Annotated in this window: 99 protein-coding genes and 4 pseudogenes (1 of these 103 running past the window's edge); 40 read left to right on the top strand and 63 right to left on the bottom strand. The window is 69.1% G+C overall.

Going from position 1 to position 112648, the window contains the following annotated elements:
- Positions 1–37 precede the first annotated feature (37 nt).
- Positions 38–1051: a GlxA family transcriptional regulator gene (locus ACGFSB_RS32200; RefSeq protein WP_393406562.1), complete on the top strand. Its 1014-nt coding sequence runs from the start codon at positions 38–40 to the stop codon at positions 1049–1051.
- 8 nt (positions 1052–1059) lie between these two features.
- On the opposite strand, the gene ACGFSB_RS32195 is transcribed toward ACGFSB_RS32200, so the two are convergent.
- From ACGFSB_RS32195 to ACGFSB_RS32175, 5 genes and pseudogenes are all read right to left on the bottom strand, one after another.
- The gene (locus ACGFSB_RS32195) at positions 1060–2238 is read right to left on the bottom strand and encodes an acyltransferase family protein (RefSeq protein WP_393406610.1); all 1179 of its coding nucleotides are present in this window, start codon (positions 2236–2238) and stop codon (positions 1060–1062) included.
- 152 nt (positions 2239–2390) lie between these two features.
- Positions 2391–3415: pseudogene (locus ACGFSB_RS32190) on the bottom strand (hemolysin family protein).
- A gap of 28 nt (positions 3416–3443) precedes the next feature.
- A pseudogene (locus ACGFSB_RS32185) lies at positions 3444–4745 on the bottom strand (hemolysin family protein); the annotation flags it as partial.
- A gap of 199 nt (positions 4746–4944) precedes the next feature.
- The gene (locus ACGFSB_RS32180; RefSeq protein WP_393406560.1) at positions 4945–5877 is read right to left on the bottom strand and encodes a M56 family metallopeptidase; all 933 of its coding nucleotides are present in this window, start codon (positions 5875–5877) and stop codon (positions 4945–4947) included.
- A 6-nt stretch (positions 5878–5883) separates the two neighbouring features.
- Complete coding sequence (locus tag ACGFSB_RS32175) at positions 5884–6381, bottom strand: BlaI/MecI/CopY family transcriptional regulator (protein WP_393406557.1); 498 nt, start codon at positions 6379–6381, stop codon at positions 5884–5886.
- A 306-nt stretch (positions 6382–6687) separates the two neighbouring features.
- Here ACGFSB_RS32175 and ACGFSB_RS32170 point away from each other — a divergent pair, with 306 nt between their 5' ends.
- Together ACGFSB_RS32170 and ACGFSB_RS32165 are read left to right on the top strand one after the other, a co-directional pair.
- On the top strand, positions 6688–7113 hold the full coding sequence (locus tag ACGFSB_RS32170) for a VOC family protein (RefSeq protein WP_393406554.1): 426 nt from the start codon (positions 6688–6690) through the stop codon (positions 7111–7113).
- A gap of 71 nt (positions 7114–7184) precedes the next feature.
- On the top strand, positions 7185–7445 hold the full coding sequence (locus ACGFSB_RS32165) for a hypothetical protein (protein ID WP_393406552.1): 261 nt from the start codon (positions 7185–7187) through the stop codon (positions 7443–7445).
- A 19-nt stretch (positions 7446–7464) separates the two neighbouring features.
- On the opposite strand, the gene ACGFSB_RS32160 is transcribed toward ACGFSB_RS32165, so the two are convergent.
- Positions 7465–7830: a hypothetical protein gene (locus ACGFSB_RS32160; protein ID WP_393406550.1), complete on the bottom strand. Its 366-nt coding sequence runs from the start codon at positions 7828–7830 to the stop codon at positions 7465–7467.
- A 208-nt stretch (positions 7831–8038) separates the two neighbouring features.
- Between ACGFSB_RS32160 and ACGFSB_RS32155 the strand changes: the two genes are divergently transcribed.
- The 3 genes from ACGFSB_RS32155 to ACGFSB_RS32145 all read left to right on the top strand — a co-directional run bounded on the left by ACGFSB_RS32155 (position 8039) and on the right by ACGFSB_RS32145 (position 10616).
- Positions 8039–8635: a TetR/AcrR family transcriptional regulator gene (locus ACGFSB_RS32155; RefSeq protein WP_393406548.1), complete on the top strand. Its 597-nt coding sequence runs from the start codon at positions 8039–8041 to the stop codon at positions 8633–8635.
- Positions 8636–8790: 155 nt separating this feature from the next.
- Positions 8791–9648, top strand: coding sequence for an SGNH/GDSL hydrolase family protein (locus ACGFSB_RS32150; RefSeq protein ID WP_393406545.1), 858 nt, complete (start codon positions 8791–8793; stop codon positions 9646–9648).
- Between the two features lie 14 nt (positions 9649–9662).
- On the top strand, positions 9663–10616 hold the full coding sequence (locus ACGFSB_RS32145) for an esterase/lipase family protein (RefSeq protein WP_393406542.1): 954 nt from the start codon (positions 9663–9665) through the stop codon (positions 10614–10616).
- A 32-nt stretch (positions 10617–10648) separates the two neighbouring features.
- Here the strand turns inward: ACGFSB_RS32145 and ACGFSB_RS32140 are convergent, their stop codons facing one another.
- Positions 10649–11893: a PucR family transcriptional regulator gene (locus ACGFSB_RS32140; protein WP_393406539.1), complete on the bottom strand. Its 1245-nt coding sequence runs from the start codon at positions 11891–11893 to the stop codon at positions 10649–10651.
- Positions 11894–12058: 165 nt separating this feature from the next.
- Here ACGFSB_RS32140 and ACGFSB_RS32135 point away from each other — a divergent pair, with 165 nt between their 5' ends.
- Both ACGFSB_RS32135 and ACGFSB_RS32130 read left to right on the top strand, forming a co-directional pair.
- Positions 12059–13072, top strand: coding sequence for a winged helix-turn-helix transcriptional regulator (locus ACGFSB_RS32135; RefSeq protein WP_393406536.1), 1014 nt, complete (start codon positions 12059–12061; stop codon positions 13070–13072).
- The gene (locus tag ACGFSB_RS32130; protein WP_393406533.1) at positions 13056–13661 is read left to right on the top strand and encodes an HD domain-containing protein; all 606 of its coding nucleotides are present in this window, start codon (positions 13056–13058) and stop codon (positions 13659–13661) included. The genes ACGFSB_RS32135 and ACGFSB_RS32130 overlap by 17 nt, the downstream gene beginning before the upstream one ends.
- 469 nt (positions 13662–14130) lie before the next feature.
- On the opposite strand, the gene ACGFSB_RS32125 is transcribed toward ACGFSB_RS32130, so the two are convergent.
- From ACGFSB_RS32125 to ACGFSB_RS32070, 12 genes are all read right to left on the bottom strand, one after another.
- Positions 14131–17292 carry an amino acid adenylation domain-containing protein gene (locus ACGFSB_RS32125; RefSeq protein ID WP_393406531.1) on the bottom strand — a complete coding sequence of 1054 codons (3162 nt, stop codon included), beginning with the start codon at positions 17290–17292 and terminating at the stop codon, positions 14131–14133.
- A 77-nt stretch (positions 17293–17369) separates the two neighbouring features.
- On the bottom strand, positions 17370–18170 hold the full coding sequence (locus ACGFSB_RS32120; RefSeq protein ID WP_393406529.1) for an NAD(P)-dependent oxidoreductase: 801 nt from the start codon (positions 18168–18170) through the stop codon (positions 17370–17372).
- A gap of 113 nt (positions 18171–18283) precedes the next feature.
- On the bottom strand, positions 18284–20113 hold the full coding sequence (locus tag ACGFSB_RS32115) for an amino acid adenylation domain-containing protein (protein ID WP_393406527.1): 1830 nt from the start codon (positions 20111–20113) through the stop codon (positions 18284–18286).
- Positions 20110–21315: a pyridoxal-phosphate-dependent aminotransferase family protein gene (locus ACGFSB_RS32110; protein ID WP_393406525.1), complete on the bottom strand. Its 1206-nt coding sequence runs from the start codon at positions 21313–21315 to the stop codon at positions 20110–20112. Before ACGFSB_RS32110 ends, ACGFSB_RS32115 begins: the two co-directional genes overlap by 4 nt.
- 66 nt (positions 21316–21381) lie before the next feature.
- A complete protein-coding gene (locus tag ACGFSB_RS32105; protein ID WP_393406523.1) occupies positions 21382–22686 on the bottom strand; it encodes an MFS transporter in 1305 nt (434 codons plus the stop codon).
- The gene (locus tag ACGFSB_RS32100; protein ID WP_393406520.1) at positions 22683–22892 is read right to left on the bottom strand and encodes an MbtH family protein; all 210 of its coding nucleotides are present in this window, start codon (positions 22890–22892) and stop codon (positions 22683–22685) included. Before ACGFSB_RS32100 ends, ACGFSB_RS32105 begins: the two co-directional genes overlap by 4 nt.
- A 103-nt stretch (positions 22893–22995) precedes the next feature.
- Positions 22996–24336, bottom strand: a complete 1341-nt coding sequence (locus tag ACGFSB_RS32095) for a condensation domain-containing protein (RefSeq protein WP_393406518.1) — start codon at positions 24334–24336, stop codon at positions 22996–22998.
- A gap of 317 nt (positions 24337–24653) precedes the next feature.
- Positions 24654–27830 carry an amino acid adenylation domain-containing protein gene (locus ACGFSB_RS32090; RefSeq protein ID WP_393406515.1) on the bottom strand — a complete coding sequence of 1059 codons (3177 nt, stop codon included), beginning with the start codon at positions 27828–27830 and terminating at the stop codon, positions 24654–24656.
- A gap of 89 nt (positions 27831–27919) precedes the next feature.
- Positions 27920–28951: a guanitoxin biosynthesis L-enduracididine beta-hydroxylase GntD gene (gene gntD / locus ACGFSB_RS32085; RefSeq protein ID WP_393406513.1), complete on the bottom strand. Its 1032-nt coding sequence runs from the start codon at positions 28949–28951 to the stop codon at positions 27920–27922.
- Between the two features lie 23 nt (positions 28952–28974).
- A complete protein-coding gene (gene vioD / locus ACGFSB_RS32080) occupies positions 28975–30093 on the bottom strand; it encodes a capreomycidine synthase (RefSeq protein WP_393406511.1) in 1119 nt (372 codons plus the stop codon).
- Complete coding sequence (locus ACGFSB_RS32075; protein ID WP_393406509.1) at positions 30083–30751, bottom strand: transposase; 669 nt, start codon at positions 30749–30751, stop codon at positions 30083–30085. Before ACGFSB_RS32075 ends, vioD begins: the two co-directional genes overlap by 11 nt.
- 132 nt (positions 30752–30883) lie before the next feature.
- Positions 30884–32095 (bottom strand): cytochrome P450, encoded by a 1212-nt coding sequence (locus ACGFSB_RS32070; RefSeq protein WP_393406507.1) that lies wholly within the window; start codon positions 32093–32095, stop codon positions 30884–30886.
- Positions 32096–32886: 791 nt separating this feature from the next.
- On the opposite strand from ACGFSB_RS32070, the gene ACGFSB_RS32065 reads away from it, so the two are divergent.
- The 4 genes from ACGFSB_RS32065 to ACGFSB_RS32050 all read left to right on the top strand — a co-directional run bounded on the left by ACGFSB_RS32065 (position 32887) and on the right by ACGFSB_RS32050 (position 39394).
- A complete protein-coding gene (locus tag ACGFSB_RS32065) occupies positions 32887–34779 on the top strand; it encodes an amino acid adenylation domain-containing protein (protein ID WP_393406505.1) in 1893 nt (630 codons plus the stop codon).
- 492 nt (positions 34780–35271) lie between these two features.
- Positions 35272–35508, top strand: a complete 237-nt coding sequence (locus ACGFSB_RS32060; RefSeq protein ID WP_393406503.1) for a hypothetical protein — start codon at positions 35272–35274, stop codon at positions 35506–35508.
- Complete coding sequence (locus tag ACGFSB_RS32055) at positions 35505–38894, top strand: thioester reductase domain-containing protein (RefSeq protein ID WP_393406500.1); 3390 nt, start codon at positions 35505–35507, stop codon at positions 38892–38894. The genes ACGFSB_RS32060 and ACGFSB_RS32055 overlap by 4 nt, the downstream gene beginning before the upstream one ends.
- Positions 38895–39034: 140 nt before the next feature.
- Positions 39035–39394 (top strand): hypothetical protein, encoded by a 360-nt coding sequence (locus tag ACGFSB_RS32050; protein ID WP_393406498.1) that lies wholly within the window; start codon positions 39035–39037, stop codon positions 39392–39394.
- 55 nt (positions 39395–39449) lie between these two features.
- Here ACGFSB_RS32050 and ACGFSB_RS32045 read toward each other — a convergent pair whose 3' ends face one another.
- Positions 39450–39575, bottom strand: a complete 126-nt coding sequence (locus ACGFSB_RS32045; RefSeq protein ID WP_393406496.1) for a hypothetical protein — start codon at positions 39573–39575, stop codon at positions 39450–39452.
- 13 nt (positions 39576–39588) lie between these two features.
- Between ACGFSB_RS32045 and ACGFSB_RS32040 the strand changes: the two genes are divergently transcribed.
- Positions 39589–39732: a hypothetical protein gene (locus ACGFSB_RS32040; RefSeq protein WP_393406494.1), complete on the top strand. Its 144-nt coding sequence runs from the start codon at positions 39589–39591 to the stop codon at positions 39730–39732.
- A gap of 72 nt (positions 39733–39804) precedes the next feature.
- Here ACGFSB_RS32040 and ACGFSB_RS32035 read toward each other — a convergent pair whose 3' ends face one another.
- A complete protein-coding gene (locus ACGFSB_RS32035) occupies positions 39805–41037 on the bottom strand; it encodes a cytochrome P450 (protein ID WP_393406492.1) in 1233 nt (410 codons plus the stop codon).
- Between the two features lie 177 nt (positions 41038–41214).
- Here ACGFSB_RS32035 and ACGFSB_RS32030 point away from each other — a divergent pair, with 177 nt between their 5' ends.
- Positions 41215–41364: a hypothetical protein gene (locus ACGFSB_RS32030; protein WP_393406490.1), complete on the top strand. Its 150-nt coding sequence runs from the start codon at positions 41215–41217 to the stop codon at positions 41362–41364.
- 120 nt (positions 41365–41484) lie between these two features.
- Here the strand turns inward: ACGFSB_RS32030 and ACGFSB_RS32025 are convergent, their stop codons facing one another.
- From ACGFSB_RS32025 to ACGFSB_RS32015, 3 genes are all read right to left on the bottom strand, one after another.
- The gene (locus tag ACGFSB_RS32025; RefSeq protein ID WP_393406488.1) at positions 41485–42294 is read right to left on the bottom strand and encodes a helix-turn-helix domain-containing protein; all 810 of its coding nucleotides are present in this window, start codon (positions 42292–42294) and stop codon (positions 41485–41487) included.
- Positions 42295–42966: 672 nt separating this feature from the next.
- Positions 42967–43488: a DUF4232 domain-containing protein gene (locus ACGFSB_RS32020; protein WP_393406486.1), complete on the bottom strand. Its 522-nt coding sequence runs from the start codon at positions 43486–43488 to the stop codon at positions 42967–42969.
- A 1478-nt stretch (positions 43489–44966) separates the two neighbouring features.
- A complete protein-coding gene (locus ACGFSB_RS32015) occupies positions 44967–45932 on the bottom strand; it encodes a pirin family protein (protein WP_393406483.1) in 966 nt (321 codons plus the stop codon).
- Between the two features lie 121 nt (positions 45933–46053).
- Here ACGFSB_RS32015 and ACGFSB_RS32010 point away from each other — a divergent pair, with 121 nt between their 5' ends.
- Complete coding sequence (locus tag ACGFSB_RS32010; RefSeq protein ID WP_393406480.1) at positions 46054–46401, top strand: tetratricopeptide repeat protein; 348 nt, start codon at positions 46054–46056, stop codon at positions 46399–46401.
- A 6-nt stretch (positions 46402–46407) separates the two neighbouring features.
- On the opposite strand, the gene crcB (ACGFSB_RS32005) is transcribed toward ACGFSB_RS32010, so the two are convergent.
- The 4 genes from crcB (ACGFSB_RS32005) to ACGFSB_RS31990 form a co-directional block, all read right to left on the bottom strand.
- Positions 46408–46782, bottom strand: coding sequence for a fluoride efflux transporter CrcB (gene crcB / locus ACGFSB_RS32005; RefSeq protein ID WP_393406477.1), 375 nt, complete (start codon positions 46780–46782; stop codon positions 46408–46410).
- On the bottom strand, positions 46779–47129 hold the full coding sequence (locus tag ACGFSB_RS32000) for a DUF190 domain-containing protein (RefSeq protein ID WP_393406475.1): 351 nt from the start codon (positions 47127–47129) through the stop codon (positions 46779–46781). The genes crcB (ACGFSB_RS32005) and ACGFSB_RS32000 overlap by 4 nt, the downstream gene beginning before the upstream one ends.
- Positions 47126–47518, bottom strand: a complete 393-nt coding sequence (gene crcB, locus ACGFSB_RS31995) for a fluoride efflux transporter CrcB (protein ID WP_393406472.1) — start codon at positions 47516–47518, stop codon at positions 47126–47128. Before crcB (ACGFSB_RS31995) ends, ACGFSB_RS32000 begins: the two co-directional genes overlap by 4 nt.
- Before the next feature lie 96 nt (positions 47519–47614).
- The gene (locus tag ACGFSB_RS31990; RefSeq protein WP_393406469.1) at positions 47615–49039 is read right to left on the bottom strand and encodes a dihydrolipoyl dehydrogenase family protein; all 1425 of its coding nucleotides are present in this window, start codon (positions 49037–49039) and stop codon (positions 47615–47617) included.
- A 143-nt stretch (positions 49040–49182) separates the two neighbouring features.
- Here ACGFSB_RS31990 and trxA point away from each other — a divergent pair, with 143 nt between their 5' ends.
- A complete protein-coding gene (gene trxA / locus ACGFSB_RS31985) occupies positions 49183–49569 on the top strand; it encodes a thioredoxin (RefSeq protein WP_393406467.1) in 387 nt (128 codons plus the stop codon).
- 23 nt (positions 49570–49592) lie between these two features.
- Here the strand turns inward: trxA and ACGFSB_RS31980 are convergent, their stop codons facing one another.
- A complete protein-coding gene (locus ACGFSB_RS31980) occupies positions 49593–50687 on the bottom strand; it encodes a LacI family DNA-binding transcriptional regulator (RefSeq protein ID WP_393406464.1) in 1095 nt (364 codons plus the stop codon).
- 182 nt (positions 50688–50869) lie between these two features.
- Between ACGFSB_RS31980 and ACGFSB_RS31975 the strand changes: the two genes are divergently transcribed.
- On the top strand, positions 50870–52276 hold the full coding sequence (locus tag ACGFSB_RS31975; RefSeq protein WP_393406462.1) for an amidase: 1407 nt from the start codon (positions 50870–50872) through the stop codon (positions 52274–52276).
- Here ACGFSB_RS31975 and ACGFSB_RS31970 read toward each other — a convergent pair.
- Entirely contained in the window at positions 52271–53344 is a 1074-nt protein-coding gene (locus ACGFSB_RS31970; protein ID WP_393406459.1) for a glycosyl hydrolase family 18 protein, read from the bottom strand. The genes ACGFSB_RS31975 and ACGFSB_RS31970 overlap by 6 nt on opposite strands.
- Before the next feature lie 71 nt (positions 53345–53415).
- Between ACGFSB_RS31970 and ACGFSB_RS31965 the strand changes: the two genes are divergently transcribed.
- The gene (locus tag ACGFSB_RS31965; RefSeq protein ID WP_393406457.1) at positions 53416–53874 is read left to right on the top strand and encodes a type II toxin-antitoxin system PemK/MazF family toxin; all 459 of its coding nucleotides are present in this window, start codon (positions 53416–53418) and stop codon (positions 53872–53874) included.
- Here ACGFSB_RS31965 and ACGFSB_RS31960 read toward each other — a convergent pair.
- Entirely contained in the window at positions 53859–54722 is an 864-nt protein-coding gene (locus ACGFSB_RS31960; protein WP_393406454.1) for a TIGR02452 family protein, read from the bottom strand. The two genes, ACGFSB_RS31965 and ACGFSB_RS31960, sit on opposite strands and share 16 nt — an antisense overlap.
- A 250-nt stretch (positions 54723–54972) precedes the next feature.
- On the opposite strand from ACGFSB_RS31960, the gene egtA reads away from it, so the two are divergent.
- The 4 genes from egtA to egtD are packed head-to-tail and all read left to right on the top strand — an operon-like array spanning position 54973 to position 59361.
- A complete protein-coding gene (gene egtA, locus ACGFSB_RS31955; protein ID WP_393406452.1) occupies positions 54973–56322 on the top strand; it encodes an ergothioneine biosynthesis glutamate--cysteine ligase EgtA in 1350 nt (449 codons plus the stop codon).
- Positions 56319–57647, top strand: coding sequence for an ergothioneine biosynthesis protein EgtB (gene egtB / locus ACGFSB_RS31950; protein ID WP_393406450.1), 1329 nt, complete (start codon positions 56319–56321; stop codon positions 57645–57647). The genes egtA and egtB overlap by 4 nt, the downstream gene beginning before the upstream one ends.
- The gene (egtC, locus tag ACGFSB_RS31945; RefSeq protein WP_393406448.1) at positions 57647–58402 is read left to right on the top strand and encodes an ergothioneine biosynthesis protein EgtC; all 756 of its coding nucleotides are present in this window, start codon (positions 57647–57649) and stop codon (positions 58400–58402) included. Before egtB ends, egtC begins: the two co-directional genes overlap by 1 nt.
- Positions 58399–59361, top strand: a complete 963-nt coding sequence (gene egtD / locus ACGFSB_RS31940; RefSeq protein ID WP_393406446.1) for an L-histidine N(alpha)-methyltransferase — start codon at positions 58399–58401, stop codon at positions 59359–59361. The genes egtC and egtD overlap by 4 nt, the downstream gene beginning before the upstream one ends.
- On the opposite strand, the gene ACGFSB_RS31935 is transcribed toward egtD, so the two are convergent.
- Positions 59358–60599 (bottom strand): extracellular solute-binding protein, encoded by a 1242-nt coding sequence (locus tag ACGFSB_RS31935; RefSeq protein WP_393406608.1) that lies wholly within the window; start codon positions 60597–60599, stop codon positions 59358–59360. The two genes, egtD and ACGFSB_RS31935, sit on opposite strands and share 4 nt — an antisense overlap.
- A 203-nt stretch (positions 60600–60802) precedes the next feature.
- Positions 60803–60934: a hypothetical protein gene (locus ACGFSB_RS31930; protein WP_393406613.1), complete on the bottom strand. Its 132-nt coding sequence runs from the start codon at positions 60932–60934 to the stop codon at positions 60803–60805.
- Here ACGFSB_RS31930 and ACGFSB_RS31925 point away from each other — a divergent pair.
- Together ACGFSB_RS31925 and ACGFSB_RS31920 are read left to right on the top strand one after the other, a co-directional pair.
- Positions 60872–61519 carry a GntR family transcriptional regulator gene (locus tag ACGFSB_RS31925; RefSeq protein WP_393406605.1) on the top strand — a complete coding sequence of 216 codons (648 nt, stop codon included), beginning with the start codon at positions 60872–60874 and terminating at the stop codon, positions 61517–61519. The two genes, ACGFSB_RS31930 and ACGFSB_RS31925, sit on opposite strands and share 63 nt — an antisense overlap.
- Before the next feature lie 68 nt (positions 61520–61587).
- Complete coding sequence (locus tag ACGFSB_RS31920; RefSeq protein ID WP_393406443.1) at positions 61588–61809, top strand: dodecin; 222 nt, start codon at positions 61588–61590, stop codon at positions 61807–61809.
- A 16-nt stretch (positions 61810–61825) separates the two neighbouring features.
- Here the strand turns inward: ACGFSB_RS31920 and ACGFSB_RS31915 are convergent, their stop codons facing one another.
- On the bottom strand, positions 61826–62314 hold the full coding sequence (locus tag ACGFSB_RS31915) for a hypothetical protein (protein ID WP_393406440.1): 489 nt from the start codon (positions 62312–62314) through the stop codon (positions 61826–61828).
- Between the two features lie 106 nt (positions 62315–62420).
- Between ACGFSB_RS31915 and ACGFSB_RS31910 the strand changes: the two genes are divergently transcribed.
- From ACGFSB_RS31910 to ACGFSB_RS31900, 3 genes are all read left to right on the top strand, one after another.
- Positions 62421–63434, top strand: a complete 1014-nt coding sequence (locus ACGFSB_RS31910; RefSeq protein WP_393406437.1) for an MsnO8 family LLM class oxidoreductase — start codon at positions 62421–62423, stop codon at positions 63432–63434.
- Between the two features lie 59 nt (positions 63435–63493).
- Positions 63494–65839 (top strand): ATP-binding cassette domain-containing protein, encoded by a 2346-nt coding sequence (locus ACGFSB_RS31905; RefSeq protein ID WP_393406435.1) that lies wholly within the window; start codon positions 63494–63496, stop codon positions 65837–65839.
- A gap of 184 nt (positions 65840–66023) precedes the next feature.
- Entirely contained in the window at positions 66024–66890 is an 867-nt protein-coding gene (locus tag ACGFSB_RS31900; protein WP_393406432.1) for a family 16 glycosylhydrolase, read from the top strand.
- A gap of 45 nt (positions 66891–66935) precedes the next feature.
- Here ACGFSB_RS31900 and ACGFSB_RS31895 read toward each other — a convergent pair whose 3' ends face one another.
- From ACGFSB_RS31895 to ACGFSB_RS31885, 3 genes and pseudogenes are all read right to left on the bottom strand, one after another.
- Entirely contained in the window at positions 66936–67730 is a 795-nt protein-coding gene (locus tag ACGFSB_RS31895) for an SDR family NAD(P)-dependent oxidoreductase (RefSeq protein WP_393406429.1), read from the bottom strand.
- A 58-nt stretch (positions 67731–67788) separates the two neighbouring features.
- Positions 67789–68205 (bottom strand): SRPBCC family protein, encoded by a 417-nt coding sequence (locus ACGFSB_RS31890; protein ID WP_393406426.1) that lies wholly within the window; start codon positions 68203–68205, stop codon positions 67789–67791.
- 86 nt (positions 68206–68291) lie between these two features.
- Positions 68292–68540, bottom strand: a pseudogene (locus ACGFSB_RS31885) (aldo/keto reductase); the annotation flags it as partial.
- Here ACGFSB_RS31885 and ACGFSB_RS31880 point away from each other — a divergent pair.
- A pseudogene (locus ACGFSB_RS31880) lies at positions 68526–68768 on the top strand (LysR substrate-binding domain-containing protein); the annotation flags it as partial. The pseudogenes ACGFSB_RS31885 and ACGFSB_RS31880 sit on opposite strands and share 15 nt — an antisense overlap.
- 20 nt (positions 68769–68788) lie before the next feature.
- On the opposite strand, the gene ACGFSB_RS31875 reads toward ACGFSB_RS31880, so the two are convergent.
- The 4 genes from ACGFSB_RS31875 to ACGFSB_RS31860 all read right to left on the bottom strand — a co-directional run bounded on the left by ACGFSB_RS31875 (position 68789) and on the right by ACGFSB_RS31860 (position 73784).
- Positions 68789–70300 (bottom strand): acyl-CoA synthetase, encoded by a 1512-nt coding sequence (locus ACGFSB_RS31875; RefSeq protein ID WP_393406423.1) that lies wholly within the window; start codon positions 70298–70300, stop codon positions 68789–68791.
- A 92-nt stretch (positions 70301–70392) separates the two neighbouring features.
- Positions 70393–71139 carry a succinate dehydrogenase/fumarate reductase iron-sulfur subunit gene (locus ACGFSB_RS31870; RefSeq protein WP_393406420.1) on the bottom strand — a complete coding sequence of 249 codons (747 nt, stop codon included), beginning with the start codon at positions 71137–71139 and terminating at the stop codon, positions 70393–70395.
- Positions 71136–73109 (bottom strand): fumarate reductase/succinate dehydrogenase flavoprotein subunit, encoded by a 1974-nt coding sequence (locus tag ACGFSB_RS31865; RefSeq protein WP_393406418.1) that lies wholly within the window; start codon positions 73107–73109, stop codon positions 71136–71138. The genes ACGFSB_RS31870 and ACGFSB_RS31865 overlap by 4 nt, the downstream gene beginning before the upstream one ends.
- Positions 73110–73112: 3 nt before the next feature.
- Positions 73113–73784 carry a succinate dehydrogenase gene (locus tag ACGFSB_RS31860; RefSeq protein WP_393406602.1) on the bottom strand — a complete coding sequence of 224 codons (672 nt, stop codon included), beginning with the start codon at positions 73782–73784 and terminating at the stop codon, positions 73113–73115.
- Between the two features lie 132 nt (positions 73785–73916).
- On the opposite strand from ACGFSB_RS31860, the gene ACGFSB_RS31855 reads away from it, so the two are divergent.
- Entirely contained in the window at positions 73917–74795 is an 879-nt protein-coding gene (locus tag ACGFSB_RS31855; protein WP_393406415.1) for a LysR family transcriptional regulator, read from the top strand.
- An 84-nt stretch (positions 74796–74879) separates the two neighbouring features.
- On the opposite strand, the gene ACGFSB_RS31850 is transcribed toward ACGFSB_RS31855, so the two are convergent.
- The 4 genes from ACGFSB_RS31850 to ACGFSB_RS31835 form a co-directional block, all read right to left on the bottom strand.
- Positions 74880–75650, bottom strand: a complete 771-nt coding sequence (locus ACGFSB_RS31850) for a VOC family protein (RefSeq protein WP_393406412.1) — start codon at positions 75648–75650, stop codon at positions 74880–74882.
- A gap of 11 nt (positions 75651–75661) precedes the next feature.
- On the bottom strand, positions 75662–77797 hold the full coding sequence (locus ACGFSB_RS31845; protein ID WP_393406409.1) for a putative bifunctional diguanylate cyclase/phosphodiesterase: 2136 nt from the start codon (positions 77795–77797) through the stop codon (positions 75662–75664).
- On the bottom strand, positions 77794–78606 hold the full coding sequence (locus ACGFSB_RS31840; protein ID WP_393406407.1) for an SAM-dependent methyltransferase: 813 nt from the start codon (positions 78604–78606) through the stop codon (positions 77794–77796). Before ACGFSB_RS31840 ends, ACGFSB_RS31845 begins: the two co-directional genes overlap by 4 nt.
- A 290-nt stretch (positions 78607–78896) precedes the next feature.
- Positions 78897–79871, bottom strand: a complete 975-nt coding sequence (locus tag ACGFSB_RS31835) for an SCO0930 family lipoprotein (RefSeq protein WP_393406405.1) — start codon at positions 79869–79871, stop codon at positions 78897–78899.
- Between the two features lie 649 nt (positions 79872–80520).
- On the opposite strand from ACGFSB_RS31835, the gene ACGFSB_RS31830 reads away from it, so the two are divergent.
- Both ACGFSB_RS31830 and ACGFSB_RS31825 read left to right on the top strand, forming a co-directional pair.
- Positions 80521–80649 (top strand): hypothetical protein, encoded by a 129-nt coding sequence (locus tag ACGFSB_RS31830; RefSeq protein ID WP_393406402.1) that lies wholly within the window; start codon positions 80521–80523, stop codon positions 80647–80649.
- A gap of 16 nt (positions 80650–80665) precedes the next feature.
- Positions 80666–81430 (top strand): hypothetical protein, encoded by a 765-nt coding sequence (locus tag ACGFSB_RS31825; protein WP_393406399.1) that lies wholly within the window; start codon positions 80666–80668, stop codon positions 81428–81430.
- Between the two features lie 53 nt (positions 81431–81483).
- Here ACGFSB_RS31825 and ACGFSB_RS31820 read toward each other — a convergent pair whose 3' ends face one another.
- Positions 81484–82125, bottom strand: coding sequence for an HAD family hydrolase (locus ACGFSB_RS31820; protein ID WP_393406397.1), 642 nt, complete (start codon positions 82123–82125; stop codon positions 81484–81486).
- A 202-nt stretch (positions 82126–82327) separates the two neighbouring features.
- Between ACGFSB_RS31820 and ACGFSB_RS31815 the strand changes: the two genes are divergently transcribed.
- Both ACGFSB_RS31815 and ACGFSB_RS31810 read left to right on the top strand, forming a co-directional pair.
- A complete protein-coding gene (locus ACGFSB_RS31815) occupies positions 82328–82546 on the top strand; it encodes a hypothetical protein (RefSeq protein WP_393406394.1) in 219 nt (72 codons plus the stop codon).
- A gap of 235 nt (positions 82547–82781) precedes the next feature.
- Positions 82782–83318 (top strand): hypothetical protein, encoded by a 537-nt coding sequence (locus ACGFSB_RS31810; RefSeq protein WP_393406392.1) that lies wholly within the window; start codon positions 82782–82784, stop codon positions 83316–83318.
- Between the two features lie 175 nt (positions 83319–83493).
- Here ACGFSB_RS31810 and ACGFSB_RS31805 read toward each other — a convergent pair whose 3' ends face one another.
- The gene (locus ACGFSB_RS31805; RefSeq protein ID WP_393406599.1) at positions 83494–83997 is read right to left on the bottom strand and encodes a hypothetical protein; all 504 of its coding nucleotides are present in this window, start codon (positions 83995–83997) and stop codon (positions 83494–83496) included.
- A gap of 350 nt (positions 83998–84347) precedes the next feature.
- On the opposite strand from ACGFSB_RS31805, the gene ACGFSB_RS31800 reads away from it, so the two are divergent.
- Complete coding sequence (locus tag ACGFSB_RS31800; protein WP_393406389.1) at positions 84348–85004, top strand: class F sortase; 657 nt, start codon at positions 84348–84350, stop codon at positions 85002–85004.
- Between the two features lie 61 nt (positions 85005–85065).
- Here the strand turns inward: ACGFSB_RS31800 and ACGFSB_RS31795 are convergent, their stop codons facing one another.
- A complete protein-coding gene (locus ACGFSB_RS31795) occupies positions 85066–85926 on the bottom strand; it encodes a polysaccharide deacetylase family protein (RefSeq protein ID WP_393406387.1) in 861 nt (286 codons plus the stop codon).
- Between the two features lie 100 nt (positions 85927–86026).
- On the bottom strand, positions 86027–89329 hold the full coding sequence (lysX, locus tag ACGFSB_RS31790; RefSeq protein WP_393406384.1) for a bifunctional lysylphosphatidylglycerol synthetase/lysine--tRNA ligase LysX: 3303 nt from the start codon (positions 89327–89329) through the stop codon (positions 86027–86029).
- Between the two features lie 114 nt (positions 89330–89443).
- Here lysX and ACGFSB_RS31785 point away from each other — a divergent pair, with 114 nt between their 5' ends.
- Both ACGFSB_RS31785 and ACGFSB_RS31780 read left to right on the top strand, forming a co-directional pair.
- Positions 89444–89905, top strand: a complete 462-nt coding sequence (locus ACGFSB_RS31785; RefSeq protein ID WP_393406382.1) for a universal stress protein — start codon at positions 89444–89446, stop codon at positions 89903–89905.
- A 123-nt stretch (positions 89906–90028) separates the two neighbouring features.
- Positions 90029–91462 (top strand): amino acid permease, encoded by a 1434-nt coding sequence (locus tag ACGFSB_RS31780; protein WP_393406380.1) that lies wholly within the window; start codon positions 90029–90031, stop codon positions 91460–91462.
- A 12-nt stretch (positions 91463–91474) separates the two neighbouring features.
- On the opposite strand, the gene ACGFSB_RS31775 is transcribed toward ACGFSB_RS31780, so the two are convergent.
- From ACGFSB_RS31775 to ACGFSB_RS31760, 4 genes are all read right to left on the bottom strand, one after another.
- Positions 91475–93106: an extracellular solute-binding protein gene (locus tag ACGFSB_RS31775; RefSeq protein ID WP_393406378.1), complete on the bottom strand. Its 1632-nt coding sequence runs from the start codon at positions 93104–93106 to the stop codon at positions 91475–91477.
- A 55-nt stretch (positions 93107–93161) separates the two neighbouring features.
- The gene (locus tag ACGFSB_RS31770) at positions 93162–94097 is read right to left on the bottom strand and encodes a carbohydrate ABC transporter permease (protein WP_393406376.1); all 936 of its coding nucleotides are present in this window, start codon (positions 94095–94097) and stop codon (positions 93162–93164) included.
- Positions 94094–95041: an ABC transporter permease gene (locus ACGFSB_RS31765; RefSeq protein WP_393406597.1), complete on the bottom strand. Its 948-nt coding sequence runs from the start codon at positions 95039–95041 to the stop codon at positions 94094–94096. Before ACGFSB_RS31765 ends, ACGFSB_RS31770 begins: the two co-directional genes overlap by 4 nt.
- A gap of 194 nt (positions 95042–95235) precedes the next feature.
- Complete coding sequence (locus ACGFSB_RS31760) at positions 95236–96366, bottom strand: ROK family protein (protein ID WP_393406373.1); 1131 nt, start codon at positions 96364–96366, stop codon at positions 95236–95238.
- 95 nt (positions 96367–96461) lie between these two features.
- On the opposite strand from ACGFSB_RS31760, the gene ACGFSB_RS31755 reads away from it, so the two are divergent.
- Positions 96462–99404 (top strand): glycoside hydrolase domain-containing protein, encoded by a 2943-nt coding sequence (locus tag ACGFSB_RS31755; protein ID WP_393406370.1) that lies wholly within the window; start codon positions 96462–96464, stop codon positions 99402–99404.
- A 71-nt stretch (positions 99405–99475) separates the two neighbouring features.
- On the opposite strand, the gene ACGFSB_RS31750 is transcribed toward ACGFSB_RS31755, so the two are convergent.
- Positions 99476–100720, bottom strand: a complete 1245-nt coding sequence (locus ACGFSB_RS31750) for a CapA family protein (protein WP_393406368.1) — start codon at positions 100718–100720, stop codon at positions 99476–99478.
- Between the two features lie 289 nt (positions 100721–101009).
- Between ACGFSB_RS31750 and ACGFSB_RS31745 the strand changes: the two genes are divergently transcribed.
- Together ACGFSB_RS31745 and ACGFSB_RS31740 are read left to right on the top strand one after the other, a co-directional pair.
- The gene (locus ACGFSB_RS31745; protein WP_393406366.1) at positions 101010–101525 is read left to right on the top strand and encodes a hypothetical protein; all 516 of its coding nucleotides are present in this window, start codon (positions 101010–101012) and stop codon (positions 101523–101525) included.
- 114 nt (positions 101526–101639) lie between these two features.
- Positions 101640–102305: a zf-HC2 domain-containing protein gene (locus tag ACGFSB_RS31740; RefSeq protein WP_393406364.1), complete on the top strand. Its 666-nt coding sequence runs from the start codon at positions 101640–101642 to the stop codon at positions 102303–102305.
- A gap of 18 nt (positions 102306–102323) precedes the next feature.
- Here ACGFSB_RS31740 and ACGFSB_RS31735 read toward each other — a convergent pair whose 3' ends face one another.
- The 3 genes from ACGFSB_RS31735 to ACGFSB_RS31725 are packed head-to-tail and all read right to left on the bottom strand — an operon-like array spanning position 102324 to position 106422.
- A complete protein-coding gene (locus ACGFSB_RS31735; RefSeq protein WP_393406362.1) occupies positions 102324–103184 on the bottom strand; it encodes an Fpg/Nei family DNA glycosylase in 861 nt (286 codons plus the stop codon).
- A gap of 4 nt (positions 103185–103188) precedes the next feature.
- Positions 103189–105264, bottom strand: coding sequence for a SpoIIE family protein phosphatase (locus ACGFSB_RS31730; RefSeq protein WP_393406360.1), 2076 nt, complete (start codon positions 105262–105264; stop codon positions 103189–103191).
- Between the two features lie 42 nt (positions 105265–105306).
- Positions 105307–106422, bottom strand: a complete 1116-nt coding sequence (locus ACGFSB_RS31725; protein WP_393406357.1) for a DUF6777 domain-containing protein — start codon at positions 106420–106422, stop codon at positions 105307–105309.
- 147 nt (positions 106423–106569) lie between these two features.
- On the opposite strand from ACGFSB_RS31725, the gene ACGFSB_RS31720 reads away from it, so the two are divergent.
- Complete coding sequence (locus ACGFSB_RS31720; RefSeq protein ID WP_393406355.1) at positions 106570–107988, top strand: lipase maturation factor family protein; 1419 nt, start codon at positions 106570–106572, stop codon at positions 107986–107988.
- A gap of 1 nt (position 107989) precedes the next feature.
- Here the strand turns inward: ACGFSB_RS31720 and ACGFSB_RS31715 are convergent, their stop codons facing one another.
- From ACGFSB_RS31715 to ACGFSB_RS31690, 6 genes are all read right to left on the bottom strand, one after another.
- Positions 107990–108838 carry an amidohydrolase family protein gene (locus tag ACGFSB_RS31715; RefSeq protein WP_393406353.1) on the bottom strand — a complete coding sequence of 283 codons (849 nt, stop codon included), beginning with the start codon at positions 108836–108838 and terminating at the stop codon, positions 107990–107992.
- Positions 108839–108866: 28 nt separating this feature from the next.
- Positions 108867–109178, bottom strand: coding sequence for an L-rhamnose mutarotase (locus ACGFSB_RS31710; RefSeq protein ID WP_393406350.1), 312 nt, complete (start codon positions 109176–109178; stop codon positions 108867–108869).
- Complete coding sequence (locus ACGFSB_RS31705) at positions 109175–110191, bottom strand: aldo/keto reductase (RefSeq protein ID WP_393406348.1); 1017 nt, start codon at positions 110189–110191, stop codon at positions 109175–109177. The genes ACGFSB_RS31710 and ACGFSB_RS31705 overlap by 4 nt, the downstream gene beginning before the upstream one ends.
- A complete protein-coding gene (locus ACGFSB_RS31700) occupies positions 110188–110961 on the bottom strand; it encodes an SDR family NAD(P)-dependent oxidoreductase (protein WP_393406346.1) in 774 nt (257 codons plus the stop codon). Before ACGFSB_RS31700 ends, ACGFSB_RS31705 begins: the two co-directional genes overlap by 4 nt.
- Positions 110958–112298: an L-fuconate dehydratase gene (locus ACGFSB_RS31695; RefSeq protein WP_393406344.1), complete on the bottom strand. Its 1341-nt coding sequence runs from the start codon at positions 112296–112298 to the stop codon at positions 110958–110960. The genes ACGFSB_RS31700 and ACGFSB_RS31695 overlap by 4 nt, the downstream gene beginning before the upstream one ends.
- 214 nt (positions 112299–112512) lie before the next feature.
- Positions 112513–112648, bottom strand: partial view of an ABC transporter permease gene (locus ACGFSB_RS31690; protein WP_393406342.1) — the 3' portion only. 902 nt of this gene lie beyond the right edge of the window; the window shows 136 of its 1038 coding nt (coding positions 903–1038); its start codon lies beyond the right edge, outside the window; it ends in the stop codon at positions 112513–112515.

Genomic DNA, 112648 nt, shown 5'->3' with positions numbered 1-112648 from the left:
CGTGTCCCCGTACAGCCGTGAGTGGTAGAAATAGCTTATGCCGCAAGAATCCTCGCAGCCGGGTGCCGAGAGGCCCGGGGCACGGCCGCCGGCCGGCCCGCACCGGGTCGTCGTGATCGTCGACGAGAACTCGAACCCCTTCGAACTCGGTTGCGCCACCGAGGTCTTCGGCCTGCGCAGGCCCGAACTCGGCCGCGACCTCTACGACTTCACCCTCTGCTCGCCCGCGCCCCGTACCCTGATGCGGGACGGATTCTTCACGCTCACGGGAGTCGCGGGTCTGGAGGCGGCCGAATCGGCGGACACCTTGATCGTGCCCAACCGGCCGGACGTCGAGGTCCCCCGCCGCCCGGCCGTCCTGGACGCGGTGCGCCGGGCGAGGGCCCGAGGCGCACGTCTGGTCGGCTTCTGCAGCGGCGCCTTCACCCTCGCCGAGGCCGGGATGCTCGACGGACGCCGGGCGACCGCGCACTGGCAGTGGGCGGACGACTTCCGGGCTCGCTTCCCCGGCGTCACGCTCGAACCTGACGTGCTCTTCGTCGACGACGGCGACATCCTCACCGCCGCGGGCAGCGCCGCCGCGCTCGATCTCGGACTGCATCTGGTCCGCCGCGACCACGGCGCCGAGGTGGCCAACTCGGTGAGCCGTCGCCTCGTCTTCGCCGCTCACCGGGACGGCGGCCAGCGGCAGTTCGTGGAGCGGCCCGTCCCCGATGTGCCGGACGAATCCCTGGCCCCGGTCCTCGCCTGGGCCCAGGAGCGCCTCGATTCACCCCTCTCCGTACCCGACATCGCGGCGCGCGCGGCACTGAGCCCGGCGACCCTGCACCGCCGCTTCCAGGCCGAGCTCGGCACCACGCCCCTGGCCTGGCTCACCGGTGAACGCGTCGCTCTGGCCTGCCGGTTGATCGAGAGAGGGGTGTCGGGACTCGACGTCGTCGCCCGGCGCAGCGGCCTCGGCAGCACCGCCAATCTGCGCGCCCTGCTGCGCCGCGAGACGGGGCTCAGCCCTTCGGCGTACCGGCGCCGGTTCGGGCCCGCGCCGGACTGAGGCGACCGTCAGCGACGGTGCGCGCCCCGGCCGCGGGCGACCGCCTTCGCGTCCTTCTTGAACGCCCACTCCATCTCGGGTTCCATCGCGAACCGGAAGAGCCGCTGCACCGGTGGCGTACACAGCACGGTGATGAGGGCCGCCGCGCCGAGGGTGACCGTGATCTCGCCGAGCGGCGTGTGCAGCCAGTCGAGGTCGTACCAGTCCCAGAAGCGGGAGCCCTTGGCGACGAAGCCGTGCAGGAGGTAGCCGTAGAGCGTGCCCGCGCCCAGTGCGGTGAACCAGAGCCTGCGGCCGGGGATCCAGGCGAAGAAACACGCGACGAGGACCATCGAGCAGCCGAACATCCCGAGCGTCATCACGGCCCCGGACCAGCCGGGCGCGGCCAACTCCTGTGCGCTGTCCCGGCGGTAGAACCAGGCCGCGTTCATGCGCGGCGCCGCCCAGTACGCGAACAGCAGAGCCACCGCGAAGACGGGCAGTGCGAGGAGTCTGGCCTCCCGGCGGCGCACGATCTGGAAGTGCTCGGGCTTCAGGCACAGGCCGAGCACGAAGAACGGCAGGAATTGCAGCACCCGTTGCAGGTCCAGGTCGTCGCCGATGTCCGGCGAGACCGAGGCGAGCACGGCGATGGCGAGCGCGAGCGGAATCGGCCAGCGGACCAGCTTCCACAGCGGGGTGGTGAGCCGCCAGACGAAGAGCGCGACCAGGAACCAGGTGAGGTACCAGGGGTCGAGCAGGCTGATCGGCTGCGTCGGATCGTCGTCCGCGTAGCGCTTGAAGAAGGTGTACGCGACTTCGAAGATGACGTACGGCACCGCGACGCCCGTCACCAGGCGCTTGAGGCGCCCCGGGCTCGCGTCGAAACTGCGCGAGAAGTAGCCGGAGATGACGATGAACGCCGGCATGTGGAAGCTGTAGACGGTGATGTAGAGCGCGGCCGCGGCCCGGCTGTCGCCCCGCAGCGGCTCCCACGCGTGGCCCATCGCGACCAACACGATCGCCAGGTACTTGGCGTTGTCGAAGTACGAATCCCGCCGCTTGACCAGCGGCTTCGGCAGCACGGTGGGGGCCGGAGCCGCCGCGGCCGGCGCACTGCGCGCGGCGGGCAGCGGCACCCGCAGCGTCCCGGCCTGATGCGTCCCGGCCTGATGCGCACCGGCTTGATGCGCACCGGCTTGGTTCATCGAACGGACAGGCTCACTCACGGGACCTCCCGGAGGAACCCGGGCCCGCGGCCCCGTTTCTTACACCGTATGCGGGTGCTACACCTGTGTAGAACATCACCGGCACCCTAGCCACCGGAGCCCCCGCGCGTACAGTCGCGCCACCCTGTGAATCAGCTGAGGACCCCCGGAGAAGGGCCGACCAGCTCGGACAGGACGTCCTCCATGGTGACGAACCCGAGCACCGTGCCGCCCGCGCCGATGACGGCGGCCAGGTGGCTGCCCGCCGCCCGCAGCGCGGTGAGGGTGTCGTCGAGCGGGGTGTCGATGTGCACCCGCGTGACCGCGTGCAGGGCGCCGCGCGGGAAGGGCCTGTCGCGATCGCCGACGCCCAGGGTGTCCTTGATGTGCAGGTAGCCGAGGAGGGTGCCGTCCGGTCCTGTCACCGGGAAGCGGGAGAAGCCCGCGGCCGCGGCCACTTGTTCCAGGTGCGCCGGGGTGACCGTGTGTTCAACGGTGCGCATCTTGGCCGCCGGTACGAGGATCTCGCCGACCGGCCGGGTGCCGAGCTCCAGGGCGTCGCGCAGCCGCTCGCCGTCCGCCGCGGAAAGGAGCCCGGCCGCGCTGGAATCGACGACCATGCGGGCGAGCTGGTCGTCCGTGTAGACGGAGTCGACCTCGTCCTTCGGTTCCACCTTGAGCAGCTTCAGGAGGGTGTTGGCGAAGGCGTTGATGCCGAAGACGACCGGCTTGAGGGCCCGGGTGAGGGCCACCAGGGGCGGGCCGAGCAGCAGGCGGTCCTGGCGGGCGCGGCGAGCGCGATGTTCTTGGGGACCATCTCGCCGATCAGCATGTGCAGATACGTCGCCACCGTCAGGGCGATGACGAACGCGATCGGGTGCACCAGCGCGTGCGGGATGTGGACCGCCTCGAAGCCGGGCTCGAGGAGATGCGCGATGGCGGGTTCCGCGACCGCGCCGAGCACCAACGAGGAGACGGTGATGCCCAGTTGGGCGGTGGCCAGCATCGCGGAGATGTGCTGGAGCGCCCACAGCGTGCTGCGGGCGCGCTTGTCGCCCGCCTGCGCGCGAGGTTCGATCTGGCTGCGGCGTACGGAGATCAGGGCGAACTCCGCCCCGACGAAGAAGGCGTTGGTGAGCAGGGTCAGGGCGCCGATGGCGAGTTGCAGGGTGGTCATCGCGCCTCCTCCATGGCCTGGCGGGCAGCAGCGCCGGTTCGGTGATGCGGACGCGGTCGGCGCGGTGGTGCTCGACAGCGAGGACGGAAAGCCGCCAGCCGTCGAGGTCGAGGGCGTCGCCCTCGGCCGGGATGCGGGACAGGCGGGTGGCGATCAGCCCTGCCACCGTTTCGTACGGCCCTTCGGGAGCGGTCAGCCCTATCGCGGCGAGCTGGTCGATGCGGACGCCGCCGTCGGCCTCCCACACGGTGCGGCCGTCCGGTCCCGCCTGTGCGGGCAGCAGGTCGGGAATCTCGACGGGGTCGTGCTCGTCGCGGACCTCGCCGACGACCTCCTCGACGATGTCCTCCACCGTCGCCACACCGGCCGTGCCGCCGTACTCGTCGATGACGACGGCCATCGTGCGGGTCTCCCGCATCCGCTCCAGAAGCCGGTCGGCGGGCAGGCTGTCGGGCACGAGCAGGGGCTCGGTGGCCAGGTCGGTGACGGGGGTGAGCTGCCGCTTGCCGGGGGCCAGGGCGAGCACGTCGCGGATGTGCACGGTGCCGATCACCTCGTCCAGGCTGTCGCGGAAGACGGGGAAGCGGGACAGGCCCGTGGCATGTGTGAGGTTCGCCGCGTCGGCGGCCGTGGCGTGCGCCTCCAGGGCGCGTACGTCCACGCGCGGGGTCATCACGTTCTCCGCCGTCAGGTCGCTCAAGTGCAGGGTGCGGACGAACAGTTCGGCTGAGTCCGCCTCCAGAGCACCCTCGGCGGCCGAGCGCCTGGCGAGGGCGACCAGCTCCTCGGGGGTGCGCGCGGAGGCCAGCTCCTCGGCGGGTTCGAGGCCGAAGCGGCGTACGACGTGGTTCGCGGTGTTGTTCAGATGCCGGATGAAAGGGCCGAAGGCGGCGGTGAATCCGCGCTGCGGTGCCGCCACCACCTTGGCGACGGCCAGCGGCCGGGAGATCGCCCAGTTCTTCGGCACCAGCTCGCCGACGACCATCAGGACCACAGTGGAGACGATCACTCCGAGGATGCTCGCCACCGCGGACGCGGCCCCACCGAGCCCGGCGCTTTCGAGCGGCCCGCGCAGGAGGGCCGCGAGCGAGGGCTCTGCGAGCATACCGATCACCAGCGAGGTGACGGTGATGCCGAGCTGGGCGCCGGACAGCTGGAGAGTGAGCCGCCGGACCGCCTTCAGGGCCCCGTCGGCACCCCGCTCCCCCGCCTCGGCGGCACGCTCCAGGTCACCGCGCTCGACGGTGGTCAGGGAGAACTCGGCCGCGACGAAGAGCGCGCAGGCGAGCGTGAGGAGCAGGGCGAGCAGCAGAAGCAGGATCTCGGTCACCGTGCCACCCCCGTTCCCTCACGCTCGGACAGCGGGCGGGACATGGCACGGTTCGTACTGGGAGGCTCACCCATTGCGGGTCCGTGGCTCCTTCTCGTACTCGTACGTGGTGTCGTACGAGGGCGGTGGCATGGAAGCTGTGTTGCTTCTACAGCCACTGTAAAGGAAGGGCAAAGCGAATCCGCTAGAGCGGGGTCGCCTAGAGCGGGGCCGCCGCGTGCAGGATGAGGACCATCGTCACGGCGGAGTTCGCGGACGACATGGCAGAAGCGGCGGCGCCCGCGGCGGCCGCCCAGGCCGCGAGCCCCACCGCCGTGAACAGGGACGGCCAGCTGCGCGCCGCGGGCGCCGGGCCGAGCAGGGCCGCGACCCGACGCGGCACGGGCCCCGGCGCGGCGAGTCCGGCGAAGGTCGGGACGGGGGCGCCACGGGAGTGGAGGGCCGCCTTGCCAATCGCGCGGGCGACGGTCCTGCGGTCGCCGACAGCGTGGGCGGCGTCCTCGTCGGCCCACCGCTCCGTCGTGTAGGACACGGCCGTACGCAGCGGGCGCAGGAACGGATTGGCGCGGGCGGCCAGCTGCACGGCAAGGAGACAGCGGTGGTGCCGGGTCGCGAGGTGGGCGCGCTCATGGGCGAACAGGGCACGGCGCTCGGCGGCTTCGAGGCAGTCGAGCAGGGCGGTGGTGACCACGACCCGGTCGCGGGCGCCGCCGGGCAGCGCGTACGCGTAGGGCACGTCGTCGGGCAGGACCGCGACCGCCGTGCCGGGCAGACCGGCGAGGGCGCGGTGGGCGCGGCGGCGGACCTGGCGGTGCCGCCACAGCGTCCTGCCGCACGCCGCGGCCACGGCGAGCAGTCCGGGAATGGCGAGGCGCCCGGCGACCTCGTCGAACGGCACGGCAGCCCGCACCTCCGGGTCCGACCATCCGTCCGGCAGCGGGTTGCCCGGCAGCTGAGCCGTGCCGACGACCATCAGGAGGCCCAGACACAGGGTGCTGCACAGCGCCATGACCACAGCGACCGCCGTGAGCAGCCGGGTGGCGGTCCGTGGGTGCAGACGCTGCTCGGCGAGCCGGGCCACCGGCCAGGCCGTCAGCGGAAGCACAAGCGGCAGAAGGACGAACATCCCCATGACGCGTCAGACGTCCCTCTCCGTCTCGGCTCCTGTTTCGGCTCCTGTTTCGGCTCCTGTTTCGGCTCCTGTTTCGGCTCCTGTTTCGGCTCCTGTTTCGGCTTCCGTCGTGGCTCCTGTCCCGGCTCCCGTCTCGGCCTGCCGCAGAAGCTCACGCAGCAGCCGTTCGTCGCCCGGTGGCAGCGCGGTGAGGAAGCTGGCGAGGACCGCCTCCCGGTCGCTCTCGCCGTCGAGCACCTTGCGCATCTTGCGCGCCGCGAGTCCCGCCTCGTCGGACGACGGGGTCCACGCGAAGGAGCGGCCCGTACGTTCTCGGGTCACCGCGCCCTTGTCGAGGAGTCGGGTCAGGATCGTCACGACGGTCGTGTAGGCGAGGTCCGCGCCGAGCCGCTCCTGCACCCAGCCCGCGGTCGCGGGTCCCTCCGCCTCGCGCAGCGCGGAAAACACCTGCGCCTCGAGCTCGCCCTGCCCGCGCCGCCGGGCACGCCGCCGTTGATCCGCCACGCCCGTCTCCCTTCCACTGCCTCTTCGTCCTGGACGAGGCTAACGCCCGCCCGCAAGTGATGGCGGTCCCGCAGGGGCGACGCAGGTCCATGATCATGAGAATCCCGTTGCCCCGCCCGGCGGCCCGACGTTAAGGTCCCTCACATGACTGCCGGGTCGGCCTTGGGCCACATACGAGTAAGGCGCCCGGCCTCGGCGTGAGCGCGAGGCGGGCACGAGCCCCGCCACCTCTCTTCCTGGCTTACCCACAAGCACCCCGCGCGGCGCACCGCCAGTGCATCCCAAGACCCGGAAGAGACGCCACACATGCCGCACACCCAGCACACGTACGACCCCAATGCGCCTGTCACCACTGTCCAGTTGAACCACACCGCCGTCCTCGCCAAGGACCGGCGTCTTTCGGCGGAGTTCCTCGCCGCGATCCTGGGCCTGGAGGTCGGTGCCCCGTTCGGGCCCTTCCTGCCCGTCGACCTCGGCAACGGCGTGACGCTCGACTACTACGAGATGAGCGCCGAACCGGTCCAGTCGCAGCACTACGCGTTCCTGGTGCCCGACACGCAGTTCGACGCCATGATCGCCCGCCTGGAGACGGTGGGAGTCACCTACTACGCCGACCCCAACCACACCGAACCCGGCCGGATCAACCGCCTGTTCGGCGGACGCGGCGCGTACTTCGCCGACCCGGACGGCCACAACCTGGAGATCCTGACCCGGCCCTACGTCCGGCCGTAGCCGCTTCGAGCAGGGCCGCCCGCTCGCCGGTGGACATGCGCGGCGCGTGACTCCTGTCTAGCGTCACCTGCATGAACACAGTCCCGCAGCGTTTCGAGATCCTGCTGGTGCCCGAGTTCTCGGGGAACGGCGAGAGTACGACCGATGCCCGCGGCGCCCTGCGCTCGGCCGTCGTGGTGGCCACCGGTGAGACCGGGTCCTCCGGGTTTCCCCGGTACACGGGGGACGGGATGGAGGCCGACATCGATCCCGCGACCCGCACCGTCGAGGCACTCCTGATCGACGGGGCCGAGCTGGACTACGGCCTCTCGGTACGGGTCGCGGACCTGTAGCGGAGTCGGGCCGGACTCACTACGGCAGAGTCGGATCGGTGGCCAGCCGTGCCAGCGTACGGGCGAGTCCCGTAGCTGAGCCTGCCGGTGCCGGTCCGACCCAGCCGGTAGGGAGCACGGTCCCCACCACGGCCTCGCCCTCGTGGACCAGGATGTGACAGGGCGGGTCGAGCTGGCGCGCCTGGTGGATGACCGCGGTGGCGTCTCCGGCGAAGCGGGCGCTGAGGTCGATGACCAGGACGTCGGGCAGCAGGGCGCGGGCCCGCGCCAGGGCGAGCACACTGTCGTCCGTCTGGGAGATGACGTACACACCGGTGACGGCCTCGATCTGCGGGATCAGGTCACCGGCCCGGTGATCCGCGGCCAGCACCAGCACGGTCAGCACGTCGCACTTGCCCTTCGCGTGGTCCAGGTGTCGCCGGTGATCGCAGCTTCTTCAGCACCTTCACTGATCGTTTCAGCATGTCATCCAACGAGGCGGATCCGGCGCTGCGACACGCAGGCTATGGAGTAAGTTTCTAGATAAGTATTCTAGTTCGGGTGGGATAGGGTAACCGCCATGGCGGACAGTGGCAGCACAAGCTCGGCGGACCATGGCGCATAAGCAGCAGCGCGGCGAAGTCACCGTCGACCGGCTTTTGACCGCCGCACTCGAGGTGTACGCCACCGCGGGCCAGCCCGGGTTCACCGTCAGCGCGGTCACTGCCGCCAGCGGCGTCAGCCTGGGCAGCCTCTACCACCACTTCGGCAGCTTCGACGGACTCGCCGCCGCGCTGTACACCCGCTGCATGGAGCAGTTGTTCGACGAGATGATCGCCGCGCTGAGCCGCGCACGCACCGCGAGGACCGGAGTCCGCGCACTCGTCACCGCCTATCTGCGCTTCACCGAGGAGCACTCGGCCGCCGCGCTCTTCCTGCACGCTTCCGCCTACTCCGGATACCTCGCGGCGCACGCGGAGCAGATCCGGACCGCCAAGGCCGCCAAGCTCGCGGTCATCGCGGAGTGGATGCTCCCGCGGATCACGGCGGGCGAGATCGCCCCCGTTCCAGGACCCGTTCTCGAGGTCCTGGTCATGGGCCCGGTCGCGGAGGCCGCGCATCGCTGGCTCGCCAGCACGTACGACATGGATCTCGCCGAGGCCGCGCGGATCCTGCCCGACCGGATCTGGCGTTCGCTGCAGCCGGACTAGACCGGCAGCCTCGAAGGGGCACCGCCCTTTGTGAAATGTCACGACTGCCCTCCGGCGACTCTGGCTACCGTCCCAGCTCTGTCCCGCCCCGCCTCCCCCACTATGTGGTGACGCGGTACTTCTGAGTAACAACACAGTCGGAGGTTGGGATGAGGATGGGCAAGCGACTCAAGGCCGGGCTCGTGGCGGTTACCGCCGGGGCCGCGGTGACCGGAGTGGTGGCACCGGCGCAGGCGCAGGATCGGCAGGCGCCGGATCCTCTGGAGTACGTGGCCTTGGGCGATTCGGCGGCGGCCGGGCCGCTGATCCCCTCCCAGGACATCAATCTCCTGTGCCTGCGCTCGAACCACAACTACCCGGCGGTCGCGGCGCAGGAGCTCGGCGCCGAGCTGACCGACGTGACGTGTTCCGGCGCCACGACGGACGACTTCTCGGGCCGCCGACTCGGCATCATCGCCCCGCAGTTCGACGCCCTCAAGCCCAGTACGGACTTGGTATCGGTCACAGTCGGGGCGAACGACAGCGGCCTGTTCCAGCAGGCGCTCGGCTGTATCAACCTCCTTCCGGAGCCGATCGGTTCGTCGTGCGCCGACCGGCTCACGGCGGGCGGTAAGGACAAGCTCGGCGAGGCCGTCGAGAAGTGGGCGCCCAAGTTCGGCGCCGCGCTCGACGAGATCCACCGCCGCTCTCCGCACGCGAAGATCGTCGTCACCGGGTACGGCACGTACATCCGCAAGGGCGGCTGCCACCCGACGCAGCCCGTCTGGGCGCGCGACGGCGACTATCTGCAGAGCGTGATGAACAAGATCAGCACGGCGGCCCGCGACCAGGCTGACGCGCACGGTGCGCGGTTCGTCGACGTCGCCCCGCTCACCGTCGGCCATGACATCTGCGCGGCACCCGAGGACCGCTATCTCGAAGGGCTCGTCCCCGCGCACGCGGCGGCCCCTCTGCACCCGAACCGCCAGGGCATGGTCGTCTACGGCAACGCCGTTGCCGCAGCGGCCCGTTGAGAGGGGCGAGAGCCATGAGAGCGCATACCCGCGTCGGCGTCCTGTTCGCGTCCCTCTTCGCACTCCTTGCCGGAACGGCCGCTCCGGGCTCCGCCGCCCCGGCGCCCGCCACCCCGGACGGCGCCGACCTGCCGGTGACCTACAACTCCGTCCCCGCGGTCGCCGCCTCCCTCGTGCGTCCCGGCGCCGCCCCGCCCGGCGCCAACGACTTCTCCTGCCGCAGCGCGGCCCACCCCCGCCCGGTGGTCCTCCTGCACGGCACGCACGTGAACATGGCGATCAACTGGAACACGCTGTCACCACTGCTCAAGAACAACGGCTACTGCGTCTTCGCCCTCAACTACGGCGGCCTCAAAGCCGACCAGGTCGGCGGCACGGGCGACATCCCCACATCGGCCGGTGAACTGGCCGCCTTCGTCGACCGCGTACGCGAGGAGACCGGCGCCGCCGAAGTGGATCTGGTCGGCCACTCGCAGGGCGGCACCCTGGCCCAGTACTACGTGAAGTTCCTGGGCGGTGCCCCGAAGGTGCACGACATGGTGGGCCTCGCCCCCACCAGCCACGGGTCGACCGCGCTGGGGCTCGACAAGGGAATCCGGGCGCTGTTCAAGGTGTTCCCCGGCCTGGAAGGCTTCGCCAACACCCTTGATCCGGGGGCCCGTCAGCAACTGCGCGGCTCGGACTTCGTCAACAAGCTGAACTCCGTTCCTGACACGGTGCCCGGCGTGCGCTACACCACCATCGCGACCAAGTACGACGAGGTGGTGACGCCCTACACCTCGCAGTTCCTCGACGGCCCCGGCGCGCGCAACATCCGCCTCCAAGACCGGTGTGCCAACGACTTCGCCGACCATCTCGCCCTGGCCTTCGACCATGTGGCGCTGCGCGAGGTCCTCAACGCGCTCGACCCCGCTACCGCGCGCAAGCCCGACTGCTCGACCCCGGTCTGGCCCGTATTCGGCGGCTGAAGCACCAGCAGGTGCCGAGGAGTTGAGGTGGCTCAGCGGGATCGCACCGTGCGGCGGGCCGCAAGCGCCGCGCTGATCAGCCCGATGTCGCCGATCCTGTTGGGGTCGACTCCCGTCAGCTCGGCGATTCTGCGGAGGCGGTAGTCCACCGTGTTGGGGTGCACGTGGAGTTCGGCGGCGGCGGGCCGCCGGCTCCCGTGCCGCAGATACGCCTCCAGGGTCCCCAGCAGTTCGTCGTTGCCCTCGATCGGGCGCAGGATCGCCGCGAGGCGGTCGAGGGCCACGCTCGGCCGCGACATCTGATACTCAAGCAGGACGTCGTCAAGTCTGTATGTGCCGGGTGGGCGACGGAAGTTGAGGGCGACGTACAGGACGTCCTGAGCCAGCGCCGCGGCAGCGGTCACTCCGCCAGGATCGGCCGCGCACGCCCCCACCGTGACCTCCGCGCCCGCGGCGCGGCCGACATCGGACACGATCCGCTCCAGTCGCGCCCAGTCGCGCGCCGTCAGCTCCTCGACGGCTTTCGGGCACGGCAGCAGCGCGAGGCCTCCCTCCGGAGTGAGCGAGGAAAGGACCGGGTCGCGCACCTGGCGCTCCAACTCGACGCGCAGCCGCCGTAGTTTGCGCCGCCCCGCGACCGCCGGGTCGACACCCTGGGCCGCCTCGTCGGGATGGGCGTCCACCGAGAGTGCGAGGACCAGATAGCAGGGCGGAAGCCGCAGCCCGGCCCTGCTCGCCGCGGCGTCCACCGGAGTGCCGTCCAGGAGCGCGGTCAGGAGGGTGTACCGGGAGGAGCGCTCGTCGTCGAACATGGTCTGCCGCTCATCGAGGTAACCCGCCCCCACGGCCGGGGTGACCAGCTCCAGATAGCGCAGGGCCAGGGCGTTCACGGCCAGCACGTCGGCGACCTCCGTCGGGCGCACTTCGGGCGTCAGTGACTCCCACACGACCTCGATGCCGATGTGGTACGCGGTGAGCACCACGTCGATCGGGATGCCCTCCTCGGCCCTGCGCGCGGCCGACTCACGCAGATGGTCCAACTCCGCCTGCCGCGGCAGGGACTTGGTGCGCAGTACGGCGGTGAAGGCACGCAGGTTCTGTTCGATCACGTGCGTGATGTCGCCGGCGAGCTGCTCGCCCGGGAGCAGCCCATAGGCCGGAATGCGCGCCGTGACCTCCTTGAGCACAAGGTCCACGAAGGCGGGCAGGTCGGCGGTCAGCCGCTCGTGCAGGGGCCGACCGCCCACCTGGAAAGCCCCGGAATTGTCATCACTCACAAGAAACGCCCCCAAGGTCCCGACATGCACCGCAGGTCTACCGCACCTCATTCGTGACTCATCATGACACCGGGCCGCAGTTGCCCCAGAGTTGACGGGTACCGCTGATCGGTACGATAGAAAGCCTAAGTACCCGCTATCAATGGGCAAGGTGGTCTCACCCGCATGGCACGCAGCTATGACCAGTCCTGTCCGGCGGCACGGGCCCTGGACGTCGTCGGTGGCCGGTGGTCCATCCTGATCGTGCGCGAGCTGCTGCTCGGCCCCCGGCGCTACACCGACCTCGTCGCGGGGTTGCCCGGCATCGGCCCCAACGTCCTGGCCGAGCGGCTGCGAGCGCTGCGCGAAGCGGGCGTCGTCAGCCAGGCCAAGCTGCCGCCCCCGGCAGCGTCCGCGATCTACGAACTTACCGAACTCGGCGCCGCCATGCGCCCGGTGGTCGACGAGCTCACCCGCTGGGGTATGCGCCTTCCGACCTCTACCCGACCGGGCGACACATTCCGGATCAGCTGGGCGCTCGGCTGCCTGCGCGCCAGTTTCCGGCCCGAACAGGCCTCTGGCGTACGAGAGACGTACGAGATCCGGGTGGACGGCGACACATTCCACCTCCGTGTCGACGACGGCGTACTCGACATCCGGCACGGCAGCGCCATGGCCCCGGCCTGCGCCATCACGACCGACCTCGGGACGTTCCTCGCCCTCGGCGCCCGCCTTGTGGACATCCAGGACGCCGTCGCGCGCGGCCTCGCCCAGCTGGAGGGTGAACTCCCTGCCGCCGAAAGGGCGATCGCCATCCTCGGCGCGCATCCCGAGGCCACCGGTGGCCGGCACGGCATCATCGGAGCCGTCGGTGCCACCTTCCGCCCCGACCGCGCTCTCGGCCTGCGCGAGACCTATGAGTTCATGATCGGCGACCTCATCTTCCACGCCCGAGTCGACGACGGCACCGTCGAAACGGACATCGGCCCCGCCGCGGACGCGGCCGTGACACTCGTCACCGATCTGGGCACCCTCCTCCAAATGGGCGCGGGCTACCTGCCGCTCGAGGACGCACTCAGCGCCCAGGTCGTCGCTGTCGACGGTGATCTGGAGGCGGCCATACGGATGGCGGACGCCTTCGGCGTGGTCCGTGCCGGGCGTGGGATGGGCGGGGAAGGACGTGATGAGGGGAAGGGCTGATGAAGGAGTGAAGGTGACCTCTGTCCGTGAGATCGAGGTTCTGGCCGACAGCGCGCACGCCGGGCAGACCGACAAGATCGGAGTGCCGTACATCGAGCATGTCCGGGCAGTGGCCGCCGGGCTCGGCCCGTTCGGCGACGAACTCGTCATGGCCGGCCTGTTGCACGACCTCCTGGAAGACACCGACTGGACCGCCGAGCGCCTGCGGAAGACGGGGGTGCCGGACAGGGTCGTCGAGATCGTCGAGGCGGTGACCAACCAGGTGGGGATGGCCTACGACGAGAAGATCCGCCGTATCACCGCCGACCCCCTGGCGACACTCGTGAAGATCGCGGACAACGCGCACAACTCCCGCCCCGACCGGGCCGCGCAGCTTCCCGCCGACATGCGGGAGCGCCTCGCAGCGAAGTACCGCTCCGCGCGCGCCGAACTGTGGCCGGCCGCGAACCGGGACGACATCGAGGCCATCGTCCGCATCGTCAACCCGTCACTGCTCGCCGAGTTGGACGCCCCGGGTCACCGCACACGACCCCGCGGTTTCAGCGATACCGGGGGCAGTTCCGGTGCGGGGATGCGGCCGCCGTCGTAGCCCTTAACAGGTCAGAGGCATCTCGGCCCTCAGGCGGTCAGCAAACCGTCAGCATCGGACCTGAGGAGTCGGCGACACGATGGCGAGCAAGACCCTGGCTCACGGCATGGGCACCTTCTTCAAGGACTGCGATCACGCCCCGTCGAGATGGCCGAAGTGCCCGCACCTCTACAAGATCCAATTCCGCAACGCCGCGGGGAAGCAGACTGTCGAGTCCGGGTTCGAGACCGATACTGCGGCGATCACGCGCTTGACAGACATCTACAACGCGAAGAGGGCCGCCCCCAGCCGAGGAACCCTCCAGTTGCGCTGGCTGTCCCGCCACTCCGGACTCGCTGCTGGAGCACCACATTTTCCCGGCGCTGGGAAGTCGGCGGATGGATACCTTCGACCACAAGGTGGTGGACGGTTTCATCAAGACGATGGAGCGTAACGGCGAGAACGTCGGTCGTATGCGCCGATGGCGCAGTCAGCCGACTGGTTGGTCGGCCCCCGCCGCCACGATCAGTCGGGCGGCGTTGGTGACTGAGGAGTCCACGAAGAACTCGGCAATCGGGACTTGCACCGTGAACACACTCTTGAGGCGGGAAACGAGCCGCAGCGCGGCCAGAGAGTGGAAACCCAGCGCGAAGATGTCCGTCCGCAGATCGATCGTCGGTACTTTGAGTACCGCACAGTAGACCTCCGCGACCTTGGCTTCGAGTTCGCTGCCCTGCGCTTCCTCGGGGACGACACGCTCGCGGCTCTGCAGCGCGAGCAAGGCTGCTTGGTCAACCTTGCCGTGCGAGGTGAGCGGGAACCGTTCAACTACTGAGATTTGAGCCGGAACCAGGTGTGGGGGAAGCTGGGTACGAACGTACGCCGCGACTGCTGCCTCGTCGGCGTACGCACCGATCAGGAACGCGATCAGCTCAAGCTCGGCCGCTGGATCAGCCTCGGTGCGCCGAGGCACGACCAGGCTGCGCGCCACGTCCGGATGGCCGTCGAGTACCGATTCGATCTCGGCGAGCTCGACCCGATGGCCGCGCAGTTTGAGCTGACGGTCCACGCGGCCGAGAAATTCGAGGTCACCTTCGGTGGTCCAGCGGCCCTGGTCGCCGGTGCGATACATACGTGCGCCCGGCTCGGCCGCGAAGGGGTCCGCCAAGAAGCGCTCGGCGGTCTGCTCGGGCCGGTTGAGCAAGCCGTCCGAGACGCCGGGGCCGGCCAGGTAGATCTCCCCTGGCACGCCGCGTCCAACCGGTGCGAGCAAAGCGTCGAGCACGTAGACGGCGGCGTGCGGCATGGGTCGTCCGATCGGCAGCGCCTCGCGGTCGAAGTCAGCACCAGGCTGGTAGGTCGTGCTGGTCACCGCCGTTTCGGTGAGCCCATAGACATTGGTGAGCGGAATCCCGAAGTCCAACCAGCGCTGATAGACCTCGATCGGCGCGCGTTCGCCGCCGACCAGCACTCGCCGCAAGGTCTGCGGAATGGGGACAACAGCCGGGTCGATCAGGCGCACTACTTCGATCCAGTAGGCGGTGGGGAGCTCACATATGGTGATCTCGCGCTCTCCGAGGAGGTGCAGCAGTTCCTCCGGGCTGGTCCGGCCGAGCGCGCCATCGAAAAAGACGACGCAGCCACCGGCCAGCCAGGTTGGGAAGAGCTCCTCGACATGTACGTCGAAGGTCATCGCGGCGAGCTGCAGCATCCTGTCTTGCGGTCCCAGATCGAACGTGTCCACCGCGGCACGGGTGAACGCAGTCAGGTTGACATGGGTGACGAGGGTGCCTTTGGGCACTCCCGTCGAGCCGGAGGTGAACGGGACATACGCGACCTGACGGCCTGTCACAGCGATGTCCTGGAGATCCTCACCGGTCTGGGCCTCGATCGAGGAAGCAACCGCCGGATCGTCGAGGGCGACCACATGGTGGGCCCCGGCGAAGTCCTCGGCAAGGTCCACGACCGTGAGCACCAAGCGGGGCGCGGTCTCGGCGAGGACGTGGGCCTTGCGGCTGCCGGGCGCGTCCGGAGCCACAGGGACGTAGGCCCCGCCCGCCTTCAGCACGGCGAGCACGGCGGACGGCCAGGAGGAGCCATGGGGCAAGGCGAGCGCCACCCGCTCGCCCGTGCGAAGACCTAGCTGACGCAGATGCCGCGCGAGCCGGTTGGCCTGGCTGTTGAGCTGTGCGTAACTGACTGGAGTACCGTCTTCACGCTCGACCGCCGGCGCATCTGGGCTCTGTCGGACCTGTCGCTCGAACAGCGCGTGCAGGGTGGCCGGCTCGTCCCCCGGCACGGGCCGACCGGCGAGTTCCCGATCGGGCGCGGCGTCGGTCGACGTGCGAAGCGCTCCCAGTGGGAACTCGGGGTGGGACACGGCCTCGCCGAGCAGCGCCAGGTAGCTCTCGGCCATTGCCTCGATGGTGTCCGGGCCGAACAGCTCACTGTCGTATTCGAACTGAAGGCTCAGCTCCCCCAGCGCGTCCACAGCGCCGAGATTGAGACGGAACCGGGCCCCGCCATTGGACAACTCGTACAGCTCCGTCACCGCGCAGCCCGGCAGCGTGGCCTCGAACTCCGTGGACTGCTCGAAGGAGAACATCGTCTGGAAGAGCGGGGTCTCACGCGAGGTGCGTTTGGAGTCGACCCGTTTGACAAGCTCGGTGAAAGGCGCGTCTTGTGAGGAGAGCGCGTCGAAAGTACTCAGCTGGAGTTCGCGGACCAGGGAGGCGAAGGACACGTCCGCGTCCAGCCGCAGTCGCAACGGCACGGTGTTGGCGAACAGCCCAATGAGCGACTGGTACTCGGGCCGGGTCCGGCCGGCCAGAGGCGTTCCGATCAGCAGGTCGTCCTGACGGGTGTAGCGGGCCAGCAGCACGCCCCAGACACCGCCGAGCATCGCGAAGGGCGTGACCCCGAGCCGCTTGGCGCAGACGTAGGTATCGGCCCGAAGCTGCTCTGGCACCACTGTCGTGAATGCATCCCCCCGGTAGTCCCGGGACGCTCCTGAACTGTGATCGACCGGCAGCGCGAGGATCGTCGTCGCACCGGCCAATTCCCGAGCCCACGCGTCGAGCACGTTGCCGTACCCGCCGTCCTCGGTGATGCGCCGCTGTTCGGCAGCGAAGTCGCGGTACTGCATGGTGAGGTCAGGCAGATCGGGCTCACCGCCCGCGTGCCATGCGGCGTAGAGCGCGACGAACTCGGTCCAGAACAGACGCAGCGACCAACCGTCCGCAACGATGTGGTGCATGTTGAGGAAGAACACGTAGGCGTCATCCTCAAGACGTAGCGCAGCAGCCCGCAGCAGCGGACCGTGCACAAGGTCGAAGGGCTCGCGAGCGGCGGTCTCGACGAACACACGCCACTCGTCGGGCCGGGAGCGAAAGTCGAACACAGGCAGCGCGAAGGGCTGCGGCGGATCTGTGATCAGGTACAGATTGCCGTTTTCCTCGCCCACCCGGGAGCGCAGCGCCTCATGCCGACGCACGATCTCGGTCACGCAGCGCTCGGCGAGCTCCGTGTCCAACGCGCCACGCAGTCGGATCACCATAGGTATGCCGTAAACGCTGCGGCCCGGGGCGAGTTGTTCAGCAATCCAGATCTGCTCCTGTAGGAGGGAGATCCTCTCGATCTGTCGGTTTCCCATGGGTGCTCCGGTCGGGTGCGTGGCCTTAGGAGTAGTGATTGACTCGGTCATCATGACCCGCTCTTCCTGACAGTCGGCTAGTAACCGAGTTCCCGGTCGACCAGGCCGATCGGCTCAAGGCCGTTCGCCAGTCGACGAATGTTGCGCCGGACCAGGTCGACGAAGGGTCCGAGTGAGTGATCCAGATCGCCCGCGCAGTGCGCGGTGATCACACAGGTGGGAAGGGACCACAGCGGGTGCTCCGGAGGAAGCGGCTCGGGGTCGGTGACGTCCAGGCCTGCGCCGGCAATCCACCCGGAGGTCAGCGCACGAACGAGGTCATCTGTGATGACAAGCCCGCCGCGCGCCACGTTCACCAGGCACGCGTCCCGACGCATGGACCTGAGTCTGGCTGCGTCGATCAGCCCGGCCGTGTCCGCGGTCAGCGGCGCCGCGAGGAAGACCACACGGGCCTCGGGCAGCCATTCGTCGAGGCGATCGGGCGTGCCGACTTCGGCGCCCGCCATCGGGGCGCCGCCGCGACACACCACCTTGGCGCGGACCCTGAACGGGCGCAGCAGTGCGAGCAGTGCCCGAGCAACCCCGCCGCCGCCCACCACAAGGACCTCGGCGTTCGTCAGCCCGATGGCGGGGCGCGGCAGCCACGCGCCGGCCCTCACGGAGGCAGTGCCCTGACGCAGCACGGTCAGCGCGAGCATGAGCGCGTGTTCAGCTACCAGCTCGGACTGGACGCCCACAGCCCGGCTCCAGCGGATCCTCTGATCAATGAGCGGCAGGTAGCTTTCGACGCCGGTGCTCGCCAGCTGAACCCAGCGCACCGACGGCGCGCACTCCAGTGCAGCTGCCAGCGCCGATGGCCGCTCGCCGGTCCAAATCAAGCCCTGAGCCCGGCCTGGCGGAGCTAGTCGAACGCCTGAAGCATGCAGCGCTGTCATGAGATCGGCGGGCGCCGGTTCCGGAAGCACTGCCACTGGTAGGTCGGGAAGCATGGTCACCAGCCACTGCCCGGCTTACCCACCGCCGTGACGTCCGCCTTCGCGTCGGCCAGCGCTGCCACTCCGCGTACCGAATACACGTCGAAGACCTCGCGGAAACCGAGGCTGACGCCCAAGTGTGTGCGGATCCAGCTGATCAGCCGCAACATGAACAGCGAATCCCCACCCAGGTCAAGCAGATTATCGAGCACACCGATCTCGTCGAGTCCCAGTAGCTCCGCCGCGGCGGCGCCGACGCGCCGCTCGACTTCACCTGTCGGCGGCACGAACTCGGTGGGCAAATCGGGCCGACGCTTCGGCGGCTGTGGAAGCATCGCGTGGTCGATTTTCCGATGCATCGTCAGCGGAAACTCGTCCAGCCGGATCAGCGCTGAAGGGATCAGATAGGCCGGCAGTTCGCCGGCGAGGAAGGAACGCAGCTCACCGCCGCTCACCGTGTCCCGGTCAGCAGTCACGTAGCCGATCAGACGCTGCTCACCCGACGCGTCTCGACCAGTCGTGACCAGGGCTTGACGCACCGCAGGGTGCCGGTCGAGTGCAGCCTCGATCTCGCCTGGTTCGACGCGATATCCACGCACCTTGACTTGCTGGTCGCTGCGTCCGAGGAATTGCAGCCGACCGTCGGGAAGACGACGTACCCGATCGCCGGTGCGGTACAACCTGGCCCCCGGAATCCCCGAGTAGCGGTCGGCGACGAACCTCTCCGCGGTGACGTCGGGCCTGCCCAGATAACCGCGTGCCAGCGAGTCACCACCAATGAGCAGCTCGCCCTCGGCATCTGCGGGAACGAGTTCGAGCCGCTCGTCGACCACGAACATTCGGGTTCCGGCGATGGCATCGCCCATGGACAACACCCCGTCCTTGGGTGCTTGTCCGGGCGGCACGCTCCAGTATGACGCGGTCGCAGTGGTCTCGGTCGGCCCGTAGACGTGCACCAGCGGAAGGCGGAAGCGGTTCCACTGCTGGACGGCTTCGGGCATGGCGCGGTCTCCTCCCATGACGACCAGGCGCAGCGACGGGGGCAGTGCCCCGCCGGTGTCCACGAGGTGCCGAACCAGCAGGTGCCAGTGGGCGGTCTGCATCTCCAGCAGCGTGATGTCGTGCGCGGTGAGGAAGTCGAGCAGGGCCTCCACCGGGGAGAGCGCAACCCGGTCGGCCGGGAACACACTTGTCCCGCCCTGCACGAGTGGGGGGAACAGCTCCTCGAGTGAGGCGGAGAACGCGGAGGCGGCCAGCATCAGGTAGCGATCACGCGGCCCCATGCCGAACTCGGCACTCGCGGCGGCTGCGAGATTCGCCAGGCCGAGATGGGTGATCATGACGCCTTTGGGCGCTCCGGTGGAACCTGAGGTGTAGATTACGCAGGCCAGATCGTCCGGCGCGGCTGCGGGGGCGCCCGGACGGGGAGGCAAGCGCCCCCGGTCCGGCGCAAGCGTCGTGACGGGCAAGCTGGTTGGCCCCTCCTGTGCTCCGTCTACGATGAGAATCTTGATTCCGGAGTCCGCCGCGAGGAAACCCTTGCGCTGGTCGGGGTAGTCCGGGTCGATAGGCACGTAGGCCGCTCTCGCACGCAGCACGCCGAGAATCGCGACAAGCAGGTCAACGGAGTGACACATCATCACACCGACGCGATCGCCGGGAAGCACTCCCGCCTCCGCCAGGCGCGCCGCCATGTGCTCGGCTTCGGCGGCGAGTTCGGCGTAGGTCAGCGCCCGCTGTGCATCCTCGGTGGCGCAAGCGTGCGGCGTCACCCTTGAGTGCTGCTCAAGCAGGCGCAGGATGAGCTTCGGCGCGTCGTTACGCGCTGATTGAACGTCGACGTTCACGCAGCAGACTCCTCAGGGTTGGGCGCCATCGACGTCAAGGGGCCTGCGGCGGCGTCAACCAGCTCTGCCATCAGCTTCACAACGGGTGTGACGCCACTGCCCGGCAGCACCGGGGCGCCGAGGGCCGCCAACCCGGTCTCAAGCGCGGCCAGCGCGGTAACCAGGTCGAGCGGGTCGACGTGGCCGCAGTGACCGATCCGTACCACTTGGTCGGCCAGTTCTCCGTTGCCGGTAGCCAGCTGGACGCCTGTGTGCTCGACTACCGCATCGACGACAGATCCCGCGCCCACTCCGGGCGGTGTGAACGCGGCCGTGACGATGCCATTGCGCGCCACTTCTGGGGTCAGCAGCCGGAGTCCGAGGCCGCGCAAGCCCGCTCTGGCCATCCGACCGAGCTCCGAATGCCGCCGGTGGCGCGGCTCCATGCCTTCAGCGAGTACCTCTTCGAGCGCCGCAGACAACTGGAGCAGCACGCCGACCGCCGGCGTCCAGGGGGTACGCGGGACAGAGTGGTTCAGGCTGTCACGCGTGATCGTCCAGTCGAAGTAGTACCGCAGATGCCTGGCCTTGGCGTGCCGGCGCCAGGCGCGCTCACTGACCGAGACGAAAGAGACCCCTGGCGGCGCCATCAGCGCCTTCTGAGTCCCGCCGACCACGACGTCCAACCCCCACGCGTCGGCCTGCATTTCGCAGCCGCCGACCCCGGAGGCCGAGTCCACTATCGTCAGCACGCTGCGGGTCGCGCGCCCAATGGCCTCGAGGTCGGTGACGACGCCTGTGGAGGTCTCGCAGTGTACGACGATTGCCGCGACGATTTGCGGGTCGGCCGCCAGGCAGGCTTCGACAGCGGCAGGGTCCGGCTCGCAACCCCACGCGACGTCGAGCACGACGGTCTCCAGGCCATAAGCGCGGCATAGCCCCACCCAGCGTCTTCCAAAGGCACCGTTGTCCACCACGAGAACCTTTTCCCCTGGACTGAAGAGGTTTTGCACCGCGCTCTCGAACGCACCGGTGGTGCTTGACGAGAAGATCAGCACGTCGCCCGCGGTACCAAGCACATGCCTGAGCCCGTCGATGATTCGTGTGAATATGCGTGCGAAGTCCTCGGTGCGCTCGTCGACCATTGGATGCGTCGCCGCCGCGATGACCGCGGGCGGCAGCGGGGTCGGACCGGGTATGGCCAATCTGTCCTTATAAATCATCTTCCTGATTCCTTCGTGCCGCGGTGGTCCGGCTTCGTCAAAGGCTCGTCTGCAATCGAGTACCGCTCAGCTGACCGTCGCCTCACTGCCGCTGTCCGGCACGTGCGATTCGTTCTGCACCTGTAGCTCTGGTTGCTCAACCTTGGTCAGGGCAAGGGCGAACAGTGCCGTGCCCACCACCGCGACCACAGCACAGCCCACCAGCACCGGGCGCAGGCCGAACAGGATGCCCAGTGGGCCGGCTACGGCGAAGCCGACCGGCTGGGCGATCTCCGAGGCCATCAGATCGAAGGCGGCCACCCGGCCGAGTACCGCGCTCGGTACGGCTCGCTGCATGAGGGTCTGGAAGAACACTCCTTGCAGGCCGATCGCGCAGCCGGAGAGCACTGCGGCACCCGCCACCACCACCGTCGGCGCGCCAGAACCGAGGGCCAACGCCTCGAAGACGATCAGCGGTGGCAGCCACGCTATGAAGACCACCGGTTGCTTCGGCTTGATCCGCCCGGAGGTGAACTCCGCGCAGAGCACGCCGATGGTCATGCAGGTGCCGATGACACCCCAGGCTGCGGGACCGCCCAGATGGGTGTCGGCCACCAACGGGCCGAGGACCGCGAGGGGAGCCAGCAGGACCAGCGAGAACAACGTCCACTGCAAGGTGAGCAGCCATAGCCAGGGGCGCTTTCGAAACTCCCGCCAGCCTTGCTTCAGCTGCGTGAGCGTCCCGCCTTCGTGATCCGGTTCGACTTCGCCCCGGGCGGGGATCTTGGCGAACATGAGACAGAGAGTGATGAAAGCCATCAGCACGCTCTCCACCAGGAAAGCGGCTCCCGAACCGTACGCCGCCACGATCACTCCTGCCGCCGCAGGGGCCACCGTCCAAGCCAGCGAGGAAAAAGCGCCGACCAGCGCATTGGCCTCGTCCAGGTCTTCTCTCGCAACGACGTCCGGCATGATCGCCATGCTGGCCGGACCGAACAGCGCGTCAGCGCCGCCATACACGACTGCCAGAGCGAAGAACCAGGCGAGGGTCGCAGTATCCGTGAGGAGTCCTATCGCCAAGGTCGCCGCCGCGGTCAGGCGTACGATCGACGAAACGATGAGCAAAGCGGCACGCGGAAAGCGGTCCGCCGCGACGCCGGCAAACAGCGACAAGGCGAGCGAAACCACCGCCTGAACTCCGAGGACAAGGCCGAGGTCACTCGCAGAACCAGTGGTGTGGAGGACACCGAAGCTCTCCGCGACCGGCAGGAAGCCGTTGGCCATGCTGGAGCCCAGCCGGGCGGCCAGTAGGCAGGTAAAGTTTCGGTCAGTCAGCAGCCTTCTGCGTTTGCTTCGGCGTCCTTTTTTGCCGGAGACCTCTACATCGCTCATTGGGTTGTCGCCTCGACCAGGGACTTGGGCCGCATGTCCGTCCAGTTCCGTTTCACGTACTCCAGGCAGTCCTCTCGCCCGGCTTCGCTGTGCACTACGGTCCAGCCCTTGGGCACAGTGATGGCGGCGGGCCACAGCGAGTGTTGTCCCTCAGCATTGACCAGCACCAGGTACACGCCGTCCTGGCCCTCGAATGGATTCGCCACTGCTTTCACCCTCCTAGGTAAGTTGTCATCATTCGTCAGCGGCCGCTCAACTCGATATGCGTGCCGAATTCATGGGCAATAGGGAACTTTGGTAATAGGGAACTTATGCAACCCGCAGCACGTCGACTGTGCTGATCGGCGCATCCGGGTCCGCGGCAAGAGCGGCCAGCGCCCGCCGGTAACCGTCGGCCACGTGCTGTGCGGTCTCCCGTTCGAACATGTCGAGCTGGTACTCCAGGAACGCATCCATACCAGCCGGCTCCTTGTCCGGGCCGAATTTCTCCCGCAGGCTCAACGCCAAGTCGAACATGGAGCTGCCGCCGTCGATGTCCAAAGGCACGTCGGTCAATCCGTCGAACTTGAGCCCGGCGTCGGCGTTGTTCTCCAGGGTGAACATGGCCTGGAAAAGCGGGTGACGGGTCCGCGAGCGGGCAGGATTGAGTGCCGTGACCAAGCGATCGAAGGGGATGTCCTGGTTTTCGTAGGCATCAAGGGCGACGGCCTGGACCCGTTTGACCAGGTCTCGCAGACTCGGGTCGCCGGAGACGTCAACGCGGAACACGAGCATATTGACGAAGTACCCGACGAGATCGGTTAGCGCATCATCCATGCGGCCGGCCACGGGTGAGCCGATCGGAATGTCGGTGCCCGCACCGAGCTTGCTCAGCAGCGCCGCAAACCCGGCCTGCAATGCCATGAACATTGTCGCGTTTTGGGTGCGGGCGACTTCGGCCAGTGCCGTATGCAGCTCGGCGTCGAGGGTGAACTCGATCGTGCCCCCGGCGAAGTCGGACATCGGTCGACGCGGGTGATCCACCGGCAACCGCAGTTCCTGGGGTATGCCGTCGAGCACCGAACGCCAGTGCGCGAGCTGTCTCGACGCCAGGCTGTCCGGGTCCTCCTCGCGGCCCAGCAACCGCCTCTGCCAGAGTGTGTAGTCGGCGTACTGGACAGGCAGCGGCGGCATATTCGGCTCGGCACCACGGCGCCGCGCCGCGTAGGCTCGGGCGAGGTCTCGGGTGAGCGGCCCCAACGACCAGCCATCGCTGACGATGTGGTGGATCGACAGAAGCAGCACGTGCTCCTGCGGCCCTAGTGCGAACAGCCATGCCCGAAGGGGCAGGTCGCGCACAAGGTCGAACGGGCGTTCCGAGGCCTCGTGCATCGCCTCATGCACCTCTTCCTCGGCAAGCTCCTGGTACTCCAGCCTCACCGCGCATTCCGAGATATCCAGGACAACCTGGTGCGGCTCGCCCTGACCGTCCCGGATTACCGTGCGAAGCGATTCATGTCGCTGCACGACGTCTCGCAATGCCTCCTCCAGGGCTGTGCTGTCCAGCTGCCCCGTCAGCCGCGAAGCGAGCTGCATGGTGTACATCGAGCTGCCCGGATTCATCTGATGGATGAACCACAGTCCGAGCTGCCCAAACGACAGAGGGATCATGACTGGTCCCAAATAATGTTGGCGGTACGGGAGGATCGGATGTGGCTGATGGCGCTTTGCCGTTGATGGCTCAGGAGGAAGGATCGCCCGGTCCTCCGGGGCGCTCCGACGGCTGATTGAGTGCCACGGGCATCGGAAGCCTCGGCGGGGTGTTCCTCGGGGCAGGGACCGACGCCCGTGATATCGGGGTCATCGCCGAGCCGTACGAGACTGCGCCGACCACGATGAGGTAAACGGCTTGACACAATCATTAAGATCCCTAGTGCTCTCTGCGGGCCCATCCGGCCACGCGGAAGTCATCCGGCGCCCGCCGTGGGTCAGCGGACCATCGGGAGGAGTGCCGGCCGGGTGATGACGGCGATCTGACCAGAGTCGATCTGCGCCGCGAGCAACGCCGCGGTAGGCGCCTGGAACAGGGCCTTGATACCGATCTCTACACCCATGACACTGCGGATCCGGCTCAGCAGACGCACCGCGTGCAGGGACTGGCCACCGAGTTCGAAGAAGCTCTCGTCCACGCCGACTGCAGCGAGGTCCAGCACCTCGCTGATCAGCTTGCACAGTTGCTGCTCGCGCGCGGTGCCCGGGCTGCGATCGGTGACAGATGAACGATCATCCAGAGCAGGCAGGTTACGCCGGTCCACCTTGCCGTTCGTGGTCAACGGCAGGTTCTGCAAGCGCACCACGGCAGACGGGAGCATGTAACCGGGCAACTGTGACGCGGCGTGGGCGAGGATCTCCTCGTTGGGCGCCTGGGCCACTACGTAGGCGACGACTTGCCGCAGCCCCGGCCTGTCTTCGCGTACCACCACGGCGGTCTGTTCCACACCTGGGTGCGCTGCGATCACGTTCTCGATCTCGCCGAGCTCGATCCGGAAGCCGTTCATCTTGACCTGGTCGTCCCGGCGCCCGACGAACTCAAGATTCCCGTCGCTACGCCAGCGGGCCCGATCTCCGGTGCGATACATCCGCCCCCCGGCCGGACCGAAGGGACAGGCAACGAAGCTGGCCGCGGTGAGGTCGGGTCGGCTGAGATATCCGCGGGCCAGCCCAGCGCCGCCAAGGTACAGCTCGCCCGCCACGCCCACCGGCAGCGGCCGCAAGCCCTCGTCCAGGACGAAGATCTGGGTGCCGGCGATCGGCCGGCCGATGGGTGGCGGTTCGTTCCCCTCGTTCCCCGTCAGCGGGCCGATCAGCGTTGCGCACACCGTGGCCTCGGTAGGCCCGTAAGCGTTGAACATACTGCGACGCCCGGACCAGCGTGCGGCGAGGTCGGCGGTCAGACTTTCCCCGGCAACCACGATGGTCAGGTCCGCGGGCAGCTCCTCGTCGGGGGAAAGCGAGGCGAGTACCGAGGGCGGCAGGGTTACGTGCGTCACGGTCTCTCGGACAAGCACTGCTTCGAACGAACCCCCGACGAAGTCGTGAAGACCCGGGACAAACACCGCCGTAGCGCCGCTGAGCAGGGCCATGCAGAGCTCCGAGACGGAGGCGTCGAAACTTGGACTGGCGAATTGCAGGACCCTGCTGTCGGACCGTACGCCGAATGCCTCGATCTGCGCGCCGGAGAGCCCAGCGAGGCCCTCGTGCGTGACCGTCACGCCCTTCGGTGTCCCGGTCGAACCGGAGGTGTAAATGACGTATGCCGGGTGCGCGAGGGTGAGTTGGTGCGACCGCTGTGCGTCGGAGAGGTTCGATGCGTCCGCGCCCGCGTCGCGCCCGGTCTGCTGTTCGTCGAGGACCAGGATCGGCGTCGTCCAGGGCTGGGCCGTGGCGCCAGCGGCATCGGTCAGCAGCAGGGCGGGACGCGCGTCGCCGACGATGTACTCGATTCGCTTGGTCGGATAGGCCGGGTCGAGCGGTAGGAACGCGGCACCCGCCTTGCTGATCGCGAGGATGGCCAGAACGAGGAGCGGGCCGCTGGGCAACGCAACCCCCACCAGCTTCTCGGGTCCCATTCCGCGGGCAATCAGAGCTCTGGCAAGCCGGTTGGCCCGCTCGTTGAGTTGTCGGTAGCTCCACCGCGATTCGCCGCAGGAGACCGCGCATGCGTCGGGGCGCCGCGCGACCTGGGCCTCGAAGAGCGAGGGGAGGACGACGGGATCGTATGACGCGCCGTCTCCGCTCTGCTGCGTTACCAGCAGAGCGTGCTCCTCCTTTGAGGCCAGTGGAATCTCGCACAGCGGTCGGTTCGGCGAGCGGACCGCGTTGGCGAGGAAGGTGGTGTAGTGCGTTGCGATGCGGCGGATCGTCTCCGGCGCGAACAGGTCGGTCGCGTACTCGATTTCCGCTTCGAGTCGGCCGTCCCGCTCAACGACCTCGATACTCAGGTCAAGTTTGCTGGCAGTGCGCGGTGGCGGTGCGGCGCCCTCGATCGTCAGTCCCGCGACGTGTATGGACTCCTCCGCCTCGTCGTAGATGAACGCCGTCTGGAACAGCGGATTGCGGCTCGGGTCGCGTGGCGGACGAAGTCGCTCGATGACCTTCTCGATCGGCGCTTCCTGATTGGCGAGACCCTCGATGGAATCCCGGCGTGTCTGGTTGACCAGGCCGTGGAAGGTCTGATCTCGCTCTGGGCGTACCCGGAGGGCCAGGACATTGACGAACATGCCGATCATTTCCTCGGTGCCCGGCTCGGTCCGACCGGCCATGGGGGTGCCCACCAGCAGGTCCTCCTGGCCTGCGTAGCGGCCGAGAACGGCAGCCCAGCCAGCGAGCATCACCACGTAGGGGGTGACGCTCCAGCGGCGGGCCGCCTCCGCGAGTTCGACGCCCAGCGAAGCCGGCAATGTGAAGGAGTGGCTGGCGCCATGGAAGCTCATGCGTGAGGGACGCTGGTAATCGGTGGGCAGTTCAAGTGCGAACGACGCGTCCCTGAGCTGGGTACACCAGTGCTCGACCTGACTGACCAACAGGCCCTCGTCGAGCGAGCGACGTTGAGCGACGGCGTACTGCCCGTAGGCGAAAGGCAGCACGGGGAGCTCGGGTGTGCGGCCCTCGGCCCCCGCGGCAAGAAGTTCGGCAAGCTCCTGGACCAACACGCCGGCCGAGACTCCGTCGAAGATCAGGTGATGTATGTCCACCAGCAGGCGGTGATCCGCGGGACCAAGGCGGTACAAGCCGAACCGCACGAGCGGCCCATGCAAGAGGTCGAACGGAGCTGCCGTCGCGGCGCTCACCCGCTCAGTCATCTCCTGATCCGAGGCCACATCCTGTGGATCGAGTCTTACGGGGCGTGCGGGGACGACGACGAACCGGGGCGAGCCAGACGCGATGGACACCACAGAGTGCAGCACTTCGTGCCGTTCAACGATATGGGTCAGAACCACCTCAAGCAGCCCGGGGTCCAGCTCACCGCGCAGGGCGAACACAACCGGGGTCCCGTAGTGCGAGCCCGCATCGGCGAGCTGCTCGGAGACCCAGATCCGCTCCTGTGCCAGGGAAAGGGGGAAATCCCTGTCAACGCGGCGGTCCTGGCTGTCTTTCGGTTGCATCGCAGAGTCTTGGGTAGTCGACACCGACGTCTCCCAGTCGTTTCCGGGTAGGGTCCGTCCGGCCGCGAGGGCCGAGGCGCTGTAGGTCGTCAATGGATCACTCGCGCGTCGTGGCTGATTCTGCGATCGCGCGACTTCCGCAGGTCGCGCGCCACGTTCAGCCTCTTGAGCCAGCGGTCCGTGCCGTCGAAGCGGGCAGTGAATGGCACCCTGCCGTGCACGATCTTGTAGTTGTCCAGGAAGAGCAGTTCACCCGGTTCGAGCACGTAATCTCGTATGTTGCGATCGACCTCCGCGACGATGGCATTCATTGCGCGGGCGCTGTCCGGGACGGCGTATGCGTCCTCCATGAAGAATGGATCGATGCGTAGATAGGGTGCTTCGCGGTCGCCGGAGAGGATTGCGACTCGGTCGGGCTCGCTGTCCTTGGCCATGATCCATTCAAAGCTGCGCGAGAGCAGCTCGCGTTCGCGCGTCGACATCTCCCGGTTGTCTTCCTCGTGGTGCGGCAGATGCGAGCGGTCGGGCTTGATCGGGTACCGCTCCTGACAGAGCAGGTCCCTGATCTCACCGGTGAGCTCGAGGTCGTCGACCGAGGCGAAGGTCGTTGCCACCCGGTCGTGGTTGCGTAGACAGGCCAGGCCGAGGTAGTCGGCCCGCAGCGGGTGGAAGGCCTCCTCGGTGTGCCAGGTCAGCAGTTCTTCGCTGCCCGAGCCAAGCTGCTCATTTTCGTGACCCTTGATCGGAAAGATGTCGTGCATGATCCGGCCGTCCTGCTGCGTCGCCCAGGCGATGGGGTCGCCCAGCAGGGATGCGCAGAGCATGAAGTACACCTCTGCGGGGAGCGTGGACGCCCGGCCAACGTGGGTACGCCAGTGCTCGGGAGTGGGCCCGACAGCAACGTCGTCAATCCGGAAGCCGCGGATGGACAGCACGCCACCGGAAGCCTCCAGGCGGAACGCGTTCAACTCGGCCCGCAGCCGCTGCGGCAGCTCGTGTGCGTACACCGCGCACTGCCGGACGAACTCCGGGTCACTGACCGAGTGGAACTTCGCCGTGAGCGAAGCGAGTACTTCGTTGACTGTCTTCAACTCAATGTCCGAGAGTTCAATGCTCTGCATGTTCGTCAGGGTTCCTTTCCGCCTCACGATTGGAGACTCGCGGCGAACTCAGCGCCCAAAATGTCCAGGCCTTTGCTTAGTTGGCTGCGATCGCCGCCGAAACCGAGCCGGACGCGGCACGGGTGGTCGAATGCCCGGCCGGGGACGAGCAGTATGTTGCTGGTCTCTCCCAGCCGACGGCAAAGCTCGGTCGTGTCCCGCCACGGGCGCAGTTGCGGGAACGCTGTCACTCCGCCGAGGGGCAGCGGGAGGTCGACACGATCCTCATGCCGCGCGGCCCAGTCGGCCAACAGGCGTCGGTTGGCCTTTGCGTTCTTCAGCCTGGGAGCGATGAAGACGTCTGCACGCTGTACGACGCGCAGCGCTATGTACTCGAGAAGCGGAGAGAGGCTCAGGGTGATGCGGTCGCGCAAGTTGGTCATCGCCCGCAGAAGCCCCGGGTCGGCCATGCACCATCCGAAACGCATACCGGGTAGACCAAAAGCCTTCGAAAAGGTTCCGATCGACACAGTGCGCGGATAGGTCAGTCCGGGGTCCGGCAGCGGTGCGTCATCGTAGACCAGGTCCGTGAAAGCGCCGTCCCACAGGAGATAGGCGCCAACATTGTCAGCAATCTCAAGCAGGCGACGGAAGCCAGCAAGGTCGAGTGTCGCGCCGGTCGGGTTGTGCGGAAAGTTGACCACAATAACCTTTGTGCGCGCAGTGACGAGCTTCGCAAGTTGCTCCACGTCAGGCCGAAATTTGTCCTCCTCGCGCAGCCGCCAGCGCAGAACTTCGCACCCCATGGACTCTGCGACGGATACGTGCGAGTGGTAGGCCGGGTGTAGGGCGACGACTTGGTCACCTGGCTCAAGGAGGGTCTGGAGCGCGACGTAGATAGCCTCGCTGCCGCCGTGCGTAAGCATCACCCTGCGCGCGTCACCGTCTCCCCAGCGCGAGGCGATGGCCTCGCGCAGGTCTTCCCGGCCCAGGCACGGACTGTCCCGGAAAACAATCTCGTCCAAATCACCAGGCTCGATGCCGGCGAGTTTTCGCACCTGTCCGAGCGAGTAGTCAAGAACCCCACTCGACCCGATGTCTATCGCAGCGTCATGATAGTGGTCGCGCATCCAGTCTTCGAGCAATGCCCCATCAAAATTCATCGTTCTCCAGAACCTTATCCACGCGACCCGAGAACCGCGACCCCATACAGAGATCACAAGAGGTAAGTAGATTCATTTCGGCAGAGATGTCGATCTCGCGTTTCTGGTCCAATGACTGTGATTCCTCAAACTCCCAGATCGAGGGTGTGAGGTCTTCTGTGGAGCAATGTATGTCCTCTCCGATATGGGCAGTTGACAGATATTGCCCGCTGCGGGATCTACGTTGCTGCCCATGCGTCGATGAGTCGGGTGCTCCATCTGCCGATAACCGACATCGAGGAAGAAGAGGGCTTCCGTAGCGTGGTGAGCGGCACGTCTTGCCGTACCGGCCCAGCCGCTGCCGGCCCACGTGCGCGGTGGCCGTGCCGTCCTTGCGGTCCCCGGAGTCGTCGATCACGATGACCCCGCCGTCGTGCGGTGCCGTCGCCGGCTGCTCGCACGGCAGTTCAAGCCGCCGGTCGTTGACCTGCTCGGCCTCCCAGGGCGACTCGGACAAGAGGAACTGCAGCCGCTGCACCCCCGGCATCCCCGCGCCGGCGACCGGATTCAACGAACTACCAAGCGTGCGCCGGCCACAGCGGTCGAGGAGAGCAGGGTGGCTCGCCACCACCATCTCGAAGCAGTCGTCGTCCAGTTGGAAAGTCGCTGTGCGCAGCAACGGTGCCCGGCCGACAACTCGAACGAACGGCGCAACACCGGATGCGCGGCAAGAACGACGGAGAGGGCGCGGAGAAGATGCTCTCTTCTCAGAGGCAGCCCGCAGGTCCTTCGGCCGAGGCGGATGCCGCAGTCAGGCGATTGCCTCAAAAGTGATCGGAAGGGATGCGAGGAAGCGGAAGTTGATGCTTTCGAGCCACTCGGGCTGCGCCACCTCGCACTTCCAGTTGGTGGTCCGACGCAGCAGCGCCCGCAGTGCGACGTCGATCTCGGTGAGAGCTAGTGAGGCGCCCAGGCAGTAGTGGATGCCGTGCCCGAACGACAGGTGATCAGCGGCCTGTCGGGAGACATCCAATATGTCAGGGTCGGTGTAGCGGCGGGGGTCACGATTCCCTGAACCAAGAACCAGGGTCACCGACTGGCCGGCTCGGATCAGGTGCTCACCGAGGTCGATGTCGGCGAGCGCCTTCCGAGTGGTGAACTGGACCGAACTGTCGTATCTCATCAGTTCGTGCGTGGCGGGTGTAATCAGATCAGGATCTCTGCGCAGCCGCTGAGTTTGCTCGTCGTTGTTCAACAGGGCGAGGGCCGCGTTCCCGATCAGATGTGTGGTAGTCGCCTGCCCCGCGTCGATGAGCAGCAGGAGGTTGGCGAAGACTTCGTCCTCGGTGTAGTCGGCTGCCCGGAGTTGGGGACTGATCATTCGGCTAAAGAAGTCGTCGGCCGTGCTGTTTCGGCGAGCGGTGGCAGTGCGGTCGAAGGACTCCCTCAGTGCCTGTATCCGCGCGTTCTGGGAGTCGGACTGGGTAAAGAACTCATGCAACAGCCCCTGCCAGCTCTCCAGGAGGTGGGTGGCGTCGTCGGATACGCCTGCCAGTTTCGCGATGACGCCACGGCTGAGCGGTTCCGAGAAGTCGTGAATGATGTCCATGCGCCCGCTCGGCAGGACCTTGTCGAGCAGTTCGTCGGCCAACTCCTGGACATGAAAGCGTAGTTCCCGGGCGAGGCGGGGAGAAAGGCTCGGCCTGATCAGTCGGCGTAGCCGGGTGTGATGAGGCGGATCATTGAACAGCATCATGTCTGACAGTGTGCGAGCCAGCAGTGCAACATCGCCGCGGGCCTGTTCGGGGAGGCTCTCGTTGAAATCCGATATTCTGGCTACAGAAAGTCGCCTATCCTTCGAGAGATCGAGGATTTCCGGATGGCCGAACACCGCCCAGGTCTGCATCCATTCATCCCACTGCACCGGTGATTTTGTACGTAACTCGGCATAGAATGAGTATGGCTCCGCCGCATGTTCGGGATCGAGCAGGTGAGAAAGATTCGTCGTATGGGGAGTGCGCATGGAATATCCTCCAGCCCACCGCATCGAAGAAGGCGAAACCCGAGGCTTCTAGCGGAGGGTATAGATCGATAGGAGTCGGCCTTCATTTGTAGATCGGGTACCGCAGACACGGTTGTCGTCGTCAGGTATCTACGCAAACTCAGCGGCCGCATATCCGTCCATATCTTCACGATATGGTTGAGGCAGTATTGCTTCTCCCTCGAACTCCGATTCTGTTCCAGCCCGCCGGAACGGCCTAATCAAGCGGCCAGCTGGAGTACTGCTATTCACCGTTCGCAGCGATCAGATATTTTTTGCCTTCTTGCTCGCGCACCGGATCCTCCCTTTACGTCCCGCCGGATTATGAATAGCATACGGGAGTTAAGCGCTGCGCCGGTAATGGAATATCGAGACAGGCTAACAATGTCCGCGAGCTGGCGTCAAGAGTCGCCAGCAAAGCACGGTTGACAGTTATTGCGCTCTGCTGGACACATATTGCGCGCCACCTTACCGGCCCTTCTTGCGGCATTGACGCTGGTGTGAACGGATGCCAGAGTAAATCTTCTCCGGTCTGAGCGGAGTTCAGTGACCGTCCGATGAACGGTATTGCCCATGTTCGCCCGCCACTCCCGCCCGTAGGAATGCAGTCTGCTTTCGGGAGTTGATACCGGTAGTACCTGATCCGTTGGCAACGCCAGCCGGGTTGTGGACTGACCTGCTCGCACGCTGGGGCGGCAAGCCGAAGTCGTCCTTGGCCTGTTGGCACGCCATGAACCGAGCAGCATCAGCCGAGAATTAGTGTGGGAATTTTGATGACCTTGCCAGAACAGAACTTTGTGTCGAACGCTCCACACGAGGAGCTCAGCCCAGTCCATGCAGTCGTGGCCCGGATAGCCAGCAGTGATCCGCTGAGGGTCGCCGTTCGGAGCAGGGGCACCGAGCTGAGCTATGGCGAGCTCGACGCTTGGGCCAGGCGCATCGCAGCGTCTGTCCGTGCGGCAGGTGCGGGCAGAGGCGAGCGAATCGGTGTGCTCGTTGAACCTTCGAACGCGATGATTGCCGCCGTGCTCGGAATCCTGTACGCCGGTGCCGCGTACGTCCCAGCAGACCCGGCCCACCCTGATCAGCGGATCGCTGATGTGTTCGCTGACGCGGGCGTGTCTGCCGTGATCGTCGCAGACGGTACGTCTGGCCGACTGCCCACGCTCCCATGCCCGGTCATTCGAGCGGAGGACGCCCGAGAAGGAGAAGAGACCACGGCGGCGGCAGTCGCGGTGACACCCAATGACGCCGCTTACATCATCTACACCTCGGGCAGCACTGGCGAGCCCAAAGGCGTCCTGGTCGAGCACAGTCAGCTGTCCGCTTCCACTTGGGCACGCCGTGCGGTGTATCCCGGCGCTCCAGTCTTCTTGCTTGTGTCCCCCTTGGCCTTCGATTCCTCGGTTGCCGGGGTGTGGGGGACCTTGACCGCGGGGGGATGCTTAGTCGTAGCTGCACCTGATGAAATCCGCGATCCTGAGCGGCTGGCCCGCCTGGTGGAACGCTGGCAGGTGACCCGGCTGCTCTGTGTGCCGCTCCTCTACAGCGCACTGCTAGACGCGGCGGCACGGCAGGGCACGCGGCTGGATACGCTGGATACGGTGATCGTGGCCGGCGAGTCGCTAGCTGAGGCATTGGTGGAACGCCATTTCGCCTTGCTCGGCCGCACAGTCGCCCTGGTCAATGAGTACGGCCCGACCGAAGCCACTGTATGGGCTAGCTTCCGCCGTTATGAGGCCCCTGGACCGATATCCATCGGCGGGCCGGTGCCTGGTGTCCGCCTATACCTGCTGAATGAGGAGCTGGAGCCGGTCCCACGCGGTGTAAGCGGCGAGTTGTTCATCGGCGGCACAGGGGTATCGCGAGGATACTTCGGCCGCCCTGAAGCGACTGCCCAGGCTTTCATCGGCGACCCTTTCACCGACGTCGAGGGCGCCAAAATGTACCGCACGGGGGACCTCGCCCTGTGGAATGACGATGGTGAGCTGGAATTCCTCGGCCGCCGCGATCAACAAGTTAAGATCCGTGGCCATCGGATAGAGCTCGGCGCAGTCGAGGCTCATCTGCGTACTGCACCAGGGGTCAGCGACGCCGTCGTGGTGACGAACGCGGAGCGGACCCAGCTTGTCGGGTTCGTCCTTTCGCCTCCTGACATTTCTCCAGAACCAATCCGCGAGCATGTGGCCCGCAGGTTGCCGCAAGCCATGGTTCCGAACTGGATTCACGTGCTCGATCGGTTTCCTGTGACTGTCAACGGCAAAATCGACCGAAAACGCCTCAGTACTCTCGCAGAAACCTATCCGGACTCCCAGACAGAGGATATAGCCGCCGCCCCCACGGACGACACGACTGGACGGGTGTCCGCCGCGTGGGCCGAGGTACTGAAGCGGAAAGACGTTCCGATCGAGGTGAATTTCTTCGATCTGGGCGGCCACTCGGTCAAGCTCTTTGAGCTTCAGAACGCCCTTGAGCGAGATACGGGAGTTCGACTCTCGATTGTTGCTCTGTTCTCGCATACCACGGTGGCGGCGCAGGCAACGCTGATCCGTGACGGCGTGCCCTCGGACGATGGTTCGGCTGTGGTCGGGCAAGCGGCATCGGCCAGGCGCTCTCGCGCGCTGCGAGCACGGCGCCAGCGTTTAGAGGGAGGGAAACGGCGGTGACGGTGGAGTTTGATCTGGTTCCGGCGCGACCTCGTGCCTGGCGGTGCCGTCCATCGGGTCTGCCTCTCACAGATTGAAGGCATCGGGCGATCTCGAAGGCAAGATGATGCAGGTCGGTTGGTGAGGTCTCATCGATCCGTTCAGCGCGTCCCGGATAGCGTACGGCCTGGAGTCGGCCGCCGACCTGACTTTCAGAGATCTGGTTCTTCCCTACGTCCGCAGCGATGCCCTGATGTTGGACACCTATGACTTCAGCTTGGAGCCGCAGTTTCACTGCGCCGTTTCCACAATCATCGGCGACGAAGACGAGCAATGCGGACCGCCGACCCTTGCACGAGCTAACCACGGGGGCGTTCTTCGAGCACCTGGTGAGGGGAGAGCATTTCTACCTTCATTCAGAACCTCCGTGCGCTCTGAACCGGAAACTTCTCAACCTCAAGACAACCAGCCGGAAGGACTCGTCTAATGCAGGCCAATAGGGAGAATGGGAAGGTGGACGATACTGCGCTGCCCGATCCCCCCTCCTCGCGCCCCGAGCTGAGCCGGTCGCTCCAGAAACACCCGGAGTACCAGGACCTCATCACCCTGACCGACCTGTTCCGGCACCCGACGATGGCCGCCGTGGCTGCCCATCTCGACCAGACGGCCGAGCAGGAGGCGGCCCGGCGCGGCAGCGACCGCCTGGCCGCCCTGCACAAGCTCCGTTCCAGGAAGGGCACGACGCGATGACGACCGAGGAAACCGCACAGCACGACCTTGAGCAAGCAGTGGCCGTCGTGGGGATGAGCGGACGCTTCCCCGGCGCCCCCGACCTCGACGCCTACTGGGCCAACCTGCGCGACGGCGTCTGCTCGCTGTCCGAGTTCACCGAGAAGGAACTGCTCGCCGACGGGGCGGACCCGGCCGAGCTGCGCAATCCCGCGTTCGTCCCGGTGCAGGGGCATCTGACTGACGCGGATCGCTTCGAGGCCGAGTTCTTCGGCTTCAACCGCACCGAGGCGGCCGCCCTGGACCCGCAGCACCGGGTGCTCCTGGAGACCGCCTGGTCGGCGCTGGAGGACGCCGGGTACGCCCCGCTGAACGCACCGTCCCGCACCGGCGTCTACATGGGCGGCAGCTCGACGGACCACGCGCTGGCCGCCGAGACGGACCCGGCGCTCGCCGCGTCGATCGGCGCGCTCCAGGTGCGTATCCTCACCGACCGCGAGTTCCTGGCGCCCTGGATCTCCTACCGGCTGGGCCTGGACGGGCCGAGCATGATGGTCCAGACGGCCTGCTCGACCTCGCTGACGGCGGTCCATCTCGCCGTCCAGGCCCTGCTGCTCGGCGAGTGCGACACCGCGCTCGCGGGCGGCGTCGCCATCGGCACCACGCGCAAGGAGGGCTACGTCTACTACCAGGGCGGGACCTCCTCCCCCGACGGCCGCTGCCGCCCCTTCGACGAGAAGGCGGCCGGCACGGTGCCGGGCAGCGGGGTGGGCGTGCTGGTGCTGCGGCGGCTGGAGGACGCGCTAGCCGACGGCGACCCGGTGCGCGCGGTGATCCGGGGCACGGCCGTCACCAACGACGGGGCCGGCAAGGTCGGCTTCACCGCTCCGGGCGTGGACCGGCAGACGGCCGCGATCACCGAGGCGTGGACGGCGGCGGGGCTGGAACCGTCGGCGGCGCAGTACCTGGAGGCGCACGGGACCGGGACCGACCTGGGCGACCGGATCGAACTGGAGGCGGCGAGCGCGGCGTTCACCGCCCGAGCCGGCCTCGACGGCGGCGTCGGCATCGCGCTCGGTTCGGTGAAGTCGAACATCGGGCACGCCGACGCGGCGGCCGGTGTGGCGGCGCTGATCAAGACGGTCCTGATGCTGGAGCACGCCACCCTGGCCCCGACGGTGAACGTCACGAGCCCGGTCGCCGCCCTGCAGGACTCGCCGCTGCGGCTGGTGACCGAGACCAGTCACTGGCCGCGCAGGCCGGACCTGCCTCGGCTGGCCGGCGTGACGTCGGTCGGCATGGGCGGCACGAACGTGCACGCGGTGGTGCAGGAGGCACCGGCACGCGAGCGGCGCGCGAAGGCCGACGCCCGCCCGACGGTCCTGCCACTGTCGGCCCGCACCGAGCATCAACTCGCTCTCGCGGCATCGCGGTTGGCGGCACGTCTGCGCGAGGCCGACGCCCCCGCCCTCGCCGATGTCGCGCGCACCCTGCGCACCGGCCGGGTCGGGATGCCCGTGCGTGCCTACGTGGTCGCCGCCGGCGTGCAGGAGGCGTCGGACAAGCTCATGGCACTGGCCGAGGGCCACCCGGATCCGGTGCGGGACCCGTCGGGGGAGGCGTGGTTGCGCGGCGAGGAGGTGACCTGGCCGGCGCTCGACGGCAAGGTGCGCCGGGTACGGCTCCCGTCGTACCCGTTCGCGGGCGAGAGCCACGGTGCCCTGACGCTGCGCGGTCCGGCCACTCAGCCGCCGGCCGATAGGGCGGCGCCCGCACTGGGGAGCGAACTGGAGGTCAGAGTCGCCGAGTTGGTGATCGAGGCGCTGGATCTCGACGGGCCCGCCGGTCTGGAGAAGACGTATCTCGCGGCGGGCGGCGACTCGCTGACGTCCGTGCATCTGGCCGGACGGCTCCGCGACGAGCTGGACATCGACGTACCGATCGAGCTGTTCCTGGAACCGGTCACGCTGAAGAAGATGACGATCCGCATCGTGGAGATGAAGGAAGGCGGCGAGGGTGCCGGGCGCGCTGCTCGCCGAGTTACGGCCGTGCGGCGGCCCACCTTCGCCTCGGTGCACGGCAAGGGCGTGACCGAGGTCCACGCGCAGGACCTCAACCTTGACAAGTTCCTCGACGCACACCTCCTCGCCGACGCCCCCGCGCTGCCCCGTGCCGAGCGGGAGCCGCGCACCGTGCTGCTGACCGGCGCGAACGGCTACCTCGGCCGCTTCCTCGCCCTGGAATGGCTGCGCACCCTGGCGCCGGCCGGCGGCCGGCTGATCGCCCTGGTGCGCGGCAAGGACGCCGCCGCGGCCCGGCAGCGGCTGGACGCGGCCTTCGACAGCGGCGACCCGGAGCTGGTGCGGACGTACGAGGAACTGGCCGCGGTCCATCTCGAGGTCGTGGCGGGTGACATGGCGGAACCGCGGCTCGGCCTGGACGAGGCGGCCTGGGACCGGCTGGCCGACGAGGTCGACCTGATCGTCCACGCCGGTGCACTGGTGAACCACCTCCTGCCGTACCCGCATCTCTTCGAGGCCAACGTCGTCGGCACCGCCGAAATCGTCCGGCTGGCCCTCACCCGCCGGGCGAAGTCGATCACCTACATCTCCAGCGTCGGGGTCGCCGACTCCTGCCGGCCGGCCCTCGACGAGGACACCGACGTCCGCGTCGCCATACCAGCCCTGAACGTCGACGGTGGCTACGCCAGCGGGTACGCGACCAGTAAATGGGCCGGCGAAGTGCTGCTGCGGGAGGCGCACGACCTGTGCGGACTGCCGGTCACGACCATCCGGTCCAGCATGATCCTCGCGCACAGCCGGTACGGCGGACAGCTCAACCTCTCCGATGTGTTCAGCCGCCTCCTGTTCAGCGTGCTCGCCACCGGGGTCGCGCCGCGCAGCTTCTACCGTGCGGACGGCGAACGCGCCCACTACGACGGCCTGCCGGTCGACTTCACCGCCGCCGCCGTGGTGGCGCTGGAGGGCCACGGCACCTCTGAAGTCCCTTCCGGATACCGGACGTTCAGCCTCGTGAACCCCAACGACGACGGCGTCTCCCTCGACGCCATGGTCGACTGGCTCGCCCAGGACGGCCACGCCATCGAGCGGGTGGACGACTACGCCGAGTGGTACCTGCGGTTCGAGGCGGCGATGCGCGCCCTGCCCGAGGCACAGCGGCAGTACGCGGCGCTGCCCATCCGGCACGGCTTCAAGGAGCCCGAGGACCCGGTACCCGGATCCGTCATCCCCTCCGACCGGTTCCGCGCCGCCATCCGGGCCGGCGTGATCGCCGGGCACGGGGACATCCCGAGCGTCACGCGCGACCTCGTCGCCAAGTACGCCCGGGACCTGAAGAACCTGATGACAGCGGGGCGCCCCATGGACGGCGGCCACGTCAACCACTGACGTGCCGCCCGGGACGCGGGGCCGGGGTCATCCCCCGTCCCCGGCTCCGCGTCCCGCAGTACAGCCCCCGGGACGGTCGGAAGTGCTTGGTGCCGTGTCAGGAGCGTGCGATCCGTACGCGTGAAGCCATCCTGGAAGCCATGGCGCGCCTGTTCATCGAGGTCGGGTACGAAGCCGCCACCATCGCCGCACTCGCCGAACGGACCGGGCTGAGGGGCTCGTTCCGCAGACGCACAAGCTCCAGGAATGGGTCGACCTCGGGCAGCACGCGCTGGCCGGACTGGATCAGCCTGTTCGAGGACCTGCTCGTAGAGGCCGAGGAGCGCGGCGAGCTGCTGCCGCACACGGTCCACGCGGAGATCGCACGGCTGGTCGTGGGTGCCTGGACCGGAGTGCAACTGGTGACAGGCGCGGCCGGAGAGCCCGGTCCTGCCCGAGGAGACAGCGCGGCTCTACCAGTTGATCCTGCCGAACGTCGCCACCATCGGCGTCCTCGCTGAGCGGGACACCTCCCCTACCGCGCGAAACGCCTGCACGACTCCACGCCCTGAACGCTCAGTCGGAGCTGACCTCCACTGTCAAGGTCGCCTTGTAGCCGTCGGACACCCTGTCACCCAGTGCCGTCAGGGTGAGCAGACCGGAGGACGCGGCTGAGTCGTCGTAGATGCCGTCGTCCTCCAACTGAGTCTCTGGCGTGGTGTTTTCGGAGTACGGCGAGGTCGCCTGGACAGCAAGTCAACAGCTCCGCAGTCAGTTGCTGCAGCACCTGGTGGAGATGGCCGGGGTGCTGCTCGCCGGCCGGGGTGGCGCCCGGCTGCTGCAGATCCTGAAGGGCTGAACAGTGCCTTCGCGACGGAGATCCCGATCGTCGACTTCCTGGCCGACTCCTCGGTCATGAACGACGCCCGGCTTATCGGCCGGGCGTGAACCGTATCGGCAGAGCCTTGATCCCGTATACGGGGGTCAGATCCGGAAACCATTCGATCGCCGCGTCATCGGCGACGGTGTAGTCCGGTATCCGGTCGAACACCTCCTCCAGCATCGCCGTGAACATCTCTCGCACCATGGCCGCGCCCACGCAATAGTGCTGGCCGGCACCGAAAGCGAGGTGGCGGCCGGCGTCGCGGTTCAGGTCGATCCGGTCCGAGTGCGGGAAGACGGAATCGTCGCGGTTCGCAGCGGCCCACCCGAGCAGCACCTGCTCGCCCCGGCTGATGCGCTGCCCGCCGAGTTCGACGTCCCCGGCGGCAATCCGGCCCGTGCTTTGAACGGGCGAGACCCACCGCAGGAACTCGTCCACGGCGGTGCGGATCATCGAGCGGTCGGACATCAGCCGGGACCGCAGCTCGGGTTGCTGGGCGAGGGTACGGAGCGCGATCGCCGTCAGGCTTGACGTCGGATGGATGCCGAGCAGCAGCAAATACATCATCGAGACGATGTCATCGTCCGGTACCGGTGCTCCGTTCACCTCACGGGTGGCCAGGTGCCCGAGCAGCCCCCGCTTGTCGCCGTCCCGTTGCGCGTCGAGTGCTTCCACCAGCTCCAGGCAGATCAGTTGCGCGCATTCGCGGGCTGTCGACGGATCGTGCGGAGCGGCGAAAAGCGCCCGGTAGAGCAAGGAGTCGATGTCGAACCACCGCTCCTCCGGCAGCCCGATGTCCCGCATGGTCAGAATACTGGGCAGCTTCTCGGTCATCGCCAGAACGACGTCACACTCGCCGCGCTCGATCACCTCGTCGATACAAGCTGCCGCCAACTGCCGGACCTCGCCGGCGCGCGCGGCGACCCGATTCGGGGAATAGAACACGGAGATCAGCTTGCGGTACTTCAGGCACTCCGGCGAGTCGAGTTCCAGCGGTATCATCCGGTTGCTCTGCCCGAGTGAGGGAATGGTCACACCCTGCACCGTACCGTCCGCCCTGTCCTGCGCGGTTTGGAAGGTCCGGGCATCGCGGGCCGCCGAGGAGACCTCACGGTGGCCGGTCGCGACCCAATACCCGTCCCAGGCGCGGCTCCACTGCACCGGGCAGGATTCGCGGAGTTTCACATAGGTCGGAAACGGATCCACCGCTATCGCCGGGTCATGGCTGTCATAGTCGAACCCTGCTCGCATGTCCACCAAGGAAATCACCTTCGCTGTCACGGAGTTTGCTCGGCATCGCGCTCCGTGACCTTAACAGCCGAATCGACGACGGCAGATGACGCAGCAATATCTATCGAGAATCGGGCAACGATCGACAACAGCCCATTCTGGGTCTTCGAATTTAGCCTCGACTCTTCGGTGGGGTTTGGTCGTTAAGGGCTTGCCGGGAAACAAGTCGTGGCTTCCGGCTGTGGAACTATTTGTTCTGGGTGGGATCAGGACGGCCGCGCGTACTACCCGCTGCACGCACAGCCGTACACGCCCGCCCACCACTTCGCCCGCGACCGGTCCGACCCGGCCTTCCGCACCGAGCCGCAACTTGTCTAGCGGGTGCGCGTGAGTGGGGATGCCCTGCTGCTCTGCCCGGGGGCCTCGTCCCGCACGTGTCTGCCACCTTCTCCACCACCGTGATCGCTGGGGCCAAGGTCCGTCGTCGCGTGCCGGCGTTCAAGGAGAGGGCGGAAACTGCCCTCGCTGCCGGTACTCCGAGGGCGAGCAGCCCATGTGCTTCCTGAACACCCGCGCGAAGTTCTCCGGATTCGGGAAACCAGAGAGCCTGCCGACCTGGGATATAGGGTCGCTGCCCGCTGTGAGCAAGTGGCGGGCAGCGTCGATGCGTAACCCGGTCAAGTACCGCATGGGCGTCTTTCCCGTGGTGACAGAGAATCGGCGCAGGAAGTGGTACCGGCTGAGACGTGCTTCTTTGGCTAACTGGTCGAGTGTGATGTTCTCCGACAGGTGCATCTCCATGTAGGCCCGCAGTGTGAGCAGTTGTTCCGGGCTGAGACCTCCCGTGCCCGGTGATGCGGAACGGAATGGAAGGAGCAGGTATTCGGCCAGGTAGTGGGCTGCACTCAGGGCATAGTGTTCTCCTGCACCTGTCTTTCGGGCGTGAAGTAGAGTTTGCGCCATTGATGCGGCATGTGGATCGAAGGCGCGCAGTGTCTGTAATTCCGAAACATCACGGACAGGAGCGGTAGCGTGTGTGTCCAGTGCTCGCTGAAGTAATTCAACGGAAAGCTGGATATAAACGACTTCGAATGGGAGACGTCTGGGCGGTGTCCTGCTGAGCCGGATCAGGTTGTTGGGTGCGACCCGGCAGACCTCTCCAGGCGTGAGCGTGGTACGCCGCCAACCGTGATTGTCTCGACGTTCAATTTGACACACACCTCGTATTGGCGTGACGATGCCGAACCACTGATCCGACAATTGGTATGTCCAGGTGCCGCTGTCGTGTCCAGCGGCTTTCTCTTCCACAACGAGTTTCTGACAGGTTTGGTCTTGCCACGTAATGCTCATAGTTTTCCCTTGCGTGGGTCGGGAAACGAGGAATGATAGGCGCCGGGTTCGTCACAGTTTGAACCGGGCTGGAAAAAAGTTGCCCTCTGTGTCACGCAACGGCCAGCGGCACGTTATGGGAGCTACTGCCCACTCTGGATGGCACTCGCAGATGGACGGCAGGCAGAGGGAGGGGCTTCACGGCAGGGCGATCCGCCGTGCGCTTACTGGGACGGCGGTGTTTGCCGACGTCTCTTGAGCTCGTCCAACCACTTGTTTCACGTCTCTTCTTCACGATCTATTTCGGCGTTCACCGCCGCCGACGACATCAACACCGAACCGAACCTCGAAGAGTTCCTAGCCGGCACATACGAACGCGGCACCTAAGACGGCAAGGGCGGGCCGAAGGGCTCCGACGAGGACCGGGAGTTGGTGCCCGCGTGAGGTGAAGGGAGGCCGGTGTACGGCTGCCGCATCGAGCGGTACGCGTCCGTACGCCGACTCCCGACAGACCGCCGGTGAGAACCCGTGGGGACGGGAGCCCTCACCGGCTTCTCTGTGCGCAGGCGCCCCCGGGCGGAGGCCGACCGGAGAAGCGGGTCAGCTGGTGAAGAAGGTCAGCTGGTACAGCTGGTCAGCCGGAGAAGTGCGTCAGCTGGAGAAGGGGACGGCGTCGGCGGGGTCGGCGTGCCAGTTGGTGGCGACGGGCTGGTCGACCAGGACGGTGTTGGGGAGGTCGAGGGTGATGGAGTTGGCTTCGTCGCCGGCGACGGAGAGGTGGAGCTGGTCGAATTCCCAGCGGAGGTCGTCGTTGGTGATCTTGGGGTTGATGCCGGCGTAGGCGGTGGTGGAGCCTTCGAGGATGACGCTCTCGCTGACAGCGTGCTCGGCGGGCGACACGGCAGTGTCGGGGGAGGAGCCGAAGGACGCGGAGGGGAAGACGCCCTCCAGGGTGCAGGAGATACCGGGCTTGGCCTTGGCGGTGAGGAAGAGGCGGCCGTCCGCCTGCGTCTCCTCGGCGACCGTGAAGGTCAGGTCGCCGGTTACGCAGGCCGGTGCGACGGTGCTGCGGCTGTCGGCCGTGGCGGCGGCCGTCGCGGCGCCGGTGAGGGCCAGCGCGGCGACCGCGGCGAGGGCGAGGCGGGCGGAACGGCCGACAAGGCGCGAACGCATCTAGATCTCCATGGTGCTGAAGGGTGCGGAAGTGGTTCTTCCAGCGGGTTTCTGGGATGACCGCAGCTTGTTCGGTGATCCGTCCCGCCCGCCACAGATGACGACCGCTACGGGACGTTGGGACGCCGAAACATGCCCTGACCAGCACAGACGTCGTGGGCGTGGAACGGGACGTTGGGACGCCGGTTGCCGAACGCTCTCTGCCAAGCTGCTCCGACCAGCCGGACGACCACCGGTCCGAGGGTGACCACGAGACGAAGGGCATGAGCCGTGGCCGTAGGCGCAGACAAGCGGAGGGGGATCCGCCTCACTTCGGTGCCGAACGTGAGAACTGCCGCTCCCCTACCGCCTAAGGACGCCACAACGTGAACGCAGAAGTCTTGCTCGCCTACCGCCGATGAGGGCTATGGCCGCGACGGCCACAAGCTGCCATACCAGTCTCACCAAAACTCCCTCCGCCGAATCCGCAGCCGGAGCGCCGCGGCTGTGCGCAACGCTATGGATCCGCCGGCTTCGAATCGTCACCGCGCGGTGGACACTTCCGCGTAGCTCGCACGGGGGACAGAGCCCGCGGGCCGGCCCGGCGCCGGGCTCCTGAAGCCGGCCGCCGCGTGAACCCGGCAGACTGCCGCCGGCCGAGGGCGCATTGCCGCCGTCCGTCCTCACCGCCGGGCCCGCACCGAAAAGCCCTCGCGCGCCTACAGGACGATCCTCAGTCCGGTCACCGCTGCGCCTCCTCCTACGCGTGGTCCGCGGCCTGAGCGGTGACGCGCTCGATCGCCCGGACGGCAACCTCAGACTGGTCGAGGTAGATGTAGTGCTCGCGTTCGCGGTGGTGCTCAGTCTGCTGCCGTCGAGACTGCCATCCTGGCCTTGCGAGCCAGTGAGATATCGCCCCCCTGTTCCACCAACGGCGCCCGTCCTTCACCGCGTTCGACGGTGACCTGAAGTCCCCGGCGGGGACGCCGGTCGGTATCGAGCACGGCCAGGTAGCGGCCGTAGATTCTGGGGACGCGGACGCGGTACTTCCGCGCCAGCGTGCTGACCAGGGACCGCTCCATGACCTACTTGAGCCGTCCCAGACGGTGGAGGCTGAACGCCAACTGGTCGTAACCGGCGATCCCGCGTAACTCCGCCTGGTACCGGGCGCCGATGAAAGAAGTCGCTGGTGACCGTGCATTCGGTCCCCAGGACCGGTCGGCCATGGTGCAGGGAGGGGCGGCACCTCGCCCGGACGACCTTGCAGAACGCACGGGCCAACCCGCGATCCTGTTCGGGGATGTCGAAGTCGCTGCGGCGAAGATGAGCGCCCGCATTGCCCCTCGCGAAGAGAGACGCCCCGCAGGTGGCCAGACCCGCGGTTCGCTGCATGACCCCGAAGCCCCTCCGGCCAGCATGATCGCTCACCCAGGGCTACCTGCATACGCCGCCCTCAGGACCGCCCCAGACCGCAGCCCTCACGACAGTAACCGCACTGGTCAGCGCGTCCGTCCCCGCGGTTTCAGCGGCACAGGCGGCAGGTCCGGCGCAGGGATCCGGGTGCCGTCGTATCCCTTCACCTCGCCGAAGCGCGAGCTTTCCATCCAGTCCGAACGGGCTTGTGCAATATCGTCACTGGACCGCCCGATGAAGTTCCACCACATGACGAGTTCCTCGTCGAACGGCTCGCCGCCGAGCAGCATCAGGCCCGCGTCCGACTCGGCGTGCAGCGGGAGTTCGGTGCGGCCGCAGCCCAGGTACAGCATCGAGCCCGGCAGCACGGGAACGCCGTCCACCCTGGCCTCGCCGGACATGGTGAGGACGGCGTACTCGAAGTCGGGGTTCAGCGGGAGGCGTACGTCGGCGTCGCGGGTCAGGGTGAGGTCGGCGCCGACGATCGGGGTGTAGGTCGTGCCGGGTGACGTGGTGCCGTCGACCGTGCCGAGGATGAGGGTGGCCGTCAGGCCGGGGGCGGTGACGAGGGGCAGTTCGGCGTGGTGCTCGAAGCGCGGGTCGGTGTGGCGGTCGGCGTCGGGCAGCGCCACCCACAGCTGAGCGCCGTGCAGGAGGCGGGCGTGCGATCTGGGGCTCTCCTCGGAGTGCGAGATCGCCCGGCCCGAGGTCATCAGGCCCAGCTCGCGGGGGCGGATCGTCTGGAGGCTGCCCGTGGAGTCGCGGTGCAGGACCTCGCCGTCGTGCAGCCAGCTGACCGTCTGGAGGCCCATGTGCGGGTGGGGGCCCACCTGCATACCGGGCTCTTCGGCGATGTCGTCCGGGCCGTAGTGATCCACGAAGCACCAGGCGCCGACCATGCGGCGGCCCAGGTTGGGCAGCAGGCGGCGGACCTCGGTGGACTCGCCGAGCTTGACCTTTCGGGGGCTGAGGAGTTCCCGCACCGGTTCGGCGACGACGAACCCGCGCCCGCCGCACAGGGCCGGGACCGCCTCGCGATCAAGATTGCTCATGCCGCACAACCTAGCCCCGCGGGGCACCGGACGTCAGGCATGCGCCCCGGTCATCCCGCGGGAACCATGTAGTGGAATTTTTAACTACCCATGCTCGTTGGCGCCATCGAAGGAGGCAACAGTGGACATGACGTACTACGACCACGGAACCGCGGCGGAGCGCTGGGAGCGCGCGCGGCAGTTCTTCGACGCCAAGGAGTACGCCACGGCGGCGCGAATCCTTGGCACCCTGGCGGACGAGGTGCCGGAGCAGGTCGCCCCGCGCCTGCTGCTTGCCCGCGCCTACTACCACTCGGCGCAACTGCTCCGCGCGGAGACCGAGTTGCGTACGGTCATCGAGCTCGACCCGGTCGAGCACTACGCCCGGCTGCTCCTCGGCCGCACGCTGGAGCGGCAGGGGCGGAACGCGGACGCGGCCCCGCATCTGCGCATGGCAGCGGCCCTCTCCGGGGACTTCGCTGAGGCCTGAGGCCCGTCACTGCCACACCGCCTCCGCGAACGCGACGCCCGCGAACACCGCGCCGAGCCCCGCGACCACACTGGCCACGGTGTTGACCGCCGCGTAGAACCGCGCGCCGTCCTCGGCGAGCCGCAGCGTCTCGTACGAGAAGGTCGAGTACGTCGTCAGGGCGCCGCACAGGCCGGTGCCGAGGAGCAGCTGGGTGTGCGAGGAGGCGGCGCCCGCGACCGTCGCGCCCGTGAGTATGCCGAGGATCAGGCTGCCCACCACGTTGACCGCGAACGTTCCCCACGGGAAGACCGTGTCGTGCCTGGCCTGCACGGCACGGTCGGTGAGGAACCGCAGCGGGGCGCCGATCATCGCCCCTGTCACCACGAGGACCCAGTTCACCGATCCGCCTCGTCGCGGCCCACGTACCGGATGACCTCGCAGTCGTCGAGGATCACGAGCCCCTCGCTGACCAGTTCGTCGAGTTGCGGCAGGAAGGCGCGGATCTTGTCCTCGTCGTCCACGATCACGATCGCCACCGGCAGGTCCTCGCTCAGGGAGAGGAGCCGCTGCGTATGGATGAGTGACGAGGCGCCGAATCCCTCGATGCCGCGGAAGACGCTCGCGCCCGCGAGGCCCGCCTTGCGGGCGCGGTGGACGATCTCCGAGTAGACCGGCTTGTGGTGCCACAGGTCACTCTCGCCGATGAAGACCGTCACGCGCAGGGCCGTGCCCGTCAGTCTGGTCATGGTCGCCTCCACACCACCAGGCGGCGCGTCGCCCACACCGCACTCCACACTGCCGCGAGGGCCGCGACCAGCGTCAGTCCCAGATAGGCCAGGCCCGTGCGGGCGTGACCGCCGTTCACCAGGCGCTCGATGTCCACCGCGTAGGTGGAGAAGGTGGTGAAGCCGCCGAGCACGCCCGTGCCGAAGAAGGGCCGCACCAGGCGGTGCGCCGTCCACACCTCGGTGAGGACCACCATGAAGACACCCATGACGGCACATCCGATGACGTTCACCAGGAGCGTCGTCGTGGGGAAGGCACCGGGTTCGACGGGCCAGATCAGGGACGCGCCATAGCGGGCCGACGCGCCGACCGCACCGCCGACGGCCACCACCGCCACCACGGGCCACACGTCGTACTCCCTCGCCTGTGAAGAATCGCCTGTGAAGAATCGTCAGCGGCGAATCCGGAACGATCACCCCCAGGCTATCCGCCCGGCCCGCGGCGGCTACCCGCGATACGTCTCGAGCAGCCGCAGCCACACCTCACTGACCGTCGGATAAGCCGGAACCGCGTGCCACAGCCGGTCGATCGGCACCTCGCCCGCGATCGCCACCGTCGCCGAGTGGATCAGCTCCCCGACGCCGGGGCCCACGAACGTCACGCCGAGCAGGACCTCACGGTCCAGGTCGACGATCATCCGGGCGCGGCCCTCGTAGCCGTCCGCGTAGAGGCCGGCGCCCGCCACGCCCGCCATGTCGTAGTCGACGGCGCGCACCCGGTGGCCCGCGGATTCCGCCTCCGCGAGGGTGAGGCCCGCCGATGCCGCCTCGGGGTCGGTGAAGACCACCTGCGGCACGGCGGCCCGGTCGGCGGTGGCGGAGTGTGCACCCCAGGGATCCGTCTCCAGGAGGGGGACGCCCTGGGCGCGGGCGGTGATCGCGGCGCCGGCGACGCGGGACTGGTACTTGCCCTGGTGGGTGAGGAGCGCCCGGTGGTTGGCGTCGCCCACCGCGTAGAGCCAGGTGCTGCCGTGCACCCGCAGGCTCTCGTCGACCGGCAGCCAGGAGCCGGGCTCCAGGCCGATCGTCTCCAGGCCGAGGTCATCGGTGCGCGGGGCACGGCCCGTGGCGAAGAGGATCTCGTCCGCTTCGAGGGTGTCGCCGCCGGTCAGCGTCGCCGTGACCGTGCCGTTCTCCCTCCGTACGGCCGTGACCGAGACGCCGGTGCGGACTTCCGCGCCCGCCTCCGTCAGCGCCTTGGTGACCAGTTCCCCGGCGAACGGTTCCATGCGCGGCAGCAGGCCGTCGCCGCGTACGAGCATCGTGACCTGCGAGCCGAGCGCCTGCCAGGCCGTGGCCATCTCGACGGCGACGACGCCGCCGCCGACCACCGCGAGGCGTCCTGGCACCTGGTCGGCGCTGGTGGCCTCGCGGCTCGTCCACGGCTTGACCTCGGCAAGTCCTGGCAGGTCGGGGAGCGCGGCGCGCGAGCCGGTGCACACCGCCACCGCGTGGCGGGCGGTGAGGGTCTGCTCGGTCCCGTCCGGTGCGGTGACCGTCACCTGGCGGGTGCCCGCGATGCGGCCCTGACCGCGGTAGAGGTCCACGCCGATCGAGTCCAGCCAGCCGACCTGTCCGTCGTCCTTCCAGTGCGAGGTGTAGTCGTCCCGGTGAGCGAGGACGGCTGCCGCGTCCAGGGGCCCCTGCACCGACTGGCGCAGGCCCGGCACCTTGCGGGCGTCCGCGCGGGCGATGACCGGCCGGAGCAGCGCCTTGCTCGGCATACACGCCCAGTACGAGCATTCGCCCCCGACGAGTTCACTCTCCACCACCGCCGCGCTCAGGCCGCCCGCGCGGGCCCGGTCCGCGACGTTCTCCCCCACGGGACCGGCGCCGATGACCACTACGTCGTACGTCTTCGAATCCGTCATGGAAGCCAGTGTGGTCCCAGGTGTGCGTCGTGGCCACATGGGGTACGCGCGCGGAACGAGCCCGGGTGAAAGCGTGGAATACGTCTACCGCCCGGCCCGTTATTCACAGCGGCTTCGACCGATACCAGGAAGAGGGAAACACCATGAGCAGCACGACTGAGCTCACCAAGGAAAACTTCGACCAGACCGTCACGGACAACGAATTCGTCCTGATCGACTTCTGGGCGGAGTGGTGCGGCCCGTGCAAGTCGTTCGCGCCTGTCTATGAGAAGGCCGCCGAAGCCAACCCCGACCTGGTCTTCGGCAAGGTGGACACCGAGGCGCAGCCCGAGCTCGCGCAGGCCTTCGGCATCCAGTCGATTCCGACGCTGATGATCGTCCGCGACCAGGTCGCCGTGTTCGCGCAGCCCGGCGCGCTGCCGGAGGCCGCCTTGGTGGACGTCATCGGGCAGGCCAGGCAGCTGGACATGGACGAGGTCCGCAAGTCCGTCGCCGAGGAGCAGGCGAAGGCCGAGGCGCAGGAACAGTAAGGAACGAACGTACGCAGGGGGGGTCAGCTGGACTCGCGGTGCACCGCCGTCGCGCCGAGCACGTCGTGCACCTCGGGCTCCATGCCCGGGTCACGCACCACACGGTCGACGAGCTCCGCGAGTTTCTGGCCCGACGGCAGCTCGATGCGGACCGTGCTGAGGCGCGGCCGCAGGAGCCTGCCGAGCATCAGATCGTCGGAGCCGATGAGAGCCGTCTCCTGGGGGACGGTGATGCCCTCGTCCTGGAGCGCCCGCATCAGCAGCATCGCGTACTCGTCGTTGTACGTGAACACGCTGTCCACGCCCAGCGAGCGCCAGCGTGCCGCGAGCCGGGCCGCCGACTCCTCGTCGTAGGCGAGGGGCAGCTCGGTCATCGTGGCGTCCGTGCCGTTCAGCGCGCCGCGGATGCCCTCGGCACGCGGACGCGCGAAGGGCTCGAGGCCGCGTTCCTCGGGGATCACGACACCGATGTGGCTGCTGCCGCGCTCCAGGAGGTGGGTGGCGGCGCACCGGCCCACCAGACGCTGGTCCATGAGCAGGGCGTGCGCCCCCTCGGCCCGCTGCGGGCCCAGCGTGAAGACGGCCTTGGCGCCGGACCGCTTCAGGACACTCACACCGCGCGCGCCGAGCCCCGACGCACCAGGGGCGAGGACCGCCACCGGGCGCAGCTCGGCCCAGGCACGGGCCGCGTCCTCGCCGGTCAGGCCGAGGCTGCCGTACTGCACGACGGTGTAGTCGAAGCGGCTGAGCGCCCACTGCAGCTCGTTGAAGAACTCGCTGAAGAGCGGGCCCGCCGGGATGTGCGGCGTGGGCATCAGGACGACACGGGTGTGCCCGGCGCGCAGGCTGCGGGCCGCCGCGTGCGGGACGTACCCCAGCTCCTTGGCGGCCTCGTGGACGCGGCGCCGGGTGGGCTCGCTGATGCGGACGGCGCTCGTGTTGTTCAGGACGTACGAGACGGTCGCGCGCGAGACTCCCGCGAGTCGCGCTACGTCGGCACTCGTCGGTACGGAGTACTGGGCGGGCTGCTGCGCGGGCTGTTCGGCGGGCCGCTCTGCGGGCTGTTCGGCGGTCTTCTGCGTGGGCTGCTGTCCGGTCTTGTTCGGTATCTGCACCATGGCAGGGCTCATCTTTCCAGACGGCGCGGGGGCGCTCCCAGGCGGGCACCGAGGCGCCCCGGGGACGCGTCGGGGCACTCCCCGTCCGTCGTGCGCGGCATGAACTCCCCTGCCCGCGTTCCGCGTTCCCCTCCAGCCGGTTAGCGTGCGTGCACCTGCCCGCCGATCAAAGGTGCCCCCACATGACTGCCGACCGTGCCGACGGCCTCGCGCGCACCGCCCGCGCGCTGGCCGACGGAGAAGTGTCGTCGCGCACGCTGACCGAGCGGACGCTGGCGCGGATCGAGGCCTCGCAGCCCGTCCTCAACGCCTTCAAGCTGGTGCGGGCCGAGGCCGCGCTCGCCGAAGCGGACGCAGCCGACCGGGAGTTGGCGTCCGGGTCACCGGGGCGCCCGCTGCTCGGGGTGCCTCTCGCCGTGAAGGACGACACCGACATAGCGGGTGAACCGACCGCCTTCGGGTGCCGGGGCGACTTCCCGGTGAAGAAGCAGGACGCTGAGTCGGTACGCCGCCTGCGGGCCGCCGGAGCCGTGATCGTGGGGAAGACCAACACCTGTGAGCTGGGGCAGTGGCCCTTCACGGAAGGCCCCGGTTTCGGGGACACCCGCAATCCGTGGCACACCGGGCACACCCCCGGCGGCTCGTCGGGCGGTTCCGCCGCCGCGGTCGCCGCGGGGCTCGTGCCGGCCGCGCTCGGCTCGGACGGCGCGGGCTCGGTGCGTATCCCCGCCGCCTGGACCCATCTCGTCGGTATCAAGCCGCAGCGCGGCCGCATCTCGACGTGGCCCTGGCCCGAGGCCTTCAACGGCATCACCGTGAACGGCCCGCTCGCCAGGACCGTCGCCGACGCCGCGCTGCTCCTGGACGCGGCGAGCGGCAACCACGACGGCGACCTGCACAAGCCGCCCGCCATCAGTGCCACGGACGCGGCGACCCGCGATCCGGGGCGGCTGCGGATCGCGCTCTCCTTGCGGATGCCGTTCACCGCGACCCCGAAGCGGCTGCATCCGGTGGTGCGCCGGAAGGTCATGGTCCTGGCGGACCGCCTCGCCGAGCTCGGGCACGACGTCGTGGAGGCCGACCCGCGCTACGGGCAGATCGGCCTCGACTTCCTGCCGCGCGCCACGGCGGGCATCGCCGACTGGGCCGGTGAGGTCCCCGACCCGCGGCTCCTGGACCCACGGACCAAGGAGGCCGCACGCATGGGGCGCCTGCTCGGCGGCGCGCCCCTGCGTCTCGCCCGGCGCGCCGAAGCCGCCCTGCACCGCCGGATCGGCGCGATCTTCTCCACGTACGACGTCGTCCTCACGCCCACCACGGCCACTCCCCCGCCCCGCGTCGGCACCATGGCCGAACTCAGCGGTTGGCGCACCGACCGGGCGATGATCGCCGCCTGCCCCTACGCGTGGACCTGGAACGTCCTGGGCTGGCCCGGCGTCAACGTGCCCGCGGGCCGCGTGGGCGACGGCCTTCCAGTGGGCGCGCAGCTGCTCGGGCCCGCGGGCAGCGAGCCGCTCCTGGTGTCGCTCGCCGCGCAGTTGGAGGCGGACCAGCGGTGGTACGAGCAGTGGCCCGCTACGGCCTCATGAGTTCTTCGCGAGGGTGCCCCACAGCGCCGGGTCCTCGAAACCGAGGGCCCACAGGACGGTGTGGCGTACGCCGTACTTCCGAAGGACGGGCAGATGGGCGGCAGTGCCGCGCGCGTCCTGGTACCAGACGGTGCGGCGCTTGCCGCCTTCGTTGTACGTGAAGTGCGGCGTGCCCGACGTGGGATCGAGGCGATAGGGGGCACCCACCTTGCGGCGCAGCGCCTCCGCTTCCTTCCAGGTGACGTGCTTGGCGCGGGCGGTACTGCCCACCTCCCAGTCCCAGCCGTAGCCCGGCAGGCCCATCTCCAGCTTCTGGCGGGGGACTTCGGCGGTGGCGTTGCGCAGGGTCTCCTCGTACCAGGCGGGCGACGACAGGGGGCCGGGCGGACCCGCCGCCCAGTGCAGGTCGTAGCCCATGATGCGCAACCGGTCGGCGGCGGCGCCCAGTCGGCGGTAGTCCCAGACACGTCCGCTGATCCGCGTCTTCGGCGAGACCGTGATCACGCACTGCTTGCGCAGCGCGCGCAGCCGCGCGCACAGGTCGGTGACCATGGTGGCGTACCCGGTCCGCACCTTCTTGTAGGCGGCGTCGCCGGTGGGCGCGATGGTCTCGTAGTCCAGGTCGAGCCCGTCGTACGAGCGACTGCTGACGATCCGCAGAAGTTCGTCGATGTGCTGTGCGCGGCGGGCCTTGTCGGTGACGACGGAGGCGAGCGCGCCGGGGCGCATCCGCTCCATGATCGTCGGCACCACCTTGATGCCCGCCTTGTGGAGCCCGTCGATGACGCGGCGCGAGCCCGCTCCGGCGTGGCCCGCCACGTGTCCTGCCGTCTTCGCCTCGTACCAGAAGGGGCTGACGGTGTGTAGCTGGTCGGCGTGGCGCAGGGCGTTCTGGTACGCGGCTTCCTGGTCCCAGTAGGGGAGCCACCCGGAGACGGTGCGCGGCGGAGGTGCGGTGGGGGCGGCGGAAGGGGCGGTGGGCTGAGGGAGCGTCGGGGCAAGTGCCGTGCCGCAGAGGGCGAGGACCGCGATGATCCGTGCTCGGTCGAGGTGTCGTCGTGGCGCCATGGACCGAGCCTGCGGGCCATCGGACGGACCCGCCCTGCGGGTTGGGCCAGACAGGTTCTACGGTGGCCCGCGTGACTGCCAACACCGAAGACCCCCAGCTGACCGCCGACCCCGGCCGCACCGGCCGCACCGCGACGACCGAGGCCGAGCCGCGCGAGGTCGGCCAGGTCCAGACGACGTACGCCCCCGCCCATGACGGCGATCCCGACCCCGGCGAGATCGTCTGGACGTGGGTTCCGTACGAGGAGAACGACGGGCGCGGCAAGGACCGTCCCGTGCTCGTCGTCGCCCGCGAGGCGCGCGGCACGCTGCTCGCCGTGCAGCTCTCCAGCAAGCAGCACGCGAACGAGAGGGACTGGGTACCGATCGGCTCCGGCCCCTGGGACCGCGAGGGCCGCGACTCCTGGGTCGCCATCGACCGGGTGCTCCGGGTACACGACGAGGGGATGCGGCGGGAGGCGTGTGCGCTCGACCGGATGCGGTTCAACTTGGTCGTGCGGCGGCTCCAGGAGCGTTACGGCTGGCGCTGAGCCGCGCCCTTGAACCCCGGGCCGAACGCCTCCTCGAAGGCGGCCCGGGTCACCGCGCCGCGCGTACGGTCGAGCACCCCGAACACGATGTGCTCGAAGTACCCGCGGAACCGGCCGCCCTCGTCGAGCAGTGCGCGGAACGCCTCCGCCACCTGCGCGGGGTCGTTCTGGAAGACCCCGCAGCCCCACGCGCCGAGCACGAGCCGCCGGTAGCCGTGGGCGGCTGCGGTCTCCAGGACCCGCTCCGCGCGCCCGGCCAGGGCCCGCGGCAGCTCGGCGGCGCGCTCGGGGGTCTGCCGCAGGACGACTCCCGCGTTCGGTGCCGCCGCGGTCAGGAAGCCGACCGTGTACGCCTCGTCGAGCAGCCGCCCGCGGTCGTCACGGAAGACCGGCACGGCCGGGGAGTGGATCACGCGGTCGCTGTAGAAGGGATCGCGGTGGGCGCGGTGGTGGTCGTAGAACTCCCGGGCCGCCCGCACGCACGTGTACAGCGCCGAGGCCCTGCACAGCGCCTCCTCCTGCGCCTGGGCGCCGTTCAGATAGCCGCCGCCGGGATTGCGTGCTGAGGAGAAGTTCAGAACCGCCACCGGGCCGCCCGCGTCCACGCAGGTCAGCCTGTGCGCGGCCGCCAAGCTGCTCTCTCCGGTGACCTCGACTACCGTGGGGATCAGCTCGGGCGGCGTCACGGGAGTCACGTACAGGGTCGCCGGACCGAACATCCGCGTGCCGGAGCGCGCGGCGTCCACCGCTTCCGCGATCACCACCTCGCGGCCACCCGGAGCGACGTACCGCCCTGCTGCCACGATTTCCTCGGTCTGCTGCGCGATGCCACGCAGTCGCGCACTCATGCCCGCTCCCCCGCCCCGACCTCTGCCGTCCTGTCCCCCGACTCACACATGAACGCATGGTGAGGTCTTGCCGTCGCCCGCCGCAACAGAATTCCCTGGCATCGACTCGGCCCTAGGGGCACTCTTGTGCGAACGGCCGACAAGGTCTTGGGTGGGACGGGCGCTGCCAACTCGGTCCTATCCCACATCGAGTTGACCGGGTGGTCCGCAACCGCTGGACCAGGCAGAACTTGAACAGGAGGACCCCTGCATGCCCGAGGGCGACTGTACGACGTACCGCGCGAAGTACGGCACCGCGGTCTCCGAACCCGAAGCGGAGGCGCTGGTCAACGGCATCTGCTTCAAGACCGGACCACCGCGCATCACCGGTGTCGAACTGGAATGGCTGATCCACGAGCCGCACCGGCTCCAGCTGCCCGTACCCCCCGCCCGCCTCGAAGCGGCCTACGCCGCACTGCGGGCCCTGCCCCTGCACTCCCTGATCACCGTCGAACCGGGCGGCCAGCTGGAGCTCAGTTCGCTCCCCGCCGCCTCGCTCATGGAGTGCGTGTCCGCCGTATCGGCCGACCTCTCCGCCGTACGCGACCGGCTGACCCCCCTGAACCTGACGCTCACCGGTCTCGGTGCCGATCCCTGGCGCCCGCCCTCCCGGATTCTCCACCGGCCTCGCTATGACGCGATGGAGTCCTATCTCGACCGCGCGGGCCCCGCGGGCCGCCGCATGATGTGCTCCACGGCGTCCGTGCAGATCTGCCTGGACGCGGGGCACGAGGAGCCGGGCCCGCTCGGCTACGGACGGCGCTGGCGGCTCGCGCACCTCCTCGGTCCTGTGCTGGTCGCCGCGTTCGCCAACTCTCCGGTTCAGGACGGCCGTTCCACCGGATGGCGCTCCACGCGGCAGGCCGTGTGGGCATCGATCGATCCGGGCACGTCCGGCGCGCCGCCACTGGATGTGGAGCCGCGGGAAGCCTGGACGCGGCACGCGATGGACGCTCCGGTGATGTTCATCAGAGCGGCGGACGAGGGCGCGGAGGGCAACGGGAACGAAGCTCCCTGGACCGTCCCGGAAGGGCTGACCTTCCGTACCTGGACCCGCTCCGGTGCGCCGCGCCCGCCCACCCGCGATGACCTCGACTATCACCTGACCACCCTCTTCCCGCCCGTACGCCCGCGCGGCCATCTGGAGCTGCGGATGGTCGACGCGCAGCCGGGCGATGACGGCTGGATCGTGCCGCTCGCCGTGACGAGCGCGCTGTTCGACGATCCGGAGGCGGCCGAGACCGCCTACCGCACCGTGAAGCCGCTGGCCGAGCGCGCCTGCCCGCCCGGCGCGCCCGCGGCGCCGCGCAGCCCGCTGTGGCTGGACGCGGCGCGGCACGGGCTCGCCGACCCGGAGCTGCGCGAGGCAGCCGCCGCCTGTTTCGCCGCCGCGGCCGACGCGCTGCCCCGGATGGGCGCGAGTGCCCGGGTGCGGGAGGCCGTCGCCGCGTACGCCGATCGGTATGTCGCGCGGGGCCGCTGCCCGGCGGACGATCTGCTCGACGGGCACATCGACGGCCATCACTACGACCATGAGCACGAGAAGGGCATCCTCCGATGACCGGAACCGTCAGCGACCCCGATGCGCTTCGGCAGCGCGCCCTGGCGGCGCTCCTCGCCGCCCGGGAGCGCACCTCGCTCCTCACCACGTGCGTCGAGGAACCCGAACTGACCGCACAGCACTCGCCGTTGATGTCGCCGCTGGTCTGGGACCTGGCGCACATCGGCAACCAGGAAGAGCTGTGGCTGCTGCGGGCCGTGGCGGGCCGTGACGCCATGCGGCCCGAGATCGACGGCCTGTACGACGCGTTCGAGCACCCCCGCTCCGAGCGGCCGAGCCTGCCGCTGCTCGCACCCGCCGAGGCCCGCCGTTACGCGGCCGATGTGCGGGGCCGCGCGCTCGACGTACTTCAGAGCACGCCGTTCCGCGGTTCGCCGCTGACCGACGCGGGCTTCGCGTTCGGCATGATCGCGCAGCACGAACAGCAGCATGACGAGACGATGCTGATCACGCATCAGCTGCGCTCGGGCCCGACCGCGCTCACGGCGCCGGACCCCGCGCCCGCCCCGTCGTTCAAGGGTCCGGCCGAAGTCCTCGTGCCGGGCGGCCCGTTCACGATGGGTACGTCCGCGGAGCCGTGGGCCCTTGACAACGAACGTCCCGCGCACCACCGTCTGGTCCCGCCGTTCTTCATCGACACGACACCGGTGACCAACGCCGACTACCAGCGTTTCCTCGCCGACGGCGGCTATGAGGAGCAGCGGTGGTGGACCCCGGCGGGCTGGGACATGGTCCGCGGCAACCAGCTCTCCGCGCCGCTGTTCTGGCGCCGCGAGGGCGGGCAGTGGCTGCGCCGCCACTTCGGGACCGTCGAGGTCGTACCGCCGAACGAGCCTGTTCTGCACGTGAGTTGGCACGAGGCGGACGCGTACGCGCGCTGGGCCGGCCGGCGTCTGCCCAGCGAGGAGGAGTGGGAGAAGGCCGCCCGGCACGACCCGGTGTCCGGCCGCTCCATGCGCTACCCGTGGGGCGATGCCGACCCCACACCCGAGCGCGCGAACCTGGGCCAGCGCCATCTCCGCCCGGCCCCCGCGGGCAGCTATCCCGCCGGTGAGTCCCCGCTCGGTGTACGCCAGTTGATCGGCGACGTATGGGAGTGGACGTCGAGCGACTTCCTGCCCTATCCGGGGTTCTCCGCCTTCCCCTACCCCGAGTACTCGGACGTCTTCTTCGGCGGCGACTACAAGGTGCTGCGCGGCGGGGCGTTCTCCGTGGACGAGGTGGCCTGCCGGGGCACGTTCCGCAACTGGGACCACCCGGTGCGGCGGCAGATCTTCTCCGGCTTCCGCACCGCGCGCGACGCGGGCCCGACGGAGGCCGTCTGATGTGCCGTCACCTCGCTTTCCTGGGCCCCGAAGAGCCGCTCGGCAAGCTCCTCGTGGAGCCCGCTCACAGCCTGTTCCGGCAGTCCTGGGCGCCCAGGCAGCAGCGCTACGGCACGGTCAACGCCGATGGTTTCGGGGTGGGCTGGTACGCCGACGGCGACCCTGAGCCCGCGCGCTACCGCCGTGCCGGGCCGATCTGGGGCGATCAGTCCTTCGCGGACCTCGCCCGGGTCGTCCGGTCCGGAGCCATGCTCGCCGCGGTGCGCGACGCGACCATGGCGGGCGCGGACGGGGAAGCGGCGGCGGCTCCCTTCGCTGCCGGTACGTGGCTCTTCAGTCACAACGGCGCCGTCACGGGCTGGCCACGCTCGCTCTCGCCGGTCGCTCAGGGCCTCCCGGCCGCGGACCTCCTCTCCCTGGAGGCGCGCTGCGACTCGGCCCTTGTGTGGGCCCTTGTCCTGCAGCGGCTGCGCCGGGGCGACGACGAGGCGCAGGCCCTCGCGGACACCGTGACCGAAGTCGCCGAGGCGGCCCCCGGATCACGCCTCAACCTCCTGCTCACCAACGGCGAGACGATCGCCGCGACCGCCTGGGGCGACACCCTCTGGTATCTCACCGAACCGGGCCGCCGCACCGTCGTGGCCTCCGAGCCCTACGACGACGATCCGCACTGGCGCCAGGTGCCCGACCGCACGCTGCTCGCCGCGAGCCGTACCGATGTCCTGCTGACCCCGCTCAAGGAGCCCACCGCGTGAGCCCGTTCCAGCTGACCCGCACCCTGCCCGAGGACGCCACCGGCGCCGCACTGCGCGCCGACGTCCAGCACGGCCTCACACACAGTCCCAAGACGCTGCCGCCCAAATGGTTCTACGACGCACGCGGCAGCGCGCTCTTCGACGAGATCACCACGCTGCCCGAGTACTATCCGACCCGCGCCGAGCGCGAGATCCTCCAGGCTCGCGCCGCGGAGATCGCCGGGGCGACAGGCGCGCGCACGCTGATCGAGCTCGGCTCGGGCTCGTCGGAGAAGACCCGCCATCTGATCGACGCGCTCCCCGGCCTGCACACGTACGTCCCGGTGGACGTCAGCGAGAGCGCGCTCGTCGGCGCCGCGAACACCCTGATCGCCTCGCGCCCCTCCCTCAACGTGCACGCCCTGATCGCCGACTTCACCCGCGGCCTCGCCCTGCCGGGCACTCCGGGCCCGCGCCTCGTCGCCTTCCTGGGCGGCACGATCGGCAATCTCCTCCCTGCCGAGCGCACCGCGTTCCTCACGTCGGTACGCACCCTGCTCTCGCCCGGCGACGCGCTGCTGCTCGGCACGGACCTGGTGAAGGACGAGTCGGTGCTCGTCTCCGCGTACGACGACGGGACGGGGGTCACCGCCGCGTTCAACAAGAACGTACTGACCGTGATCAACCGCGAACTCGGCGCCGACTTCGACCCCGACGCGTTCTCGCACGTGGCCGTCTGGGACAGCGAGAACGAGTGGATCGAGATGCGCCTGCGCTCGACGGCCGACCAGACGGTGAAGATCCCCGCGCTCGATCTGGCGGTCGACTTCGAGCGTCACGAGGAGATGCGTACGGAGATCTCGGCGAAGTTCCGGGAGGCGAGCGTGCGGGCCGAACTGTCGGCGGCGGACCTGCACCTGACCCACTGGTGGACGGACGAGAGGTCGCGCTTCGCGCTGTCGTTGAGCGTGGCGCGCTAGGGAGCAGAGTCGTCCAGCGCACGGGTGATCCGGTGTGAGGCCTTCCGGGCCTCGGTCGCCGGGTCGCCCCCGCTCACCACCTTGGTCATGTACGCCTTGATGGGGTTGTCCGCCTCTACGGCGGCCCACTTGGGCGAAGCCGGAGCGGCCCGGCCCCGAGCCGCGCCGACGGCCATCGCGGCGACTCCCGGCTGCCCCGCCACGGCGGAGGCGAGCGTCGTCTTGTTCGGCACGTAGTTCATGGTCCTGGCAAGCTCTGTCTGCCATTTCCTGCCCGCGAGGGCCTCGATCACGGCGACCGCTCCCTTGCGATCACCGGTCTTCTCCCGTACGACGAGATCGGAGCCGCCGGTGAACACGGCCCCCGGCTTGCCCGCCGTCCTGCCGGGCACCGGGAAGAATCCGAGCTTCCCTTTCAGCTCGGGGTTCTTCTCCTCGATGGCCCGCGCCGCCCCCGGCACGGCGACGATCTGCGCCACATCGCCCCCGGCGAAGACGCCCGCCTGCGGCGGATGTTCCTCGTCCGCGTCCCGGGGGCCTTCGCCCAGCGCCTGCAACCGCCGGTAGAACTCCATCCCCCGCAGCGCCGCGGGCGAATGCAGGCTGCCCTCCCACACGCCACGCGATTCCTTGGCGAGGTCGCCGCCCTCGTCCCAGATGAATCCGGCCAGCGTGTACCAGTCCTGGCCCGCCAGATAGATCCCCTGATCACCCCCGGAGTCGAGCCGCTCCGTATCGGCGATCCACTCCGCGCGCGTCTTCGGCGGCTGCTCGATTCCGGCCCGCGCGAAGAGGTCCTTGTTGTAGATGACGACGCGGTTGGCGGCATACCAGGGGACGCCGTACTGACTGCCGTTGTAGCGGCCCGGCTCGGCGAGACCCGGCAGCCAGTCCTTCATGCCGAGGTCGCGCGCGGACTCCAGGGTGATGTCGTAGAGCCCGCCCTCGTCGACGTACTCGGCGACCTGGGTGTTGCCGACCTCGATGACATCGGGCCCGTCGTCGGCCTTGAGCGCGGCCTTGACCTTGCCGCCGACACCGGTCCACTCCTGGACGCGTATGTCCAGGTCGATATCGCCGTGCTGCTTCTCGAAGTCCGCGGTGAACCGCTCGGTGAACTCCGCCGACGCGCTGCCCCGCATCAACCAGACGGTGACCGTCCTGCGCTCCTCTCCCCCGCCCGGCAGGGCCCCGCATCCGGCGAGCAGCGCGGTGGTGAGGGCGAGCGACAGGGACATGGCGACGCGGCGGTGCGGCTTCACGTGGGTCACTTTCTTCCTGCGGACAGGGGAAGGTCGGCCCGACGCGGGGGGTGAGCTCATGGCTCGAACGGGTACGGCAGGAGTTTGGTCTGCACCAATGGACTGGTCAAGAGGGAAGGGCACCGGAATCGGCCGGGATCGGCCGGGATCAGAGATTCCGGCGCCGTCCGCGAGGTGGATCAGCTGCCGGGGACGGTGTCCTCGAACGCGGTGCCCGCGCTGCGGTAGGCGCTGACCTGTTCCTTCACCTGGGCAGGCGTGAGGACCTGATCCTTGACGTGCAGGAGCCGGGGCTGCTGGTACGCGAGCACGGCAGGGGCATGTTCGTGGCCCGCGCCAAGGTCACCCAGGAACTGGCGCCGGGCAGCCGCCCGCTCACCGCACCCCGGGCCGCGGGCGACTGGTCGAGCCGCGTCATCGAGTTCAGCACGGTCCGGGCCGGGGCACGGGTCGGCCGCAAGCTGCGGATCTCGCCCGCGGCCGAGCTCGTGTACGTGGTGCGCCTTCGCCTGGTCGACGGGGAGCCCATCGCGCTGGAGCGCCTGCACATCCCGGCCGCCGTCGCCCCTGGGCTCACCCCCGCGCAGATGGAGTCCGGCTTCTACGCCCACCTCCGCGAGGCCCGCCGCATCCGCCCCGCGCATGCCGCGCAGTCCATCGAGCCGACGGTCCTGACGGAGGACGAGGCGGCGCTGCTCGGCGTGCCCGAGCTCTCCCCCGCCCTGCTCTTCGACCGGCTCACCACGGACACCGATGACCGTCCCGTCGAGTACGTACGCTCCCTCTACCGCGGCGACCGCTACCGCATCGTCTCGCGGCTCGAACTGGACGGTGCCGCCGAGCACCCCGCACCCACCGCCTCGCGCACCGCCGCGTGGTGGGGCACGGTGGAGTGATGCCACCTCACAGCTGCGCGAGCACCCCACAGCTGTGAGGTCACCACACGGCGGAGAGGAACACCCTGATGTCCGACCACACCTACCGGGTCACCGAGATCGTCGGCACCTCGCACGAGGGCGTCGACCAGGCGATTCGCAACGGCGTAGCCCGCGCCTCGCAGACCCTGCGTTCGCTGGACTGGTTCGAGGTCACCCAAGTGCGCGGCCACATCGAGAACGGTGAGATCGAGCACTACCAGGTGGGCCTGAAGGTCGGCTTCCGCCTCGACGACGGCGAAAGCGCCTGACCCCGCCGCCGAGCGGTCACGTCCGCCCCTCGCGCTCCTGAGCGTCCTTCAGCGCGGCGGACGTGCTCGCCCAGCGCGCCCGTACGACCGTGAAGCCCGCCCGCTCGGCCTCGTCGCACACCAGCTCGTCGTCGTCCACCATCATGCGGACCTCGCGGGACTCCGCGATGCCCCGGAGGATCTCCAGCTTGGTGCGGCGGGCGGGCCGCCGGTCGTCGTTGCGGCGCATCCACATCCGCCCCTCCGGAAGCCCCTGCGCCGCGAGCCACGCCACGGTGTCCTTGCGACACCGCTCGGGCCTGCCCGTGAGGTAGACGACCTCGCACTCCTCCGCGCTCCGCAGGGCGAGCGCCACGCCGCGCTCGAGCGGCGGGTCGTCCGGGGCCGCCGCGAAGAAGGCGTTCCAGTCGCGCGGCTTGCGCTCAAGGAAACGCTGGCGGTGCGCGGTGTCCGCGAGGGTGCCGTCCAGGTCGAATACGGCCAGTGGCCTGCTGTCTTGTGTCACGCGCCCAGAGTAGGCAATCCCGGCGGCGGTTCGGCGGGGCCGCCGGGAATCCTGGGCCCGCTCAGGCGTTGAACCTTCCGTGACCCCCGTGACCCCCGTGAGCCCCATGACCTCGGCAATCCAATCGACCCGGTTCTCCGTACTCGACCGCTCCCGCACTCGCGAGGGGCATGACGGGCCCGAGGCCCTGCGCGACACCGTGCGCCTGGCCAAGGAGCTCGAGGAGCTGGGATATCACCGTCTCTGGGTGTCCGAGCACCACGCCGTGCCGGGCGTCGCGGGCTCCGCACCGACCGTCCTGGCCGCAGCCGTCGCCGCGGCGACGCGCACCATCCGGGTCGGCACGGGCGGCGTGATGCTGCCGAACCATCAACCGCTCGTCGTCGCCGAACAGTTCGGGGTGCTCGAATCGCTCTTCCCCGGGCGCATCGACATGGGCCTCGGCCGCTCGGTGGGCTTCACCGACGGCGTACGCAAGGCGCTCGGCCGGGACAAGGACGACGCGGACGACTTCGCGGCGCAGCTCACCGAGCTCCTGGGCTGGTTCCGCGGCACTTCGGACACCGGGGCGCACGCCCGGCCCGCCGAGGGCCTGACCGTCCCGCCGTTCGTCCTCGCCATGGGCGAGGGTGCCACCATCGCGGCACAGGCCGGGCTCCCGATGGTCATCGGCGACATCCGGAGCCGCGAGAAGATGCTCCGCGGCATCGATCACTACCGCGCGACGTTCCGGCCGTCGGAGTGGTCGAGCGAGCCGTACGTCGTCATCTCCGGGACCATCGCCGTCGCCGGGACGCCCGAGGAAGCCCGCCGCCTGCTGATACCGGAAGCCTGGTCCATGGCGTACTCGCGCACCCACGGCACGTTCCCGCCGCTGCCCCCGGCCGAGCGTGTCGAGTCACCCGCGACGACGATGACCGAGAAGGAGCGCGGCTTCTACGAATCCGGTCTCCTCGGCCACATCCACGGCACGGAGGCGCAGGTGGCCGATGAGCTCGAGACGCTGATCAAGGAGAGCGGTGCGGAGGAAGTCCTCATCACGACCAGTACGTACGACCGTGCGGGTCTCCTCGACTCCTTCCGGCGCCTCGCCCGGGTCGCGGGTCTGACCGCGGCCTAGAATCGTGGGGTTTGCCCCCGAGCCACTCGAACCACCCGAGCCGCGTACGGAGTCCGCCCATGCACAGCCCCCACGATCCGTTCGTACGCGTCCGGGGCGCCCGCGAGCACAATCTCCGTGACGTCGACGTGGACGTCCCGCGCGACGTCCTCGCGGTCTTCACCGGTGTCTCCGGTTCGGGGAAGTCGTCGCTCGCCTTCGGGACGATCTACGCGGAGGCCCAGCGCCGCTACTTCGAGTCCGTCGCCCCGTACGCCAGGCGCCTCATCCACCAGGTGGGCGCACCGAAGGTCGGCGAGATCACCGGCCTGCCCCCGGCGGTCTCGCTCCAGCAGCGCCGCTCGGCGCCCACGTCCCGCTCATCGGTGGGCACGGTCACGAACCTCTCGAACTCGCTGCGGATGCTGTTCTCCCGCGCCGGCACCTATCCCGAAGGCGCCGAGCGGCTCGACTCGGACTCCTTCTCGCCGAACACGGCCGCGGGTGCCTGCCCTCAGTGCCACGGCCTCGGCCGCGTGCACCGCACGACCGAGGAACTGCTGGTCCCCGATCCGTCCCTCTCCATCCGTGAGGGTGCGATCGCCGCCTGGCCCGGCGCCTGGCAGGGCAAGAACCTCCGTGATGTGCTCGACACCCTGGGGCACGACATCGACCGGCCGTGGCGCGAGCTGCCGCAGCCGGACAGGGACTGGATCCTGTTCACGGACGAGCAGCCGGTGGTGACGGTGCACCCGGTGCGGGACGCGGGCCGCATCCAACGCCCTTACCAGGGCACGTACATGAGCGCCCGACGCTATGTGATGAAGACGTTCTCCGACTCCAAGAGCCAGCCGCTGCGGGCCAAGGCCGAGCGGTTCCTGGCGAGCGCCGACTGCCCGGCATGTGGCGGCAGCAGACTGCGCCCGGAGGCGATGGCGGTCACGTTCACGGGCCGGACCATCGCAGAACTGGCCGCGCTGCCCCTCTCCGAGCTTGCCAAGTCCCTCAAGAGCGCGGCGGGTTCGGAGGCGGCCCGCGTCCTGGCCGCCGATCTCCTCGCCAGGATCGCCACGATCACAGAGCTCGGCCTCGGCTATCTGAGCCCGGACCGCGCCACGCCCACCCTCTCCCCGGGCGAGCTCCAACGACTGCGCCTGGCAACGCAGTTGCGCTCCGGGCTCTTCGGCGTCGTGTACGTCCTCGACGAGCCGTCGGCCGGACTGCACCCGGCGGACACCGAGTCCCTGCTCACCGTCCTCGACCGGCTCAAGGCCGCGGGCAACTCGGTGTTCGTCGTGGAGCACCATCTCGATGTCGTACGTCACGCGGACTGGCTCGTCGACGTGGGCCCGCACGCGGGCGAGCACGGCGGACAGGTGCTGCACAGCGGTCCCGTGGCCGACCTGGAGAGCGTCACGGAGTCCGCGACGGCCCGCTTCCTCTTCGACCGCGAGGCCGCTCCCGTACGTGAGGTGCGCGCCCCGCGGGGCTGGCTGAAGGTCGGCCCGGTGAGCCGCCACAACCTGCGCGACGTCACGGCCGAGTTCCCGCTCGGCGCGTTCACCGCGGTCACCGGCGTCTCCGGTTCGGGGAAGTCCACGCTCATCAGCGAGGTCACCGAGGAACTGGACGGTGTGGGGCGCCTGGTCTGCGTCGACCAGAAGCCGATCGGGCGTACGCCGCGCTCCAATCTCGCCACCTACACAGGCCTCTTCGATGTCGTGCGCAAGGTCTTCGCGGCCACGGACGCGGCACGGGCGAAGGGCTACGGCGTCGGCCGCTTCTCGTTCAACGTCGCGGGCGGGCGGTGCGAGACCTGCCAGGGCGAGGGGTTCGTGAGCGTGGAGCTGCTCTTCCTGCCCAGTACGTACGCCCCGTGCCCGGACTGCGGTGGCGCGCGCTACAACCCCGAGACCCTCCAAGTGACGTACCAGGGGCGGAACATCGCGGAGGTGCTCGATCTGACGGTGGAGGCTGCCGCGGACTTCTTCGCGGACACCCCGGCCGTCGCCCGCAGCCTGCGGACCCTCCTGGACGTAGGCCTCGGATATCTGCGCCTCGGCCAGCCGGCCACGGAGCTCTCCGGCGGTGAGGCCCAACGCATCAAACTGGCAAGCGAGTTGCAGCGAGTCCGGCGCGGGCACACGCTCTACCTCCTGGACGAGCCGACCACCGGTCTGCACCCGGCCGACGTCGAGGTCCTGATGCGCCAGTTGCACGGCCTGGTCGACGCGGGCCACTCGGTGGTCGTCGTCGAGCACGACATGGCGGTGGTGGCGGGCGCGGACTGGGTCATCGACCTGGGCCCGGGTGGCGGTGACGAGGGCGGACACGTGGTCGCGGCGGGGCCGCCGACGGCGGTGGCAGGGGCCGAGGGGAGCAGGACCGCGCCCTACCTGGCGCGGGCCACGGGCGGGGAACTGTGAGGTTGGTCCGCACCAACTCCTTGACGGCACCCGGCAGTCTGCCTTAAATCAAGTACTGAACAAAGCGCGGGGACTGATCGCTCACAGCGTTCAGTTCTCGATGCCGAATTGTCATGCGCATGTCCTTCCTGTCCTCCCTCATCTCCCCCATCTCCCTCCCCCTCCCCCCACGTGAAGCGATGTGATGACAGTGCACAGCTCTTGGCGCCGCCGTGCGGCGCTCTCCACGGTTGCCCTGGCCTGCTGCGCCTCAGCCCTGGCAGGACTCCCCGCCGGAGCGTCGGCGGCCCCCGCTCCAGCCGAAGCCGCGGCCCCCATTTTCACCGACGACTTCGACGGCCCCGCCGGGTCAGCGGTCGACGGCGGCAAGTGGCAGATCGAGACCGGCGACAACGTCAACAACCACGAGCGGCAGTACTACACCGCGGGCAACAACAACGCGGCCCTCGACGGCCAGGGCAACCTGGTCATCACCGCCCGCAAGGAGAACCCCGGCAACTACCAGTGCTGGTACGGAAAATGCGAGTACACCTCGGCCCGGCTCAACACCTCGGGCAAGTTCACGCAGACGTACGGCCATGTCGAGGCCCGGATGAAGGTGCCGAAGGGGCAGGGCATGTGGCCCGCGTTCTGGATGCTCGGCGCCGACATCGGCGACGTCGGGTGGCCGAACAGCGGTGAGCTCGACGTGATGGAGAACGTCGGCTTCGAACCGGGTACCGTCCACGGCACGCTGCACGGCCCCGGCTACTCGGGCTCGGGCGGCATCGGCGCGGGCTACACCCTGCCCGGCGGTGAGGCGTTCTCGGACAAGTTCCACACGTTCGCGGTGGACTGGTCACCGAACAAGGTCACGTGGTCCGTGGACGGCAACGTCTACCAGACCCGCACCCCGGCCGACCTGGGCGGCAACAAGTGGGTCTTCGACAAGCCCTTCTTCCTGATCCTCAACCTCGCGGTCGGCGGCTACTGGCCCGGCGACCCGGACGGGAACACGAGCTTCCCGCAGCAGTTGGTCGTCGACTATGTGCACGTGAGCACCAACGACTAGGCAGCACAGGCGGGTAGTTGGTCGCGGACGGTCGCGGCGGTAGCCCTACGGGACGATCGAGTCCACATAGCCGCCGTCGACCCGCACCGCGCCGCCCGTCGTCGCCGAGGCCAGCGGGGAGCTGAGGTAGACGACCATGTTCGCGATCTCTTCCGGCTCGATGAGCCGCTGGATGAGGGACTGCGGGCGGTGCTTGGTCATGAACTCCCGCTGTGCCTCTTCCCAGGGCAGGCCGGAGTCGACCAGTTCGTACACGAAGTCCTCCACACCGCCGGTGTGGGTGGGGCCCGCGATCACGGAGTTGACGGTCACGCCCGACCCCGCGGCTTCCTTCGCGAAGCCCCGGGACACCGCGAGGAGCGCGGTCTTCGACATCCCGTAGTGGATCATCTCGGCGGGCGTGGCGAGCGCCGAGTCGCTGGCGATGTTCTGGATCCGCCCCCAGGAGCGGTCCCTCATGCCCGGCAGGTAGTGACGGATCATGCGGACCGCGGTCAGCACGTTGACCTCGAAGTAGCGGCGCCACTCCTCGTCACTGATGTCGAGGGCGGGTGCGGCGCCGAAGATGCCCAGGTTGTTGATGAGGATGTCCGCCTGAGGGACGGCCGTGAAGACCTGCCGGGCACCTTCGTCGGTGGAGATGTCACCGGGGGCCGGGAAGAAGTCGGCACCCCCGTGCTCCCCCTTCAGGCGCTCGACGGCCTTGTCGACGGAGGCGGTGGACCGTCCGTTGACCGCTACTCGGGCGCCCGCCCGCGCCAGGCCGACCGCGATGGCCGACCCGATCCCCTGGGTCGAGCCGGTGACGAGGGCGGTCTTTCCGGAGAGATCGACGAGCATGGTGCGTACCTCCTGCTGCGGTCTGACATGGCCCCTGGCCACTGATCCAGTAGATCACTCAGGCGGCGAGTGTCTGCTTCAGCGCGGCGAGCCCGTCGCTGAAGATGCCCTGGAACAGAGCGACGACCTCGTCGTCACCCACACCCACCGGAGTGAAGACGCCGGACCACTCCACGCGGGACGCGTCCTGTCCGGGCACCTCGTGCACCGCGAGGGTGGCCACGTAGTCGGTGGCGGGGAAGGGCGCCTGAAGGATGGAGTAGCTGTAGGTGCGCGCCTGCTCGTCGAAGGTGAGGAGTCGCTCGATGATGACGCCGCCGTCCTCGCTCTTGAGACTGCGTACGCGGCCACCCTCGCTGGATTCGCTGGAGGGGATGAACGGAAGCCAGTCGGGCAGCGAGTCGAAGCCGCCGATGAGCTGCCAGACGCGGTCGGCCGGTACGGGGATCTCGATGGACGCGGAGGTGGAAGCCATGGGTTTCTCCTTGGGCTTGGGGGCAGGGCGGGGCACTTGCTCGTATGACCGGGTAACTGACTATACGGATCAGGGCAGTTGCGAAGTCAGACGCCGGGCACGGGCGCGTCGGTGGCGATCAGCCTCTCCTCGCGCAGGTCCGCCCAGAACGCGGCCGGGACCTTCTCGCCGAGCGCGGCGACATCCTCGGCGATGCGGCTCGGCCTGGTGGCTCCGGGGATCGCCGCCACGGTCGCCGGGTGGGCGAGGGCGAACTGCAGGGCCGCGGCCTTGATACCGACCCCGTGCCGCTCGGCGAGCGCCTTGATGCGCTCCACCACACCCCGGACATCCGCCTCGACGCCGCGGAGCCGCTCACCGCGCTGGGACTTGTCGCCTCGGGCCTCGGCCTGGCGCTCATCCAGCAGAGCATGGTCCGCGGCACCACGGAGGGCGTCGCCGTACGCGAACTGCCCTGGCACCGGGCGTCCGTTCACCTGTGGGCGGCCTGGCACCGCATCGATCTGCGGCCGCTGGTGGCTTCGTTCCGCGAGACGGTGCTGGCGAGCGGCGGCATCGGCTGAGGCGGGACCGCTCGTTCCCGTCACTCCCAATAGGCCCTCCTCAGCGAGGACTTGGCCAGCTTTCCGGTGGGCGTGCGGGGAAGCGAATCCGCGAAATCCACGGAACGCGGCGCCTTGTAGTGGGCTATGCGCTCCCGTACGAACTCGACGAGCTCACGCTCAAGTCCGGGCCCGGCGGCCACCCCGGCGGCCGGTTGCACCACCGCCTTGACCGCCTCCCCCATCTCCGCGTCGGGCACCCCGATCACGGCGACGTCCGCGACCGCCGGATGCAGGACGAGACAGTCCTCGGCCTCTTGCGGGTATATGTTCACGCCACCCGAAATGATCATGAATGCCTTACGGTCGGTGAGGAAGAGGTAGCCGTCCTCGTCGACGTGCCCGACGTCCCCCGTGGTGGTCCAGTTCGGATACTTGGGGTGCTGGGCCTCGCGGGTGCGGCTGTCGTCGTTGTGGTAGCGGAAAGACAGCTCCTCGCGCTCGAAGTAGACGGTCCCCGTCTCGCCGGACGGCAGCAGCTCCCCTGCCTCGTCACAGATCCGCAGCTCCCCCAGAAACCCGTCCTTGCCCACGGATCCTGGCTTGCGCAGCCACTCCTCGGGCGAGATGAACGTGATGCCGTTGCCCTCCGTCGACGAGTAGTACTCGTACAGGACAGGACCCCACCACTCCAGCATCCGCTGCTTGACCTCGACGGGGCAGGGCGCGGCCGCGTGGATGGCGGTCTTCATCGAGGACAGGTCGTGGCGCTCGCGCACCTCCGCCGGCAGCTTCAGCATCCGTACGAACATGGTCGGCACCCACTGGCTGTGCGTGACACGATGGCGTTCGACGGCCGCCAGGGCTCCCTCCGCGTCGAAGGCGTCCATCAGGACAACCGTGCCGCCGAGCGCCGTGACGACTCCGCAGAAGCGCAGCGGGGCCGCGTGATAGATCGGCGCGGGAGAGAGATAGACGGTGTCCTCGCCGAAGCCGTACATGGCCTGGAAGATCAGCGTGTAGGTGCTCGGCTCCTCGCGTACGTCGCCGTCGGGCAGCGCGGGCTTGACGCCCTTGGGGCGGCCTGTCGTGCCGGAGGAGTAGAGCATGTCGGTGCCGCGCGGCTGGTGGGCGGGCGGTTCGGCGGACGCGGCCGCGAGTGCCTTCTCGTACGTTCCGTCGTCCAGGCCGAGGATGATCGACGGGCCGCCCGCCAACTCCGTGACCGCCACGCCCAGTTCGGTGAGCGAGCCGGAGACGATCAGGGCGCGTGCCCCGCAGTCCTTGACGATGTACGCGGCCTCGTCCGTCGTGAGGTGGTGGTTGACCGCGGTGAGATAGAGGCCCGAGCGCAGCGCAGCCCAGTAGACCTCCAGGGCACGGGGGTCGTTGTCACAGAGCAGGGCGAAGTGGTCACCCCGACGCAGGCCCGCGGCCCGCAGATGATCCGCGAGCCGCAGGGAGCGTTCTTCGAGTTGTCCGTAGGTGAGGGTCCGTGTGCCGTCGGCGGTGACGACGGCCGTCCTGGCGGGGTCGTACGCTCCGGGATACATGCGCAGAAGCTACGCGCCCCGCAGGGGCGCGGGGAACTGCGCGATCAGCCACATCCGGCCAGCAGATCACGAACTGCCCATGCGGCGCGCAGCTACCGGCTGACCTTCCGAGTGGCCCGCAGCCACTCCTTGTTCATCGCCGAGATGGACGGCAGCGGAATCCCCTTCGGGCAGGCGGTGGCGCATTCACCGGTCAACGTACAGCCGCCGAAGCCCTCTTCGTCCATCTGAGCCACCATGTCCAGGACGCGAGTCTCCCGCTCGGGAGCACCCTGCGGCAGCACGCCCAGGTGGTTCACCTTCGCCGAAGTGAACAGCATCGCCGAGCCGTTGGGGCAGGCGGCGACGCAGGCCCCGCAGCCGATGCACTCCGCGTGCTCGAAGGCGAAGTCCGCGTCCGGCTTCGGCACGGGCGCCGCGTGCGCCTCGGGAGCCGCGCCGGTCGGGGCGCTGATGTAGCCGCCGGACTGGATGATCCGGTCGAAGGACGAGCGGTCCACCACCAGGTCCTTGACGACCGGGAAGGCGGCGGCACGCCACGGCTCGACGTCGATGGTGTCGCCGTCCTCGAAGGACCGCATGTGCAGCTGACAGGTGGTGGTGCGCTCGGGCCCGTGCGCGTCGCCGTTGATGACGAGCGAGCACGCGCCGCAGATGCCCTCGCGGCAGTCGTGGTCGAAGGCGACGGGGTCGTCGCCCTTGACGATGAGCTCTTCGTTGAGGGTGTCCAGCATCTCCAGGAAGGACATGTCGGACGAGATGCCGTCCACTTCGTAGGTGGACATGGCGCCGTCGGCGTCGGCGTTCTGCTGGCGCCAGACGCGCAGGGTGAGCTTCATGCGTAGCTCCGCTGAGTGGGGTGGACGTACTCGAAGACGAGGTCTTCCTTATGAAGGGTGGGAGCCTCACCCGTGGCCGTGAACTCCCAGGCGGCGGCGTACGAGAACTCCTCGTCCACACGCGCCGCCTCTCCGTCGGGCGTCTGCGACTCCTCGCGGAAGTGACCGCCGCAGGACTCGGCGCGGTGCAGGGCGTCGAGGCACATCAGCTCGGCGAGCTCCAGATAGTCGACGATGCGGTTCGCCTTCTCCAGGGACTGGTTGAACTCCTCGCCGGTGCCGGGCACCTTGATCCGGCGCCAGAACTCCTCGCGGATCTGCGGGATGCGCTCCAGGGCCTTGCGCAGACCCGTCTCCGTACGGGCCATGCCGCAGAACTCCCACATCAGCTCGCCGAGCTCACGGTGGAAGGAGTCGGGGGTGCGGTCGCCGTCGACGGCGAGGAGCCTGCTGACACGGTCTGCGGTCTCGTCCAACACCTCCCGCACGACGGGGTGTTCGTCGGAGACCTGCTCCTGGTGCGGATTGCGTGCGAGGTAGTCGTTGATCGTGGAGGGCAGCACGAAGTAGCCGTCGGCGAGACCCTGCATCAGGGCCGATGCGCCGAGCCGGTTCGCGCCGTGGTCGGAGAAGTTGGCCTCGCCGACCGCGAACAGGCCGGGGACGGTGGTCTGGAGGTCGTAGTCGACCCAGAGTCCGCCCATCGTGTAGTGCACGGCGGGGTAGATCCGCATCGGCGTCTCGTACGGGTTCTCCGCGGTGATCCGCGCGTACATGTCGAAGAGGTTGCCGTACTTCTCCTCGACCTTCTTCTTGCCCATGCGCTGGATCGCGTCGGCGAAGTCGAGGTAGACGCCCTGGCCGCCCGGTCCCACTCCCCTGCCCTCGTCGCATACGTTCTTGGCCGCGCGCGATGCGATGTCGCGGGGCACGAGGTTGCCGAAGGCGGGGTAGATGCGCTCCAGGTAGTAGTCGCGCTCGTCCTCGGGGATCTTGTTCGGCGGGCGGTCGTCGCCGTGGGCCTTGGGGACCCAGATCCGGCCGTCGTTGCGCAGCGACTCACTCATCAGTGTGAGCTTCGACTGATGGTCGCCGGTGCGCGGAATGCACGTCGGGTGGATCTGCGTGAAGCAGGGGTTGGCGAAGTAGGCACCGCGCCGGTGGGCCCGCCAGATCGCGGTGGCGTTGGAGTTCATGGCGTTCGTCGACAGGTAGAAGACGTTGCCGTAGCCGCCGGACGCGAGGACCACCGCGTCGGCGAAGTACGTCTCGATCTTGCCGGTGATCAGGTCGCGGGCGACGATGCCGCGCGCCCGCCCGTCGACCACAATCACGTCGAGCATCTCGGTGCGCGGGTGCATCTCGACGTTCCCGGCCGCGATCTGCCGTGAGAGCGCCTGGTACGCGCCGAGCAGGAGCTGCTGGCCCGTCTGACCGCGTGCGTAGAAGGTCCTGGAGACCTGCACGCCGCCGAAGGAACGGGTGTCGAGCAGACCGCCGTACTCGCGCGCGAACGGCACGCCCTGCGCCACGCACTGGTCGATGATCTCCACCGAGATCTGCGCGAGGCGGTGGACGTTGGACTCGCGGGCGCGGAAGTCGCCGCCCTTGACGGTGTCGTAGAAGAGGCGGTGGACGGAGTCGCCGTCGTTGCGGTAGTTCTTCGCGGCGTTGATGCCGCCCTGCGCGGCGATCGAGTGGGCGCGGCGCGGCGAGTCCTGGTAGCAGAACTGCACGACGTGGTAGCCCTGTTCGGCGAGCGTGGCGCCCGCCGAGCCGCCCGCGAGGCCGGTGCCGACGACGATCACGGTGTGCTTGCGGCGGTTGGCGGGGTTGACCAGCTTGGCCTCGAAGCGGCGGGTGTCCCAGCGCTCGGCGACGGGACCGGCCGGGGCCTTGGTGTCGACGACCGGCTCTCCGGTCGCGTAGTCGGCGTACTCGCGGGAGGAGTACTCACGGGAGGAATTCATCTGCTAGCTCACCACTCCGGTCATGACGGCCACGGGTACGGCGATGAAGCCCACCGTCAGTACCAGCGCGAGGCCATTGGCGATGATCTTGAGGGCGCGGTCGCGGGTCGCCTTGCCCGCGCCGAGGGTCTGCGCGGCGCTCCAGAGCCCATGGCGGACATGGAAGCCGAGGGCGAGCATCGCGACGATGTAGATGACGTTGCCGTACCACGTGGAGAACGTGTCGATGATGTTCTGGTACGGGTGCAGGTGCTGATAGCCGCCCGGATGCACGGTGCCGGTCGTCAGGTCGAGGACGTGCCAGACGATGAACAGGCCGAGGATGATCCCGCCCCAGCGCATCGTGCGCGTGGCGAAGCTCGAACCCGCCTTCTTGTGGACGTACTTGGTGGGGCGCGCCTTGATGTCGCGACGGCTCAGCTGGTACGCGGACGTGGCGTGCGCGACCACGGCGGCGACGAGCACGACGCGGATCAGCCAGAGCGTCCACTCGTAGTGCATGAACGGCTCGCCGACCGTGCGCAGCCAGTGGGCGTAGTGGTTGAACTCCCCCGCCCCGAAGAAGATCTTCAGGTTCCCGATCATGTGGACGACCAGATAGAGCAGCATGATCAGGCCGCTCACCGCCATCACTGTCTTCTTGCCGACGGACGAGTCCCAGATCGTGCGCGTCATCGACGGCCGTCGGTCCGTCCGCGTTGCCAGAGCCATGGGAGCGACGCTAAGGCCGAAGGTCCCGATCGGTCCAAGAGATGGATCAGCTCATCTCGATAGCGAGTGACTATCATCGGCCGTACGCTGCCGTGTATGCAGTTCCAACAGCTTCTTTACTTCGTCGCGGTGGCCGAGACCAGGCACTTCACGCACGCCGCTGAGCAGGTGCACGTCTCGCAGCCCTCCCTGTCCCAGCAGGTCCGCGCCCTGGAGAAGGAGCTCGGCGCCGAGCTGTTCAGCAGGGCCCGCGGCAACATCACGCTGACCGACGCGGGCGAGGCGCTGCTTCCGCTCGCCCGCCGGATCCTCGCGGACGCCGACACCGCACGCATCGAGGTCCAGGAGCTGGCCCAGCTGCGCCGCGGCAGGATCCGGCTCGGTGCCACGCCCAGCGTCTGCACGGGCCTGCTGCCCGAGGTGCTCCGCGCCTTCCACGACCGGCACCCCGGCATCCAGCTCCTCCTGGAGGAGGGCGGCTCCCACGATCTCGTACGGGAACTGGCGCGCGGCGCCCTGGACCTGGCCGTCGTCGTGCTTCCGCTGCCGTCGCCGTCCCCCGCCCTGACAACCGTTGAGCTGCTGCGCGAGGACCTGGTCGTGGTGTCGTCGCCGGACGCGCCCAGACTCGGCGGCAGAACCGTCCGGGTCGCCGATCTCCAGCGGGAGCGCCTCGTGATGTTCCGGCACGGCTACGACCTGCGGGAGCTGACGGTCGCCGCCTGCCGGGCCGAAGGGTTCGAGCCGGAGTTCGCGGTCGAGGGCGGCGAGATGGACGCGGTCCTCGGCTTCGTGCAGGCGGGGCTCGGGGTGGCGGTCGTGCCCCGCATGGTGGCCGAGCGCGCCGGACGCGGCCTGCGGATGACGCCGCTGGCCCGCCCTACCCTGCACCGCACCATCGCGCTGGCGCACCGCAGCGATGTGGCTCCGCCGCGGGCTGCGCGGGAGCTGCAGCGGATGCTGTTGGAGCGGTAGCCGTGCGTCTGCGGGCCGGTGGGGGCTGAGCGCCCCTAGGGGCGCGGGGAACTGCGCGACCAGCCCCCACCGGGCCGCAGGTACCTAACGGGCGGAGGGCAGACCGCCGGTCTCGGGATCCCTGATCGTCAGGCAGTACGTTCCGCCCGCAGGGTCCCGCATCACGATCCAGTGCGGGCCTCGCCACACTGCCTCGGCCCCGTGGCCCTCGTGCCGGACGCGGTCCGCGTCGAGGTCGGAGCAGGAGAAGTCCAGGTGCGCCCCGGCGGGCCCGTCCGAGTCCAGGCGCTGCAGCAGGATCCGGATCGGCAGCTTCGGGGTCGGCTCGACCAGGTGGAACTCCGGCCGCGAGCCCGCGCACGACGACCAGCCCGTGAAGGCGGCCCAGAACGTCTTCTCCGCCTCCCACACGCCAGGCGGCACATCGAGGCACACCTGGTCGAGGCGGCTCGTCGTCCCGTCCTGCGCGACGACAGGACCGGGGCGGACCCGCTCACCCTCCCACCTGACCACGCAGAACAACTGACTCCCGGGAGAGCGCAGGACTTCAAGGCCGTCCTCCGCGAAGACGGCGGTGGCGCCGAGCGCCCGAGCCTCGCGCGCCTTGGCCGCCACGTCCTCCACGGCGAAGTCGAGATGCGCGCCGCCGGGTCCTTCGACCGCCTGCGCCTTCAGGCAGGCGTCGGCGCCCTCGTCCGGCTCGTCCGGCGACAGCGTCACGAACTGGCCGTCCTCGCCCCGGAACGCGGAGAGCCGCGTTCCGGTGACCGCCGCCCAGAAGGCATGGGCCTGCCCGAACCGGTCCTTGGGCCGGTCCACGAAGGCGTACACCCACTGGATCGCTCCGAAGGACACGCGCGTACTCCTCAGGTCGTCGCGTCAGCGAGCGCGAGCTCGTGCAGCTGGTCCGGCGGTCCTGGCCGTGCGTAGTACCAGCCCTGCGCCGTGTCGCAGCCCAACTCTCGCAGCTGCTCCGCCTGCGCGCCCGTCTCGACGCCCTCGACCGTCACCGTGAGGTCCAGGCTGTGGGCGAGCGCGACGATGCCCTCGACGATCTTCAGGTCGACGGGGTCGGCCGGGAAGTGCTGCATCCCCTGCGTGAAGGAGCGGTCCAGCTTGAGGATGCTCACCGGCAGGCGGCGCAGATTGGCGAGGTTCGAGTAGCCCGTGCCGAAGTCGTCGAGCGCGATGTCCACGCCCATCTCGGCGAGCCGCCGCAGCGGCTTGAGCAGGTCGTCGTCGGCGCCGATCAGCGCGGACTCGGTCACTTCCAGGCACAGCGCGCCCGGTTCGAGCCCGGCGCGCTCCAGGATCTCCACCGTGTCCGAGACCAGACCGGGGTGGGTCAGCTGCATGGGCGAGAGATTCACGTTCACGCGCAGCGGCCCCGCGTCCTTGTGCCGCGCCTCCCAGGTGCGGGCCTGGCGGACCGATTCCTCCAGGACCCAGCGCCCGAGCGGCACGATCAGACCGGTGTTCTCGGCGAGCGGGATGAACCGGTCAGGACCGATGACCCCGTGCTGCGGGTGCAGCCACCGCACCAGCGCCTCCGCGCCGCGCACACTGCCGTCGCCGAGGTGGACCAGGGGCTGGTACTCGATGAAGAACTCGCCACGCTCCAGAGCGGCGGGCAGCGCGGTGGTGAGGCCGTGCCGGGTGATGGCGCGGGCGTCGGCCTCGGCGTCGGCGAGCTCGAAGCGGTTGCCGCCCGCCGACTTGGCGCGGTACATCGTGATGTCGGCGCTGCGCAGCACTTCCGCCGCGTTGCGCTCCCCTGCCGGGCCCTCGACTATGCCGATGCTGCCGCGCACGGTCAGTTCACGGCCTTCGACGCGGATCGGCGTGGAGAGCGCGTGCATGATGCGCCCCGCGAGGTCGTCCACCTCGGCCTCGGTGTCGCGGCCCGTGGTCAGCGCGACGAACTCGTCGCCGCCGAGCCTCGCGACCATCTCGCCGGGCGCGGTGGCACACGACTGGAGCCGGTCGGCGACCTCGACGAGGAGCCGGTCGCCCGCCGCGTGCCCGAGGCTGTCGTTGACGGTCTTGAAGCCGTCGAGGTCGAGATAGCAGAGCCCGAACCGAGCGCCTTCGCCCGCCGCGAGGGCCTTCTCCAGGCGCTCGAAGAACAGCGTCCTGTTGGGCAGGCCGGTGAGCGCGTCGTGCGTGGCTTCGTAGCGCAGGCGCAGATTGAGCAGCCTGCGCTCGGTGGTGTCCTCCATCAACGCCAGTTGGTACTGCGGCACTCCATCGGCGTCACGCAGCAGCGAGACGGTCAGATTGGTCCACAGGACCGTGCCGTCGGGCCGGTAGAAGGCCTTCTCCACGCGGTAGTGCTCGCGCTCTCCGCGCACCAGCTCTTCGTAGAGCCTCCATACGTGCGGGGAGTCGTCGGGGTGCGTCCACTCCCCCACGTTGCGTCCGCGCAGGTGGTTCTCCAGGCCGCCGAACATGTGGATCAGCGCGTCGTTCACCTCCAGGACCGTGCCCGTGAGGTCGGCGATGCCGATGCCGATCGCGGCGCCGTGGAAGACGGCGCGGAAGCGTGCCTCGCTCGCGTGCAGGGCCTCGGCCACCGCGCTGCGGGCGTTCAGGGCGGCCCGGGATATCGCCTCCTGCTCGCTGAGGGTGCGCTCCCGCAGGGCGGCGGCGAAGCCCGCGGCCACCGCGTGCTGCAAGCGCGCGGACCGGGCCCGCAACTCCTCCTGGGGGCCGTCCTCGCCGCAGTAGAGGACCAGGTAGGCGTCCACGCAGTCGAGGGTGCGGCTCAGCGCCTCCGGGTCGGTGCAGTGCGTACCGACGAGCGCGGCGCCGATCGCCTGCCCCTCGGCCGCCTCGAAGATCCGCTCGTGCAGCGCGGCACGCAACCTCCTCGCCAGCGGCACCAGTTGCAGCTCGAACTCGGGACGGGTCAGCGACGTCGCCGTCACCGGGAAGATGGCGCGGCTCCAGATGGTCGCGAACCTGCGCACTCTGCCCTCGGGCCCGTCCGCTTCCCCGCTCATGCCCTGCGCCCTACGCCGGCGAACCCGGAGAAGGCATACGGATCCTCCTCCTCGGGCGCGGTGTCGGGCCGCCAGCGGGGCATCGGCACGAGGCCGGGTTCCACCATGTCGTATCCCTCGAAGAACCGCGCGATCTCGTCGCGCGAGCGCATGATCAGTGGATTGCGGATGTCCTTGTAGACGCCGACAGTCTGACCGGCCTGCTCGGCGGGGATCGGGATCCCTTCGTACGAGGCGTGAGTGAGGGCGACCATGCTGCCGGGCGCGGTTGCGTCCCGCAGTTCGGCGACCGCTGTGTAGGGATCGTACGCGTCCTCCACGAAATGCAGGACGGCGACCAAGAGAAGGGCAACCGGCCTGTCCAGGTCGAGGAGTCCCCTGACCTCCGAACTGCCCAGAATGTCCCGTGGCTTGCGCAGATCCGCGGCGATGACAGCGGACCTTCCGTCGCCGTCGAGCACGGCCCGGCTGTGCTCGACGGCCACCGGGTCGTGATCGACGTACACCACGCGGGCGTCGGGGCTCGCCTGCTGCGCGACCTCGTGGACGTTGCCGAAGGTGGGGATGCCCGAGCCGATGTCCAGGAACTGGGTGATGCCCTGGTCCACGGCGAAACGCACCGCTCGGCGCATGAAGGCACGATTCGCCTGCATGATCTTGGGCAGCCCCGGCATGAACTCCATGGCCCGGCGGGCTGCGTCCCGGTCGACCTCGAAGTTGTGCGAACCGCCCAGGTAATAGTCGTAGATGCGGGACACGCTGGGCATCGTGATGTCGATGCCCAGCGGGGCCCAGGCGGGACGCTCCATCAGGACTCCAAGACGTAGGCGAGGCGAGCCGGTGTTCGAAGTGAGGCTACTGATCGTCCGCCAAGGGAGCGAGTCAAAACGGAAATTGGCCGTCCGTTCTCGGTCACTGCCTGTGGCAAGTGCCGAATATCAGCCCAAAGAACCGGTCCGTTCCTCCCCCGTGGAGGGGAAGGAACGAACCGGTCGACCGTACGCGCGGTATTTCTTGTGAGGCTCCCTTCTTGGCCGGACTTCTTCTACGGAACTCGGCTTAGGCCTCCGCTTCGGCTTCGGCTTCGGCTTCGGTGGTTCTACTTCGGCGCGCCGACCGGCTTTCCGTTCGGTCCGGCGGCGTACCAAGTACCGCCCACGCCTTGGCCGTTGGTGTCACCGGGCTTCTTGTCACCGGAGAACGTGTACATCGGCCAGCAGTCGATGGTCTGCTGCTTGCCGCCGTCCGGCCTGTTGTAGGTCATGAATCCCTTCTTCTGGATTCCCTGGGTGTCCGCCTTGTCGACCGGAGCGACGGCCGGCCACTTCTCCGCGCAAGCACCCACGCAGTTGGACTTGATGGGCCAGGCGGAGTCCTTCGTGAAGCGGTAGACGGTCATGCCGTTCTTGTCGACGACGATCTCGCCGAGTTTGGGGTCCTTGCGGGTGGAGAGCCCGGCCGGGTCCGCGGGGGCGGTCTCGGCCGGGACGGGCTCCGCGGCGGGCGATGCCTTCTTTCCGTCAGGGGCAGCGGCGTACCAAGTGCCGCCCACACCCTGGCCCTTGGCGTCGCCCGCCTTCTTGTCCATGGCGTAGCGGTACATGGGCCAGCCGTCGATGGTGAGCTGCTTGGTGCCGTCGGCCCTGGCGACCTCGCCGAGCAGGGACTTGTCCACGCCGGGTGCGGCCACGGCGCCCTCGGCGGACGCTACGGGCCAGGTCGTGGCGCAGGCGCCTTCGCAGTTCGACTTGGGCGGCTGGGCGGTGTCCTTGTCGAAGCGGTAGAGCGTGAAGCCCTCGCTGTCGGTGACGACCTGGCCGAGCTTCTTGCTGTCCCAGACAGCGAGCTGACCGGCGGCTTTCGCTTCCGCCCCCGAGCCCTTGTCCTTCCCGTCGCCCGTGTCGGCTCCGTAACCGTCACTTCCCGCGCCGTATCCGTCCGCCTTGGCAGGGGCCTGGTTGCCCACGTTCTGTCCGTTCGGCGACTGGTCCCCCTTTTCCTGACCGCACGCCGTCGTCAGCGCCAGCATGGCCGCAGCTGTCGCTACGAGTGAGGCGCTCCGCCAGGTCTTCATTTCTGACTCCCGCTGTCCGTTTGGGTGTCGTGCCGCCGGGTGCGGCTCGCATGGCCCTAGGTACGGGTGGGAACAGCTGGTGCGTTCAACCGGCGTTCAAGATTCTTTGTCCGTCAAGCTCACGCCTCCCCGTCTCCTCCCTTCGGGTCAAAGGAGGGCCGCGACGGCGTGGCAGGGCGACATGCTGCCCATGATCTCTGTCGTGCAGAGATCAACACGGGCCTCATCCGGCCTGGTCACACGCTTACTTACGCTTCTGGTGCTGGCCTGGCTCTTCGGCACGCCGGCGGCTGCCGCGGTGAGCTCGACCGCCGCGCCCGCGGACAACTGCGCCTATGCCTCGATCACTCAGGACGGCGACGCTCCTGGCGGCGACGCGGTGGCTGTCGCGGGCGACGGGGTGGTCTGCAGAGCTGGCCCCACGCCCCGCCCGAAGCCGCCTCCTCCCCCGCCACCGCCTCCACCGCCCGCTCCCGCTCCCCCGCCGCGCGCGGAGCCCCCGGCGCCGCCGCCTCCCGCGCCTCCGCCGCCTCCGCCGCCCGTGCGCCCGGCCCCTCCCGTGCCCGCACCGCCCCCGGCCCCGACCCCGACCCCGACCCCGACCCCGAAGCCTTCCCCGACCGCCCGCCCCAAGCCGACCCCGACCCCGGTGAGTTACCCCTCGTACCGCACCGCACCGCGCAAGTCTCCGCCCCCCAGCGGCCCGTCCCTGGTCTCACTCACCCTGCTCATCACCGCGCCCGCGGTGCTTGCCGTCGCCGCGCTGCGGCCGCGCTGACCGTCGGAGGTTCCCCATGTCGGAATGGCTTGTTCTCACCCTCGCGATGGCGGCCGCGTGCGGTGTCGTCCTCGTCGTCACCTTCCTGCGGCACCGCAGGACCACTCCGGACTACGACGCTTCGGAGACCCCGGACGTCATCGAGTACATGACGATGATGATCGGCGTGGTGTACGCGATCGTCCTCGGCCTGGCCATCGCCGGCGTCTGGGAGGCACGCAGCGTCGCCCAGGACCATGTCCACGCCGAGGCCCAGGCTCTGCACGAGGTCTCCGAACGGGCACGGGTCTACCCGCCCGACGTCCGCGAGCGCATCCGCTCGGACGTCCACGCGTACGTCAGCCATGTCGTCACCACCGAGTGGGACTCCATGGCCGCCCGCGGCGAACTCACCGACAGCGGCGCCCGGCTCCTCACCCGCGTACGCCACGACGTCACCGACTATCAGCCCAAGTCGGACTTCGAGGCCCAGGCCTATCAGCCGCTCGTCGACGCGGTCGCGGCCGCCGCGGACGCGCGCAGCTCCCGTGGCGACAGCGCGGGGGCCACCATGCCGGGTGTCGTCTGGTTCGGCCTGATCACCGGCGGCCTCGTCACCGTCGGCATGATCTTCGCGCTACAGATCCGCCGCACCCCGCGCGAACTCATCCTGGCGGGTCTTTTCTCGGCCTTGATCGCCTTCCTGCTCTTCCTCATCTGGGACTTCGACGCCCCGTACAGCCGCGGCGTCGCGGCCACTCCGGAACCGTTCCGCGCGCTCTTCGACCACCTCGGGGGATGAGGAAGGGCGGCCCCGCCCGCGGGGGCGGGTGGGGCCGTACCGGTGCGCGCCGCTCACCCGGCGATGAGCGGCGCGACCTGCGTGAGGGAGTCGATCCGCCAGTCCGCGGCCTCGACGACGGTCGGGTCGTCTGCCCACCAGTGCCCCCAGGGCCCGCGCCGGATGTGCGCCGCCCGCAATCCGGCCGCCTTCGCCGGATAGATGTCGTTCGCGGGGTGATCACCGACGTACAGCGTCCGCTCGGGCGCGGACTGCGCCACCTCAAGCACCCTGGCGAAGAACGACGGATCGGGCTTCGCCACACCCCACTCACCCGAGGTGACGACGAGATCGGCGGGCAGATCCAGGTCACGCAGCAGCTCGCCCACGCGCGCGGTCTGGTTCCCCGCGATGATGACGCGTACGCCCTGCTTGCGCAGCCCGCCGAGAGCGGGACGCACATCGGGGTACAGATCCGCCTCGCCCAAGTGCTCGCCGCGGCCCGCGACTTCGCGGGCGTGATAAGCGGCCGCGACATCTATGTCCGGGCTGAGCAGCCGGAGTGCTTCGGTGTTGTCCCGGCCCCGCGTGACGACACCTCCCACGAGCGCGGAGACGGTGTGACGGGGCACGCCGAGCCAATCGGCCCAGGCCGCCCAGTAGCGGTCATCTTTGGTGAGGGTCTCCCCCACGTCGAAAACGACGGTCTCAATCATCACGCCCAGCCTATGGCGCGGCCACCTTCGACGGAGGGCCTGACCCGCGCTCGGAAGGACGGTTCACATGTACGCACCGGCGCCTGTGGGAGGGGTCGGGAGGGGTATCGGCGTAGTGGGTACCCTGGCTCCCCGGCGTCAGCTCGCACGCGGGTTCGTAAACCGGGCTGCGCTGCGGCCCCGCGCGGCGCACTCTAGGGGCATGGCCTGGCAGACACCCATCATCGTCCATCCGCCCGCCCCCGACGGCGGACGGCGGGTCACCGTGCGCGGGGAAGCCGTCGGCGTCGCGCGGGACGACCGCGATCTGGCGGAGTTCCTGCGCCGCGCGGGTCTCGGCGACGCCGACATGGCACTCGACGACCCGCACCTCGTGGAGTGGCGCGGCGGCGGGCCGCACATGTGGGCGGCCGACTCCTGAGCCCCTCCCTCCGGAGGGGGCGGGGGTGTCATTACACGTCTCACCCCCTGAATCCCCGTCACAGAGCCCGGACACCCCGTCCGGTTCCCCTGTCCGGCCCACACCGTTGCCCCGTTCGCACGACAGCGATCGCGGCCGCGCTGCTCCCTGTTTAGCGTTCCGGGCATCGAGGTGCATTTCAGGTGCAAGCGGAAGAAGGTCCGCGGCTGCTCCTCGGAGACCCGGAGGAATCATCATGCGCGCGATACGCGTCGCCTCGGCCGCTCTGCTCGCCGCCACCGCCCTGGCCGTCACCGCCCCCGCCGCTTCCGCGACCGTCGCGGACGACCCCGGGACGAACAACAACATCACCTCGTTCGGCTTCCGCGTCACGCCGTCGACGATCGCCGCGGGCGGCCAGGTCACGCTCAGCGTGGACGGCTGCGAGGGCGACACGAACGTCACCTCGGGCGTCTTCGACGACGCCCATATCCCCAAGGGCCAGCAATCGGTCACCGCGATGGTCTTCCCCGACGCCAAACCCGGCGCGATGTACGAAGTGACCTTCGAGTGCAAGGGCGAGTCGGGGACCACGGATCTCACCATCGCCACGGGACGCCCCACCTCGCACCCCACCGAACCCGTGCACCGGGGCGTCAGAGCCGGCGTCGGCGGCAGTTTCGGCGGGCTCGACGTGCAGGAGATCGCTCTCGGCGGCGCCCTGATCCTGGGCACGATCGGCACCGCGTACTATTGGACGCGCCGCCGCACCGGGGACGGCAACAACTCCTGACCCGCCCACGGCACGGCGCCGTACGCACCACCGCCGCCCGGTCGCCCGCTGAGCACAGCGGCGGCCGAGCGGCGTCATGCGGTCAATGCGGTCAATGACCGCCGCCCGTCCCGACCGGCGCGGAAGGGGGGACGCGCCGGTCAGGGAGGCGGAACCTGCGATATCGGACGTACGGTCAGGCGCCGCGCCCGGCGGCGTTCTCCGAGCGGCGGCGCATCCAGAACACCCCGCCACCGACCACGGCGGCCGCCACAAGGGCCCCACCGATCGCCATGTCGGTACTGGTCGCCCCGGCGCTCGAGCTGCCGCCGAGACCACCGCGGACACCGCCGTGGATGACGGTGAAGGCGTCGGGCTTGTTGAGCGTCTTGCCGCCGCAGTGGACGGTGATGCTGTGGGCGCCGGGGCTGGCGTGCTGATGAACGATGGGGTTCGCGCTGGCCGTACCGCCGCCCATGGTCTTCAGGGGGGTGTCGGGGAAGGCATCCGACGTGACCTTGCTGCCCGTGGCGTGGCAGGAGCTGCCATCGACCGTGACCGTCAGCTGTCCCCCTCTGGGAATCACGCTCGGCATGGCGACAATGTTGGACGGGTCGGCCCAGGCCGATGCCGTCGGGGCGGCGAGGCCCAGGACGGCACCCGCGGTCATGGTGACCGCGAGGGCGCGAGTGGTGCGCATACGAGAAGTACGCATGTGAATCCTCCGCGGAAGACGCCCCGGGGTAACCGTCCCCGGTCGATCGGCGAGAGCGCCTCCCAGACAGACCCTCAGATGCCGTGCACAGACCCGCATTTCGGCGATCGGCCGTACCGGTGAGGCGACACGCCGAAGCGCGAACGTATTAGCGGATATTGCCGCAGGTCACGGACCGTCAGAAGATTCCTGCCCAGGGCAACTCGGATGGCTCACGCCCGATATGGCCGCCACCCGTTCGCTCCCGCTCTGTCGCCCGCCGCGCGCGCCGCGCTTAGCGTTCTCGTAAGCGCAACGGACGCGGTTCGAACACCGCGTTGAGAGGGGATCAGAGAATGCCTTCGTCCCAGCCGGCCGATGAAGAGGAAAGGCAGAAGAAGCGCGCGCCCTGGGGCGTGATGGCGCTTGTTCTGCTGACCGGCCTCGCGCTGATCCGAAATGGCTCAGGGGAATTCGACGTGGGCCCGCCACAGCCGGCGTCGGCCGCCGCGGCGGACCGCGCGCCCGACGGGGCGGGGCGGGGCGTCACGCCGCTGACGTTCTCGCCCGCCGACCGGGTCGGCATCAAGGGAATCCGGGTGGACGCGCCGGTCATGGCGGTCGGGCTCGACGCTGACGGCTGGGTGGACGCGCCGCCCCCGCAGGACCCGAATCTGGCCGGCTGGTTCACCGGAGGCGTGTCGCCGGGTGAGAAGGGCACGTCCGTGATCGTCGGCCATGTGGACAATCAGCAGGGGCCCGCCGTCTTCTACGGCCTGGGTTCACTGAAGAAGGGAAACCGCGTCGAGGTCCTGCGCAGGGACCATAAGACCGCGGTGTTCGAGATCTACGGAATCGAAGTCTTCGAGAAGAACAATTTCCCGGGCAGCCGCGTCTACAGCGACAAGGGGGGTCCGGAACTCCGCGTCATCACCTGTGGCGGTGGATTCTCCAAGCAGTCCGGATACGACGGGAACGTCGTCGTTTTCGCCCGCCTGGTGGATGTGCGCTGACTGCATTTCGCCGGCGCGCAGGACTTCAGCAGCACCTCACCGGGCGGGCGAAGGCCCCGAACTACGTCGCGTAACGGCTCGGCACGGTGATGCGATAGCCCGAATCGATGAGCTCCGGGAGATACGTCCGCAGCGCCTCGACGCTCTGGGAGCGGTTGCCGCCCGCGTCGTGCGAGAGCACCACGACTCCAGGGGCCGCGCCCGCGCGTACGCGCCGGACGATCGTCCTGGTGCCCGGTTCGGTCCAGTCCAGTGTGTCCACGGTCCAGGCGAGCGGCTCCATGCCCAGGGCGGCACCGAGCTGGAAGGCGTTGCGGTTCCAGGCGCCGTAGGGGGCGCGGAACCAGGCGGGGGGTTCGCCGACGGCATCCTCGACGACCTCGCAGGTGCGCTCGATCTCCTCGCGCATCGCGCTCCGGCTCATCTTCGGAAGCAGCGGATGCGTCCAGGTGTGATTGCCGATCAGATGCCCGTCGTCGGCCATCTCGCGCAGCAGGTCCTTGTTGTCGACGGCCATCTCGCCGCAGACGAAGAACATCGCGCGGACGTCGTACCGGCGCAGGGTGCGCAGAATGCCCGGCGTGTAGCGGGGGTCGGGCCCGTCGTCGAAGGTCAGCACCATGGTGCGGCCCTTACCGTCCATGCGCAGGATCGGCTTCTTGCGTACGTGGGGCAGGGCGCGCGCGGCATGGGGCGGGCCGTAGCCCGCCATGGGCTGGAGGCGGTACGCGGAGGGCTTGAGGGCGCGGGCGGCCGGTGGGCCCGCGGCAGCCGCACCGGAGGGAGCCGCACCGCTGGGAGCCGTGGGTCCTGGCGTGCCCGGCCGCTCTGTGCCCACGCATCCGGTGGTCGCGGCCAGGGAGAAGACAGCGGCGCCGCGCAGGAGTGCGCGACGCCCTGGAGTCATTTGATCCTTTTTCATGACTAATCCGTCGCATGGCGGAAGGCCCACGCGGATCAGCAACACCACAGGGGGCCGCGAAAGCACCCGATGAGACCAGCAACCGCAAGAGGGGCAGGGCTCAGCGGCGGCGTACGAGCGGGAAGGGCAGCGTCTCCCGGATCGTCAGGCCGGTGAGGAACATGACGAGCCGGTCGACGCCGATGCCTAGCCCCCCGGTGGGCGGCATGGCGTACTCCAGGGCGTCGAGGAAGTCCTCGTCGAGCTCCATCGCCTCCGGGTCTCCCCCCGCGGCGAGCAGCGACTGCGCGGTGAGGCGGCGGCGCTGCTCGACGGGGTCGGTCAACTCCGAGTACGCGGTGCCGAGTTCGGTGCCGAAGGCGACCAGGTCCCAGCGTTCGGCGAGGCGCGGGTCGGAGCGGTGCTGCCGGGTCAGCGGGGAGACATCGGTCGGGAAGTCCTTGTAGAAGGTGGGCAGCTTCGTCTTCTCCTCGACGAGGCGCTCGTACATCTCGAGTACGACGTCACCGCGGCCGTCGTCGCTCTGGTACGGGACATGGGCGCGGTCGCAGAGCCGGTGCAGCCCCGCCAGGGGGGTGTCCGCGTCGACCTCGTCGCCGAGGGCCTCGGAGATCGCGCCGTAGACCGTCTTGACCGGCCAGGGTCCTGAGATGTCGTGCTCGGTGAGCCTGCCGTTCTCGTCGGCCTTGCGGGCGATCGGCGAGCCGAAGGCGGCGGTGGCCGCGCCCTGGATGAGTTCGCGGGTGAGGTCGAGCATCACGTCATAGTCGGCGAAGGCCTGGTAGGCCTCCAACATCGTGAACTCGGGGTTGTGCTTGTAGCTCACTCCCTCGTTGCGGAAGGTGCGGCCCATCTCGAAGACCTTCTCCATGCCGCCGACGCAGAGCCGCTTCAGATACAGCTCGGGCGCGATGCGCAGGTACAGATCGAGGTCGTAGGCGTTGATGTGCGTGGTGAAGGGACGGGCGTTGGCGCCGCCGTGGATCTGCTGGAGCATCGGGGTCTCGACCTCGAGATAGCCGCGGTCGAGGAGGCCCTGACGCAGGGCCTGTACGGCGGTGGAGCGGGCCCGTACGACTTCGCGGGCGTCGGGGCTCGCGACCAGGTCGAGATAGCGGCGGCGGACCTTCGCCTCGGGGTCGGCGAGACCGCGGTGCTTGTCCGGGAGCGGGCGCAGGCACTTCCCTGTGAGCTGCCAGTCGGTGACGAAGACGGTGAGCTCGCCTTTGTCGCTGGTGCCGACCGTGCCGGTGGCGGTGATGTGGTCGCCGATGTCGGTGCCGGAGGTGAAGCGGTCAAGGACGTCGGAGCCCGACCGGTCGCGGGTCAGGGCGAGTTGGCGGTCGCCTGACCAGTCGCGCAGGACGACGAAGACCACTCCCCCGAAGTCGCGTACGAGCATGACGCGTCCCGCGACGGCGACTTGATCCCCCGTCAGGGCGGGTGTCAGTTCGGCGAGGGTGTGGGTGCGCGGCGGGAGGCCCACGGGGTAGGGGTCGACGCCGTCGGCGCGCAGCCGGTCGAGCTTGCGGTGGCGGATGCGGACCTGGTCCGGGAGGGCGGCCAATGGGTCGGCGCCGGCCGCGTCGCCCTGGCCCGCGAGGCCGAGCGCGGAGATCGGCGGGAGGCCCTCCGTGCTGGTGGGCTTGGTGACGCCCTTGGGCCCCCTGCCCTTGCCCCGGAGCTTGCGGAGCGAGGGCACAGAGACGAAGCCCTCGGCGATGCCCGATGCCAGGCTGATGCGGGCGAGGGCTCCGGCGTCGCCGTAGCAGATGAACCGGGGGTACCACTCGGGGTGGTATTTGGCATTGGAGCGGTAGAGCGCTTCGAGCTGCCACCACTTGGAGAAGAAGAGAAGCAGCTTGCGCCAGAGCCGCAGGATGGGGCCTGCTCCGATACGGGCGCCCTCCTCGAAGACCGAGCGGAACACGGCGAAGTTGAGGGAGATGCGGCGCACCCCGAACCTGCCCGCGCCCGCGCAGAGTTCGGCGACCATGAACTCCATGACGCCGTTGGGCGCGGTCGCGCGGTCGCGGCGCATCAGGTCCAGGGAGACACCCTCCCTGCCCCAGGGGACGAGGGAGAGCAGGGCGATGAGCCGGCCTTCGGCGTCGAGGGCCTCGACGAGGAGGCAGTCGCCGTCCTCGGGGTCGCCGAGGCGGTCGAGCGCCATGGAGAAGCCGCGCTCGGTCTCGGTGTCCCGCCAGGCGTCCGCCTTGTCGATGATCTCCTCCATCTCCTCGTCGGAGAGGGTGGAGTGGCGGCGGATGCGGGTGGTGGCACCGGTGCGGCGTACGCGGTTCACGGCCTGCCGCGTGACGCGCATGTCGCGCCCGTCCAGGTCGAAGTCCGTGACGTGCAGGATCGCTTCGTCGCCGAGCTGGAGCGCGCCGAGCCCGGAGCGTGCGTACGCGGTGGCGCCCTCCTCGGACGCGCCCATCACGGCGGGCGCCCAGGCGTACCGCCGTGACACGTCGAGCCAGGCTCCGATCGCGCGCGGCCAGGCCTCGCGGTCGCCGACGGGATCGCCGCTGGCCAGGCAGACGCCCGCCTCGACGCGGTAGGTGATGGCGGCCTTGCCACTGGGCGAGAAGACGACGGCCTTGTCACGCCGCGTTGCGAAGTAGCCGAGCGAATCCTGGGCACCGTACGTGCCGAGCAGCGCACGGAGGCGGGGCTCCTCGTCACCGTGCAGGGCGGCTTCCATGCGCTGCGAGCGGAAGAGGGTCGCGGCGGCGTTCAGGAGGGCGAGGGCGCCGAAGAGGCCGAGCCAGAAGTGCAGCGCGCGCGGAGGCCTGCCGTCGAAGTAGTCGTGGCCGGTGAAGAGCCCGCCGCAGACGCGGTTCGCCGCCCACGGCAGGGCTTCGCTTCTCGGCAACGTACCCGGGAAGAGCGCGACGAGGCCCCAGCCGACCAGGATCGCCACGGCGAGGCCCGCGACGAGCACGAGAACGGCCCGCCGGACGGCGCCGCGGCGGGAGTCCGCGGAGAACTCCTTGCGGGCGAGGACGAGCAGGACGAAGGCGATGGCGCAGACGATGAGGGAGGGGATGGAGTCCCAGAAGAAGCCCAGGGCGACGCCGAGCACGTCGAAGGCGAGCAGCAGGCCCAGATAGACGATGACCAGCCACCATGCGACCTTCTTGCGGGCGGCGGTCGCCGCGGCGAGGAGGAAGAGGAAGACGGCGTAAGCGAGGTTCGGGCTCACCGGGACCGTGAGCACGTCGAGTACGCGGACCGCCGGGCGCAGCAGGTGGCGCAGCGGGGCGATGATCGCGAGGATCGCGCAGAAGAGGCCCAGGGTGCCGAAGAAGACGGCGAATCCCTCCGGGACCCGCTTCAGGAAGCTGCTTCGCGCGGTCGCTGTCCGTGCGGAACCGGGGCTCTCCACGCTGGTGCTCATGGGTCGACCCTAGGAAGGGTCAGCACGGGCCGCTCGTCGAGGCGATGTGGCCCGCAACGGGAACAGGCGTGGGTGCCCTCAACAGGAACGAAGGTCTCCGTTAACCTCTGCGCTGTGACCGAAGACCACTCTCACCAGTTCGAACGCGGTACAGACGGCCCGAAGGTGATCGTCGTCGGTGTCGACGGATCCGACTCCTCGCTCCGGGCGGCGGCATACGCCGGAGGACTGGCGAGACGGCAGCGTGCTCTGCTCGCCGTCGTCTATGTCCAGCCGGTCCTCGCCGCGAGCGCCGCCCTCGGCGCCCCGGTGGCCGATACGACCGACGAGATCGCCGAAGGCCTGATCACCGAGATCAGGGCGTCGGCCGAGCGGGTGAAGGACATATTCGACGTCCGCTGGGAGTTCCACACCTTCCGGGGCGACCCCTACAGCGGTCTGGTCACGGCCGCGGACGACCTCAAGGCCGACGCCGTGGTCGTCGGTGCCTCCGAGCAGGCGGGCCACCGGATCGTCGGATCGGTCGCGGTACGCCTGGTCAAGGCGGGTCGCTGGCCCGTCACCGTGGTGCCGTAGGCCACAGCCGCCAGAGTACTGAACCCTCACACATGTGACGGGTGTGGTGTCTTCCGTCCCCCGCGCGCCTGCGCCATCATGAGCCGCCATCAGCCGACTGCCGTCCGCGAAAAGGTGGAGCCCATGGCGCGACTCCGGATGGGGCATGGCGTCCTGCGCCGCAAGCCCATCGAAACCATCGAAGAGACAGAGTCGGGAGCGGGTGGCGGCCTCACCCGCACGCTCGGCCTCTGGCAGCTCACCGCGATCGGTGTCGGTGGCATCATCGGCGCCGGCATCTTCACCCTCGCGGGCACCGTCGCCAACGGCACTGCGGGCCCCGCCGTCCTCATCTCGTTCCTGATCGCGGGTGTGGCGAGCGCCGCGGCCGCGTTCTCGTATGCCGAGTTCGCGGGCATGATCCCCAAGGCGGGATCGGCGTACACCTACGGCTATGTAGTCCTCGGCGAACTCACCGGCTGGTTCATCGGCTGGGATCTGCTCCTCGAGTACACGGCGATCGTGGCGGTGGTCGCGATCGGCATCTCGGGCTACTTCAACTTCCTGATCATCGACATGGGCGCCGAACTGCCCACATGGATGCTGGGCGCGCCCGGCACCGGCGACGGGCACAAGGTCGACCTGTTCGCGGCGGTCCTTTGCCTGCTCATCGCGTATCTGCTGACCCTCGGCATCAAGAACGCGGCGCGCTTCGAGATGATCGTGGTCGTACTGAAGGTCATCGTCGTACTGATCGTCATCGCGGTCGGGTTCTTCCACATCAACACCGGGAACTACAAGCCGTTCTTCCCCTTCGGGGTCAGCGGGGCATTCACGGGTGCGGCCACGGTCTTCTTCGCCGTCTTCGGCTACGACGCGATGAGCACCGCCGCCGAGGAGTCCAAGGACGCCCAGCGCCACATGCCGAAGGCGATCCTCTACTCCCTTGCGATCTCGATGGTCCTGTACGTCCTCGCCTGTCTCGTCCTCACGGGTATGCAGAGCTACAAGGACATCGACCCGGAGAGCGGGTTCTCCACCGCCTTCAAGTCGGTGGGCCTCGGCGGTCTCGCCGACGTCGTCGCGGTCGGCGCGATCATCGGCATCCTCACCGTCATGTTCACCTTCATGCTCGGTGTCACCCGCGTCTGGTTCTCGATGAGCCGCGACGGACTGCTGCCGAAGTGGTTCGCCAAGACCCACCCGACCCGGCATGTGCCGACGCGTGTGACGTGGATCGTCGGGTTCGCGTCGGCCGCCATCGCTGGGTTCCTGCCGATCGGCGAGGCGGCCGAACTGACCAATATCGGCATCCTGCTGGCGTTCGTCGTGGTGTGTATCGCGGTGATCGTGCTGCGCTACAAGCAGCCCGGTCTGCCGCGTACGTTCCGCTGCCCCGGAATGCCGGTGGTGCCCGCGATCGGGGTCGTCTTCTCGATCTGGCTGATCACGTTCCTCCAGTGGCAGACGTGGGTGCGGTTCGCGGTGTGGTTCGTGGTCGGCCTTGTCGTCTACTTCGGGTACTCGTACCGGAAGTCGGAGCTGGCGAAGGCCGACGTACAGGACAAGACGCCCTAGCCATCCGGCGGGTCAAGCGCTCTTCTCGATCGACTTCGCGAACTCCTTGGCCATCTGGTCGAGGCCCTTGTTCTTCCACTCGGCCCAGAACGGCTTCCACTCGCTGAGCTTTTTGCGTCCGCTGACGATGTCGTTGACCAGGTCGGTCGCCTCCGTCGACATGCGCCCGTAGTGCTGGGTGTAGGCGTCGGAGTAGTGGCCGACCACCGGGTTGCGGACGGCGGTCTCCAGGAGCTTCTGCTCCACGGCGTAGACGTCCTTGACGTCCTGCGCCCGCTCGTCGCCGGTGAAGCTCGACGCGATGAGCGCGAAGGGTGAGGTCGTCACCGTCTGCAGCCCGCTGAAGAGGCCCTCGACCTGCTGCTTGCCCTGCTTGGTGCGCTCCGGGAAGCCGTTCTTGTCGTAGGTGAAGTCCTCGCCCTCGGTGCCGAACTCGAGGAACTCGCGCTCCTTGCTGCCGAACGGCGCCGCCAGGTAGTTCAGGACGCCGAGCAGCATACGGACCCGCTTCTCGTCGCCCTTCCTGATGGCGGTGTAGCCGATCGTGCCCAGGTGGAAGTGGTGGTTGGGCTTGTTGCCGCCCGCGGCGAAGGGGACCATGATCTCGGCGGCGAGCCCGGGGTCCTGGACGCGGATCTCGCCGCGCGCCTGGAAAGGACTGGCGTGGACGGTGGCGCCGATCGAGCCCTGCGCCATCTTGATGTACGCGTCGGCCATCTTGGGGTTGCCCGGGTAGAAGACGCCCGCCTTCTTCAGCTTGAGGATGAAGTTGAGGGTCTCCAGGTACTCGTCGGTGTCCTGGAACCAGGTGAGCGAACCGTCCTTGTTCTGCCGCCACTTGTTGGGGGCGCCGAAACACTGACTCAGCACGCTGGCGGTGTTCACGTAGATCGGCTCAAGGGCCCAGACCTTGCCGCCGGTGACCTCCTTGCACTTGGCGAGGAACTCCTCGGGGCTTGTCGCCTGGATTCCGTCCGCCTTCTCCCAGACCTTGGGGTTGCCCGCGTAGACCTGGCCGAACGCGGGATACGGGACGGGCGCGCCCCAGATCTTGCCGTTGACGACCGCCGTCTTCCAATGCGCGGGCGTCATCGCGGCGAGGTTCGGATACTCCTTCACCGCGTCACCCGAGACGTACTCGGTGATGTCCGCGCACTTGGCCTCGAGGAGCTCGGCGATGTGCTGGATGCCCTGGTTGGGCGGTATCCAGAGCAGGTCGGGCAGGTTGCCGCCCGCGATGGTCGCGGAGAACTTCTCCTCGTAGCCGGGGTCGGTGCCGAGGATGGCGGTCAGGTCGACGCCGAGCTCCTTGTCGACCTTCTTCCAGTACGCGTTGGAGCCCTTGGGGGTCGGCGGCTGCGTCCAGATCTCCGTGAGCATCGTGATCTTCGACCCGTCGCCGGGGGTCTTCGGGACGCTGCGCACCAAGTCCTTCGGGTACGAAAGGAACCCGGCCGAGAGGCCCTTCGCGTTCGGCGGCAGATCGGGCTTGACCTTGGTGAAGGGCACGTACGAAGGCAGCTTCACCTTCGACGATGCCGCCTCGCCCGTCTTCTTCCCACCCGAGCCGCAGCCCGTGAGCGAGGTGGCGGCAGCCCCCGCCGCGACGGCGGTGGAGAGGCTGAGGAAGGTGCGTCGGGACATGCCTGTCATGGGAATCTCCGCAAACGGTGTCAGGGGATGTCAGGGGGAAAGCAGTTCAGCCCTTGATGGCGCCGGTGAGCACGCCCTTGGTGAAGTACTTCTGCAGGAACGGGAAGAGCAGCAGGATCGGGATGAGCGCGATCATGACGACGGCCATGGAGATCGACTGCTGCGGCGGCATGTGGCTGACGCCGAGTTGGTCGCCCGAGATGGACTTGCCCTGGACCACGTAGGTGCGCAGGACGAGCTGGATGGGCCACTTGCCCGAGTCGTTGAGGTAGAGCATCGCGTTGAAGAAGGCGTTCCAGTACGTCACCGCGTAGAAGAGGCCGACGACGGCGATGACACCCTTGGAGAGCGGCAGCACGATGCGGGTCAGGATCCGCCAGTCGCCCGCGCCGTCGATCCGCGCCGCCTGGTACAGCTCTTCGGGGATGTTCATGAAGAACGCCCGCAGGACGACGAGGTTGAAGGCGTTGATCATGACGGGGAGGATCAACGACCAGTAGGAGTCGAGGAGTCCGAGCTCCTTGACCACCACGTACATCGGCACCATGCCCGGCACGAAGAGCAGCGTGAAGAGGACCATCAGGAGGATCGGCTTGCTGCCGGGGACGCCGCGCTTGCTGAGGCCGTACGCGAGCGCGATCGTTGTCAGGAGCGAGAGTGCCGTGCCGACGAGCGTGATCAGGACACTGACGACGACGGCGCGGGAGACGATGCCTCCGGAGAGGATCGTGCGGTACGCCTCCAGGGTCGGTTCCGTGGGGAAGAGGACGAAGCCGCCCGCCTCGGTGATCTCCTTGCGGGAGGCCAGGCTGGTGGAGAGGACCGTGACGAAGGGCACGATCATCACGGCGCAGATGACCGTGATGACGACGGCCTTGGCGGTCGAACCGATCTTCGTCGGCGGCTCTTCCCAGGCGGGCCGCTCCTCGCGTATCCGCTGTCGTTCGCCCTTGGTGCGCAGGGGGAATCCGAAGCTGCTCATTTGCTGTACACCCCGTGCTCTCCGAAGGCGTGGGCGACCTTGTTGGCGCCGTAGATCATCAGGGCTCCGATGACGCCCTTGACCAGGCCGGCGGCGGCGCCGACGCCCCAGTCGCCGTAGACGACACCGTGGTAGTAGATGTAGGTGTCGAGGACTTCCGACGCTCGGGCGCCGACCGCGTCGCGCTGGAGCAGGAACTGCTCGAAGCCGACGGACAGGACGTCACCGAGGCGCAGCACAAGCAGCATGATCGTGACGCCGCGTACGGCAGGCAGGGTGACGTGCCACATGCGGCGCCAGCGCCCGGCGCCGTCGACGGCCGCCGATTCGTACAGAGACTGGTCGACACTCGCCAACGCCGCCAGGTAAATGATCATTCCCCAGCCGATGTCCTTCCAGATCACCTGGCCGGTGATGAGGATCGAGAAGGTGCTGGGGTCGGTCATCACATCGAGTGCGGACATGCCGTGGTCGCGCAGGTAGTTGCTGAACAGGCCCGCGCCGCCGAGGACTTGCTGGAAGAGCGCGACGACAAGGACCCAGGAGATGAAGTGCGGCAGATAGACGACGCTCTGCACGAACTTCTTGATGCGCGGGCTGACCAGACTGTTGATCAACAGGGCGAGGGCCAGCGGAGCGGGGAAGAAGAAGATCAGCTGGAGCGCGGCGAACGACAGGGTGTTGCGGACCGCCTCCCAGAACGCCGGGTCGGCGAAGAGTTCCTGGAAGTTGGCGAGGCCCACCAAGGGGCTGTCCTTGAAGCCGATGAAGGGCTGGTAGTCCTGGAAGGCGATGACGTTGCCGAGCATCGGCACATAGAAGAAGAGCAGGAAGAACAGCAGGCCAGGGGCCATGAGGGCGAGCATCACCCAGTTGTTCCGGAGTCGGACGCGGAGCGGGACGCGGCGGTGACGCGGCGGGCTCGGGGACTTCGGATCCGGCACGGGTGGTGGCGACGCGGCTCGCGGCCTGCGCTGCGTTGCTGGGGATGTCACACGTACTCCCTGGCCTGACGGCACGACGGAACATGGAAGGTGGCAGCCGACAGTGACTCATCGCGACTAATTAAGAAGCCAACTTGCCGAAAGAGAGCCACATCATCGAAGCGTGGCTCCCGCCCGTCAACCACCTACCGGTCCTAGAGAGTTGGACTTTTCCGAGCGGCGTGATCGATGTGTTCCAGTGCGAGGCGAGCTGCCCCGATTGCGGTGGATTCCTCGCCGAGTACGGAGGTTTGGACCGTCGGCCGGTAGGGGCAGAGAGCGCCGAGCCGCTCCGCGAACGGCTCGCTGAGCAGGGCCCCCGCACGGGAGATGCCGCCGCCGAGCACCACGGTCCGCGGGTCGAGTACGGCGACATGGCGGGCCAGGCTGTCGGCGAGGGCCTCGGCGAAGGCGCGCAGGGTGTACCTGGCACCGCCGTCGCCCGCGGCGGCCGCGGTCACCACCGCGCGGGCCGCGTTCTCGCGGGTGGGCCTGTCCGCGCCCTCATGCCCGGCAAACCAGTCGAGAAGCCGCTGGTAGCACCGCTCCCAGCCGTCCCCGGCGACCATCTCCCCCGCCGCGCCGTGGTGTCCGCGGTGCAGCTCGCCGCGGATCCACAGGCCGATGCCGAGCCGGTTGCCGACGTACAAGTACACGCAGTCGCCAGCGCCCGCCGACACTCCCCCGGTGCACTCGGCGAGGGTCGCGAGCTGGATGTCGTTACCCACGACGACGGGGCCGTGCACCGGATCGGCCAGCTCACGCGTGAGGTCGAGGCCCGTCCACTGGGGCAGCGAGTCGCTCTCCACCACCCGGCCTTCGGCGTCCACCATGCCGCTGGTGCCGACACCCGTGGCCAGCGGTCGCACGCCCGCCGCCACCGGCTGTGCCAGGCAGCCCGCGATCGCCTCGCGGACGGCGTCGAGACGCTGGGCCGCGGGGAGTTCGGGTGTGACCGCCACGCGCTGGGTGGCCACGGTGCGGCCGAGCAGATCGGCGGCGTGCACCAGGACCTTGTGCGCGCCGATGTCCACACCGAGGACGTGCGCCGCCTCGGCCCGGAAGCGGAACCTGCGGGCGGGCCTGCCCACGCTTCCGCTGCCCGGCGTCAGCTCCACCAGGCGGCCCTCGCGCAGCAGCTGGGCCGTGAGGTCCTGGGCCGTGGGCCGCGATACGCCGATGAGCGAGGCGAGTTCAGGCACGGTGATCTCGTCCCGTTCGCGCAGCACACGCAGGGCGGCGGCCGCGTTGAGGCGGCGCAGCAGCGACGGGTCCCCACTATTCAAGACGTCCCCCTTGACAGCGTGATCGGTTGATCTCCAGTGTGACCCGGAGCGATTGAGAAACTTACCTAATAAACCGCGCCCTTGGGGGAGCACAGATGGGTGAGACCGGTCATCCGGAGCTGGCATGTGGCATCGGCTCCTGGGACAGCGACGTCTACGGCAACCACCGGCTTCTCGTGCGCGCCGCCACCACCGAGAGATCGACCCCGGCCGTCGCGGCCGAACTGCCGTGGCGGCGCCAGGATCCGGACCCCTCCGCGGTGGACGTGATCGTGGTCGGTCCCTCCGGGGAGCGCGTACGCAACACCGTGGCCGTGGAGGTGACGGACGAGGCGGGGCGCATCGCCTTCGAGCCGACGGACGGCCCCGGCACCTACGCCGTGCACTACCTCCCGTACGCGCACACGGGCAAGCCCTACTACCCGCAGGCCGCCTACCGGCCCCCGACCCGGACGGCGGACCCCGGCTGGGTGCACCGCTGCGGCCTGCACAGCCCCGCCGGATGGGAGAAGCTGCCGCGCGCGGAGGCCTTCGCGTACGAGGCGGCGAGCGCGGTCGACTCGTTCGCGCCACTGGGCTTCGCGGCGACGGAGGAGGAGCGCACCCTGCTCCAACAGGCCTACCCGGACGAGCAGTTCCTCCTCTTCGGCGAGGACCGGGCTCATCCGCTCGGCCGCTACGCACGGCTGCCCGCACGCTGGGCGCGGGCCACTCCCTTCGCACCGCTCGAAGTCACCGCTGCCCGTGGGGAGTTCTATGCGGTGCAGGTCGGCGTGTACGCGTTCCAGGAGCTCACAGACGTCCGCGCCGAGGTGCGCGGGCTGCCCTTCCCCGTACGGTGCGTCAGCACGGGCGGCACCGACGCGCGCGGCCACGCCTTTGAGCGGCGCGTGGAGGTCGGCGCGGGGCGGGCTGGCGCGCTGTGGTTCGGCATAGAGATTCCCGAGGATGCTCGACCCGGCCTGCACCAGGGCGAGATAGCCGTCCGCGCGATCGATGGCTCGGAGCGGGTGCTGCCGCTGCTCCTCACCGTCGGCGAGGACGCCGTCACCGATGCGGGCGCCGGTGAGCCGTGGCGGCTCGCGCGGCTCGGCTGGCTGGACTCGGCGTTCGCGCAGGACGACGAGGTGGTGGCGCCGTTCACGCCGGTCGAGGCGATCGAGGCGGTGGCCGAAGGCGAAGGACACCGGCTCGCGATTCTCGGCCGCACGGTCGAGCTCGGCCCGGACGGGCTCCCCCGGCAGCTCACCTCCACCTTCACACCCAGCGTCACACGCTCCGACGGACCTTCTCGTGACCTGCTCGCCGGGCCGGTCACGCTCGGCATCGGCCGCCCCCTCGAACGGGAGCCGCTCACCCTGGACCAGCCGGGCCCGGCGCGGGTGCGCTGGTCGACGCGGGCCGCCGGACGTGACGTAATCCTGTGTACGGAGGGCGAGTTGGAGGCGGATGGCTTCCTCGTCGTACGCGCCACGGTCGAGGCCACCGCCGACACGGAAATCGACGTGACGCTGGACGTGCCGGTCCGCGAGGAGGTCGCGCGCTACGCCATGGGTCTCGGCCTGACAGGGCGTGCCTGCCCGGCGGCGTACGACTGGAACTGGGACACGCCCACCCGCAACCAGGACGCGTTCTGGCTCGGCGACCCGGCTGCGGGACTCCAGCTCAGCCTGCGCGACGAGCACTACGCGCGGCCGCTCAACACCAACTACTACCGGGAGAAGCCGCTGCGCACGCCGCACTCCTGGGCGGGCGACGGTGCGGGTGGCGTGCGGCTGCGCACCGCCGACGACGTGCGGGGCCTCACCGCCTTCAGCGGGCCGCTGGCGCTGCGCGCGGGCGAGAGCCGGTGCTTCGAGTTCCGGCTGCTCCTGACCCCGTTCAAGCCGCTCGAACCGGGTCGGCAGCTCTCCGAACGCTACTTTCACGCGTACGCGCCGCCCGCGGAGATCGCCGAGTACGGCGCGAACGTCGCCAATCTGCACCACGCGACGCCGCCCAATCCGTACATCAACGACCCGCTCCTGGGCGCGGACGGGCTTCGCTCCTACACGCAGGAGGCGCACCGGCTCGGGATCCGGGTCAAGGTGTACGACACCGTACGTGAACTGACGCGCCACACACCGGAGTTGCCGGTGCTCGCGGCACTGGGCGGAGAGATCTTCTCGCCGGGGCCCGGGGGCGGGCACGCCTGGCTGCGGGAGCATCTGGGCGGGGACTATGTGCCCGGGTGGGTGGCGCCCGATGTGGGGGACGTCGCCGTCGTCACGTCCGGCGACTCACGGTGGCACAACTCCTATGTGTGCGGGATCGAGCGGCTGCGCCGGGTCGTGGGGGTCGACGGGCTCTATCTCGACGATGTGGCGTACGACCGGACGACGATGAAGCGGGTGCGCAAGGCGCTGGCCGCTTCCGGTGGGACGGCCGGTGAGGCGGCCCCGCTGGTCGACCTGCACTCCTGCAATCAGTACCGCGAGGCGGACGGATTCGCCTCCAGCGCCAATCTCTACGCGGAGCTGCTGCCGTACGTCGACCGGCTCTGGCTCGGCGAGCTCTTCGACTACGAGGGCGCGGACGGCACCGCGGGGGCCGATCCCGCGTACTGGCTCGTCGAGATCTCGGGCATTCCGTTCGGGGTCATGGGCGAGATGCTGGAGGGAGGCGGGAACCCCTGGCGTGGTCTCGTCTTCGGGATGACGGCTCGGGCGCCCATGACGGACGTACGGGGGCTGTGGCGGGCCTTCGATCAACTCCGGCTGCCGGAGGCGGAGATGACGGGGTGGTGGGCCACCGGTTCGCCGCCGGTGCGGACCGGGCGTGACGATGTCCTTGCCACCACCTGGGAAGGCCCCGGAGGCACCGTGACGGCGCTTGCCTCGTGGGCCGGGGAGCCCGTTGACGTCGTCCTCAGCTCGGCCTCCGGGCCCGTCGCCGCGTACGCTCCCGCGATCGAGGGCTTCCAGCCGGAGCGGAGATTCACCGCGGGTGAGGCGATGCGGGTCGAGCCGGGGCGGGGGTGGCTGGTGCGGGTCGGGTGAGTCGCGGGTCCCGGGGTCCGGCCGGGCTGAGAGACAGCCCGGCCGCGCTCGTCGCCGAGCCGTCGCCCCGGCTACCGGCCCATCACCAGGCCCGACTTGCCCGCCCCCCTGCTCAGGACGATCCGGCGGATCCGGTCACGCACGTCGCGGACGTCCGCCCCTCGGTCGAGCGCCGCGTTGAGGTTGGTGACACGCCCCGTACTCGTGTCGAACCAATGCGGGATGAACTCGGCCTTCTTGACCTCCCAGCGGGCGCCCGGCCGCGCGGGCGGGGCGAACGTGAAGCGGCCGATCGTGCCCTGGTTGCCCCGCGGGTCGTTCGCGCCCTCGTCGTTGATCATGTCGCCGGCGATCTGATCGCCCATGCCGTAGACGATCCAGGTGCCGTTGACCTTCTCGTACGCCTGCGGGATGTGCGCGTGCGTACCCAGGATCAGGTCGATGTCGGGGCGGCCGTTCGTCCGAGACGCCGTGAGCTCCTTGCCGAGGCTCAGCTGGCGACGGTCCGGGGCGTCCTGCCACTCCGTGCCCCAGTGGACCGAGACCACGACCACGTCAGCGCCCGCCTTCCGCGCGGCGCGGGCGTCGGCGACGATCCGGTCGCGCTGCATGAGGTTGACCGTCCAGGGCTTGCCCTTGGGCTGCGGATACCCGTTCGTGTCGTACGTGTACGCCAGCTCAGCCACCTTCGCGCCGCCCGCGCGCAGCCACGCGGGCGACCGGCCCTCGGCGGCCGTACGGCCCGAACCCGCGTGCTTGACGCCTGCCTTGTCGAGCGCGCCGAGCGTGCGGCGCACCCCCGCGGCCCCGTCGTCGAGCGTGTGGTTGGACGCGGTGGAGCAGGCGTCGTAGCCGGTGGCCTTCAGAGCGCGGGCGATCTGGGGCGGGGACTTGAAGGCGGGGTAACCGGTGTAATCGCCGTTCTCGCCGTACACCGTCTCCATATGACAGATCGCCAGGTCCGCCTTGGAGACCACCGGCTTCGCGCCCGCGAGCATCGGCACGAAGTCGTAGCCGTCGCCGCCCGCGTCCGCGTTGGCCTTGCGGATGATCGAAGAGTGCGGGAGCACGTCGCCGGAGGCGACGAGGGTGAAGGCGTGCGGCGTGTCGGGGCCGCCGCCCGCCGCCGACGGCGCGGGCGGCGGAGCGTCCTGATTACCGCCCCGAGCACCCTCCTTGTGGTTTTCGCTCTGCGCCTTCGGCTTCCGCTGCTGTGCGGGCTCGCCATTCGCCGTGCAAGCGGCGGTCGCGGCGAGAGTGGCTCCGATCATTACGGCCGCCAGAACTGCTGTTCCCTGCGGTGTGCGCTGCGTCATCGACCAGGCTCCGTGAATGGGGGATATTCGGCGAAACGAATCCACATTCGGGCACAAGGTCGAGTCAAGTAGCAATGCCGTCATAGTCCCTGAAACGGACTCATATCATCAGGCCATGTGACACGAAGAACACAGGACTGCCGACCTGCGACGAAACCGAGGGCTGGGTCAAGCCTTCGTAAAGCGCCTTGCTCAGGGACCCCCTTGGGTAATCGGCTGTCCCTGTCCGTGTTCCGGATTGGGGGCCAGAGGCCGGCGACGCGCACGGACCGGAGGAAGGCGAGACGGGATGCTGCACGAGAGCCGGGGAAACACGGAGGGCCCAAGCGGTGGCGAACTGACCGTCCCGATGGCTTGGCTGTACGCCGAGTACATCGCGGACGAATTGCTGCGCACCGGCGATTTGATGCCGCCCGCATCTTTCGAATACCGCGCGGGGCGTGATGCTCTGGCCCTGACTATTTTCCTCTCCGACACGCGAGGCGAACTCTCGGGCATCCGCGTCGTCTCCCAGCTGGAGACGTGGATGTCCCTGACGGCCTACGACCAGCCGTGGCAGGACTGGGTGGGCGAACGGATGGCGCATCTCGCGGCGTACGCGGTCGCCTCCGGTGAGCCCTCGCCCGATCTGGAGCTTGCCGACCTGGCCTGGCGATGGCTGGAGGAGACGGAGCTGCTCGCGCCCGATCTGGACGCGGTGCCGGGCGGCGGGTCGCCGTTGGGTGAGGACGACGGGCCGAAGGTGTGGACGGCGGCGTGGCGCCTGGGGCTGCCGCTCGGGCACCTGGCGATCCAATTATTCTGACGCGCCGGTCCCACGACCGAGTGTTCCAGTCCTGCGTCTTGAGTGATTCGGCGGTCTCCTGCGTACGGAAGGGCAGAAAACACCCCTGCCCCGACTCGTCACGCAAGGAACGCCATGAGGCCCCTGGAGCGGCATCGTGACGCCGGCGCCTACGCGCTCGGCGTCCTCGACGCGGCGGACACGTTCCGCTTCGACGATCACCTCATGGACTGCCCCGCCTGCCGGGACCTGGTGGATGAACTCGACTCGGCTGTCCGGCAGTTGGCAGCCTACGGCCGCCTCACGCCGCGCCACGTCGAACCGCTTGCCACACCGGGGCCCAGACTCCTCGACCGGCTGCTCGCCGAGGCCGGGCGGCTGCGCAGGGCCGGGCGCAAGCGGTGGCTGTGCGCGGTCGCTGCGAGCGTCCTGCTGGCGCTCGCGGTGCCCGCGACGGAGATCCTGTCGGCCGAGGGAGCCGGCCCGGAACGGATCACCGCGCGCGACGGCCGCACCGGCGTATCGGCGAGCCTGACGGCGCAGGGCCGCGCCTGGGGCACGGACATCGGACTCCGGGTACGCGACCAGCAAGGCGCCCGTGTCTGCGAACTCGTCGCCGTCGGCACCGATGGTTCCGAGCAGACGGTCACGACGTGGAAGGCGCCTGCCGGGCAACCTGCCGGTGCGTCGACTGCCGGACTCTCGACTCGCGGCGGCGCCGCCATGCCCCGTGAGGACATAGCCCGCTACGAGGTGCGTACGACGGACGGCAAGCACCTCCTGACGCTGAACCGCCCCTGAACTCCCCCTCGCCACCCGCTATTTCAGCAACCGCGACATCCTGCGGTCCGCCAACAGCTTCCCGCCCGTCTGGCAGGTGGGGCAGTACTGCAGCGAGGAGTCGCTGAAGGAGATCTCCCGGATGGTGTCGCCGCAGAAGGGGCACGGTTCACCGGCGCGGCCGTGCACGCGAAGGCCGCTCTTCTTCTCCGCCTTGAGACGCCCCGCCGCGACTCCGCGCGAGCGTTCCACCGCCTCGGTCAGCGTGGTCCGCAACGCCACATACAGCCCATGGACTTCCTCCTCCGTGAGGCTCGACGTGAGCTTGAACGGGGACATGCGGGCCGCATGCAGGATCTCGTCGCTGTACGCGTTGCCCACGCCCGCGATCAGCGCCTGGTCTCTCAACGCGCCCTTGATCTGGCGGCGTTCGCCCGAGAGGAGGCTCGCGAACCGTTCCTCGTCGAAGTCGGGGGCGAGCGGGTCGGGACCGAGGCGGGCGATGCCCGGGATCTGTGCGGGGGCCTCCGTCACGTACACCGCGAGGCGCTTCTGCGTGCCCGCCTCCGTCAGGTCGAAGCCCTCGCCCGTCTCCAGTGCGACACGCAGGGCGAGCGGGCCCTTGCCGGGCCGTGGCGGGCCGTCGGGGAGGCGGTCCTTCCAGTGCAGCCAGCCCGCGCGGGCGAGGTGCGTGACCAGGTGCAGTCCGTCGGCGTCGAGGTCGAGGAACTTGCCGTGGCGCGCCACGGCCGTGACGGTGCGGCCCTCGAGCGCGGTGGGCGGCGGGTCGTACGTCTTGAGGACGCTGATCGCCACGGGCATCACCCGCACGACCTCGTGGCCGACGAGGTGGTCGGTGAGGAAGGCGCGCAGCGCCTCGACCTCGGGGAGTTCCGGCATCCGCTCACTCCTGACCCTCGCTGTCCCGCGCGGGCACGATGAACTCGCACCACACGCACTTTCCACTGCCTCGTGACTCCACGCCCCACACATCCGTGAGCATGTCCACCAACAGCAACCCCCGCCCCGACACACCCGATTCCCCCGCCTCCCTGCGGCGCGGCAGCGCGCTCGAGGAGTCCTCGATCTCCACGCGCAGACGCCGGTCGCCCCCGCTGATGACGCGCAGCGTCACGACCGCCGCGCCGTCGGTGTGCATCAGGGCGTTGGTGATGACCTCGTCCGCCACCAGCTCGATCTCGTCGGCGCGATCCCCCGCGCCCCAGGCGCGTACGGCGGCCCTGACCATGTGCCTGGCCTCGGCGAGCGCCTCCGGATCGCCGGGGCCGACATGCTGCTGGAGTCGCCCGCCCGAGCGCGGCGTGTCGGTCAGGTGGCGGCGCAGGAGCAGCAGCGCCGCGTCGTCGGCGCCGCCCCGCTCGTCCACGATCCCGCAGAGCCGGTCGGCGAGTCGCTGTAGGTCGCGCGGGCCCGAGCAGGCGAGCTCCCCCAGGGCCCGCAACCCGTCGTCGAGGTCGACGCCCGGCTCCTCGATGAGGCCGTCGGTGAAGAGCAACAGGGTCTGGCCCGCGTCGAGTTCGAAGGTGGTGACCGGGTATTCGAGACGGCCGAACTCGGCGGAGAGGCCCAGCGGAAGTCCGCCGTCGACCGGCACCCTGCGACAGCTCCCGTCGATCTGCTGGACCAGCGGGTCGATGTGCCCGGCCCGCACCAGCTGGACCACGCCCGTGGACAGATCGGCCTCCGCGTAGAGGCAGGTCGCGAAGCGTTCGGTGTCCAGCTCGTGCAGGAAGCCCGAAGCGCGGACCATGACGGTCGCGGGTGTGTGCCCCTCGGCGGCATAGGCGCGCAGAACGATGCGCAGCTGGCCCATGACGGCCGCCGCGTGCGTGTCATGGCCCTGTACGTCGCCGATGACGGCCCCGACACGGCCGCCGGGCAGCGGGATCACGTCGTACCAGTCGCCGCCGATGTCCCGGCCGAGCGCCGCCGAGCGGTAGCGGACCGCGACATCGGCGCCGGGAACGCCGGGGATGGTGCGTGGCAGCATCGCCTGCTGGAGGCCCTGGGCGAGGTCCTTCTCCTGCTCGTAGAACATCGCGCGCTGCAGGCTCTGCGCGATGCCGCCGCCGAGGGCGACCAGGACGTTGCGCTCCTCCTCGGTGAAGCCGGTCTTCTCCTGGTAGAGCAGGCCGAGCACGCCGATGGGCCTGGCCTGCGCGATCAGCGGCAGATACGCGGCCGCGGTGATGCCGAGCTTGTCGATGTGCGGCCACAGCTCGGGGTACCGGGCGGCGAACTCCGCGGCCGTCTCGATGAAGCGTGGCGAGAGCGTGGCCACGGCCTCGCTCATCGGATACGGCTCGTCGATCCGCGTGAACTTGGTGCCCGGCACGAAGCTGCCCTTCGGCCCTTCCGCGACGAGCCGGATCCGCCCGGCCTCGACGAGTCCCATGACGAGGTTCGACGCGCCCAGGTGGGCCAGGCCGTGGGTGTCCTTGAGTACGTCGATGACGTCCCGGACGGTACGGGCGTGCGCGAGGGCCGCCGTGGTGCCCTCCACGATGCTCGTGCGACGGCGCCGGTCCTCCTCCTCGTCGGCGCGCTCACGCCGGGCCGTGCTGTCGCCGAGCTCCTGCGTGGCGTCGCGGACGATGCCCACGATGCGGCGCGGGCGGTGCGTCTGGTCGCGGTGGATGTACCCCTGGGTATGGGTCCAGCGCAGGCCGCCCGCCCGCAGCCGTACGCGGAAGTACACGCCGTAGGTCTGGCTGCCGTCCTTCAGCGCCTGCGAGACGAGGGCGTCGAGACGGTGCGACTCGATCGGGGAGACCCGGGATGCGAGGGTCTCGGGGTGGCCGTCGAACTCGTCGGGCCGCATGTCGAAGACGTCCAGTGCCGAGGCATCGAGGTGCAGCAGGCGACTGTCGAGGTCCCAGTCGAAGAGGCCTGTGCGGTTGGGAGCCAGGATCGACCGTGGATCCGCTGGCCAGTCGTCCGGCAGTGACGTGGGCGTCATGACACTTCATGATTCTTCGCTGTCGGGTCCGAGCGCGCACGCTCAGCTCTGGAAACTGCCGGGATCACTGTTCGGAACGGTGTCGGGGCCTGTCTCGTCGCCAGGGTCCTCCGGGGGCGGAGGCGGCACCGTGTCGCCGTCCGGGGCGGTGGACTCGTCTGTGGGCGGGGCGGGCTCGCTCGACGTGCCCGTGGGCGTGGGTGTGGGCGTGGGGCAGCCCGGCGGGATCGTGGTCGGGGTGCCGGTGGGCGGCTCCGTGCCCGTGGCGGGGGGCGGGGTCGGGCAGTCCGTGGAGGTGGTGCCCGGGTCGCTGGGGGTGTCGCTGTCGTCCGGGTCTGACGGGGAGGGCGTTGTCGGGGTGGGCGTCGGTGGCGGTGTCGGCTCCGGCGGCGGCACCGTGTGGTCCTTGTCGCCGTCCTCGTCGCCGGTCTTCCGCTCGATCCACGTGTTGTTGACGATGTTCACGATGGTGATGTTCACGATGATCTTCGGCGCCGGGGTCACCACCACGACCTGCTCCGGGCGGTAGCCGGACCACTGCTCGCCCTGGTGGCTGGGGGTGCCCTTGAACGCGACCGGCGGCTTCAGCGGGTTCCCGCAGGCGCACCGCACGCGCGGCAGCCCGCGGTTGTCGACGAGGACGGCGGTGCCCGTCTGCAGCACGGACTGGAAGCTGGTGGCTTGGCCGTCGCGGTAGCCGTGGTTGGTGATGCGCGTGTCGGCCCGCAGCACGACGGGCGTCAGGCCGCGCAGAAAGCCCGGGATGTCGGCCTGGGAGATGCCCGACACCTGGGCGAAGGCGCGCCCCTTGGCCTTGTCGGCGGTGAGGAAGCGGACCTGGGCGTCGACGTCGCAGCTGCCCACGGAGTGCGTGCCGCCGTACAGACCCGGCGTACCGCCCGAGAGGGAGCGCACGCCCTGGGCCGTGGGCGAGGAGGTTCCGGTCGGCGACGGCTGCGGCGAACGGGTGACGGGCGAGGGGGTCGCACCGGACGTCGCGGTGGAGTCCGTGAACGGATCAGGGCCCTCGGCGGCGGCGGGCTGCATGAACAGCTCGGCCCCACCGTCGGCGGTGTCCTTCTGGCCCCCGTCGGAACATCCGGCGACGAAGAGGGCCGCGGATATCGCGAAGGCCGTCGCCAAGGTCCTCGTGGGCATCCTGAAGGTCGCTGTGGGCATCCTGGTGGGCAGACGCACCCTGCACTCCCGCCTGTTATCGGGCACTTTGCCCCCATTCTCTGGGGCAGCCGGAGCTTCCGCGCAAGCTGAGGGGTCGCGGCACCGGTTCAGGCGCAAGATGGTCTTGTGGAGTGGTTCACCGCTGATGGGTACTGGCTCGGCCGCATCGTCTTCCAGCGGGCGCTCGCCGCCGTCTATCTCGTCGCGTTCCTGGACGCGGCGCTGCAGTTCCGTGCGCTGATCGGGGAGCGCGGCATGTTGCCGGTGCCGCGTTACGTCGAGCGCGTGCCGTTCCGCCGGGCGCCGAGCCTGTTCCAGCTCCACTACTCGGACCGCTTCTTCGCCCTCGTCGCGTGGACAGGATGCGCCTGCGCGGCGGCCCTGCTCGCGGGCGTGGACGGCCGCCTCCCCCTGTGGGGCGCCATGCTGCTCTGGGTCGTTCCCTGGGTGCTCTATCTCTCGATCGTGAATGTGGGCCAGACCTGGTACGGCTTCGGCTGGGAGTCACTGCTCCTCGAGGTGGGGTTCCTCGCCGTGTTCCTGGGCAACGACGAGACGGCGCCGCCGGTGCTCGTGCTCTTCCTGCTGCGCTGGGTGCTGTTCCGCGTCGAGTTCGGCGCGGGGCTGATCAAGATGCGCGGCGACGCGTGCTGGCGCGAGCTCACCTGCCTGGACTTCCACCATGAGACGCAGCCGATGCCGGGCCCGCTGAGCTGGTTCTTCCACCACCTCCCGGCGCCGGTGCACCGGATCGAGGTCGCGGCGAACCACTTCACCCAACTCGTCGTCCCCGTCCTCCTGTTCACGCCGCAGCCGATCGCGACGGCCGCGGCCTGCCTGATGATCGCCACCCAGCTGTGGCTCGTCCTTTCGGGGAACTTCGCCTGGCTGAACTGGCTGACGATCGTGCTCGCCGTGTCCGTCGTGGATTTCGGCAGCGTGGCGGCGCCGTCGGACTCCCCCGCCTCCCCTCTCTGGTACGAGGTGGTGGTCATCGCGGTGACCGTCCTGCTCCTCGGCCTGAGTTACCGCCCCGCGCGCAATCTGTTCTCGCGGCGCCAGATCATGAACTACTCCTTCGACCCGCTCCATCTCGTGAACGCCTACGGCGCGTTCGGCAGCGTCAGCCGTGTCCGCCAGGAGGTGGTCATCGAGGGCACGTCGGACGCGGCACCCCGGCAGGACTCCGAGTGGCGGGAGTACGAGTTCAAGGGAAAGCCGGGCGATGTGCGGCGCTGGCCACGGCAGTTCGCGCCGTACCATCTGCGGCTCGACTGGATGATGTGGTTCGCCGCGCTCTCCCCCGCATACGCGAGGTCGTGGTTCGGCCCGCTGGTGGAGCGGCTCCTGGACGGCGACCGGGACACACTGCGGCTGCTGCGCCACGCCCCGTTCCCGCCGGACGCGCCACCCGCGTACATCCGCGCACGCCTGTACCGCTACCGCTACACGACATGGCGCGAGCTGCGCGAGACGGGTGCCTGCTGGGAGCGGACGTACGTGCGGGATTTCCTACCGCCGACGCGGGTCGGGTCGCCTCGCTGAGTCAGAGGCGGTAGACGCGGATGGCGGTCCCGGCGAAGAGGGCGGCGCGCTCGCTGTCACTGAGCGAGTCGGTCAACTCCCGTGCGGCGTCGATGACTTCGCCGTACGTCGCCGCCAGGGTGCAGACGGGCCAGTCGGAGCCGAACATCAGCCGGTCGGGGCCGAAGGCGTCCAGGACGGTGTCCGCATACGGGCGCAGGTCATCCACCGTCCAGGCCTTCGGGTCGGCTTCAGTCACCAGACCGGACAGTTTGCAGACCGTATTGGGGAGAGCGGCGAGCGCACGGATGTCGGCGGCCCAGGGTTCGAGGGCGCCGGATGCGACGGGTGGCTTGCCCAAGTGGTCCAGCACGAAGGTGAGTTCCGGGTGCTCCTGGGCGGCCTTGACGCAGGCGGGGAGCTGCTGGGGCAGGACGACGAGGTCGTACGCGAGACCCACCGCACCGACCGCGGCCAGGCCACGGCGCACATCGGGCCGCAGCAGCCACTGAGGGTCGGGCTCGCCCTGCACCTGGTGCCGGATGCCCACCAGGTACTGGCTGCCCGGGAGTTGGCAGAGCTCGGCAACCGTGTCGGCGACATCGGGCCTGGTCAGGTCGGTCCACCCCACGACGCCCGCCACCAGGTCGCTGTCCGCCGCCGCGAGGGCGAGCAGCTCGGGGGTCTCATCGGCGACGGTGACCGTCTGGACGAGCACGGTTGCGGCGACACCGGCGGCGCGGGCCTCGGGGAGCAGGTCGGCGAGGGAGAAGTCCCGGCGGATCGGGGCGAGCGCATCGCCGGTGATCCATTCCTGGTCACGTACGGAGAGGTCCCATACATGGTGATGGGAGTCGACCCTCCACGGCACGCCGCTCACCGGCACCTCACGTCACTCATCACAGCTCCCATACGACGGGCACGCCAGCATCCGCGCCATCGGCCGAGTAGTCATGGACGATGTCCAGGAGCTCGGCCATGCGTGCCTGCCAGGCGATGTTGACCGGCAACTTGTCCAGTTCGGCGAGCATACGGGGGTAGTCCTCGCACTCCAGGACGTGGAAGAGGTCGGTGCCGCTGCGCCAGATCGTCCAGGAGGTGACGCCCGCCGCGCGGATGGCGGTGGTGAGCTCGGCGGGCACCTCGCGGTGCGCGGCGTCGTACTCGGCTGTGCGGTCGGCGCGGACCTTGGTGTGCAGGGCGATTCTCACGCGGGGTCCTTTCCGGGGACGGGGGCGGGGACGGGCACATGGGCGGGGAGCAGTCCTTCGGCGCGGGCTTCCGTCCAGAAGTCGGCAGCGACGGTGGCCGTGAACTGCTCTGCCGCGTCCCGGACTTCGTACGGCGAGCGGGCGCCGACGAGGACCGTGGCCACCGCCGGATGGGCGAGGGGGAAGGCCAGGGCCGCCGCACGCAACGTGGTGCCGTGGCGTTCCGCCATCGCCTTCAGGTGGCAGGCGCGGTCCAGGAGGGAGCGGGGCGCGGTCGTGTAGTCGTAGGTCGCGCCCGGTCTGGGGTCGGCGAGCAGGCCCGAGTTGAAGACGCCGCCGATCACCACCGCGGTGCCGTGCTTCTCCGCCGCCGGGAGCAGCTCGGCCAGGGCGCTCTGGTCCAGGAGTGTGTAGCGGCCCGCGCACAGCACGGCGTCGACGTCCGTGTCCCGGACGAAGCGGGTGAGCATCGCCGTCTGGTTCATGCCCGCGCCGATCGCGCCGATGACGCCTTCGGAGCGCAGTCGCTCCAGCGCCGGATAACCCTCGCGGAAAGCCTGCTCGGCGTGGTCGTCCGGGTCGTGCAGGTACATGATGTCGACGCGGTCGAGGCCGAGGCGGGTGAGGCTCGCCTCCAGGGAACGGCGGATGCCGTCCGCGCTGAAGTCCCAGACGCGGCGGTGCGTCGCGGGCACGGCGAAGCCGTGGGCGAGGTCGTCGCCGTCCGGCCTGTCCACCGCTTCCAGGAGGCGTCCCGCCTTGGTCGAGAGCGTGTACGTCTCCCGCGGGCGGGCCCGCAGCGCCTCGCCCACCCTGCGCTCCGACAGGCCGATGCCGTAGTGCGGCGCCGTGTCGAAGTACCGGATGCCCGCGTCCCACGCCGTGTCGATCGCCTCGGCCGCCTCCTCGTCGGTGATCGGCGAGTAGAGGTTGCCGAGGCCGGCGGCGCCGAAGGACAGGTCCGTCACCTCGACGCCGCCGGGTCCCAGGGTGCGCCGGGCTATGCCGCTCACTGGCCTGCCGGCCGGAGCCGCAGGCCCTGCATCCCGCCGTCGACGGCGAGGGCGGTGCCGGTGGTGGCGCCGGAGAGGGGGCTCGCCAAGTAGGCGACGGCGCCCGCGACCTCCTCCGCACGGACGAGGCGTCCGGTGGGCTGGCGGGCGGCGAGCGCGGCGCGTTCGGCCGCCGGGTCGGGCGCGGCGTCCAGGAGCCGGCCGACCCAGGGGGTGTCGACGGTGCCGGGGTTGACGCAGTTGACGCGCACCCCTTCCCGTACGTGATCCGCGGCCATGGCGAGCGTCAGGGAGAGCACCGCGCCCTTCGACGCCGAGTACAGCGCGCGCTGCGGGAGGCCCGCGGTGGCGGCGATCGAGCAGGTGTTGACGATCGCCCCGTGGCTCGAGCCGCGCAGGTGCGGCAGGGCGGCGCGGGTGGTGCGGACGATCCCGAGGACGTTCACGTCGAGCACCGTGTGCCACTGGTCGTCGTCGTTGTCCTCGACCGTGCCCTGCGCGCCTATCCCGGCATTGTTGATCAGTACGTCGAGCCCGCCGAGGTCGGCCACGGCGGCGGCGACGGCTTCGCGCACCGAGGCGTCGTCCGAGACGTCGGCGCGGTAGCCGGTGAGCGGCTTCTGCACGCTGCTCGGGTCGAGGTCGAGCACCGCGACCTGAGCGCCACGGGCGGCGAGCAGCTCGGCCGTGGCGCGCCCGATACCGGAGGCTCCGCCGGTGACCAGGGCCTTGAGCCCCGCAAAGTCCCGGAAGTCCTGGGCGTCCGTCATGCGGCTGCTCCTTTGCCCTGAGCGAGGTCGGCGGCCCAGAAGGCGCCGTCCGGATAGGTGAATTCGGCGAGCGACTCGGCCCGCATGGTGGCCGAGAAGCCCGGCGCTGTGGGCGCCATGTAGTGGCCGTCACGCACCACGACCGGGTCGATGAAGTGGTCGTGGAGGTGGTCGACGTACTCGATGACGCGGTTCTCGGTGGTGCCTGACAGCGCCGTGTAGTCGAACATCGACAGATGCTGGACGAGTTCGCACAGGCCGACTCCGCCCGCGTGCGGGCAGACCGGTATGCCGAACTTGGCGGCGAGCAGCAGGATCGCGAGGTTCTCGTTGACGCCGCCGACGCGGGCCGCGTCGATCTGCAGGACGTCGATGGCGCCGGCCTGGAGGAGCTGTTTGAAGACGATGCGGTTCTGGACGTGCTCGCCGGTGGCGACCTTGACCGGGGCGACCGCCGTACGGATCGCGGCGTGCCCGAGGACGTCGTCGGGGCTTGTGGGCTCCTCGACCCAGTACGGGTCGAACTCGGCGAGAGCACGGGTCCACTCCACGGCCTCGTCGACGTTCCAGCGCTGGTTGGCGTCGATCGCCATGCGGATGTCGGGCCCGATCGCCTCGCGGGCGGTACGGCAGCGGCGTACGTCGTCCGCCAGATCCGCGCCGACCTTCAGCTTGATCTGGGTGAATCCGTCCGCCACGGCCTGTCGGGCCAGGCGGGTGAGCTTCTCGTCGCTGTAGCCGAGCCAGCCCGGCGATGTCGTGTAGCCGGGGAAACCACGCTCCCGCAGCACCGCCTCCCGGTCGACGGCTCCGTCACGGCCCGCCTGGAGCAGCTCAAGGGCCTCTTGCGGGGTAAGGGCGTCCGCGATGTACCGGAAGTCGATCTGGGAGACCAGCCACTGCGGCTCGGCGTCCGCGAGGAACCGCCACAGCGGCTTGTGCGCGCGCTTGGCCGCCAGATCCCAGAGCGCGTTGACAACGGCACCGATGGCCATGTGCATCACGCCCTTCTCGGGCCCGAGCCAGCGCAGCTGGCTGTCCCCGATGAGGTCGCGGTTCAATGTCCCGGGATCGGCGCAGACTTCCTCGACGGACCGGCCGAGGACGTGGTGGCGCAGCGACCGGATCGCGGCGACCTGGACGTCGTTGCCGCGCCCGATGGTGAAGGTGAAACCGTGGCCCTCCAGGCCGTCGTCCGCGTCGGTGCGCAGCACCACATAGGCGGCGGAGTAGTCGGGGTCCGGGTTCATCGCGTCGGATCCGTCCAGTTCCCGCGAGGTCGGAAACCGTACGTCATAGGTATCAACCGCGGTGATGCGGGCGGGAGTCGGGGACACAGGAGGCCTTTCCGGAAAGGGGCAAGGAGGCGGGGAACCCAGAGCGGGGTCAGAGCCTGTGTCATATCCCCGGTCGGATCAGCGCGCGGGGTCTGGTGCGTGCGATCGCAAGGCGCCGGAATGCTCTCGTAGCGGAGCTACTAGGGCATTTTGGCAACGCCGCGAGCGTGCGTGCCAGACCCCGCGCGCCCGACCGGGGATATGACACAGGCTCTCAGTCCTGTGCGCGGCCGGTGGTGACGCGCGCGATCATCAGGGCGACCAGGATGATTCCGCCGTAGATGGCCTGGATCCAGAAGGAAGGCACCTGGGCGAGAGTGAGCAGGTTCTGTACGACGCCGAGCAGCAGG

Source organism: Streptomyces sp. NPDC048441 (assembly GCF_043200235.1).
In the GTDB taxonomy this organism is placed as follows: domain Bacteria; phylum Actinomycetota; class Actinomycetes; order Streptomycetales; family Streptomycetaceae; genus Streptomyces.
Note: the sequence above shows the minus strand (reverse complement) of the source record. Positions and strands in the feature narration are given on the sequence as shown.

Excerpts from the sequence above, each read along its gene's own strand:
- ACGFSB_RS31970 (WP_393406459.1), bottom strand. The coding sequence starts at position 53,344 with ATGGCGCCACGACGACACCTCGACCGAGCACGGATCATCGCGGTCCTC.
- ACGFSB_RS31870 (WP_393406420.1), bottom strand. The coding sequence starts at position 71,139 with ATGAAGCTCACCCTGCGCGTCTGGCGCCAGCAGAACGCCGACGCCGAC.
- ACGFSB_RS31820 (WP_393406397.1), bottom strand. The coding sequence starts at position 82,125 with ATGATTGAGACCGTCGTTTTCGACGTGGGGGAGACCCTCACCAAAGAT.
- vioD (WP_393406511.1), bottom strand. The coding sequence starts at position 30,093 with ATGAATTTTGATGGGGCATTGCTCGAAGACTGGATGCGCGACCACTAT.
- ACGFSB_RS31895 (WP_393406429.1), bottom strand. The coding sequence starts at position 67,730 with ATGCTCGTCGATCTCTCCGGAAAGACCGCCCTCGTCACCGGCTCGACC.
- ACGFSB_RS31725 (WP_393406357.1), bottom strand. The coding sequence starts at position 106,422 with ATGCCCACGAGGACCTTGGCGACGGCCTTCGCGATATCCGCGGCCCTC.
- ACGFSB_RS31875 (WP_393406423.1), bottom strand. The coding sequence starts at position 70,300 with ATGTATCCCGGAGCGTACGACCCCGCCAGGACGGCCGTCGTCACCGCC.
- ACGFSB_RS31860 (WP_393406602.1), bottom strand. The coding sequence starts at position 73,784 with ATGACGCGCACGATCTGGGACTCGTCCGTCGGCAAGAAGACAGTGATG.
- ACGFSB_RS31745 (WP_393406366.1), top strand. The coding sequence starts at position 101,010 with ATGCTGCACGAGAGCCGGGGAAACACGGAGGGCCCAAGCGGTGGCGAA.
- ACGFSB_RS31730 (WP_393406360.1), bottom strand. The coding sequence starts at position 105,264 with ATGACGCCCACGTCACTGCCGGACGACTGGCCAGCGGATCCACGGTCG.
- ACGFSB_RS32095 (WP_393406518.1), bottom strand. The coding sequence starts at position 24,336 with ATGATCCCTCTGTCGTTTGGGCAGCTCGGACTGTGGTTCATCCATCAG.
- ACGFSB_RS31770 (WP_393406376.1), bottom strand. The coding sequence starts at position 94,097 with ATGAGCAGCTTCGGATTCCCCCTGCGCACCAAGGGCGAACGACAGCGG.
- ACGFSB_RS32195 (WP_393406610.1), bottom strand. The coding sequence starts at position 2,238 with ATGAACCAAGCCGGTGCGCATCAAGCCGGTGCGCATCAGGCCGGGACG.
- ACGFSB_RS32065 (WP_393406505.1), top strand. The coding sequence starts at position 32,887 with ATGACCTTGCCAGAACAGAACTTTGTGTCGAACGCTCCACACGAGGAG.
- ACGFSB_RS31795 (WP_393406387.1), bottom strand. The coding sequence starts at position 85,926 with ATGAAAAAGGATCAAATGACTCCAGGGCGTCGCGCACTCCTGCGCGGC.
- ACGFSB_RS31805 (WP_393406599.1), bottom strand. The coding sequence starts at position 83,997 with ATGCGCACCACTCGCGCCCTCGCGGTCACCATGACCGCGGGTGCCGTC.
- ACGFSB_RS31750 (WP_393406368.1), bottom strand. The coding sequence starts at position 100,720 with ATGACGCAGCGCACACCGCAGGGAACAGCAGTTCTGGCGGCCGTAATG.
- ACGFSB_RS31735 (WP_393406362.1), bottom strand. The coding sequence starts at position 103,184 with ATGCCGGAACTCCCCGAGGTCGAGGCGCTGCGCGCCTTCCTCACCGAC.
- ACGFSB_RS32020 (WP_393406486.1), bottom strand. The coding sequence starts at position 43,488 with ATGCGTTCGCGCCTTGTCGGCCGTTCCGCCCGCCTCGCCCTCGCCGCG.
- egtB (WP_393406450.1), top strand. The coding sequence starts at position 56,319 with ATGACCGGAACCGTCAGCGACCCCGATGCGCTTCGGCAGCGCGCCCTG.
- ACGFSB_RS32055 (WP_393406500.1), top strand. The coding sequence starts at position 35,505 with ATGACGACCGAGGAAACCGCACAGCACGACCTTGAGCAAGCAGTGGCC.
- ACGFSB_RS32130 (WP_393406533.1), top strand. The coding sequence starts at position 13,056 with ATGAGGGGAAGGGCTGATGAAGGAGTGAAGGTGACCTCTGTCCGTGAG.
- ACGFSB_RS32155 (WP_393406548.1), top strand. The coding sequence starts at position 8,039 with ATGGCGCATAAGCAGCAGCGCGGCGAAGTCACCGTCGACCGGCTTTTG.
- ACGFSB_RS32165 (WP_393406552.1), top strand. The coding sequence starts at position 7,185 with ATGAACACAGTCCCGCAGCGTTTCGAGATCCTGCTGGTGCCCGAGTTC.
- egtA (WP_393406452.1), top strand. The coding sequence starts at position 54,973 with ATGCCCGAGGGCGACTGTACGACGTACCGCGCGAAGTACGGCACCGCG.
- ACGFSB_RS31815 (WP_393406394.1), top strand. The coding sequence starts at position 82,328 with ATGGCCTGGCAGACACCCATCATCGTCCATCCGCCCGCCCCCGACGGC.
- ACGFSB_RS32050 (WP_393406498.1), top strand. The coding sequence starts at position 39,035 with ATGGCGCGCCTGTTCATCGAGGTCGGGTACGAAGCCGCCACCATCGCC.
- ACGFSB_RS32125 (WP_393406531.1), bottom strand. The coding sequence starts at position 17,292 with ATGGGAAACCGACAGATCGAGAGGATCTCCCTCCTACAGGAGCAGATC.
- ACGFSB_RS32015 (WP_393406483.1), bottom strand. The coding sequence starts at position 45,932 with ATGAGCAATCTTGATCGCGAGGCGGTCCCGGCCCTGTGCGGCGGGCGC.
- ACGFSB_RS31835 (WP_393406405.1), bottom strand. The coding sequence starts at position 79,871 with ATGAAGACCTGGCGGAGCGCCTCACTCGTAGCGACAGCTGCGGCCATG.
- ACGFSB_RS31840 (WP_393406407.1), bottom strand. The coding sequence starts at position 78,606 with ATGGAGCGTCCCGCCTGGGCCCCGCTGGGCATCGACATCACGATGCCC.
- ACGFSB_RS31960 (WP_393406454.1), bottom strand. The coding sequence starts at position 54,722 with ATGAGTGCGCGACTGCGTGGCATCGCGCAGCAGACCGAGGAAATCGTG.
- ACGFSB_RS32170 (WP_393406554.1), top strand. The coding sequence starts at position 6,688 with ATGCCGCACACCCAGCACACGTACGACCCCAATGCGCCTGTCACCACT.
- ACGFSB_RS31825 (WP_393406399.1), top strand. The coding sequence starts at position 80,666 with ATGTCGGAATGGCTTGTTCTCACCCTCGCGATGGCGGCCGCGTGCGGT.
- ACGFSB_RS31935 (WP_393406608.1), bottom strand. The coding sequence starts at position 60,599 with ATGTCCCTGTCGCTCGCCCTCACCACCGCGCTGCTCGCCGGATGCGGG.
- ACGFSB_RS32180 (WP_393406560.1), bottom strand. The coding sequence starts at position 5,877 with ATGGGGATGTTCGTCCTTCTGCCGCTTGTGCTTCCGCTGACGGCCTGG.
- ACGFSB_RS31865 (WP_393406418.1), bottom strand. The coding sequence starts at position 73,109 with ATGAATTCCTCCCGTGAGTACTCCTCCCGCGAGTACGCCGACTACGCG.
- ACGFSB_RS31855 (WP_393406415.1), top strand. The coding sequence starts at position 73,917 with ATGCAGTTCCAACAGCTTCTTTACTTCGTCGCGGTGGCCGAGACCAGG.
- ACGFSB_RS31905 (WP_393406435.1), top strand. The coding sequence starts at position 63,494 with ATGCACAGCCCCCACGATCCGTTCGTACGCGTCCGGGGCGCCCGCGAG.
- ACGFSB_RS31920 (WP_393406443.1), top strand. The coding sequence starts at position 61,588 with ATGTCCGACCACACCTACCGGGTCACCGAGATCGTCGGCACCTCGCAC.
- ACGFSB_RS32105 (WP_393406523.1), bottom strand. The coding sequence starts at position 22,686 with ATGAGCGATGTAGAGGTCTCCGGCAAAAAAGGACGCCGAAGCAAACGC.
- ACGFSB_RS32135 (WP_393406536.1), top strand. The coding sequence starts at position 12,059 with ATGGCACGCAGCTATGACCAGTCCTGTCCGGCGGCACGGGCCCTGGAC.
- ACGFSB_RS31775 (WP_393406378.1), bottom strand. The coding sequence starts at position 93,106 with ATGTCCCGACGCACCTTCCTCAGCCTCTCCACCGCCGTCGCGGCGGGG.
- ACGFSB_RS32110 (WP_393406525.1), bottom strand. The coding sequence starts at position 21,315 with ATGATTTATAAGGACAGATTGGCCATACCCGGTCCGACCCCGCTGCCG.
- ACGFSB_RS32200 (WP_393406562.1), top strand. The coding sequence starts at position 38 with ATGCCGCAAGAATCCTCGCAGCCGGGTGCCGAGAGGCCCGGGGCACGG.
- lysX (WP_393406384.1), bottom strand. The coding sequence starts at position 89,329 with ATGAGCACCAGCGTGGAGAGCCCCGGTTCCGCACGGACAGCGACCGCG.
- gntD (WP_393406513.1), bottom strand. The coding sequence starts at position 28,951 with ATGCAGAGCATTGAACTCTCGGACATTGAGTTGAAGACAGTCAACGAA.
- ACGFSB_RS31990 (WP_393406469.1), bottom strand. The coding sequence starts at position 49,039 with ATGACGGATTCGAAGACGTACGACGTAGTGGTCATCGGCGCCGGTCCC.
- ACGFSB_RS32070 (WP_393406507.1), bottom strand. The coding sequence starts at position 32,095 with ATGCGCACTCCCCATACGACGAATCTTTCTCACCTGCTCGATCCCGAA.
- egtC (WP_393406448.1), top strand. The coding sequence starts at position 57,647 with ATGTGCCGTCACCTCGCTTTCCTGGGCCCCGAAGAGCCGCTCGGCAAG.
- ACGFSB_RS31740 (WP_393406364.1), top strand. The coding sequence starts at position 101,640 with ATGAGGCCCCTGGAGCGGCATCGTGACGCCGGCGCCTACGCGCTCGGC.
- ACGFSB_RS32090 (WP_393406515.1), bottom strand. The coding sequence starts at position 27,830 with ATGCAACCGAAAGACAGCCAGGACCGCCGCGTTGACAGGGATTTCCCC.
- ACGFSB_RS31845 (WP_393406409.1), bottom strand. The coding sequence starts at position 77,797 with ATGAGCGGGGAAGCGGACGGGCCCGAGGGCAGAGTGCGCAGGTTCGCG.
- ACGFSB_RS31810 (WP_393406392.1), top strand. The coding sequence starts at position 82,782 with ATGCGCGCGATACGCGTCGCCTCGGCCGCTCTGCTCGCCGCCACCGCC.
- ACGFSB_RS31800 (WP_393406389.1), top strand. The coding sequence starts at position 84,348 with ATGCCTTCGTCCCAGCCGGCCGATGAAGAGGAAAGGCAGAAGAAGCGC.
- trxA (WP_393406467.1), top strand. The coding sequence starts at position 49,183 with ATGAGCAGCACGACTGAGCTCACCAAGGAAAACTTCGACCAGACCGTC.
- ACGFSB_RS31755 (WP_393406370.1), top strand. The coding sequence starts at position 96,462 with ATGGGTGAGACCGGTCATCCGGAGCTGGCATGTGGCATCGGCTCCTGG.
- ACGFSB_RS32145 (WP_393406542.1), top strand. The coding sequence starts at position 9,663 with ATGAGAGCGCATACCCGCGTCGGCGTCCTGTTCGCGTCCCTCTTCGCA.
- ACGFSB_RS32150 (WP_393406545.1), top strand. The coding sequence starts at position 8,791 with ATGGGCAAGCGACTCAAGGCCGGGCTCGTGGCGGTTACCGCCGGGGCC.
- ACGFSB_RS31890 (WP_393406426.1), bottom strand. The coding sequence starts at position 68,205 with ATGGCTTCCACCTCCGCGTCCATCGAGATCCCCGTACCGGCCGACCGC.
- ACGFSB_RS31910 (WP_393406437.1), top strand. The coding sequence starts at position 62,421 with ATGACCTCGGCAATCCAATCGACCCGGTTCTCCGTACTCGACCGCTCC.
- ACGFSB_RS31975 (WP_393406462.1), top strand. The coding sequence starts at position 50,870 with ATGACTGCCGACCGTGCCGACGGCCTCGCGCGCACCGCCCGCGCGCTG.
- ACGFSB_RS31900 (WP_393406432.1), top strand. The coding sequence starts at position 66,024 with ATGACAGTGCACAGCTCTTGGCGCCGCCGTGCGGCGCTCTCCACGGTT.
- ACGFSB_RS31700 (WP_393406346.1), bottom strand. The coding sequence starts at position 110,961 with ATGACGGACGCCCAGGACTTCCGGGACTTTGCGGGGCTCAAGGCCCTG.
- ACGFSB_RS31780 (WP_393406380.1), top strand. The coding sequence starts at position 90,029 with ATGGCGCGACTCCGGATGGGGCATGGCGTCCTGCGCCGCAAGCCCATC.
- ACGFSB_RS31980 (WP_393406464.1), bottom strand. The coding sequence starts at position 50,687 with ATGGTGCAGATACCGAACAAGACCGGACAGCAGCCCACGCAGAAGACC.
- ACGFSB_RS32000 (WP_393406475.1), bottom strand. The coding sequence starts at position 47,129 with ATGACCAGACTGACGGGCACGGCCCTGCGCGTGACGGTCTTCATCGGC.